Here is a 111,233-nt window from a genome sequence, read left to right as displayed (position 1 = left end):
TCGTAGGAACGCACATGGGCGGCCAGCAGGGCGCCGTGCTCCGCCACCACCTCGGCCAGCCGGACCAGTTCGGCGCGGTCGGCCCAGGCGCTGGGCGGGTAGACGAGGCCGAGCGACAGGCCGTGCGCGCCCTGGCGGAGCTGGTCGGCGAGCAATGCCGCCATCGCCTCGCGCTCCTCGGCCGTGGCCGGGCGGTTCTGCCAGCCCATGACGGCCAGCCGCAACGCCGCGTGGCCGACCAGCGAGACGAGGTTGATGGCGGTGCCGCGCCCGTCCAGCGCCGCGCGGTAGGCGGCGAAGTCGGCGAAGGTCTCCTCGGCGCCGACGGCCCCCAGCAGGCTGCCGAAATGCTCGCGCAGGGGCAGCGCGCTTTCGGGCCGCTGCGGGTAGAGCCCGAAGGAGCAGTTGCCGACCACCACGGTGGTGACGCCCTGCGCCACCTTCTCCGGCCGGCCGGGCCGGCGGAGCTGGATCAGGTCGTCGTGGCAGTGGGCGTCGATGAAGCCGGGGGCGAGGTAGCGGTCCTCCGCCTCCAGCACCTCGGCGTCGCCGGGAGCCAGCCCGCTGCCGATCTGGGCGATGCGGCCGTCCGCGATGCGGACGTCGCCACGGAACCAGGGGGCGCCGGTGCCGTCGAGGATGCGGGCGCCACGGACCAGGATGCGGGGATTCACAGCGTTCGCGTCGCTCATCACGTCACCTTCTGGAGCCGGGGGTCGAGCGCGTCGCGCAGCCCGTCGCCGACGATCTGCAGGGCCAGCACCGTCGCCACGATGGCGAGGCCGGGGAACAGCACCAGCCAGTCGGCCTGCTGGAAATACTGCTGGGCGCCGGCGATCATGTTGCCCCAGGTCGGCGTGGTCGGCGGCACGCCGACGCCCAGGAAGGACAGCGCCGCCTCGGTCAGGATGGCGTAGGCGAAGATGAAGGTGGCCTGGACGACCAGCGGCGACATCAGGTTGGGCAGGATGTGCAGGAAGACGATGCGCGGGGTCGCGGCGCCGAGCGCCGTCGCCGCCTCGACGTAGGGCATCTCGCGCACCACCAGGGCGGCGGCGCGGACCACGCGGGCGACGCGCGGGGTGTAGACGATGCCGAGCGCCAGCACGACGTTGAACAGCGACGGTCCCAGCGCCGCCATGAAGGCGATGGCGAGCAGGATGTCGGGGAAGGCCATCAGCGCGTCGGTGAGGCGCATCAGCACGCCGTCCAGCGGGCGGACGTAGCCGGCGAGCAGCCCGATCAGCGTGCCGAACACCGCCGCCACCACCACCACCAGCAGCCCGACCAGCAGCGAGAGCTGGGCGCCCTGCATGATGCGGGACATCACGTCGCGGCCGAACTCGTCGGTGCCGAACCAGTGGGCGGAGGACGGCGGCTTCATCCGGCTGAGGATGTCCATCTTCATCGGGTCGTAGGGCATGATCCAGGCGGCCGAGGCCGCGACCGCCAGGATGGCGGCCAGCAGGACCAGGGCGACGACGACCAGCGGGCGGCGCAGGAGCTGGCGCAGGATCAACGCCGCCGGCGAGCGGCCGCGCGCCTTGGACGCGGACGGAGCCGGGGTGGCGGAGGCGGCGGGAAGGCTTGCCATGGCTGCCCCTTTCTCAGAAACGGACGTCTTAGTAACGGACCCTGGGATCGACCACCGCGTAGAGCAGGTCGACCGACAGGTTGATGAGAACGTAGATGGCCGAGACCACCAGCAGGGCGCCCTGGATCACCGGGTAGTCGCGGCGCAGCACGGCCGAGACGATCAGGTTGCCGACGCCGGGCAAGCCGAAGACGGTCTCCGTCACGATGGCGCCGGCGATCATCACGGCGGCGGTCAGGCCGATGACGGTCAGGATCGGGATCATCGCGTTGCGCAGGGCGTGCTTCAGCACGACGACCAGCGGCGACAGCCCCTTGGCCCGCGCGGTGCGGACGTAGTCGTCGCCCAGCACGTCCAGCATGCTGGTCCGGGTGAAGCGCAGGATCAGCGCCGAATTCGGGATGCCGAGGGCGATGGCGGGCAGCACCAGATGGCGCAGCCGTTCCAGCAGACCGGCGTCGGGCGGGCCGTAGCCGGCGACCGGGAACCAGGGAAGGTCGACCGCCAGATACTTGATGAGCGTCAGCCCGATCCAGAAGCTCGGCACGCTGGCCGCCAGCATGGCGACGCCGATGGCGGCCTGATCGACCCAGCGCCCGCGCATCGCCGCCGACAGGATGCCGACCGGCACGCCGATGATCACGGCGATGCCGACCGACATCAGGGTCAGCATGGCGGTCAGCTCCGACCGTTCGGCCAGCGCCTGGGCGACCGGCCGGTTGAGGAAGATCGATTCCCCCAGGTCGAAACGGGCGATCTGCTGCAGGTAGATCAGGAACTGGCCGAGCAGCGGCTGGTCGAGCCCGAGCCGGCCGCGCAGCGCGGCGATGTCCTCCGGCGTGGCGGAGGAGCCCAGCATGACCGCGGCCGGATCGCCCGGCACGACGCGGGCGATCACGAAGACCACCGCCGCGACGATCAGCATGACCACCATCATGCCGGCAAGCCGGCGCACGATGTAGACGAACATGGGTGTGATCCCGGCCCGGTTGTTGGTCCCTCTCCCAGGGGCGGGAGAGGGCCTTCGTCAAAGCGTCAGTTCGACAGCTCGGCGTTCCAGAAGAACGGCCAGGGCGACGGCGTGTAGTTCTTCAGCTTGTCGCTGGCGGCGGCCAGATTGTAGAAGTCGCCGACCTTGATGCTGGGCACCTCGGTGTAGAAGCGCTTCTGCAGTTCGACCCACTTGTCCTTGCGGGCGGCGGCGTCGGGCTCGCGGTTGAAGGCGGCGAGCGCCTCGCGCTTCTCGGGCGTGTCCCACCAGCCGGGGTAGCTGGGGTTCAGCACGGTGATCAGCGACGGCTCCGGCACGAAGGTGTGGTAGGTGAAGAAGGCGTCCCACGCCTTTTCGTCGCCGCGCTTCTGCAGCAGCGTCGCCCAGTCCAGCACCTGCAGATCCACCGTGAAGCCGGCCGCCTGGAGCTGCGCCTGGGCGACCAAGCTCATCTTGTACAAGAAGTCGTACTGGGTGGAGGTCATGATGCGGATCGGCTCGCCCTTGTAGCCGGCGGTCTTGCGCAGCTCGGCCGCCTTCTTGCCGCTGTTCTCGCTGTAGGGCTTGGCGCTGGCGGCGTCGTAGAACGGCGTGCCGGGGCTGTAGATCGAGCCCTCGGTGGCGAAGAAGGCCGGGTCGCCGAAGCCGGCCAGCATCATGTCGCCCGGCGTCAGCGCTGCCAACACCGACTGGCGCAGCGTCTGGTTGGCCAGCACGCCGGTCTTGCTGTTCATGATCATCAGCGGGAAGCCGAAGGGCTTGACGATGACCGGCTTGACGCTCGGCGCGTTCTTGAAGCGGCCGAGCATCTCGGCCGGCAGGCTGTCGGCGAACTGGTACTGCCCGGCCAGCATACCGGCGACGCGGGTCGCGGCGTTGGGGACGGGCACGAAGCGGACCTCGCCGATCTTGGCGGCGCGCGCCCCGCCATAGCCGCTCGCCGGACCCTGCGGGGAGGCGTAGCCGTCGAAGCGGACCAGGCGGATGTGCTGGTCGGGCTTGTGCTCCAGCAGCTTGTAGGGGCCGGTGCCGATGAACTGCTTCAGCGGGGCGGCGCCGTCGATCTGCCCCTTCGGAACGATGGCGGCGGCGCCGTTGCTCATCGCCAGCAGCGCCAGCAGCGGGGTGAAGGATTCCTTCAGCGTGACGGTGACGGTGGCGGCGTCGGTCGCGGCGATGCTCTCGATCATCGGGGCGGTGGTCTTGCCGCGCGGGGACAGCTTGGTCCAGCGCTCCAGCGAGGCGACCACGTCTTCGGCGGTCATCGGACTGCCGTCGTGGAAGGTGACGCCACTCCGCAGCGGGAAGGCGTAGACCTTGCCGTCGGCCGAGACCTTCGGCTGGCCCGAGGCCAGCAGCGGCACGATCTTCCATTCGGCGTCGAAGGTGTAGAGCGTCTCGAAGACGTGCTGCGTGATGATGCTGACGAGGTCGGAGGTGACGCCGACCGGATCCAGCGTCGGCGGCTCCCCGATGGTTGCCACGGTGACGACGGACGACGGCTGCTGCTGCGCCAGGGCCGACCCGACGGTGGTGGTCAGCGCGCTGCCGATCAGGGCGGTGCCCAGCAGGGCGGTGTAAAGGCTGCGGGTGAACGGTTTCATGACGACTCCCCTCCGCGAATGGACCGGTGGTGGTCCCGGTGCTGCGTGTCGTCCGGATTGCTCCCTGCGTTCCGTCGCGAGCGTTCCGCTTCGGTTGTTCACTTTGTCCGATATTTCGGGCATCGATCTTGTATTCCGGACAAGAGGACGGTATATCGGACAAAGAGCGCTGGCAAGGCGAAAGTTGGCGTGTTAAGCGATGTGTGCAGACGCACACGGTATTGGGGCGGAGATGGACGGCATGGCGGATGTGAAGACGGGCGGGCGGGCGCGGGGGATCGACCGCGTCATCGCGCTGATGGAGCATCTGCACGGGCTGCGCGCCCCGGCGCGGATCGCCGACATCGCGCGCGACACCGGCACGCCACGCTCCACCGTCTACGAGCTGGTGAACACGCTGGTCGAGGCGCGCTGGCTGGAGTTGCGCGACGGCGACGGCATGGTCTATTTCGGACCGGCCATGCATTATTACGGCAGCGACTACCTCGACAGCGTCGACCTGATCCGCAAGGCGCGCGGCGAGGTCACGCACCTGTCGGAATCGGTGGGCGAAACGGCGCAGTTCTGCATGCTGGACGGCGACAAGTACCTCGTCGTGCTGAACGAACCCGGCCGCCGGATGTTTCGCCTGAGTTCCGAGATCGGCATCAAGGTGCCGATCCCGTGGACCGCGTCCGGCCGGCTTCTGGTCGATCACATGGCGCCGCAGGAGATCCGCGCCTTCATCCCGGCGGAGGATTTCACCCTGCCGGACGGCCGCCAAATCGTCGAGGAGGAGTTTCTGCGCGACATCGCCCAGGCGCGCGAGGCCGGCTTCGTCCGCACCACGGCGCTGGTCGACCGCTTCACCACCTGCATGGCCGCGCCGGTGCGCGACCCGGCCGGGCGCTGCATCGCGACGATCTGCTTCGTGGTGCCGGCCGACACCGAGGCCGACCAGCAGGCGATGATGATCGACGAGTTGAAGGCGAGCGCCGCCCGGCTGTCCGGTGCCCGTTAGGGGCTCGGTCCCTCAGGCGGAGGAACTCTCACGATGACGGTTTGGACAAGGCCAAGCATGGCCTTGCGACCGTGGTCCCTGACGCATCCGGCTTGGTGACTGCGCGCCGATATCTTTGAAGGGAACTTCGAGCGCAGGGACAGGGAGCGGAAATTCCCGCTTCCCAGCTTCTCACGGGACAAAGTGGCGACCGCTTGACTTGGGATGAGGAGGCGCAGGCCGCGCGTCCCCGGCTGTGGTAATGGACGCGCGGGCTGTGGCTGGCGGTTGCCGTCGCAGCCTGCATCATCCTCGCCGGGACAACCGGCAATGCGCTTCGCTCGCCGGGAGATAACTGTATTTCTCGACGGGAAAGCATAACCCCACCTGAAACGGTTGCTTCCAGATTGGCGGACCAGGCCGGTCTGTCGTTGGAAAGCAACCGTTTCAGGTGGGGTCGGTCGGCAATTGAACGCTGGCGTGTGTCCATCAAGGGAGAAGGGCTACATGCCTTCCAATTCTCCTTGATGGCGGTTTCACATCTTCTTCTGGACGTTGTCGGCGGAGCGTTCGATGGCGCGGCCGCCGGCCTGCACGTCCTGACCGGCGCCTTCGAAGGTGTTGCAGGCGGTCAGGCTGGTGCCGAGCAGGGTGCCGAGGATGGCGAGCAGGGCGAACTTCTTGGTGGTCGTCATGGGGTGTCTCCGTTTATCAGTGCGGTGCGATCGCTGAAAGAACGCAAGCGGGGCCGTGAAAGTTTCTTGGACCGAACGGATCTGGCGCTGCGCAAAAGGGGTGCCCTGCGCAACGTCTTGGTCTTCCTTCTTTTATAGAGCGGGGGTCGGATCGTCCGTCCGGCCGGCGCATTCCAGCCGGGACGAAGTGTCCCGTTGCCAGTCGGCTTGAGCGCGGGCATAACTCGCCGCGCGGCCCTCCCCGCTGGACGGGACGGCTTTTGGCAACGAGCAAGACTGGCGGAAGGAAAGCCTCTCATGGCTGAAAGCACTTTTGATGTCGTCGTCGTCGGCGGCGGTCCCGGCGGGTATGTCTGCGCGATCCGTGCGGCGCAGCTGGGATTCAAGGTCGCCTGCGTGGAAAAGCGCTCGGCGCTCGGCGGCACCTGCCTGAACGTCGGCTGCATCCCCTCCAAGGCCCTGCTGGCCGCCTCGGAGAAGTATGAGGAGGCCGCGCACGGCCTCGCCAAGTTCGGCATCAAGGTCGGCGGCGTCGAACTCGATCTGCCCGGCATGCACGCGCACAAGAGCAAGGTCGTCAAGGACAACACCGGCGGCGTCGAGTTCCTGTTCAAGAAGAACAAGATCGCCTGGCTCAAGGGCGCCGGCACGATCACCTCGGCCAACACCGTCGAGGTCGAGGGCGTCGGCGCCATCACCGCGTCGAAGGCCATCGTCATCGCCACCGGCTCGGAGGTCACTCCGCTGCCCGGCATCACGATCGACGAGAAGAAGATCGTCTCCTCGACCGGCGCGCTGGATTTGGCCGAGGTGCCCAAGCGCCTCGTCGTGATCGGCGGCGGCGTCATCGGGCTGGAGCTGGGTTCCGTCTGGGGCCGTCTGGGCGCCCAGGTGACCGTGGTCGAGTATCTCGACCGCATCCTGCCGACGATGGACGGCGAGATCTCCAAGCAGTCCCAGCGCATCTTCGCCAAGCAGGGCATGACCTTCAAGCTCGGCTCGAAAGTGATCGGTGCCAACGTCTCCGAGACCGGCGTGTCGCTGACGGTCGAGCCGGCCGCCGGTGGCGCCGCCGAGACGCTGGAGGCCGATGTGGTGCTGGTGGCCATCGGTCGCCGCCCCTACACCCAGGGCCTGGGCCTCGAGGCGGTGGGCGTCGAGATGGAGCGTGGCCGCGTCAAGATCGGCAAGCACTTCGAGACCAACGTGCCGGGCATCTACGCCATCGGCGACGTGGTCGAAGGCCCGATGCTGGCCCACAAGGCCGAGGAGGAGGGCGTCGCCCTGGCCGAGCAGCTGGCCGGCCAGAAGAGCCACGTCAACCACGACCTCGTCCCCGGCGTCGTCTACACGTGGCCGGAAGTGGCCGCCGTCGGCAAGACGGAAGAGGAGCTGAAGGCCGCTGGCGTCGCCTACAAGGCCGGCAAGTTCCCCTTCACCGCCAACGCCCGCGCGCGCGCCATCGGCGCGACCGACGGTTTCGTGAAGATCCTGGCCGACGCCGCGACCGACAAGGTGCTGGGCGTCCATCTGCTCGGCCCGAACGTGTCGGAGATGATTGGTGAGCTGGTGCTGGCCATGGAGTTCAGCGCGTCCGCCGAGGACATCGCCCGCACCTGCCACGCGCACCCGACCCTGACCGAGGCGGTCAAGGAAGCGGCGCTGGCGGTGGACGGTCGTCCGCTGCACATCTGATCGGGTGAATTACGGCGCCCTTCCCCTCCCGCACGCAGGCAGGAGGGGAAGGGCGCTTTTTTATTGTCCACAGATCGACACGGATGGACACAGATAAGAAAGATGACCGGTTGATCGCTATGAGCGACAGCTTTCAGTACGCGTCCGGCACCCAGTTTTGCTTCGACTTCTTCGGCCTTTTATAGCCGTCGTCGCTCTGCCGGGGCGGCAGCTCCAGCTCCACCGGGGCGATGTCCTGATAGGGGATCTGCTGGAGCAGGTGGTGGATGCAGTTCAGCCGCGCCTTCTTCTTGTCGTCGGCGTCGACGATGTACCACGGCGTCAGCTTCTTGTCGGTGTGTTCCAGCATGACGTCCTTGGCCTTGGAATACTCGACCCAGTGCTTGCGGGATTCGAGGTCCATCGGGCTGAGTTTCCAGCGCTTGATCGGGTTGTGCATGCGCTCGGTGAAGCGCTTCTCCTGCTCCTCGTCGCTGACCGAGAACCAGTATTTGATCAGGATGACGCCGGAGCGGACCAGCATCTCCTCGAAGGCCGGGCAGGCGCGCAGGAACTCCTGGTATTCATCGTCGGTGCAGAAGCCCATGACCCGTTCGACGCCGGCGCGGTTGTACCAGCTGCGGTCGAACAGCACGATCTCACCCTTGGCGGGAAGCTGCGCGACGTAGCGCTGGAAGTACCACTGCCCGCGCTCCCTCTCGGTCGGCGTTCCGAGAGCCACGATCCGGCAGACGCGGGGGTTGAGGCTTTCGGTGATGCGCTTGATGACGCCGCCCTTTCCGGCGGCGTCGCGCCCTTCGAACAGCACGCAGACCTTCAGGCCGTTGACCCGCACCCATTCCTGCAGCTTGATCAGTTCGAACTGCAGCCGGGCCAATTCGTCGACGTATTTGACCTTCTTGCCGTCCTTCGGCGGCTTGCCGCCGCTCAGGTCGCGCCAGTGGGCCTCGATGGCGGCTGCCTCCTTGGCGTCGCGCAGCACCTCGCCGCCGGTGGCCGGGACGCCGAGCCCGAGATCCTTCAGCTTCGGCGCCTTCTTCTTTTTCGGCTTGTCGCCGGCCTCGGCCTCGATGCCCGTCTTGACCTCGTCCATTCCAGCGCCCCTTGCGTATCGTTTTCCCACCCAACCAACGCTAGGAGAAGCGGACGCGTCAGGCAACCGCCCGCGCAGCCTCCGCGACGAAGTGACCGGGGCGGCCCGGCCGCTGATGGTCAAGCCGGTTCTAACTCTTGCGCGCCCGCGGATGGGCCGACCGGTACACGTTCATCAACTGCTCGCTCTCCACATCCGTGTAGCGCTGCGTGGTGGAGAGCGAGGCGTGCCCCAGCAAATCCTGGATCGCCCGCAGATCCCCGCCATCGGCCAGCAGATGCGTCGCGAAGCTGTGGCGCAGCGCGTGCGGCGTGGCGCTGTCCGGCAATCCCATCAACCCGCGCAGTTTCTGCATCTGGTGCTGCGCGATGCCCGCGTTCAGCCTCCCACCGCGCACGCCGACGAACAATGGCCCGTCCGGGGCCAGGGTGAAGGGGCAGGTATCGAGGTAGGCCTGAACCGCCTCGGTCACCGCCGGCAGCACCGGGATCATGCGCTCCTTGCGGCCCTTGCCGGTGACGCGCAGGCTTTCGCCCAGCGGCGCGTCCTTGCGCGCCAGCCCCAACGCCTCGGAGATTCGCAGGCCGCAGCCGTAGAGCAGCGTGAACAGCGCGCGGTCGCGCTTGCCGATCCACGGCTCCTCGCGGTCCTGCTCGGCCTCGTCGAGGAAGCGGTCGGTGTCGATCTCGGTCAGCGGGCGCGGCACCGGGCGCAGCACCTTCGGGGTGTTCAGCGTCGCGATGGCCGGGTTGTGCAGGCGGCCGTCGCGGTCCATCCAGCGGAACAGGTTGCGCACCGCCGCCAGCTTGCGCGCCCGGCTGGCCCCGACCAGACCGTCCATGGCGAGCCGCGACAGCCACGCCCGGAACTCCCCGGCCTTCATCCCGGCCAGATCGTTCATCGAGGGCGGGGAGCCGCCCCGGTATTCGGTGAGGAAGCGCAGGAACTCGGCCACGTCGTTGACGTAGGCGGACAGGGTGTGCGGCGAGACGTTGCGCTCGCTCCGCATCCAGCGCTGCCAGTGGACCAGCGTGTCCTGCACGTCGGGCTTGGCGGAGAACCCCAGCGCCGGCCCCAGCGTCGGTCCGGTGGTCACGCCGGCAGCTCCAGCCAGCCCCGGATGACCCGTTCGACCACGCGGGCGAGGAAGCCCACCAATTCGGTGCCTTGGCCGGTGTGGAAGGTGTCCGGCTCGCGGCTGCCGAAGGCCAGCATGCCCTCGGGCGTCTCGCTCGACACGTGGATGCGGATCAGCGCCTCCGAGCGCACCAAGCCGGCGCCGGGGCCGTAGATCTCCGGATCGCCCTGGATGTCCCGGTTCAGCACCACGTCGGCGCGGCCCAGCCGTTCGGCGATGGCGCCGGGCTCGACCACGCGCACGCCGGACGTGTGGACGTGCGGGATGTCGCCCCCGTTCGATTCGACGACCAGACAGGCGACGTCGAGGTCCAGCAGCACGGCCAGATCGGTGGTGATGGTCTGGATCAGATGCTCGAAGCTCTGGGCGTCGAGCAGGAACAGCACGGCGGCGTGGATGCGGTTCTGGCTGTTCAGGTTGGCGCGGCTGGTGCCGATCAGCTCGCGCTGCTCGGCCTTCAGGCGCCGCACCTCGCCGCGCAGACGCTCCAGCATGAAGCTCTGGAGATCCACCACCCCACGCCCGCGGTCCTGGGAAGGCGGGGTCAGGTGGTGGACCAGATCGGCGTTCTGGGCCAGGAAATCCGGGTGGTTCCGCAGATACGCGCAGACGTCCTCCGGGGAGAGCGTCGGCGTCGGTCGTTGGGGGTGTCCGGTCTCGCGGCCCATCGCGTCATCCTCCCCTGGACGGGCGCGTCAGAGGATGGACTGGCCGGTCTTCTTCCAATCCTGGACGAACTGGGCGAGGCCCTTGTCGGTCAGCGGATGGTTGAAGAGCTGCTTGAGCACCGAGGTCGGCGCGGTGACGACATGGGCGCCGATGCGGGCGGCGTTGACGATGTGCATCGGGCTGCGGACCGAGGCGACCAGCACCTCGGTCTTGAAATAGTCGTAGTTCGCGTAGATCTCGCAGATGTCGGAGATGATGCCCATCCCCTCCTGCCCGATGTCGTCCAGCCGGCCGACGAAGGGCGACACGAAGGTCGCGCCGGCCTTGGCGGCGAGGATGGCCTGGGCGGGGGAGAAGCACAGCGTGACGTTGACCATCGTCCCTTCGGACGACAGGGCCTTGCAGACCTTGAGCCCGGCGGGGGTCAGTGGCACCTTCACCGCGACGCGCGGAGAGATCTTGGCGATCTTCAGCCCTTCGGCGAGCATGGTGTCGAAGTCGGTGGAAGCCACCTCGGCGCTGACCGGGCCGTCGACCACGTCGCAGATCTCGGCCACGAGGTCGAGGAAGTTGCGGCCGCTCTTGGCGATCAGGGAGGGGTTGGTGGTAACACCGTCCAGCAAACCGGAATCGGCCAGATCGCGGATCTCGGTGATGTCGGCGGTGTCGACGAAGAACTTCATGACAAAGGGTCCATGCGTGGCTGAAAGAGGCGTGGCTGAAAGAACCGGGACCGGCCGCACCGGCACCACACCGGCGGGCCGTCCCGCCCGGCGACCGGGGCATGGGACCACTCTAGCCGATGCGTGAGCCTTCCGCCAGTTCCGGCCCGGCCCTCCAGGGTGATCTTCTGGGGGCCGAGGCGCGCGTCGCGGTGCTGTTGCCGCTGCCGCTGCGCGAAGCCTACGATTACCGCGTGCCCGACGGCATGGCGCTCGTCCCCGGCGACGTCGTCGAGGTGCCGCTGGGGCCGCGCCGTGTCATCGGCGTGGTCTGGGGGCCGGGGGCCGGGACGGTCGAGAGCGGCCGGCTGAAGGCCGTGGTCCGCCGCTTCGATGTGCCGCCGATGACCGAGGTCGGCCGCCGCTTCATCGAGTGGGTGGCCGCCTACACGATGACGCTGCCCGGATCCGTCCTGCGCATGGCGATGAGCGTGCCCTCGGCGCTGGAGCCGCCCAAGCCGACGCTGGCTTACCTGCGCAAAGCCGACGCCGAGCCGCCGCCCGGCTTCAAGATGACCGACCCGCGCAAGCGCGTGCTGGCCCTGCTCGACGACACGCTGGCGGGCGGGCCGCCGCGCACGCCGGGCGAACTGGCCGAGGAGGCCGGCTGCGGCGTCACCGTGGTGCGCGGTCTGGCCGAGGCCGGGCTGCTGGAACCGGTGTTGCTGGAGCCGACGACGCTGGGCCGCCCGCCCGACTGGGCGCGCCCCGGCCCCTCCCTGTCGGCCAACCAGGAGGCGGCGGCCGAGGACCTGCGCGCCCGCGTCGGCACCGGCGGCTATTCGACCGTGCTGCTCGACGGGGTGACCGGGTCGGGCAAGACCGAGGTTTATTACGAGGCGATCGCCACCGCGCTGAAGCAGGGCAAGCAGGCGCTGGTGCTGCTGCCGGAGATCGCGCTGTCGGCGCAGTGGCTCGACCGCTTTGCCAAGCGCTTCGGCGCGCCACCCGCCGAATGGCATTCGGAGCTGACCGGGGCGCAGCGCCGCGACACGTGGCGCGCCATCGCCAAGGGCGAGGTGCCGGTGGTGGTCGGCGCCCGCTCCGCGCTGTTCCTGCCCTATCCCGACCTCGGGGTGATCGTCGTCGACGAGGAGCACGACTCCGCCTACAAGCAGGAGGAGGGGGCCATCTACCACGCCCGCGACATGGCCGTCGCGCGGGCGCATCTGGGGGGCTTGCCCATCGTGCTGGTCTCGGCGACGCCTTCGCTGGAGACCAAGGTCAACGCCGACAGCCACCGCTACGCCCGCATCGAGCTGCCGTCGCGCCACGGCGGCGCCGTGCTGCCCGACATCGATCTGATCGATTTGCGGCGCGACCGCCCGCCCGCCCGACACTGGCTGGCGCCCAGCGTGCGCAAGGCGCTGACCGAGACGCTGGCCGGCGGCGAGCAGGCGATGCTGTTCCTGAACCGGCGTGGCTACGCCCCGCTGACGCTGTGCCGGGCCTGCGGCCACCGCATGCAATGCCCGAACTGCACCGCGTGGCTGGTCGAGCACCGGCTGGCCCGCAAGCTCCAATGTCACCATTGCGGTCTGCAACAGCCCTTGCCGCCGAGCTGCCCGAGTTGCGGGGAGGAGGGCACCATGGCGGCCTGCGGCCCCGGCGTGGAGCGCATCGCCGAGGAGGTGGCGGAGCTTTACCCCGACGCCCGCGCCGCCATCATGGCGTCCGACACGCTGTTCGGTCCGCGCGCGATCCAGGAGATGGTCCGCAAGATCGGCGACCACGAGCTGGACATCGTCATCGGCACCCAGGTGATGGCGAAGGGCCACCATTTTCCGATGCTGACGCTGGTCGGGGTGGTCGATGCCGACCTCGGCCTGAACGGCGGCGACCTGCGCGCGGCCGAGCGGACCTACCAGCTGCTTCACCAAGTGGCGGGGCGGGCCGGGCGCGGCGAGCGGCCGGGACGGGTGATGCTGCAAACCTTCATGCCCGAGCATCCGGTGATGCAGGCGCTGGCGGCGGGCGACCGCGACGGCTTCTACCAACTGGAGGCGGAGATGCGGCAGGAGGCCGGCATGCCGCCCTTCGGCCGGCTGGCGGCGCTCATCGTGTCCGGCGAGGATCCGACGCTGGTGGATCGGGTGGCGATGGCGCTCGGCCGCGCGGCGCCGCGCGGCGAGACGGTGCATGTGCTGGGACCGGCCCCGGCGCCGCTGGCACTGCTGCGCGGCCGGCACCGCCGCCGGTTGCTGCTGAAAGCCCCGCGCGCCACGCAAGTGCAACCCTTGATCGCGGATTGGTTGAGTCGGGTCGAGATTCCGCCGTCGATCCGCGTGCAGATCGACGTCGATCCCTACAGCTTCCTGTAAAGGCCAAGGAGAGGCGGGGACGGCGTTATGGCAAATCGCGGGTGTTGCTTTGGCATGGCACCTGTGACGATTGGTCCATTGCGCCGTGCCGTCTGCGGTACTACCACGATGCCCATGCTTACGGCGCCGCTTGTCCATCCGGAATGTCTCATGCACAGACTGAACGGCCGTCTTCACCGCCACACGCTGCTGACGGTCATCCCGGTCCTGCTGCTTCTGCTGGTGATCGCGCTGACCGCCGGCGCGCCGGCGCGCACGCGCGGCACCGACGCGGAGGCCGGGGCGATGCTGGACCGGGCGGAGCGCTACCTGAACCGGAACGGCGTGGGCGCCGCCCCTGGGGTCTTCGCCGACCATGAGGGCGGCTTCATCGACCGCGACCTCTACCCGATGCTTCTGGACCGCGACGGGGTGATGGTGGCGCATGGCTGGACGCCCTCGCTGAACGGGAGCAACCTGACCGATCTGCGCGATGCGGACGGCAAGCCCTTCATGCGCGAGGCGCTGGACGGAGTCGAGCGGCAGGGCCGCGCCGACGTGACCTATCGGTGGCTCGACCCGCTGTCGGGGCAGATCGCCCGGAAGACGATGCACGCGCGCCGCCTGGTCCTGAACGGAAAACCCTACACGCTGGCGGTCGGCGTCTACCGCTGAGCCGCGCGATTCGTATTGTTAAGGATCTACAGCACCGGAAACGGCGCGGCCGTGCGCGGCCGTGCGCGCCAGATCGACAGGCATTCCGCGGCGCTGCCGCCGGCCCCGATGCCGTACCAGCCGGACCGGTCGTGGAAGGACAGGGTGTAGCGCCCGCGCCCGTCGCGCTCGAAGCGGAAGACCGGGCGGTCGACCTCGGGCAGCAGCACCAGCAGGCGGTCGTGCTCGCGCCCCGACTCGCGGACGACTCCGGCCCAATGGCCGTCCCGCAGCTTGGGTTCGGCGATGGTCTCGAAGGTGGCGAGGTCGTCCGGCGTGAAGCGGGCGCTGGAGAAGGCAAGCACGGTGGCGGTCGCGGCGGCGGTGGCGGTCATGGGGGCGGGGGCCTTTCGTCTCGGTGACCCGAAGGGAGGCGAACCGAAGAAGCGGCTCTTGATAACGCGGTCTGAAGCGACCCTGCGCCGGAATGGTTAATCGCCAATTAAGCGCGTCCCGTGTGCCCGTGGAAGTCACAGCCGGGTCCATCGGCCCGCGCGGATTGAACATTGCGCGGACCGATGATTCCGCAGTTGCTCAAAACGCCGCACGCAAATTGTCCAGACCCGGTTGCGTGGGGGCAATTCCTGTGATATTGGACCGCTCGCTTTCGCGGCCGGGGTGTTTGTGCCTCGGGTTGACACCCTCTAGGGCCGCTGAATTCACCGTCTACCGAACTCAATTCGAGGGATCAGGTGGCATCCGAAGGAACAGGCGTTTCCGAACTCGCCGCGCGCTACTCCACCGCGCTGTTCGAGCTTGCGGACGAAAACCAGGCGTTGGACACGGTCGCGAGCGATCTGTCCACGCTGAAGCAGATCCTGGCCGAGAGCGCTGACCTGCGTCGCCTCGTCCGCAGCCCCGTGATCAGCCGTGCCGATCAGGCCCGCGCGATGGCCGCTGTCCTGGACAGCGCCGGCCTGTCCGATCTGACCAAGCGCTTCATCGGGCTGGTGGCGGCGAATCGCCGCCTCTTCTCGATCGACGGCATGATCGACGGCTTCCTGGCCGAGCTGGCCCGGCGCCGCGGCGAGGTCACCGCCCAGGTCACCTCGGCCCAGCCGCTGAGCGACGCCCAGCGCAACGCCGTGATCGACACGCTCAAGGCGTCCATCGGTTCCAAGGTGCTGGTGAACACCTCCGTCGATCCCGAGTTGATCGGCGGCATGATCGTCAAGTTCGGCTCGCGCATGGTCGATACCTCCGTGCGCACGAAGCTGAACAAGTTGCAACTCGCCATGAAGGCCTCAGGGGGGTCAGTCTGATGGATATCCGCGCCGCAGAAATCTCTGCGATCCTCAAGCAGCAGATCGCGAATTTCGGTACCGAGGCGGATGTCGCCGAAGTCGGTCAGGTTCTGTCGGTGGGCGACGGCGTCGCCCGCGTGCACGGCCTGGACAACGTTCGCGCCGGCGAGATGGTCGAGTTCCCCGGTGGCCTGCAGGGCATGGCGCTGAACCTCGAGACCGACAACGTCGGCATCGTGATCTTCGGCGACGACCGCGGCATCAAGGAAGGCGACACCGTCAAGCGCACCGGCACCATCGTGGACGTCCCCGTCGGCCGCGGCCTGCTGGGCCGCGTGGTCGACGGTCTGGGCAACCCGATCGACGGCAAGGGCCCGCTGGTCGACGTGACCCGCACCCGCGTGGAAGTGAAGGCCCCCGGCATCATTCCGCGCAAGTCGGTGCACGAGCCGATGCAGACCGGCCTGAAGGCCGTCGACAGCTTGGTTCCGATCGGGCGCGGCCAGCGAGAGCTGATCATCGGCGATCGCCAGACCGGCAAGACCGCCGTCGTCATCGACACCTTCCTGAACCAGAAGCCGATCAACCAGGGCGACGACGAGAGCAAGAAGCTCTACTGTATCTACGTCGCCATCGGCCAGAAGCGTTCGACCGTCGCCCAGATCGTCAAGACCCTGGAAGACGCCGGCGCCATGGAATACTCCATCGTCGTCGCCGCCACGGCCTCGGAACCGGCTCCGCTGCAGTTCCTCGCGCCCTACACCGGCTGCACGATGGGCGAGTACTTCCGCGACAACGGCATGCACGCCCTGATCGTGTACGACGATCTGTCCAAGCAGGCCGTCGCCTACCGCCAGATGTCGCTGCTGCTCCGTCGTCCGCCCGGCCGCGAAGCCTACCCCGGCGACGTGTTCTACCTCCACTCGCGCCTGCTCGAGCGCGCCGCCAAGATGGGCGACGCCCACGGCAACGGCTCGCTGACCGCGCTGCCGGTCATCGAGACGCAGGCCGGCGACGTGTCGGCGTACATCCCGACCAACGTGATTTCGATCACCGACGGCCAGATCTTCCTGGAAACCGGCCTGTTCTATCGTGGCATCCGCCCCGCCATCAACGTCGGTCTGTCGGTGAGCCGCGTCGGCTCCGCCGCCCAGATCAAGGCGATGAAGCAGGTCGCCGGCACCATCAAGATGGAACTCGCGCAGTACCGCGAGATGGCCGCCTTCGCGCAGTTCGCCTCCGACCTCGACGCCTCGACCCAGCGCCTGCTGGCCCGTGGCGCCCGTCTGACCGAGCTGCTGAAGCAGGGCCAGTTCCAGCCGCTGCCCGTCGAGGAGCAGGTCGTCTCGATCTTCTCCGGCGTGAAGGGCTACCTGGACGCGATCAAGGTCGAGGACGTCAACCGCTTCGAGGCGAAGTTCCTGTCGGAAATCCGCGCCAAGGGCGCGGACATCCTGGCGGCGATCCGCACCGACAAGCAGATCACGTCGGCGACCGAGGAAAAGCTGAAGGCCTTCCTCGACAGCTTCTCCAAGGTCTTCGCCTGACCGACCGTGCGCGGGGGCGGGCGACCGCCCCCCGCCGTCACGGAAGACGGGCACGGAACGACCTCGAGCGGAATTGAAGGGCCGGCATGCCTAACCTCAAGGACCTAAAAAACCGGATCGCGAGCGTCCAGTCGACGCGCAAGATCACCTCGGCCATGAAGATGGTCGCGGCCTCCAAGCTGCGCCGCGCGCAGGAGCAGGCGGAAGCCGGCGGTCCCTACGCGGAGCGTATGGGCCGCATGCTGTCGTCGCTGGCCTCCAACGTGCAGGACAGTGGCAACGGGCCGAAGCTGATGACCGGGACGGGCGCCGACCAGGTGCACCTGCTGGTCGTCGTCAGCTCCGATCGCGGTCTGTGCGGCGCCTTCAACGGCTCCATCGTCCGCGAGGCCAAGCGCCAGATCGCCCGCCTCCAGGGCGAGGGCAAGACCGTGAAGGTGCTGACCGTGGGCCGCAAGGGCCGCGACCAGCTGCGCCGCGACTACGCCTCGCTGATCGTCGAGAGCTACGAGGACGTCGGTCGCCGCCGTCTCTCCTTCGCCGACGCCGACATGGTGGCGAAGAAGGTGCTGGCGATGTTCGACGCCGGCGAGTTCGACGTCTGCTCGGTCGTCTTCAACAAGTTCAAGTCGGCGATCTCGCAGATCGTGACCGTCCAGCAGCTGATCCCCTTCGCGGTTCCGGTCGCGGCCGACGCCGCCCCCGCCGCGACGGACGAAGCCAAGGCGATCTACGAGTTCGAGCCCGACGAGGAGCAGATCCTCGCCGAACTGCTGCCGCGCAACCTGTCGATCCAGATCTACCGCGCGCTCTTGGAGAGCGCGGCGTCCGAGCAGGGCGCCCGGATGACCGCGATGGACAACGCGACGCGCAACGCCGGCGACATGATCAACAAGCTGACGATCACCTACAACCGGACGCGCCAGGCCTACATCACCAAGGAGCTGATCGAGATCATCTCCGGTGCCGAGGCCCTGTAAAGGCGGCGACGACACGCAATCGGCCGGCGACGGCACACCGACACTTACCGAGTTCCTAGGGAGCTTTACTCCATGGCCAGCACCAATTCCGTCGGCAAGATCACGCAGGTTACCGGCGCCGTCGTCGACGTGCAGTTCGACGGCGTCCTGCCGTCGATCCTGAACGCGCTGCACACCCAGAACGACGGCAAGACCCTCGTCCTGGAAGTGGCGCAGCACCTGGGCGAGAGCACGGTCCGCACCATCGCCATGGACAGCACCGACGGTCTGGTGCGTGGCTCGGAAGTCCTGGACACCGGCAACCCGATCACCGTGCCGGTCGGCCCGGAGACGCTAGGCCGCATCATCAACGTCATCGGCGATCCGATCGACGAGCGCGGTGCCGTCAACGCCGCCCGCTCGCTGCCGATCCACCGTTCGGCCCCGGACTTCGTCGACCAGTCGACGGACGCCGAAGTGCTGATCACCGGCATCAAGGTCATCGACCTTCTGGCTCCCTACGCCAAGGGCGGCAAGATCGGCCTGTTCGGCGGCGCCGGCGTCGGCAAGACCGTGACCATCATGGAACTGATCAACAACGTCGCGAAGGCGCACGGCGGCGTGTCGGTGTTCGCCGGCGTCGGCGAGCGCACCCGTGAGGGCAACGATCTCTACCACGAGATGATCGAGTCGGGCGTCATCAAGCTCGACGGTCCGGGTTCCAAGGTGGCGCTGGTGTACGGCCAGATGAACGAGCCGCCGGGCGCCCGCGCCCGCGTCGCGCTGAGCGGCCTGACGCTCGCGGAATACTTCCGAGACGAGGAAGGCCAGGACGTGCTGTTCTTCGTGGACAACATCTTCCGCTTCACCCAGGCCGGCTCGGAAGTGTCGGCTCTGCTGGGCCGCATCCCGTCGGCGGTGGGTTACCAGCCGACGCTGGGCACCGACATGGGCGCCCTGCAGGAGCGCATCACCTCGACGAAGAAGGGTTCGATCACCTCGGTGCAGGCCATTTACGTGCCCGCCGACGATCTGACCGATCCGGCCCCGGCCGCCTCCTTCGCCCACCTGGACGCCACCACGGTGCTGTCGCGCTCGATCGCGGAAATGGCCATCTTCCCGGCCGTGGATCCGCTCGACTCGACCAGCCGCATCCTCGACCCGCGCGTCGTCGGTGAAGACCACTACCAAGTCGCCCGTTCGGTCCAGAAGGTTCTGCAGACCTACAAGTCGCTGCAGGACATCATCGCCATTCTGGGCATGGACGAGCTGTCGGAAGAGGACAAGCTGGTCGTGGCCCGCGCCCGCAAGATCCAGCGCTTCCTGTCGCAGCCCTTCCACGTCGCCGAGGTGTTCACCGGCACGCCGGGTGTGCTGGTCAGCCTGGAAGAGACCATCAAGGGCTTCAAGGGCATCGTGAACGGCGACTACGATCACCTGCCGGAAGCCGCCTTCTACATGGTCGGCACCATCGACGAGGCGATCGCCAAGGCCAAGAAGCTGGCGGCCTGACCGGCCTCCGATCTTCGCTGACGCATGGTTCACCCTCTCCCCTCGCAAGAGGGGAGAGGGTTCTTACGAAGAGGCACCAGGAAACCCATGGCCGATAAAGTCGAATTCGAGCTGGTCTCGCCGGAAAAGCTGCTGAAGTCGCTGCCGGTGGACATGGTCGTGGTGCCGGGTACGGAAGGCGATTTCGGCGTGCTCGCCGGCCATTCGCCGCTGATCTCGACGTTGCGTCCGGGCGTCATCGACGTCTACGAGGGCGAGCGCATCGTCGACCGCGTCTTCGTCGCCGGCGGTTTCGCCGAGGTGACCGAGACCCGTTGCACCGTCCTGGCCGAGGAAGCGGTGGCGCTGACCGATCTCGACCGCGCGTCGGTCGAGAAGTCGATCAAGGATCTCTCCGAGGATTCGGACGACTCCAAGTCCGACGCGGAAAAGGCCGCCATCGAGGCGAAGCTCGCCGTCGCGCGGGCCAAGCTGGACGCCATCGGGACGTCCTCCGCCGCTCACTGAGCGCATGGCGGCAGGCTTGTCAGGTTGACGGGCGGTTCGGTTCATCCGAGCCGCCCGTTTCCGTTGCAACACGATGAACATCGCCTACATTCAAACGCTGGACGCGGGGGCGGCAACGCTTCCGCTTCGGTGAGCACCTTCGCCGGCAGCACGCGGCACAACAGAGGCGGACCATGACCCGGATGCATTGGCGGATCGACGAGCTTCCCTGGGATCACTTCGACCGCAGCAAGATCGATCCGGACATCATCCCGCTGATCAAGGCGGCGGCCCTGGTTGAGTTCAACGCCCACGACTACACGGCCTATCTCTGCAACGTCTTCCACGACGACGAGGCGTTCAAGGCCGTCGCCCATGCCTGGGCGATCGAGGAGGTGCAGCATGGCGAGGCGCTCGGGCGCTGGGCCGAGCTGGTCGATCCCACCTTCGATTTCCAGGGTGCCGTCGCCCGCTTCCGGGCCGGCTACAAGGTCCCCATCGACATCGACGCCTCGGTGCGCGGGTCGCGCAGCGGCGAGATGGTGGCGCGCTGCATCGTCGAGACCGGCACCAGCTCCTACTACGCCGCCATCGGCGACTCCACCGACGAGCCGGTGCTGAAGGAGATCTGCCGCCACATCTCGGCCGACGAGCTGCGCCACTACAAGATCTTCTACACCTTCAACAAGAAGTACCTGGAGCTGGAAGGGCTGACCCGGTTCCAGCGCCTGAAGGTCGCGCTGTCGCGCATCGGCGAGTCCGAGGACGACGAGTTGGCCTACGCCTATTATGCGGCCAACGCCCCAGCCGATGCGGTCTACGACCACAAGCATTACAACGCCGCCTACACGCGGCGGGCCTACGGCCGGTTCCGGCCCAAGCACATCGACCGCGCCATCTCCATGGTGTTCAAGGCCTGCGGGCTGAAGCCGCACTCGCGTCTGCGCATGCTCGCCTCGCGCGGCGCGTGGTGGCTGATGAACCGCCGGACCAAGCGTCTGGTCGCGCAAGGGGTCTGAGCGAATCGGGGCGTCAGCCCCGCCGGCCCCGGCGCGTCAGCGATTCCGGCGTGAACTCTTCCGGCTTCAAAGGCTTGTCGAAGATTGGCGGCCCCAGCGCGTTGTCGATGCCGCGCACGACGTAGCGGTCGGCCGTCAGGTCGTAGACGAATTCGGCCGCCGGCAGGAAGGCCGGGACCTGCCAGTGGGCGACGTTGTGCGCCTCGGCGTAGCGCAGCAGGTCGCCCTTGCCGTTGTAATGCTCGGCCATGACGATCTGCCAGGAATCCTCGTCCAGGTAGTAGGTGCGGTCGGGCAGGCTGTGCTGGAAGTTCGGCTTCAGCCGGGCGTCGACGATCCACACCCGGTGCATCTCGTAGCGCAGGAATTGGGGGCTCGGGTGGCCCCGCCACAGGAAGTCGGCCGGCGCGAGGTTGGGCGTGTTCAGGCGGTAGGCGTTGTAGGGCGCGTACATCTCGCGCCGCGACACCAGCGTGAAGTCGAAGCGGTCGAGCGGGCCGCTGAACATGTCGAGCATGTCGGCGGTGCAGATGCCGCCGCTGGCCGGGTCCGGCGTCTCGTAGAGGAAATCGGGCGCGGGCACGACGCGGCCCCGCTCGCCCATGCGCGCCCAGGCGCGGAAGCCCGACTGGATCGGGTTCAGCGTCGCGCGGGTTAGCAGAACGGTGCCGGCCTCCTCCTTGGGCGTCAGGGTGGTCCGGCGGTAGAGCAGGGGCGGGCCGCCGTCCACGCCGGCCGCGTAGGGAAGGGAGACGTCCTCGCGGTACAGCCGGCCGGCCATGCCGCCCTCGCCGCCGGGCAGGATGGTCTGGCCGGTGCGGGTGAAATTCGTGCCGCGCCAGCGCAGCACGTGGTTCCACATCGCCTGGACGCCGTTGGCCGGGATGGGGAAAGGCACGCCGATCCTGGCGCCGCCCAGCACCAGCCCGTTGCCGCCCAGCGTGGCGCGTCCCGCGTTCTCGATGCTGGCGTCGTAGACGGCCTGGGGGGCGGCGGCGCTGCGGCGGCAGGGGAAGACCGGGACCTCGAAGCTGTCCGGAAACTTCGCCAGCAACGCCTGGAGGCCGGCGGACAGACGGACCTTGTAGCGCTCCACGTCGCCTGGCCCCACGGTGAACCAGCGCCCGTCCTCCAGATACGGGTCGGGGCTGTGGCGGCCGGGAACATAGCCCTTGGGCGCGGTCGTCAGCCCGCCGGTCCAGGGCGGAATGGCGCGGGTGCCGTTGCCGGCGCGGACCGCGCCGAAGGGGGTCAGCTCCTCGCCAAGCTTGGGCACGGCGGGAGGCGGGGCCGGGGGGCCCTCCTGCGCATCGGCCGGCCTTGCAACGGCGGCGGCGGCGCTCCCCAGCATCAGGGTCAGGGCGTCGCGGCGGGTGAGGGAAGGGGCGTTGCCGGTCATGGTCTGTCCACGCGGGGGGCGGCCACGAAGCGTTCGACCGCGCCGAAGGCGTCGCGCACCCCCGCCGCCAGTTCGGCCAGCCGGGGCCAGGGCGTACCGTCCGCCGTCGCGTGTTCGAGCGCCCGCGCGGCCTCGGCCAGCGGCGTGGCCCCGGCGTTGAGCGCGGCGCCTTTCATGTTGTGGGCGCCCGCCCGCAGGCGGTCGAGGTCGCCCGCCGCCGTCGCGGCGGCGAGGCCGGCGAGAATTTCCCGGCTGCTGCCGATGAAATCGTTCAGCAATTCGGCGATCAGCGCCGCGTCGCCGCCGCACAGCGCGTGCAGCGTGGCCCGTTCGATGGGGGGCATCTGGGCCGGATCGGCGACCGGGCGGGGAAGGCAGGGGCTGGGAGCGCGCGGCGGCGTGGACGGCAGCCAGCGCGACAGGGCCGCCGCCAGTTGCGGCAGGTCGAGCGGCTTGCTCAGAACGTCGTCCATGTCGGCGGCGCGGTAGCTTTCGATGTCGGCCGGGCTGGCGTTGGCGGTGACGGCGACGATGGGAAGACGCCGGGAACCGGTGGGGCCGGCGCCCTCCGATTCGGCGGCGCGGATGCGGCGGGTCAGCTCGAAGCCATCCATCTCCGGCATCCGCACGTCGGTCAGCAGCAGGGCGTAGCGGCGCGGTCCCCGCCACGCAGCCAGCGCCTCGGCGCCGCCGTCGGTCATCTCCGCCGCGTAGCCCAGGGAGTGCAACTGCATCAGCAGGACCTTGCGGTTCACCGGGTTGTCCTCGGCGACCAGGATCAGGCGGCCTTGCGCCAGCGCCTCGTCGACGCTCGGCGTCAGCGGTGTGCAGGGGACGGGGGCGGCGGCGCAGCGTCCGGTGGCGGGAAACGTCGAGACGGGTTCCGCGTCGGGAAGGCATGGCGCGGTGACGGGAGGCAGGGTCCGCCCGGCGGCGGCCGCGACGACGGCGCGCAGCAGCGAGAGACGTCGCACCGGCCGTGCCAGCGTCACCGCGCGGTCGCCGCGCCGCTCGCTGTCGGTTCCGTGCAGCAGGAGAACGGGGGGCTGCCGGGTTTCGCCGGGGCGTCCGTCCAGTTCCACGACGCCGGGACCGTGGAAACCCTCGTCCACGACCGCCACGCCGCCGGCCTCCCGCACGGCGCGGGCCTGGATCGCCAACTCCTCAGCCGTGGCGATGGGAAGGACGCGGGCGCCGGCGGCCTCCAGATAGCAGCCGAGAAAGCTGCGCTCGGTGTCGTCGGGAATGGCCAGCAGCACGGTCAACCCGCCGAGGTCGATGCCGCCGGGCGCCTCCTCCACGATGGCGGGGTCCACAGGAGCGGATCGGCCGAGCGGCAACGCCAGCCAGAAGGTGGAGCCGACACCGGGCTTGCTCTCCATCCCGATCTCCCCGTCCATCAGCGCGGCCAGCCGCCGGCTGATCGACAGCCCCAGCCCGGTCCCGCCGTAACGCCGGCTGGTGGAGCTTTCCGCCTGGGTGAAGGGCTGGAACAGCCGGCGCCGCGCCTGGTCCGGGATGCCGATGCCGGTGTCGGCGACCTCGATCCGCAGGGCGGCCGTCCCGTCCCGCATGTCGCCCAGCGCGGCGCGCAGCACGACGCGCCCGGTCTCGGTGAACTTGACGGCGTTGCCGGCGAGGTTGAACAGGATCTGCCGCAGCCGCACCGGGTCGCCGAACAGGACCGGCGGGATGGCGGGATCGACGTAGGTCAGCAGCGCGAGGCCCTTGGCGCGGGCGGCGGGGGCGAGGGTGTCCGCCACCCCTTCCACCAGCGCGGCGACGGACAGGGCCACCCGCTCGATGTCCATCTTGCCGGCCTCGATCTTCGAGACGTCGAGGATGTCGTCGATGATCCGCAGCAGGGATGCTGCCGATTCCCGCATGGTCGCCGTGGTGGCGCGCTGCTGGGCGGTCAGCTCGCTGCGCTCCAGCAGGCCCAGCATGCCGATCACGCCGTTCATCGGCGTGCGGATCTCGTGGCTCATGGTGGCGAGGAAGGCGGATTTGGCTTGGTTCGCCAACTCCGCCTGTTCCCTGGCGGCGTCGATCCGCTGTTCGACCAGTTTGCGCCGGGTGATGTCGTAGAACCAGCACAGCCGGACCTCCCGCCCGTCGAGCGTGGCGGGATCGACCGACATCGAGGCCCAGATCGTCGATCCGTCGGCGTGGCGCAGCGTCACCTCGGCGTCGCGGACCGGGGAGCGGTCGAACAGCCCACCGGGGGCGGGGGGCTCCGTGGCGGCGAACAGCGTGGCGACGGCGGCGCCGGCCAGTCGCTCCTTCGGAACGCCCAGCAACTCGGCCAAGCGCTGGTTGGTCCGCACGATGGCGCCGTCCGCGTCGTAGGCGCAGACGCCGACCGGGCTGGCCTCCAGCATGGCGTTGATCTGCGCGCGGCTCTCGCTCAGCTCGCGGGTCCGCTCGGCGACGCGGGTTTCGATGGACTGGATCTGGGCGAAGGCGCGTAGCGCGGCGATGACGGCGGTGAACAGCCCCTCCGCCGACAAATCGGCCTTGGGCTTGTAGTCGTTGATGTCGTAATCGACGATCACGTCGCGCTGCGGCGCCTGCCCCGGCTCGCCGGTGCGCAGGATGATGCGGAGGTCGCGGTTGCCCAGCTCGTCGCGGATCCAGCGCACCAGCTTGAGGCCGGAATCCTCCTCCTCCATCATCACGTCGAGCAGCAGCACGGCGACATCGCGGCGGGTTTCCAGGATCGCCCGCGCGTCCGACGCCGAGACGCCGCCGATCAGGGCCAGCCTCCGCCCCTGGAAGGTCACGTCGGCCAGCAGCAGGGCGGTCATCGCGTGGACGTCGGGCTCGTCATCCACCACCAGCACGGTCCAGGGCGGCGGCTCCGCGCCGTCCGGGGCGGTCGTGGCGTCGTCCTCCGCCGCGAACAGAATGTCGTCGTCGAAGAGGGGTTCGGCGAGCGCACCCGTGCTCATGCTGGTTCGGTCTCCACGCCGCACGCTTCGATCTTCGGCCCCTCGGACGCCGCGTCGGACGCCGTCTTGGGAATGCGGAGCGTGAACGTAGTTCCATCGCCGGGCGTGCTGTCAACCGAGATCCGCCCGCCCAGCGTCCGGGTCGCGAGGTTGAAGACGATGTGCAGCCCCAGCCCGCTGCCGCCCGTCCCGCGCCTTGTGGTGAAGAAGGGCTCGAAGACGCGGGAGCGGTGCTCCTCCGGGATGCCGACGCCGTCGTCGGAGAAGCGGACGATCACCTCGCCGTCTCCCGGATCGTCCACGTCGATCACCATGTGGCCCTCCACCATGCGGCCCGTCCCATCGGGAAAGGCGTGGGTCAGCGCGTTCATCACGAGGTTGGTCACCACCTGGCTGAGAGCGCCGGGGAAGCTGTCCAGCACGATGCCGGGGGAGCAGGCGATGGCGACGCGGTGCGGCGTCTTGCGCAGGGTCGGACCCAGGGAGGTGACGATCTCCTCCAGATAGGCCAGCAGGTCGAAGCGCCGCCGCTCCTCGCTGGTCTGGTCGACGGCGACGCGCTTGAAGCTTTGGATCAACTCGGCGGCGCGGGTCAGGTTCTGCTGGATCAGGCGGGAGGATTCGCCGGCCGCCGCGACGTAGGCGGTCAGGTCGGATCTCTTCATCGTCCCGGCTTCGAAGGCGTCGCCCAGCGCCTTCGTGCGGCCGGACAGGTGGCTGGCGCAGCCGAAGGCGATGCCGACGGGGGTGTTGATCTCGTGCGCGACGCCGGCCACCAGAAGCGCCAGCGAGGCCATCTTCTCCGCCTGCACCAGATGGTCCTGGGTTTCCTTCAGCTCGGCGTAGGCGGTCTCCAGCGCCTGCATGGCGTGGAAGATCTCCTCGGCGGAGCGGGCCTCGACCGTCACGTCGGTGAAGGTTCGGACGAAACCACCCTCGGGCAGCGGGTTGGTGCGCAGCTCGACGATGCGGCCGTCGGGGCGGCGGCGCTTGAAGGTGAAGGGCCGCTCGAACCCGCCCTCCGTCCGGTCGAGATGGAGGTCAGGGTCGTCGCCCATGTCGTCGAACTCGCCCCGGCCACGCTGCCGGTCGACGATGGCGGGGAAGGACGGGTTGGTGGAAAGGAACTCCGGGGGCAGGTCGAGGAATTCGGCGGCGCGGCGGTTGGACATGACGACCCGCAGGGCGCGGTCCACCTTGATGATTCCCTGGTCGGTGTTGTCGAGCGTGATCTGGAGGATGTTGCGCTCATGCGCCAGCTCCTGCTGGGCGATGACCCCTTGGCAGAGCGCCGCCTGTTCTTCTTCCAGCCTTGCCAGCGTGGCGTTGTGGGCCAGAATCACCCGGCCCATCTCGTCGGCGGAGAACCAGTCCACCGGGTGGCCCTGTCCCCGTTCCGCATCCCGGATCGCGGCGGCCAGCCGGTGCAGGGGGCGGCCGACGGCCAGCCGCAACGCCGCCAGCGCCGCCGCAACGGCGCCGGCCAGCGTCAGCAACAGCAGGACGGCGGCGTTCGCCATCTCCAGACTCCATTCCCGGCGCACGGAGTCCTGGCTGTAGCGCAGGGTGAGGGTGCCGCCCCTGGCGTCCGCCGTCCCGATCGGCCGCAGCACAGTGCTGGTGCCGGGATCGGCATCGGGCGGGCAGTCCGGGCCGGGCCACGCGATCCGGCGGCCGGTCCGGGCGTCGGACAGCGCGACGCAGACGAGGTCGCGGTTGGCGGCGATGGCTTGGACGAGGCTGCGGATGGCGGTGTCGTCGAGAGGCCATGGGCCGGCCGACAGTGCCGCCGCGTTGCTGTCGGCAATGGCGGCGATCCGGTCTTTCAAGGCGGCTTGCAAGTCGCGATGACGGTCGAGGAAGACCACAGCGGACAGCAGGGAGACGGTCAGGACAAGGCTGGGAACAAGGATCAGCAGGAACTTGGCCGAGACCGTCGGCACCCGCCGCCATGCTCGCGCGATCCTGTTCATGCCGGTCCGTATCATGCCATGGTGTTTTATAAAGGTGTCCGGATGCGGCGTCAGGGCCGTTTTTTCCGTTCTACGCCCTTCCATGCGTTTCGGAAAGGCGGCGCGGGACCGGCGACGATGCTTGAGCGCCGCCGCTCGCTTGCACTACTGTGCATAGGCAAAGCGTAGGGGATACGCGCGCATCCGTATCGGGCGCGGCGGTTCCGGATATGTGAGGGCAGGATGAAGTTTCAACAGCGCAGCACGCCGGACGCGGTCGAGGTGCGGCTGATGGGCCGGCTGGAATTCACCGACCACGACCGGCTGCACGACATCGTCGGCCTGCTGGAGATCACGCGGGCGCGCGGCTTCGTCGTCGATCTGTCGGGGCTGGAGTTCATCGATTCCGCCGGTCTCGGCATGCTGCTGATCCTTCAGGAGGAGGCGGAGAGCCGGAACGTCAAGCTGACGGTGCGCGGCGCCCAGGGCGACGTGAGGCGGTCCATCGACCTCGCCCGGATCGGCGAGATCATCACGATCGATTCCTGAGTCGGCCGCTGTGCAGCCGGTCCCGCCGCCCCCGCGCCCCTTCTGCGTGATGCGCGCCAGCGTTCCCGCCGACATGACGTCGCGGGTCGCGGAGCGCTTCGCCCTGCCGGGATTCGCGCTTCCCGGTTTCGGTCCGGCCTGGACCGACGCGCTTCTGCTGGAGCGCGCCGACCAGGACCGGCTGCGCGAGGCGTTCGACCGCAACCCGTTCCTGACGGTGGAACTGGGGGAGGGCGGCGACGAGCCGGCCGCCTTGCGGGACGACTGGTCGGGCGCGCCGGCGGTGGAGCCGGGGTTCTACCTGTCGCTGACCACCGGCACGGCTTACGGCCTGCAATGCGCGGTGCTGGTCTGCGACGAGCTGGCGCGGCGCGGCGGGCTTCCGGACGGGCGCCGCTCCAACGTCGAGCTGTGCCTGCACGAGGCCATCGCCAACGCCATCGTTCACGGCAACCTCGGCATCCCCAGCGCGGCCAAGAGCCAGCCGGACGGCTACCGCCTGTTCGGACGGTTGCTGCGCGAGCGGCTGGGTGACCCGGCGGCCATCCGGCGGCGCATCGACATCTTCTGCCGCTGGAGCGCGGCGGTCCTCGCCGTCGCGGTGGTGGACCAGGGCGGCGGCTTCGACAGCGCTGCGCCGGTCGCGGTGGCCGACGGCAAGGCGCAGTCGGGGCGCGGCTTCCTGTTCATGCGCGCGCTGGCCAGCGGCGTCACGGTGACCGATGGCGGACGCTGCACCGTCCTGCGCTTCGACCTCTGACGGGCGCCGTTCCATGACCATGTCGCTGGCCGATTGCCGGGTGTTGATCGTCGACGACAACGCCTTCAACCGCAAGTCGCTGGCCTTGGTGATCCGCCGCGCCGGCATCACCGAGGTGGCCTTTGCCGGGGACGGCGCGGAAGGGCTGCGGACGGTGGACGATTTCCGCCCCGATCTGGTGCTGCTCGACGTCGACATGCCGGTGATGGATGGGCTGGAGATGTGCCGGACTCTGCGCCGCAACGCGACGCACGAGGAGTTGCCGGTGCTGTTCCAGACCGCGTTGGACAGCGACGAGGAGCAGGTCCGCTGCTTCGACGCCGGGGGCAGCGACTTCATCTCCAAGCCGATCAAGCCTGGCGAATGCGTGGCACGGGTCCGTCACCAGCTGGAAAAGCGCAAGCTGTTCACCGATCTCGCCAGCTTCCGGGCGCGGGTGGAGCGCGAACTGTCGCACGCCCGCGCCATGCAGCACTCGCTGCTGCCGGAAGGCCGGCGGCTGACGGCGGTGGCCGAGCGCTACGGCCTGGTGCTGGACGCGCATTTCGAGACGTCGTCGGAGCTGGGTGGGGATTTTTGGGGCGTCTACCCGCTGGACGACCGGCGTGTCGGTTTCCTGATCGTCGATTTCGCCGGGCACGGCATCACGGCGGCGATCAACACTTTCCGCCTCCACACGCTGATCGACCGTTTCCCGATGCAGCACATGGCGCCCTCGCAATGGCTGACGCAGCTGAACGGCGCCTTGAAGGACGTGCTGCCCACCGGCCAGTTCGCCACCGCCTTCTTCGGAATCTTGGATCTGGCGACCGACACGCTGACCTTCGCGGCGGCGGGCGCGCCGAACCCGGTGCTGGGGGTGGGGGCGGAGCTTCGGCTGCTCGATTCGGCCGGGCTGGTGCTGGGCGCCTCGCGGCGGGCGCGGTACACCGACCAGAGCCATCGGCTGCCGCACGGCGGCTTCCTGTTCCTCTACAGCGACGCGCTGATCGAATGCGGGGGGGAGGAGCATCCACCCATCGGACGGGACGCGGTTCCCGGATTCGTGCGCGACGCGCTGGCGGAGAATCGGCTGCATCCCTTGCGGCCGATGATGGAACGCTTCTACGCGCGCGTCCGGCAACCGCTGAGCGACGATCTGACGGCGGTGTGGATCGCCCGCCGGGCGTGAAGCCCGGCGGGTTCTGGTTCAGTGTGGCAGGTCAGGCCTGGGAGGCGGCCCGGCGCCGGGCGACCCAGCGGATGCTCTTGAAGGTGATCCACAGCGCGCCGATGACCAGCGCGATCAGCAGCAGAACCTTGGGCCCGTTCTCACCGATCGCGGCGGCGGCTTCGCCGAACATGTAGCCCGCCCCGGCGAAGCTCCACGCCCAGATGCCGGCGGCGATGAAGTTCCAAAAGAGGAAGCGGCTCCACGGCATGCGGGAGGTGCCGACGGCAACGGAGGCGATGTTGCGGACGCCGTAGAGGAAGCGGAAGACCAGGATGAAGCCGACCCCGTAGGTTTCCAGCCAGCGCAGGACGCGGGCGCTGTGCACCTCGGCGGCGGGGAAGCGGGCCAGCGCCTTGTTGCCCCAACGGCGCCCCAACCAGAACCACAGCTGGTCGCCGAGGAAGCTGCCGCTCCACACGGCCGCAACAAGCCAGTATAGATTAAAAATTCCTTGATGGGCGCCCATCCCACCGAAGATTACAAATGTTTCACCTTCAAAGAAGGCCCAGAAGAACGCCAAGGGGTAGAAGGCATCGCCCCATCCCTGCAACCAGGTGATCCAGTCCAAAGCCCCCTCCCGGAGACAGCGCTTGCGGGTCGGTTCCTGCCAGCCGCGCCTCCGGGGTGCTTTATTGTGCAACGCGGGACAAAACCGGCAGTCGAGGACCGATCATGACATGGATCAGTACTGCTTGTCCCGGAAACTTTCTCGGGAATCCGGCGGAACTCCGTGATCTTCCGGCGACGGCGAACGGGTTAGGAAACGGGCGTCAGGAATCCTCGCCCGACAACTCCCCCACCACCTGTCGCGCGGCGCGCAGCAGCAGCGGGTTCGGTTCCACCACAGCTTCTCCGGAGTCGTCGTCCTCGGCGCGGTCGGGCAGGGCGCGGCGCTTCAATTCGCGCGCGGCCTCGATCAGCAGGTAGGCCAGCCGCTGGTCGGGGATGGCCTGCACCAGGGCGCGCAGTTCCGGGTTCGACAGCGCCGCCGGATCGAAGGGCGGCGGCGGGGCGGGGGGAGCGGGCGGGGCGAGCGGCAGGCTGGCCAGGACGGGGGAAGGCCGGGCGGGGCGGGCGGAATCGGGCGCGGCCTCCCGCACCACGTCGACGGCCATGGGGGCGGCGATGGTGGTCGCGCGGGACCGGCGCGCGGGCTTGCGCGCGCGCTCCGTCTCGGGCAGATCATCGAAGAGAAGGTGCTGAACGCTCATCCGTTCACCCGCGGTTTGCGAAGTGTTCCCTTTTTATTCCATGATGAGCCCCCCGTTTGTCGAGAGGAATCTGTGGGATCGGATTTCGCCCGGCCAGTTCCGCCCGGTCAGGCCACCGCCTCCAGGAAGCGTTCGGGACGCAGGACGGGGGTACGGCCGATCCGGCGTACCGACAGCAACTGCCGGTCCACCGTGACCAACCAGTCCGCGTCGGCGGCCAGCGCGGCGGCCAGGAACATGTCGTCCTCCGGGTCGCGACACAGCCGTCCGATCGGGGCGGGCGGGACCAGGGTCATTTCCGCCGCGATGGCATCGAGGAAACGTTCCCGCGCCGGAGCTGGGCTGTAGTGGTCGAAATCCGGGCGCAGCAGCACGGCGCGCAGCTCCGCCAGGGTGGCCTCGCTCCCCAGAAGGCCGCCATCGGCGCGGACGCGCTCCACGCAACGGCGGATGGCGTCCTGGCGGCGGGCGGCCGGAGAACCGTTCAACAGGGCGAAGGCCACCAGGATGTTGGTATCCAGCACCGCGCGGACCGGTCTTTCCGAATTGAGCCTTCCCCTTGCGTCAGCTGCGGTGTGGCTGTCCTGGGCGTTCATCGGGGCTATGCCTTGGCGTTTCTTGTCGGGGACGGCGGGTTGGAGTATCAATACGCGATAACGTCAACGGATTCTTAAGGGCGGACTCCTCGGCATGACCACGATCCTCATCGTCGACGACAGCCGTCTGGCGCGCAACATGGTGGGCAGCGTCATCACGTCGCTGCGGCCGGACTGGACCATCGTCTCCGCCGCCAGCGGGGAGGAGGCGTTGCAGGTCATCGCCGACACGGTGCCCGTGGCCGCCATCGTCGATTACAACATGCCGGGCATGGACGGCATCGTGCTGGCCGAGCACCTGAAGGAACGTTTCGCCGGGCTGCCGGTCGGGCTGCTGACGGCCAACGTCCAGGACGTGCTGCGCAAGAGGGCCGAGGCCATCGACGTGCGCTTCATCGCCAAGCCGATCACCTCGGACAAGATCCGGGAATTCCTCGCCGCAGCCGGGCAGTGACGGTCATGACCGCGGGGGAACCCTTCGCCCTGGATGCCGACGAGGCCGACGCCATCGCCGAACTCTTCAACATCGGTATGGGGGAGCCGGCTGCGGCCTTGAGTTCCATGCTGGGGGAGGAGGTCCACCTCTCGGTGCCGTCCTTCGCGGTCTCGACCCACGCGCGCATCAGCCGCGATCTGGCGCCCGGCATGGTGCCGCCGGTCTGCGCGGTGCGCGGCGCCTTCGCCGGCCCCTTCACCGGCGAGGCGATGCTGATCTTCCCCGAACAGGGCACGCTGGCGCTGGTCGGCCGTCTGGTCCCGGTCGATCCTGCAGCCGACGGGCCGGGCGAGATGGAGCAGGACGCGTTGACCGAGATCGGCAACATCATCCTGAACGGCTGCCTCGCCAGCCTGTCCAACCTGATCGGCGGCGAGATCGCCGGAACGGTGCCGGGCTACGGCTCGGGCGATCCGGAGGCGGTGATCGGCTCGGCCGAGGATCCCGTGCTGTTCGTGCGCATCGACATGGCGCTGGCGGCGGGGGACGCGCGGGGGCACGCGTTGTTCCTGCTCGACATCGCCTCGCTCGACGCCTTCCGCGAGGCGATCCGCCGGACGATGGACAACCTGTAGGGTCGATCCGCCCGCGACGAAAAAAAGGCCGGACGCCCAGGGGTGGGAGCGTCCGGCCATGCAGGGGCGGGGAACCGGGGGCGTGGCCCCCCGCCGGGGCAAGCTGTCTTACGCGGCGACCGATTCCAGCGCCGGATAGTCCGTGTAGCCCTTGGCGTCGCCGCCGTAGTAGCTGGCGCGGTCCGGCTCGTTCAGCGCGGCGTCGCGCTGGAAGCGCAGGGGCAGGTCCGGGTTGGCGATGAAGCCCTCGCCGAAGCTGATCGCGTCCGCTTGGCCCTTGGCCAGCGCCGCGTCGGCGTCGGCCCGGCTGTAGCCGCCGTTCAGGATGAACGGACCCTTGTAGACCGCGCGCAACTCCGCCGCGACGTGCGGCGCGCCGTCGGGCGGGGCCATGTGGTGGCCGGGGCGGCCCTCGATGACGTGCAGGTAGGCGAGGCCGAACGGGTTCAGCGCCTTGGCGATGCTGAGGAAATGGTTCTGCGGGTCGCTGTCGCCCATGTCGTTGAAGACGCCGGTCGGCGACAGGCGGACGCCGATGCGGTCGGCGCCGACGGCGTGGGCCGTGGCCTCCAGGATCTCCAGCAGGAAGCGGGCGCGGTTCTCGACGCTGCCGCCGTAACGGTCGGTGCGCTTGTTGGTGCGGTCGCGCAGGAACTGGTCGACCAGATAGCCGTTGGCGGCGTGGATCTCGACCCCGTCCAACCCCGCATCGAACACCGCGCGCTTGGCGGCGTCGGCGAAGTTACGGACCAGCACCGGAATCTCGTCGGTCTCCAGCGCGCGGGGCGTGGGGAAAGGCGCCATGCCCTGGCCGGTGAACAGCTCGCCCTTGGGCGTCACCGCCGAAGGCGCCAGCGGGGCGGCGCCGTTGGGCTGGAACAGCGGGTGCGAGATGCGCCCGACATGCCAGAGCTGGGTGACGATCCGCCCGCCGGCCGCGTGAACCGCCTCGGCGACCTTGCGCCAGCCCAGCGTCTGCGCGTCGGTGTGGATGCCCGGCGTGTTGGGGTAGCCCTGGGCGGTGTCGCAGACCTGCGTCGCCTCGGTGATGATCAGGCCGGCCGAGGCGCGCTGCGCGTAATACTCGGCGGTCAAGGCGGTGGGGCAGTTGCCCTCGCCGGCGCGGCTGCGGGTCATCGGCGCCATGACGACGCGGTTGGGCAGTTCGATGGCGCCCAAACGCAGGGGCGTGAAAAGGTCGGGGGTGCTGGTCTGGCTCATGGCGGGCGGGCTCGCTCTTGTATGTATGTGAGTACATACTTGAACCATCCGGCTCCCCTTGTCAAGTATGCGTCCACATACTTATTATCAAGAGACCGGGGACGCTTCCGTCCCCTCAAGGTCCCCCTGGGAGGAACGCTGTTTTGGACGAGTGTGAATCGACCGCCAATCCCTGCTGCGGCGACACCGGCAACCGCAAGCGCGACCGCGAGGCCACGAAGGGCGCCTTGCTGGACGCGGCGAAGATGGTGTTCGCGGAGCGCGGCTTCGACGCGGCGACGACTCGCGAGATCGCCGGGCGGGCCGGCGTGAACGAACAGCTGATCCAGCGCTACTTCTCCGGCAAGAGCGGGCTGCTGCTGGCGGTGGTCGAACGCTATTGGCGCGAGGAGACCGGCGGCTGCGCGCTGCCGCCGCCGGCCGACGATCTGGAAACCGACCTCGCCCACTTCCTGCACGCGCAGCTCAAGCACAGCTGGCAGTGCCGAGACTTCACGCGGGTGGTGCTGGCGCGCGCGCTGGTCGACACGGCCATCGCCGACGAGATGGCGCGCACCCTGTCGGAAAGTCGGATTCCCTGTCTGCTCAAGCGGCTGGAGTCGTTCCGCGCGCGCGGCGCCATCGCCGCCGACGCCGACCTCGCCAACGTGGCGGCTGGCATCGCGACGCTCAGCTTCGGGCTGGGCTTCCTCGATCAGGTGGTGTTCGGGCGCGACGGGGAGCGGGTCTGCGCCGTGGTCGGTACGCTGGCCCACACCATCGCCCACGGCCTGACGCCGCGAAGCTGAGCCCGGACAGGGGCGGCGGTATCTACTCGGCGGCAGCGGCCGCGCGGGCGGCGCGGTGGGTGGTGAAGGCGTCGGCCGAGAACACCAGCAACGCCACCCAGATGCAGGCGAAGGCGATGCCGTGGGCAGCGGTGAACGCCTCGCCGTAGACCAGCACGCCCAGCAGCAACTGGCCGGTCGGCACGATGTATTGCAGCAGCCCCATGGTGGTCAGCTTCAACTTGGCGGCGCCGACCATGAACAGCACCAGCGGCACGGCGGTCATCGGCCCGGCCAACACCAGCAGCAGGCTGCCGCCCACATCATGGCCGAAGGAGCCTTGCGACCCCAGCCACAGCAGGTAAACCAGCACCGCCGGGATCAGCAGCAGCGTTTCCACCAGCAGCCCGATCACCGGATCGATGGCGGCCTTCTTGCGGACCAGCGCGTAGACGCCGAAGGACGAGGCGAGCACCAGCGCCACCCACGGCACCGAGCCGTGCGACACCACCAGCGAGGCCACGCCCAGCGCCGCGATGGCCACGGCGGCGCCCTGCCGGCGGTTCAGCCGCTCGCCCAGGAACACCACGCCCAGCAGCACGCTGACCAGCGGGTTGATGTAGTAGCCCAGGCTCGACTCGACCAGCCGGTTGTTGACGATCGCCCAGATGAAGGTGGTCCAGTTGGCCGTGACCAGCAGAGTGGTGACGACAAAGATGCCGAGCCGCTTCCACCCGCCCACGGCGGCGACGACGGCCGCCGGTCCCTTCAGGACCAGCACGGCGGCGCCGACCAGCACGACGGTCCACAGGATGCGGTGAGCGACGATCTCCACCGCGCCGATGCCGTTCAGCAGCTTGAAGTAGATCGGGTTGACCAGTCCCCACAGCAGGAAGGAGGCGACCGCCGCCGTGAAGGCGCCCGTCGTTGTGGTTTCGGCCGCCGTTGCGGAGGGGGAGTGTGCCATGTGGTCCGTGTAGCACACAATTCAGGCAGCCCGGCAGCCGGGCGCACCTCATGGCCGGGCTGCGTGACCGTCATGCGCTCTCGTGGGCGGACAGCAAAAAGCCCCGCCGGAGCGGGGCTTTCGCCAAAGTCTTGTCGCTGTCCCGGAACGGGAGGCACGATCAGGCGGCGACGCCGGTCGCGATGCCCTTCTCGGTCAGCAGGCCCTGCAACTCGCCGCTCTCGTACATCTCGCGGACGATGTCGCAGCCGCCGACCAACTCGCCCTTGACGTAGAGCTGCGGGAAGGTCGGCCAGTTCGAGTATTCCTTCAGACCCTGGCGCAGGCTCGGCTCCTCCAGGATGTTGATGCCCTTGAACTTCACGCCCACATGGCTCAACACCTGGACGACGGCGGCGGAGAAGCCGCATTGCGGGAACACCGGGGTGCCCTTCATGTACAGGACGACATCGCTGCTGCCGAGGTCCTGCTTGATGCGCTCGACGACGTTCTGATCGACCATGACTTCAAACCCTCTCTGGATGATGCCGACGACGGCGCGACGGGCCTTGTGCAAGGCTTCGGGCGCTTGTCTCGTGGTGTTTTAGGCGTTTTCCGGAACGGCGGTGGTCAGGGCCAGGGCGTGCAGTTCGCCGCCCATCCTTCCCTGAAGCGCCGCGTAGACCATCTGGTGCTGCTGCACCCGGCTTTTGCCCTTGAAGGCGGCCGAGGTGACGAGCGCCGCGTAATGGTCGCCGTCGCCGCGCAGATCGGCGATCTCGACCGCCGCATCCGGGATGCCTTCCTTGATGAGTTGTTCGATCGTGGCGGCTTCCATCGCCATGGGGTGTCCTCGCTCTGTTCGGGGTCTGCCCCGCCCGGGCCATTCATGGGCAATAGAGTAGGGTCGCGCTCGGTGTTTGTCACCTGCCCGTGCAGGTTTTCCACGGCTTGGCAGTTCTGCGCGCCGTAAAAAGGCCGTCACGCCCGTGCATGGCACGGGCGTGACGGCCTGCGAGGGCTTCGATCGCCGGTGGGCTTACAACTCCGCCGACATGTAGTTGGGCAGCCAGCTCTCGTTGACGTCCTTCAGGCGCTTCAGAGAAACGATGTCGCCGTTGCGGTCCGACAGGGAGACGCCGCGCGTCTCGCCCAGCACCGTCACCGGCACGCCGGCCGCCTTCGCCTTCTCCTGCACCGAGGCCGCCGCGTCCGGACGGACCGCCAGCACGTAGCGGGCTTGGTCCTCGCCGAACAGCGCGCGCAGGTGCGCGCCGTCCAGCCCGGTCAGATGGGCGCCGATGCCGCCGGCCAACGCCATCTCGGCGATGGTGACGATCAGGCCGCCGTCGGCCACGTCGTGGCTCGACACCACCAGACCCTCGCGGATCAGGCCGCGCACGAAATCGCCGTTGCGACGCTCCACCGCCAGATCGACCGGCGGGGGCGGGCCTTCCTCGCGGCCGAGGATCTCGCGCAGGAACAGCGACTGGCCGATGTGGCCGCCCTTGGAATTGGCCGTGTCGCCGATGCCGAGGATCACGTCGCCCTCGGCCTTGAAGGCGATGTCCACCGCGATCATCGCGTCCGGCAAGGTGCCGACGCCGCCGATGGCCGGGGTGGGGAGGATCGCCTCGCCGTTGGTCTCGTTGTAGAGCGAGACGTTGCCCGACACGACCGGGAAGTCCAGCGCCTTGCAGGCGTCGGCGATGCCTTGGACGGCGCCGACGAACTGACCCATGATGCGCGGCTTCTCAGGATTGCCGAAGTTCATGTTGTCGGTGATGGCGAGCGGCAGCGCGCCCACCGCCGACAGATTGCGCCACGCCTCGGCCACCGCCTGGCGGCCGCCCTGGACCGGGTCGGCGAGGCAGTAGCGCGGCGTGCAGTCGGTGGTGATCGCCACCGCCTTGGTCTGGCCCGGCACGCGGACGACCGCCGCGTCGGCCTGACCCGACATGAAGCGGGTGTCACCGCCGACGAGGCTGTCGTACTGCTCCCAGATCCAGCGCTTGGAGGCGAGGTCGGGGCAGGCGAACAGCTTGGTCAGCGTGTCGCCAAGCGAGGCCGAGTAGCCGTCGAACACGCTGTCGGGCACTGGGGCGGCGGCCGGGGTCGGCTCCCACGGGCGGTCGTATTCCGGCGCGGCGTTGGACACCGGGGCGATCGGCATGTCGCACCAGGTCTCGCCGTACATCTTGATGACGAGGTTGCCGGTGTCGGTCAGGTGGCCGATGACGGCGAAGTCCAGCTCCCACTTGTCGAAGATGGCCTTCGCCACCTCCTCGCGGCCGGGCTTCAGGATGATCAGCATGCGCTCCTGGCTTTCGGAGAGCATGATCTCGTAGGGCGTCATCGCCTCTTCGCGCATCGGCAGGGTGTCGAGCGTCAGCTCGATGCCCAGACCGCCCTTGCCGGCCATCTCGACCGAGGAGGAGGTCAGCCCGGCGGCGCCCATGTCCTGGATGGCGACGATGGCGTCGGTCTCCATCAATTCCAGGCAGGCTTCGATCAGCAGCTTCTCGGTGAAGGGGTCGCCGACCTGCACGGTCGGGCGCTTCTCCTCCGAATCCTCGGTGAACTCGGCCGAGGCCATGGTGGCCCCGTGGATGCCGTCGCGGCCGGTCTTGGAGCCGACGTAGACGACCGGGTTACCGATGCCGGCGGCGGCCGAATAGAAGATCTTGTCGGCCTTGGCGACGCCCACGGTCATCGCGTTGACCAGGATGTTGCCGTTGTAGGCGGCGTGAAAGTTGGTCTCGCCGCCCACGGTGGGGACGCCGACGCAGTTGCCGTAGCCGCCGATGCCCGACACGACGCCGGACACCAGATGCCGGGTCTTCGGGTGGTCGGGCGAGCCGAAGCGCAGCGCGTTCAGGTTGGCGATGGGCCGGGCGCCCATCGTGAACACGTCGCGCAGGATGCCGCCGACACCGGTCGCCGCGCCCTGGTAGGGCTCGATGTAGGACGGGTGGTTGTGGCTCTCCATCTTGAAGATGACGGTGTCGCCATCCCCGATGTCGACGACGCCGGCGTTCTCGCCAGGGCCGCAGATGACCTGCGGGCCGGTGGTCGGCAGCGTCTTCAGCCACAGCTTGGACGACTTGTAGGAGCAATGCTCCGACCACATGACCGAGATGATGCCCATCTCGGTGAAGGTCGGCAGACGGCCCATGATGTCGAGGGCGTTCTTGTATTCCGCCTCGGACAGGCCGAACTCGCGGGCCAGTTCCAGGGTGACGGGGCGCTCTTGGGCGCGGGTCGCTTCGGCGCTCACGACAGGGCCTCCACCAGACCATCGAACATGGGTTTGCCGTCGGTGTTGCCGTGCAGGCCCTCCACCGCGTCTTCCGGGTGCGGCATCAGGCCCAGCACGGTGCGCTTGGCGTTGAAGATGCCGGCAATGTCGGACACCGAATGGTTCGGGTTGCCGCGCGGGTCGGCGCGCGCGTCGTCGGCGACGTAGCGGAAGGCCACCCGACCCTCGCCGTCCAGCCGCTTGACCGTCTCGGCGTCGGTCCAGAAATTGCCGTCGCCATGGGCGACCGGGTAGCGCACGATCTGCCCCTTGGCGTATTTCGCCGTGAAGGGGCTGTCGGTGTTCTCGACCCGAAGATGCTGGACGCGGCAGACGAACTTCAGCCCGCCGTTGCGCATCAGCGCGCCCGGCAGCAGCCCGGCCTCGGTGATGATCTGGAAGCCGTTGCAGATGCCGAGCACCCGCACGCCCTGGTCGGCCCGCGCCTTGACCTCGCGCATGATCGGCGAATGCGCCGCCATGGCGCCGGAGCGCAGGTAATCGCCATAGGAGAAACCGCCCGGCACGACGATCAGATCGACCTTGGGCAGTTCGGTGTCGCGGTGCCAGACCAGATGCGGCTTGGTTCCGCTGGCGGCCTCCAGCGCGGCGACGGCGTCGCGTTCGCGGTTGGAGCCGGGGAAAACGACGATCGCGGCCTTCATGGGGCGGTCAAAATCCGGCGTCGTGGGGGGAGTTGTTCGGGCCGGACACTAAGGCCGCCGCCGGCCAGAAGCAAGGGCGGCGGGCCTGCGCAACGCTGGTTTACGCGCCCGGCGCGTCCTCTTCCGGGTAGGCGGTGATGCGGTGCAACGACAGGTCGGCGCCCTTGTACTCCTGCTCCGGGTCCAGGCGGATGCCGACCACCGCCTTCAGCAGCCCGTAGACCGCGAGACCGGAGGCCAGACCGAAGCCGGCGCCGCCCAGCGTGCCGAGAGTCTGACTCGCCAGCGACACGCCGCCCAGGCCGCCCAGCGCCTCCTGCCCGAAGACTCCGGCCAGCAGCCCGCCGGCCAGCCCGCACAGGCCGTGCAGCGGCCAGACGCCCAGCACGTCGTCGATCTTCCAGTCGATCTGGCACTTGTTGAAGGCCCAGACGAACAGCAGCCCGGCGATGCCACCGGTCGCCAGCGCGCCCAGCGGGTGCATGACGTCCGACCCGGCGCAGACCGCGACCAGACCGGCCAGCGCGCCGTTGTGGACGAAGCCGGGATCGGTGCGGCTGATCAGCAGCGAGGCGAGGATGCCGCCGACCATCGCCATCAGCGAGTTGATGGCGACCAGCCCGGAGGCGCCGTCAAGCGTCTGCGCGCTCATCACGTTGAAGCCGAACCAGCCGACGCAGAGCACCCAGGCGCCCAGCGCCAGGAAGGGAATGTTCGACGGCGGTATGGCGACCAGCGAGCCGTTGGCCCGGTAGCGGCCGCGCCGGTTGCCCAGATGCAGCACCGCGCCCAGCGCCACCCAGCCGCCGAAGGCGTGGACGACCACCGACCCGGCGAAATCGTGGAAGGGCTGGCCGAAGCTCTCCGCCATCCAGGCCTGCAACCCGAAGCGGGTGCCCCAGACACTGCCCTCCAGCAGCGGGTAGAACAGCCCGATCAGCGCGACGGTGGCGCCCATCTGCGGCCAGAACTTGGCGCGCTCGGCGATGCCGCCCGACACGATGGCCGGCACGGCGGCGGCGAAGGTCGCTAGGAAGAAGAACTTCACCAGATCGTAGCCGTGGGCGGCGAAGCCGCCAGCGGAATTGGGGGCGCCCTTGCCGGTCAGCGCGTGGGCGCTGGCGAAGAAGTCCACGCCATAGGCCACGGTGTATCCAATCAGGAAATAGGCCAGCGTGGACATGGCGAAGTCGGAGAGGATCTTCACCAGCGCGTTGACCTGGTTCTTGCGCCGGACCGTCCCGACCTCCAGCAGGGCGAAGCCGCCGTGCATCGCCAGCACCATCACCGCACCGATCAGGACGAAAAGAACGTCGCCACCCGTCTTGGCCGCATCCATCTGCGCAAACTTTCAGCAATTTGCCTAAATTAGAGGCAATCTGCTATCAGATTGGGCGGGTGGGCGCAAGCGGGGAATTGCCGCGGGGATGAGCAGGGGGCTTGGGAACAGCGCAAAAGGCGGGCGGAACCTTGGAAGGTTGCCCGTTCGATGCGCAAGAAGAGTGCCAGGATGATGAAAGCGTGGGCGGGGAGTGCGGCGCCTTGCCCCCTCCCTAACCCTCCCCCGCTTTGCGGGAGAGGGGACTGCCGCTGAAGGCCGGCAAAGCTCCTGTCTTTCTCTCCCGCAAAGCGGGGGAGGGCCGGGGAGGGTGCCAGACGCTGCTGCTCAGCCGCCGTTCAGCCGCCCGGACCAATCCTCGACGGCGCTCCGCTCCAGCCGCCGTTCGGCCAGAACCCGCCAGCTCTGCGCCAGGGCCGGCAACGCCGCCATCTCGGCCAGTGCCGCGCGGTCCATCGTGTCGACGTAGAGCACCCGAAGCAGCCGGATGAGCGGCCAGCCGGGGCAGGGGCGGTCCACCAGGGTCAGCCGGTCGCCGGAACCGATGGCGCCGTCCTCGATCACGCGGTAGTACCAGCCGGTGCGGGCGGTGTTCTGCACGCGCTTGGCCATGTCCGGCACGCCGAAGCGGTGGTTCAGCTTCCAGCAGGGCTGGCGGCCCGACGCCACCTCCAGCAGGGCGGTGCCGGCGCGCAGCCGGTCGCCCAGGCAGATGTCGGCCTCGGTGATCCCGGTGGTCGACAGGTTTTCCCCGAAGGCGCCCGGCGTGCCCAGGAACGGAACATCGTCACCCAGATCGGCCCGCCACGCGGCGCCGTGGTCCATCGGGTAGTGGTGGATCGCCTTGTCCGGCCCGCCATGGACCCGGCGGTCGGCCTGCTCGTCGTCGAGGAAGCCGTTCGGCCCGACGGCGCGCGGGCCGTCGACCGGGATCTTGTGGATCGCGCTGGTCCGGCCGGGCGGACCGAAGGGCGCAGCCTTGCCGAGCAGGACGGCGGAAATCTCGAGGTCGATCATTGGGCGCTCCGGGCTTGGTCCTGCAGGGCGACGTAATGATGCCAGACCAGCCGGGCGGCGGTCGTGCGGTGGGGTCGCCAGGGTTCGGCGACCGCCATCAACTGCGCGGGCGTCGGCTTGTCCGCCCAGCCCTTCAGCCGCTGCACGCCCAGTTGGATCGCCAGATCGCCGATGGGCCAGATGTCGGGCCGGTCGAGCGCCGCCATCAGGTAGACCTCGGCGGTCCAGCGGCCAATTCCTTTCAGGGCGACGAGCCGCGCGATGGCCTCCTCGTCGGGCAGGGCGTGGATGGCGTCGAAATCGAGCCGCCCGTCCGCCACCGTCTCCGCCAGACCGCGCGCGTAGCCGATCTTCTGGCGGGAGAAACCGCAGGCCCGCAGCGTCTCGTCATCCAGCGCCAGGATGGTCTCCGGCGTGACCGCGCCGTCGAGCCGCAGCCGCAGCTTCTCCCACAAGACCAGGGCGACCCGTGTGGAAAGCTGCTGCTCCATCACCATGCGCAGCAGGCCGGGAAAGCCGCCGGGCCGCGAGAAGTCGCGCACCGTGGCCCCGCCGACGCGCAGGCATTCGGCGAAGATGGGGTCGATGGCGGTCAGATGGTCGATCGACATGGGGCAAGGCACCAGAGAGACGGGCACCAAAAAGACGTAAGGCACGACGACCGTTCCGAAGCGCGCGTCCGGCCGGCGTGGTGCCGGTCGGCGGTCTTCGGAACGGTCGTCGTGCCTTACGGCGCTTCGCGGTGAAAACTCACCAACCGGGCGCCCGGATCAGGCGACCAGCTCGATGGCGTAGTCCTCGATCACGGTGTTGGCGAGCAGCTTGCCGCACATCGCCTCGACTTCCTTGCGGGCCGCCGCCTCGTCGGTGCTGGCGAGCGTCAGCTCGATCACCTTGCCGGCGCGGACGTCTTCGACGCCCTCGAAGCCGAGCGTGTGCAGCGCGTGCGCGATGGCCTTGCCCTGGGGGTCGAGAACGCCGCGCTTCAGGGTGACGTGAACCTTCGCCTTCATTTGGATGTCCGCTCGCTTGCTGGGTTTGGGTGTGGTGTTGCTGGATGGTCTTACTGGATCGTCTTGGGACCCTTGACGTCGCTCGGCCCGCCTTCCGGCAGGATGCCGAGGCGCCGCGCGACCTCCTGATAGGCCTCCTCGACGCGGCCGAGATCCTGGCGGAACCGGTCCTTGTCGAGCTTCTCGTTGGTCTTGACGTCCCACAGACGGCAGTTGTCCGGGCTGATCTCGTCGGCCAGGACGATGCGCATCTCCTCGTTCTCCCACAGCCGGCCGAACTCCAGCTTGAAGTCCACCAGCTTCAGCCCGATGCCGAGGAAGAGACCCGAGAGGTAATCGTTCACGCGGAGCGACAGCGCCACCATGTCGTCGAGGTCCTGGGGAGCCGCCCAGCCGAAGGCGGTGATGTGCTCCTCCGAGACCATCGGGTCGTGCAGCTCGTCCGACTTGTAGTAGTACTCGATGATCGAACGCGGCAGCGGCGTGCCCTCGGGAATCCCGAAGCGCTGCGACAGCGAGCCGGCGGCGACGTTGCGCACGACCAACTCGATCGGGATGATCTCGACCTCGCGGACCAGCTGCTCGCGCATGTTCAGGCGGCGCACGAAATGCGTCGGCACGCCGATTTCCGACAGACGGCTCATCAGATACTCGGAGATGCGGTTGTTCAGCACCCCCTTGCCGGTGATGACGCCCTTCTTCTGGTTGTTGAAGGCGCTCGCATCGTCCTTGAAGTACTGCACCAGAGTGCCGGGCTCCGGTCCCTCGAAGAGAACCTTCGCCTTGCCTTCGTAGATGCGCCGGCGTCGTGTCATCGCGTGTTCGTCCAAATACGAGCGGACCGGACAAGAGAGCTTGCCGGTCCAGGAATGTGCCCCTGTGATATAGCAAGCCGGGGGGACGAACACAACGCCGCCAGTCCTCAACCTCCCGTTACCGGGGCGAAGACCGTCTCGTGCGGCCGGCCGGGGGCGAAGTGCCAGATGGGTTTCAGATCGGGCCGCTCCACCGCCGGCAGGGCGATCAGCGCGCTCGACACGGTGCCGAAGCCGGTGGGCAGGCGGAAGTCCATGGCGCCGCGCTCCCCGCGCTCGCCCTCCCAGATGCGGCTTCCCAGCAGCTCCGGCCAGCCGCCCCAAGCGAAGGCGTCGGCGGTGTCGGCCCCGGTGCGTGGCGGATCCCCCAGCTCGAACAGGGGACGGTAGAGCGCGATGCGCGGATCGCTTGGATCGTCGAGGTCACGGGCGGTGATCATGTGGACGCCGTCGGGGATCGCCGTCACCTCCGGCCGGTTGCGCGGGCTGGGGCCGCGATGGCTGACCAGATAGGCGTCGCGGTTGTCGGCCAGCACCAAGTTGAAGGGCCGGTAGGCCCGCGTGTCGAGGTCGGACAGCGCGCGCGCCGCCTCGCTCGCGTCGGCGTGGTCGAGCGCGTCGAGCACCAGCTCGCCGCGCGACCGCTTGCCGGTTTCCGGCCCCAGGGTGCCTTCGCGGTTGAGGATGCCGGCGACCAGCCCTTCGTCGTTGACGCCGAGCCAGGACCCGCCGGCCAACTCGTCCAGCCCGGCGGTCACGTTGGGGCGGTCGGGCCAATGGCGGGCCGGCGGCCGCCAGGGGCGCCCGGCCATCTCGTCGCGGTTGGCGGCGACGACCAGCGGCCATGTGGCGCCGGGGCGCCGGAGGAGGATCACGCTGCACATGGTTCGGAATTCTGCCTTTCGTGCTTTCCGCGGATAATCGCTTTACCCAGCGGAATCTCCATGGGGCTACGATGACGGCGGACGGATCCCCGCTATATAATCTCTCAATAGGGAGCGAAAAACCAACCCAAGGAGGCGAAGCCCGATGACGACCTTCGACGATCGCGAAAAGGCTTTCGAGGACAAGTTCCGGCACGACGAGGACGTGCTGTTCCGCGTCCGCGTGCGGCGCGACACTCTGGCCGGGCTGTGGGCCGCCGGGCTGATGGGGATGAACGCCGCCGAGGCCCAGGCCTACGCCCGCCGGATCGTGGAGGTGGACATCGGCACGCCCGGTCCGCACGACATCCGCGACCGGCTGTCCGCCGACCTGCACGCCAAGGGAATCGACATTTCCGACCACCGGGTCGAGCGGGAGATGGGCCGCCTGCTCGACCTTGCGCGCCGGCAGGTCAACGCGGAGTGAGGTGATGCCAAAGGGGAGGGCGGGGCGCTCGGCTCAGTCCTCGCCGACGCGCTGGCTTTCCTGGTAGCGGAAGGGGTTGGCCGGGTAGACGCCGAGGATCTTCACCTCGCGGGCGAAGAAGTCCAACTCCTCCAGGGCCAGCCGCAGGGGCCGTTCGTCGGGGTGGCCCTCGACGTCGGCGTAGAACTGCGTCTGGGTGAAGCGGCCGCCGACCATGTAGCTTTCCAGCTTGGTCATGTTCACGCCGTTGGTGGCGAAGCCGCCCATCGCCTTGTACAGCGCCGCCGGCACGCTGCGCACGCTGAACACGAAGGTCGTGATCGTCTTGCACGAGTCCAGCGCCGGCTTCTTCGGCTCGCGGGCCAGGATCAGGAAGCGGGTGGTGTTGTGCTCCGCGTCCTCGATGCCGCTCTTCAGCGTGTCGAGGCCGTAGATCTCGGCCGCCAGCGACGAGGCGATGGCGGCGTGGCGCGGGTCGTTCATCTCGGCGATCTCGCGCGCGGCGCCCGCCGTGTCGGCGTGGTTGATCGCCTCCAGCCCCAGCGAGCGGGTCATCGCCTGGCACTGCGACAGCGCCTGGATGTGGCTGCGCACCGTCTTGATGGTGGCGAGCGTCGCCCCCTTGGGCGCCAGAAGCTGGTGGTTCACCCGCTGGAAATGCTCGCCGATGATGTGCAGCCCGCCCTCGGGCAGGAGCTGGTGGTTGTCGGCGACGCGGCCGGCGATGGAGTTCTCGACCGGGATCATCGCCAGCGACGCCCGGCCCTCGCGCACGGCGGCGAAGGCGGCGTCGAAGGTCGGGCAGGGCAGCGTCGTCATGGTCGGCCGCGCGTTGCGGCAGGCCAGATCGGAATAGGCCCCGGGGAAGCCCTGGAAGGCGATGACGTTCGATGTGGGCATGGACAAGGCGGCTCCGCTGGCGGGCTGGCGTTGATCGGGCGTGCGTCGCGCGGACGTTAAGGGGAGGATCGGCCCGACAGCAGCGCACGGGCGCGCTCCAGGTCGGCCGGAGTATCGACGCCGAGCGGCACCGCGTCAACGACCGCCGCGTCGATCCGCATCCCGTTGGCCAGCGCCCGCAGCTGCTCCAGCTTCTCGCGCTGCTCCAGCGCGGCGGGCGGCAACGCGACGAAGCGTTCCAGCGCCGCGCGCCGGTAGGCGTAGAGGCCGATGTGGTGGAACAGCGGGCCATCGCCCCAAGGCGCCGTGGCGCGGGTGAAGTAGAGGGCGCGGCCCCGCGCGGCGCCGGGCGCCAGTTCCAGCACCGCCTTGACCACGTTGGGGTCGGTCCGCTCCTCCTCCCGCGCGATCGGCACGACGAGCGTGGCGATGTCCACCGCCGGGTTCGCCAGCGGGGCGAAAGCGGCGCGCACCGTCTCGGGTTCCACAGTCGGCAGGTCGCCCTGCACGTTGACCACCGCGTCGTGCCGGCCCTGCGGGTCGATCAGGCGCAGCGCCTCGAAGATGCGGTCGGAGCCCGAGGGATGCTCGGGCCGGGTCAGCACCGCCGTGCCGCCGGCCGCCTCGACCGCGCGCGCGATCTCCGGCTCGGCGCAGGCGACGACGACCGGGCCGATGTTGGCCTCCAGCGCGCGGCGCATGACGTGGACGATCATCGGCGCGCCGAGGATGTCCGCCAGCGGCTTGCCCGGCAGCCGGGTCGACGCCATGCGCGCCGGGATCACCACGATGGGGTTGGACGGCGGGGGAAGGGTCGCTTCGGTCATGCGGAAAGCCCGGGCCTGGAGGGGGGTGTCGCGGGTGAAACACGGATCCTCCGCTTCCGTCAAGGGGCGCGGCGATTTCGGGTGCGCGACACGGTGACAAGGGTGCGTCCGCGGGTTATGGTGCGCGCCGGCAGCTCAGCCGAGGGCGGGAGCAAACCCCAGGGAATCGAGATAAGGACTGAGTGACTCACATGAGCATGGAGTTGAACAAGATTTTCGGGGCCGTTCTGTTGGCGGGTTTGATCGCCATGCTGACCGGCTTCGCGTCCCAGGTGCTGGTCCATTCCAAAACGCCGGAGAAGAACGCCTTCGTCGTGGCGACCCCGGCCGGCGGTGCCGCTCCGGCGGACAAGGGCGCGGCTCCCGCCGGCCCGGCCCCCATCGCTCCGCTGATGGCGGCGGCCGAGGCCGGTGCTGGTCAGGGCACGGCCAAGGCCTGCGCCGCCTGCCACAGCTTCGACAAGGGCGGCGCCAACAAGGTCGGCCCGAACCTGTACGGCATCCTTGGCGGGCCGAAGGGCCACATGGCCGGGTTCGGTTATTCCGACGCGCTGATCAAGACCGGCGGCCAGTGGACCTACGATGAGCTGAACAAGTTCCTCTACGATCCCAAGGCCTACGCGCCGGGCACCAAGATGACCTTCGCGGGCATCAAGAAGGACGCCGACCGGGCCAACGTCATCGCCTATCTGCGTTCGCTGTCCGACAGCCCCCAGCCGCTGCCGCAATAAGCGCTTCACCGGTTTCCGGTGTGACGAGGCCCCTTCCTCCCGGCGAGGACGGGGCCTTTTTCATGCTCGCGCGGCGGGGTTCCTCCAGGGCGGAGGCGAGCCGTCCGGTGCCCAGCAGGGCTTCGGCCGCGAGCCGGCCCGAGATGACGCAAGCTTCGATGCCGGGGCCGGGAAAGACGCCGCCGCCGGCCAGGCAGAGACCGCGAATCGGCGTCCGGCGACTCAGCGTTCCCTGGATCGGGTCAAGTCCGTAGATGGCGCCGCCGCTGGTGCGGGCGTAGCGGGCGAAGGTCGCGGCGCTGGCGTCCTGTCGGAGGACGATGCGGCGGGCGAGGTCGGGGATCAGCCGGGACGCGGCGGCGATCATCGCGTCGCCCTCGGCCGTCTTACGCGCCTCGTAGCCGGGATCGGCGCGGTTCCAGCCTTCGGGCGAGCCAGCGTCGGCGGGGGCGAGGCGCATCAACGTCATGACGGCGTGGCCTTCCGGCGCACGGGCAGTGTCATGGAGCGAGGGAACGGCGATGCTGAGTCCGGGAGCGTCGAGCAGGAAGGACAGGGCCGGCAGGTCGGGCACCCGGTCGAGCCCCAGCGAGACTAGGAAGGCGGAGGTGGCGGGGCGCAGCGCCGTGCAGCGCGCGGTGCAATCGGCGGGCAGATGCTGCGTCCCGACCAACTCCAGCAGGGTGCGGCGGACGTCGGCGTTGGAGATCACGGCGGCGGCGCGGATGCTCTCCCCACCCGCCGTTTCCACGCCCGCCGCGCGGCCGTCCTCGATCAGGATGCAGGTCGCGGCGGTGCGCAGGCGGATGGTGCCGCCGTTCTCGCGGATCGATCCGGCCAGCGCGTCGGCCAGGGCCTGGGGGCCTCCCGCCGGGCTTCGCCCGCCCTCGAACCAGTAGCCGAAGATCGGGGCCATCTGGGAGACCTCCAGCAATTCCGGCCGGTCGCTGAGATAGCCGGTCAGGACGCGCAGCAACCGTTGCGCCGCCGGGTCGGGGACGAAGCGGTCCAGCATCTCCTGGAACCGGCGGCCGCGCCAGTGGAAGGCGTGCGGGCAGTCCAGCGGGTAGGCGCGCATCGCCGCGACGCTGTCGGGGATGTGGGGAAGGCCGCGTTCGCCGCAACCCCGGTAGAGGTCGCGGTACACGCCCCGCATCTCGTCCATGAAGGCGGCGACCCCGGCGGCGCTGGCGGGGTGGTCGGCGGCGATCAGGGCGACCAGCCCATCGGCGTCGTCCGGCAGGACGCGGAACCGGCCGTCGAGCAAGGCGCCGCGCGTCACCGGCTTCCAGGCGATGCGGTCCTGGATGCCCAGGACCCGCAGCAGATGGCCCAACGGCCCGGCGGGATGCGCGCCGCTGATGTCGTGGACGCCGGCGTCGAAGACGTAGCGATGGGGCTCGCCCTCCGCCGTCCGGCCGGGTGCCCGGACCGGCCAGGAGGTGCAGAAACCGCCGGGCTTGTCGTGGGCTTCCAGAACGGTCACGCGCAACCCGGCCTTGGCGAGCAGGGCCGCCGCCGTCAGCCCGCCGATCCCGGCGCCGATGACGGCGACGTCGCAGCCCGAACTCTCCGGCTCGGCGCCGTTGGCGGAGGGAAACGCCGGGAGCGGCCAATCATGCGGATCGCGTTCGGCGAGCTGGCGCCGAATCGCGCGGGTCACGAGCCGGTCGGGAACGAAGCGGTTCGCCAGGATGCCGGCCGCCCCGCTTCCGATCGACAGCGCGGCGGCCCAGTCCGGCGCCAGCCCGAACCCAGCGGCCCCGAGGAGGAACAGCATGCCCCACAGCGCGGTCATCGCCCGGTTGACGGCGACGAACTGGGGATGGTTCCAGAGGTCTCGCGGCCAGCCGTCACGGGCGTATTGCAGGGTGAAGGGGCGGCCGGCGGCAAGGCTGCCGAAGGCCATGACGGCCAGCGCCAGATGGATGGCCAGCCCGAGGTTCCGGCCCGGCCACGCCCAGCCCAGCGCCTCGCAGGCCAGCAGGCCGCTGAAGAAGGCGGCGGCGACCAGTTCCGGCGCCTTGAACGAGCCGCGCCACCTGTCCAGCGCGCACAGCGCGAGGCTGGCGAGCAGGGCGGCGAGACCGGCGGGGAAGGAACCGGCCAGGGGAACGACGATGCCGAACAGGATCCAGGGCGAAAAGCCGAGGACGGTGCGCAGGGCAAGCGGAAGGGTCGCGAGCGGAACGGTCATGGGAAGGAGGCCTTCGCGGATGGGATCGGCGAGGCAGCTTCGGAAAAGCGTTCGGGGCGGACCAGCGCGCCTCCGCCAAACGGCGGCCGTTCTTCGCGAATGGCGGCGGCCGTCGTTTCACGAAACGCGAATGACCTGCAAGGCGACCGGTCAGAGGGGGCGGCGGGCCTTCAGCGCGGCGGTCAGGGTGCCGTCGTCGAGATAGTCCAACTCGCCGCCGACCGGCACGCCGTGCGCGAGGCGCGAGACCGAGACGTCGGCGTCCGCCAGCCGGTCGGTCACCACATGGGCGGTGGTCTGGCCGTCCACGGTGGCGTTCAGGGCCAGGATGACCTCGCGCACCTCGGGGTTCCGGGCGCGCTCCGCCAGGGTGTTCATGTTCAGGTCGTCGGGGCCGACCCCTTGCAGGGCCGACAGCAGACCGCCCAGCACGTGGTAGGTGCCACGGAAGGCCCGCGTGCGCTCCAGCGCCCACAGGTCGCCGGCGTCCTCGACCACGCAGATCACCGAACGGTCGCGGCTGCGGTCGGAGCAGACGGTGCAGGGATCGCGGCTGTCGAGGTTGCCGCAGACCGAGCAGGCGCGGATCGACTCGCCGGCCAGCGCCATCGCCTCGGACAGGGGAACCAGCAGGGTGTCCCGCCGCTTCATCAGATGCAGCGCCGCCCGCCGCGCCGAGCGCGGCCCCAGCCCCGGCAGCTTGGACAGCAGCTGGATCAGGCGTTCGATTTCAGGTCCGATCATGGGCGGGCGGCGGCTTGCTGGCTTTTGAATGGAGAGGGTTTTTAAAAACAGGCGGGATCCCGAACCGTCACGCCTGCGAAAGGCGGGGGATGACGGTCCGGAAACGGTCCGATCAGAACGGCAGCTTGATGCCCGGCGGCAGCTTCAGGCCGCCCATCAGCTTGGAGGTCTCGTCGGCGACGTGCGCCTCGACCTTCTTCTTGGCGTCGTTGAAGGCGGCCTGGATCAGATCCTCCAGGACCTCGACCTCCTCGGGATCGACGACGGACTTGTCGAGCTTGATCTTCTTCATCTCGCCCTTGCCGTTGACCGTCACGGAGACCATGCCGGCCGCGCTCTGCCCGGTCATCTCGACCAGATCCAGGCCGGCCTGCATCTCCTGCATCTTGGCCTGCATCTGCTGGGCCTGCTTCATCATGTTGCCGATATTTTTCATCGGTCAGTACTCTCCTTCGTCGTCGAGCGGGTAATAGACCCCGTCGTCCTGCTGCTGAACCATGAAATCGGGTGTCTCGCCGTCATCCGCAACCTCGGCGCTCTCCGCCGCGGCGATTGCGGCCAGATCGCGGATGTCGATGATCTTGGCGCCGCTGAAGGCGTCGAGCACCGCGCGCACCACCGGGTTGGCCTCGATCTCCGACTGGACGCGGCGCTGGTCGGCGCGGTCCTGCTCGGCAAGCGTCGGCTGGCCCGGGCTGTCGGACAGGGCGACGATCCAGCGCTGGCCGGTCCATTCCGTCAGGAACTGCCCGACCTTGGCCGGCAGGCTGGTCGGGGCCGACGGCGTCAGCCGCAGCTCCAGCCGGCCCGGCTCCAGCCGCACCAGATGCACGCTGCCCACCAGATAGCCGTAGAGCGCGCCCTCGCGCCGTTCGGAGAACAGCTGCGCCAGCGCCCGGAAATCGCGCGGCATCGGCGGCAGGGTCTCTCCGGCCGGGACGGGCGCCGCCTGCACGACCGCCTGGACGGCCTGGGTTTGGGGCGCCTGCGCGCGCGCCGGTTCGGGCGAGCGCGCCACCGCGTGGAGCGTGCCGGAGGACGCGACCGCCACGGGACCGCCGCCACCGCCGGGACCACGCGGCGCCGGGGCCGCGCCTCCGCCGGACTGCTGGGCCTGGAGCTGGCGGATCAGCTCGCCCGGAGTCGGCAGGTCGGCGGCGTAGGACAGCCGCACGATCACCATCTCCAGCGCCTGCTGCGGCACCGGCGCCGCCTGAACCTCGCCCAATCCCTTGAGCAGCAATTGCCACGCGCGGGTCAGCGCCGGCATGCCGAGCTTGCCCGACAGGACGGCGCCGCGCGTGCGCTCGGCCTCGGGCAGGGACGGGTCGTTGGCGGTGTCGGGCACCACCTTCAGCCGGGTCAGGTTGTGGACGAGGTCGAGCAGGTCCTGGAGGATCACCACCGGGTCGGCGCCGACCCGGTGCAGCTCGGCCAGGATGTCCATCGCCTCGGCGGGCCGCGCGGAGACGGCGGACTCGAACAGGTCAATCACGCGGGTGCGGTCGGCCAGCCCCAGCATGTCGCGGACCTGCTGCGCCGTGACCGTCCCGTTGGCAAGCGCGATGGCCTGGTCGAGCAGCGAAAGCCCGTCGCGCACCGACCCGTCGGCCGCGCGGGCGACCAGCGCCGCCGCGTCCGACTCGATGGTGGAGCCTTCCAGGGCGGTGATGCGGGTGAAATGCTCCTTCAGCACCTGGGCGTCGACGCGGCGCAGGTCGAACCGTTGGCAGCGCGACAGCACCGTGACCGGCACCTTGCGGATCTCGGTGGTGGCGAAGACGAACTTCACGTGGCTCGGCGGTTCCTCCAGCGTCTTCAGAAGCGCGTTGAACGCGTTCTTCGACAGCATGTGGACTTCGTCGACGATGTAGAGCTTGTAGCGCGCAGAGACCGGGGAATAGCGCACCCCGTCGATGATCTCGCGGATGTCGTCGACGCCGGTGTGGCTGGCGGCGTCCATCTCCATCACGTCGACGTGGCGGTCCTCGGCGATGGCGCGGCAGTTGTCGCAGACGCCGCAGGGGGTGACGGTCGGCCCGCCGGTCCCGTCCGGCCCGGTGCAGTTCAGCGCGCGGGCGATGATGCGGGCGGTCGTCGTCTTGCCGACGCCGCGCACCCCGGTCAGCATGAAGGCCTGGGCGATGCGCCCGGAATGGATGGCGTTGGTCAGCGTGCGGACCAGCGCGTCCTGGCCGATCAACTCGTCGAAGGTCTTCGGGCGGTATTTGCGCGCGAGCACCCGGTAGGCCAGCCCGGTCGCGGGCGCGGCGTGCGCCGCGTTGTGTTCCAGGGTTTCGACGGAGGTATCGGTCACGCGACAGGCCCGTTCAGACGACGAGGAAGAGATGGCGGGGCGCAGGATAACGTCCCGGCGCCGCGATGTCGCCGTCTGTCTTCGCGGCCGATCTTTTTGAACAGCCGGATTTTCAAAGGGGTAAGGTAGGAGACTGGACGAACGACCCGAGCCGTAACTCGTTGCGGCTGCTTCCTTCCGGACCTGACCGGGTTGGCGAGGGACTCGTCCGACGCCAGTCTCCCGCCGCTTTTATGGCAATGGACGCACCGGGATGCAAGCCCAATCCGACAGCATCGGCGCAATCGCTTGCCGGCGCCTTTTCTCCCCGCCCCGCTGATCCGTCCCGCAGGGCGCTGAGGCGCCCTGCGGGACGGATCAGCGGACGACCATCCGGTCGAGCAGGATGTCGCGCACGCGCACGCCGCGCATCTCGCGGTTCAGAACGCCGGCGATGGTGCTTTTCATCAGCTTGGCGCCCTCGGCGCCCGAGAGCTGCTGCGGGTCGATCTGGCGCATCTTGTCGGCCAACTGGTCCGAGATGCGCGGCACGTAGGGATCGGCCACCTTGCCGTCGACCGTCGGGTCGATTTCCAACAGCACCTTCACGTCGATCAGCCGGGCGTCGCCGCCGCCGAGCGTGAAGGTCATCTGCGGCAGGGCGGCGTAGTTCTTCTTCGGGCCGTATTTGTCGGACGCGTCGGCCGAGGAGCGGTTCTTGGAGGCGATCACCGCCCCCGTGGCCCCGAGCGCCGCCAGGGCGATCAGCAGCCCGAACAGGATGAACGGCATCAGCGACACCGTTTCACCGTTCCGGTTTCTCCGGACGAGTCGCAAGACTGCCTTTCCGATCCCCGTTTCGGGATTCTGGAATCGTTCAACCTTTAAACATTTTACGCAAACCCGAAGCGGACGGTCAAACCCGGCGTTCCAGGTTCAAGAAAAGATCATGATAAGGACCCGCGTCGGAAAGGGGCGTCCTGCCCCTTCCTCAGCCCGGCAGCACCGGGATGTTGTCGATCAGGCGGGCCTTGCCGAGCCAGGCAGCAGCCAGCAGGCGGGCAGGGCGCTCCACGCGGGACACCGGCGCCAGCGTCTCGGCGTCGCGCAGTTCGACGTAATCGATGGAGACGAAGCCGGCCTCGGCGATCCGCCCGCGCACCGCCGTCAGCACGCCGTCCACCTCGGCCCCGCCCGTCAGGGCGGCGGCGGCGGCGGTCAGCGCGCGGTTGAGTTCCGGCGCCCGCGCCCGCTCGTCGGCGCTGAGATAGGCGTTGCGCGAGGACAGCGCCAGCCCGTCGGCCTCGCGCACCGTCGGCAGCCCCTCCACCTTGACCGGGATGTCGAGGTCGCGGGTGAAGCGCCGGATCACCATCAGCTGTTGGTAATCCTTCTCTCCGAACACCGCCACGTCGGGCAGCGCCTGGAGGAACAGCTTGGTGACCACCACGGCGACCCCGCCGAACATCTGCGGGCGGAAGGTCCCGCACAGCCCCTCCGACGGGCCGCCGACCGAGATCGCGGTGGCGAAGCCGTCCGGGTACATCTCGCGGACCGTGGGGGCGTAGAGCGCGTGGCAACCGGCCGACACCAGCTTGGCGGAATCGCCGGCCTCGTCGCGCGGGTAGCGGTCGAAATCCTCGTGGGGAGCGAATTGGGTCGGGTTGACGAAGACGCTGGCGATGACCCGGTCGGCCAGTTCGCGGCCCCGCCGGACCAGCCCCAGATGCCCGTCGTGCAGGGCGCCCATGGTGGGGACCAAGGCCACGGTCAATCCTTCGGCGCGCCACGCGGCGACCAGCGCCCGCAAATCGGCGATCGTTCGCAGAACGGGCAGGCTGGCGGCCTGCTTGCCGCTGGGCGTGTCCGTCCGGGTGACCGTCGGCGTCGTCATGGCGTTGTCCCTCGCGCGTGTCGAAAACCGCGCGCTGGATAAACCGCCGGACTGTTCCTGTCCAGAGAAGCTTTCCAAACGACAGACTGTTGCCGGCCCGGTGAGGACGCTCGTTCGTCCTCGCCAGGCGGCGGCAACGCTTGGCCTGTGCCGGTCAGCGCATCACGGTGAGGAAAACCAGATAGGCCAGGTTCGCCCAGGCGAGCAGCGTGGCCAGCAGCGCCAGGAAGGCCGGGGCGAAGACGGCCGAACCGATGAGGATCGCCAGCACCACGAGGAGCACGCCGACGGACAGCAGGGCGACGCGGGTATTTTCGGTATTTTCCATGGAACGGCATCCGGAACGGGAAAGAAGGATGCCCCTGTTTAACTCAACCCTACAGCTTTTGGGGTGACCTGCGTCAATCCACCGCAAGAAAACGTGACGATTGGGAACCGCTTGGCGCGGGGCGCCGTTTGCCGTCCGAAGCAATGGCCAAGGATGAAAACGAAAAAGGCTCCGAGGCGAGCCTCGAAGCCTTTTTTGATGGTGGGCGTGACAGGGATTGAACCTGTGACCCTTCGCGTGTGAAGCGAATGCTCTCCCGCTGAGCTACACGCCCGATCCTTGAAAATCGGCCCGGTTTGTCCTCCGGTGGAAGCGGCGCCGGCCGGTTGTCGTCGGCCCCGCCGCTGCGGTGGGCGGGTTTTTAGGCCCTGGGCCTCCCGGTGTCAAGCATGAGTTTCATCCCAATATGAAAGAAATTCCAATCGCCGGAGTCCCCCGTGCCCTCTCCCTCCCACACCCGCCGGCCCGACATTCGCCAATTCCGTGCCTCGGCCTTGGCCGTCGCGCTCGCCGGCCTGCTGTCCGTCCAGCCCGGCACGGCGTCGGCCGGTCCGGTGAGCGCGACCTACCGGGTCCATGTCGGCGGTGTCGCCGTGCTCGACGTGGCCGCGACGCTGGAGATGACCGGCGTCGCCTACAAGATGGAGGTGAAGGCGCAGACCGACGGCTTCCTCGGCCGGATGTTCCCGTGGCAGACGGTGTCGCGCAGCGAGGGCGCGGTGCGGCCCGACCGGCTGGTTCCCGCCCGCCACAGCCAGAGCAGCGTGTTCCGGGGAAAGCCGCGCAGCGTGACCTTGGAGTATGACGGGCAGGGCAACGTCGCCGCCACCGTCCTGCCGCCGCCCGAGGAGGATGACCGGGATCCCGTGCCCGACGCGCAGAAACGCGGCGCCTACGACCCGCTCAGCGGCTTCCTGGCCGTGCTGACCGCCGCCGCGCGGGGAGAAGCCTGCACCCGCAGCCTGCCGGTCTACGACGGGCGGCGGCGCTACGACATGATCTTCGAGGACGTCGGGCCACGGCTGGTGGGGGCGTCGCGCTATTCGGTCTTCGCCGGAGCGGCGCGGCAATGCCGGGTGTCCTACCGGCCGGTCGCCGGCTATGGAAAGAACCCGCCGAGCGGCGCCTTCTGGCGGCGCGAGAGCGGCCCGTCCGAACGCCCGCCCGCCGATCTGTGGCTCGCCCCGGTGGTGCCGGGGGAGCCGCCGCTGCCCGTGCGGCTGGAGACCGAGAGCGATCTCGGCGCCGTCGTCATCCACCTGACCGGCGTCACGCTGCCCGGCGGTAGTCCGTCTGGTGGCACCCCAACTCCGGCGCCGCGTTGAGAGGCGTGTCCGTGCCGATGGTGCGCGTGTCGATGACGTGGGTGGAGACCTCCACCCCGATGCGGTGCGCGTCCATGATCAGCGCGGCGGCCGACGGCCACAGCATGCGGCCGTCCACTTCCAGCATCCGGCCGCCCAGCAGCGCAGAATAGCCACCCAGCTTTCCCATGCAGACGATCCGTGCGACCCGTGCGGCCATGATGCGTGTCCTTCCGGCGTGCTGTCGTCGCGCGGCCGCAGGGACGGCGCCGGGCTGCGGCGCCGCCGGGTCCGCACCCGACAGGCTTTTCGTTGATCCGTCATGCCGTCGAAGGCGGCCCAGGCCAGAAGCAGGGCCAGAACGGTCGCAAAGGAAAGCTCCGCTGCCGTCACACCGTTTCGCATCGCCGCTGACCTCCGCCTGTCCGGGCAACCCGGTGAAGGGCGCGCCGCAATCGACACCACAGATGGTAGGGCCTTTCCGGCCCGTCCGTCCCTCGTCCGGACGGATAAGGCACGCAGCCAAAAGGATAGGGCGGATAGTGATTTTCGGTCCGGGCGGTCAGCGGACCGTTGCGGCCAGCCGTTCCAACCCGGCGGGAAGATCGGCGAAACGGTCCAGCACCAGATCGGCCCCGAGATCGGCCACCGGCATGCGGGGGTAGCCGTAGCTCATCGCCACCACGGGAATGCCGGCGCCGCGCGCGGCCTTCACGTCGTTGCCGTTGTCGCCGACCATCGCCGCGCGCGGCGACGCGGGATCGGCGCCCAATTGCTCCAGCACCCAGGTCACGTGCCGTCCGTCCGGCTTCTTGACGGGCAGGGTGTCGCCGCCGGCCACCGCCCCGAACAGCGGAGCCAGACCCAGCGCGTTCAGCAGCTTGCGGGTGATCCGTTCCGGCTTGTTGGTGCAAAGCCCGAGCCGGACGCCGCTCGCCGTCAGCGCCGCCAGGGTCTCGGTCACGCCGGGGTAGAGGGTGGAGGGCTGCTCGTCGTCGAAATAGGCGTCCAGATAGTGGCGCAGCACCGGCTGCACCGCCGTCTCGTCCGCCAGCGGCGCGCCGGTCGCGGCGAAAGCTTGGCGCACCAGCATGGCCGAGCCGTCGCCGACCATCGTCCGCACCTGCGCCTCGGTCAAAGGCGGGCGATCGAAATGGGCCAGCGTGCGGTTCAGCACGCGGGTCATGTCGGGCGCGCTGTCGATCAGCGTGCCGTCGAGGTCGAAGACGAGCGTGGCGAAGGGAAGCGGCATCGGAACCCCCAGGTTTTCGGTCCGCTTTTCAGGCAGACTTTCAGGTTTGGTCAAGGTCAAGCCCGCTTCCGATAGCACGCAGCCCTGCACCCCGACCACGCCCGGCCCCGACTTTTCTCCCGTTTCCCCTGCATGGCAGCACCCCGCCGGCCGTTCTAGGCCGTGGCGACTATGACACGATGACACAAAAGTTGACTTGGGCTTGCGGCCCGGCCTGTGGCACATGATCGGGGAAAGACCTCATTGCCGCGATGGTTCGGCATCCGGCACGTTGCACCCCAGCCGAAACGCCACCACCTTTGCCACCTCAGGCCCGACCAGGAAGACTCCCATGGCCCACCGTCCGCTCGCCTGCGTGATCCTCGCCGCCGGCAAGGGCACCCGCATGAAGTCCGATCTGCCCAAGGTGCTGCACCGTGTCGCCGGCCGGCCGATGGTCGGCCATGTGCTGGCCGCCGTGAAGACGCTCGACCCCGACCACGTCGTCGTGGTCGTCGGCCCCGGCATGGAGAGCGTCGCCGCCGCCGTCGCTCCGTACCCCACCGCGATCCAGCACGAGCAGCGCGGCACCGCCGACGCCGTGCGCGCCGCCTTCGGCCTGCTGGGGGGGTTCACCGGTGACGTGGTGGTGCTGTACGGCGACACGCCGCTGGTCACCCCCGACACGCTGCGCGCCATGGTGGCGGCGCGGCGGCGGTCCGACGACCCGGCGGTGGTGGTGCTGGGGATGCGCCCGGACGACCCCGGCGCCTACGGCCGGCTGATCCTGAACGCGGACGGCGGGCTGGAGAAGATCGTCGAGTACCTCGACGCCAGCGGGGAGGAGCGCGCGGTCGGCCTGTGCAACGCCGGGCTGATGGCCTTCGACGGCGCCCGCATGTTCGACCTGATCGGCAGCGTCGGCAACGACAACGCCAAGAGCGAGTTCTACCTGACCGACGTGGTGCAGATCGCGCGACGCGGCGGCATGGCCTGCGCGGTGGTCGAGGCGGCCCCCGCCGAGGTGGTCGGCGTCAACTCCAGAGCCGAGCTGTCGGAGGTCGAGCGGCTGATCCAGCGGCGCCTGCGCAAGGCGGCCATGGACAACGGCGCCACCCTGACCGACCCGGACAGCACCATCTTCAGCGTGGACACCAAGCTGGGCCGCGACGTGATCGTCGGCGCCCATGTGGTCTTCGCCGGCGGCGTCACCGTGGGCGACAACGTCGAGATCAAGTCCTTCTGCCATCTGGAGCAGACCCGCATCGAGACGGGCGCCACCGTCGGTCCCTACGCCCGCCTGCGGCCGGGCGCGGAGATCGGCCCCGACGCCCACATCGGGAACTTCGTCGAGATCAAGAACGCGGTCATCGAGGCCGGCGCCAAGGTCAACCACCTGACCTACATCGGCGACGCGCGGGTGGGGGCGAAGGCCAACATCGGCGCCGGGACCATCACCTGCAACTACGACGGCTTCGGCAAGCACCGCACCGACATCGGGGCCGGGGCCTTCATCGGCTCCAACTCCGCGCTGGTCGCCCCGGTGACCATCGGCGACGGCGCCATCGTCGGGGCCGGCAGCGTGATCACCACGGCGGTCGAGGCCGACGCGCTGGTCGTGGCGCGCGGCGCGCAGAAGGCCTACGCCGGATGGGCCAAGCGGTTCCGCGAACGCAAGCAAAGCGAGAAAGCGAAAAAGGCGTAAGCTTCGGTCCGCCGTCCCCGATCGATCGGTATCTTTCAGGAGTTTCAGCCCCATGTGCGGCATCATCGGCATCATCGGCATTCACGACGCGTCCCCCCGGCTGGTCGAGGGCCTGCGCCGCCTGGAGTATCGCGGCTATGACAGCGCCGGCGTCGCCACCCTGGTGAACGGCGGGATCGAGCGCCGCCGCGCCGAGGGCAAGCTGGTCAACCTGGACATGAAGCTGCGCGATCACCCGTTGCCGGGCACCATCGGCATCGGCCACACGCGCTGGGCGACCCATGGCGGCCCGACCGAGAACAACGCCCACCCGCACGCCACCCCGCGCGTCGCCGTGGTCCACAACGGCATCATCGAGAATTACCAAGAGCTGAAGGACGAGCTGATCGGCCACGGCTACGTCTTCGAAAGCGCGACGGACACCGAGGTGATCGTCCATCTCGTCACCTACTACATCGAGAAGGAGGGGATGACCCCGGTCCAGGCGTCCTCGGCCTCCTTCAAGCGCTTCACCGGCGCCTTCTCGCTGGTGCTGATCTTCTCCGGCGAGGAGGAGATGATGATCGGCGCCCGCCACGGCACCCCGCTGGCGGTCGGCTACGGCGACGGCGAGATGTATCTGGCGTCGGACGCCTTCGCGCTGGCGCCGCTGACCAACCGCATCTGCTACCTGGAGGACGGCGACTGGGTCGAGGTCACCCGCTCCTCCGTCGTGGTGCACGACGCGAGCGACGCGGTGATCGAGCGCCCGGTGAAGACGACGGCGGTGTCCGGCGCCCTGATCGGCAAGGACGGCTACCGCCACTACATGCTCAAGGAAATCTACGAGCAGCCGCAGGTCATCGGCGACACGCTGAACGCCTATATCAACCCCGAGACCAACCGGATCACGCTGCCGGAATTCCCCTTCGACCTGTCGAAGGCCACCAAGGTGACCATCGTCGCCTGCGGCACCGCCTATTACGCCGGCTTCGTCGCGAAATACTGGTTCGAGACGCTGGCCCGCATTCCGGTCGAGGTCGACATCGCCTCGGAGTTCCGCTACCGCGAGGCCCCGCTGCCCGAGGGCGGCGTCGCCATCTTCATCTCGCAGTCGGGCGAGACCTTGGACACGCTGGAGGCGCTGCGCTACTGCAAGCGCCAGGGCCAGAAAATCCTGTCCATCGTGAACTCGCCGGAAAGCACCATCGCGCGCGAATCCGACGCGGTGCTCTACACCATGGCCGGGCCGGAGATCGGCGTCGCCTCGACCAAGGCGTTCACGACGCAGCTGACGACGCTGGCCTGTCTGGCGGTGACGGTCGGCCGCGCGCGCGGCGCCATTGACGACGAACGCATGCAGCAGATCGCCCACGCCCTGCGCGAGGTCCCTGCCCGCGCCGCCGACGTGCTGGCCCATGACGAGCGCCTGAAGGAACTGGCCCAGGAGGTCTCCGAAGCCCGCGACGTGCTGTATCTGGGCCGTGGCGCCATGTACCCGCTGGCCCTGGAAGGCGCGCTGAAGCTGAAGGAGATCAGCTACATCCACGCCGAGGGCTACGCGGCGGGCGAGCTGAAGCACGGCCCCATCGCGCTGATCGACGACAACGTGCCGGTGATCGTGCTGGTGCCGTCCGACGCCCTGTTCGAGAAGGTGGTGTCCAACGTGCAGGAGGTCTGCGCGCGGTCGGGCAAGGTCCTGCTGCTGGCCGACAGGAAGGGCATCGACAAGCTGGGCGACAAGGTCCGCTGGTCGGTGGAGCTGCCCGCCTGCGACCCGCTGGTGGCGCCGCTGCTCTACGCCATTCCGGTGCAATTGCTGGCCTACCACACGGCCGTGCTGAAGGGCACGGATGTGGACCAGCCGCGCAACTTGGCCAAGTCCGTCACGGTGGAATGAAGCGACGGGGGCGGCCGAGCGCCTGCCCCCCTCCCTAGCCCCCCGCCTTTGGCGGGGGAGGAAACTCCGCCGCACGCCGACAAGCCTCCGGCCCCCTCTCCCGCGAAGCGGGGGAGGGATGGGGAGGGGGCAGGCGCGGCAGGACAGCGCCGCCCTCAGAAATCCATGAAGCGGTTGAACAGCCGCCCGATCGGGCCGGTCAGGCGTAGGCCGCCGATGGTCGTGGCGAGGCACAGGCAGCCTTCCGGGTCGGACACCGGCCGGTGGTCGATCGACGGGTCGCCGATGGCGACGTCGCCGGGCTGGAAGCTGCCCAGCTCGTCGGAAAAGCCGCCGTCCAGCACGACGGTCAGCTCCATGTCGCCATGGGTGTGCTGGGGCACCGCGACACCGCCCTTCATGCGGACCAGCCGCGTGGTGACGTTCGGCCCGGCCTTCAAATCGATGCAGCGGATGCCGGGTTGCAGGAAGCGCCAGCGCCGGCTTTCCAGATCGCCGCCGCCGAGATAGCTCCGCAGCGGTTCCGGGATCAGCGGGCGGGGTGCGTCCGCCGCCGTGGGCCGCGCCGCCGGCTGGCAGGGCGGACGGGGAGGGCGCCCGGCCTCCTCGCGGTCGATGCGGGCGAACAGGGCTTCCAGTCCGTCGGGCGACAGCGTCTCATCCGGCTCGATCCCGTCGAGCAGGGCGCCGCCGACCGCCTCCATCTCGCCCACCATGCGGCGGCAGCCGGGGCAGTAGGCGGTGTGGGTGGCGACGACCAGCGCCGCGCCCTCGCACAGGCCGCCGCCGGCGTAGTCGATCAGCAGGGTGTCGCCCGGGTGGTGGCTGGGCAGGCTCATGCGTCATCCCTCAAGACCCGGCGCAGGCGCTCCATCGCCAGACGCAGGCGCGATTTCACCGTGCCGAGCGGGATGCCGTGCTCGGCGGAGATGACGCTGTGCGGCTTGTCCTCGAAATAGGCCATCCGCAGCAGCTCCGCCTGTTCGGGCGGCAGATCCTTCAGGGCGGCGCACAGCCGGTCGTTGCTCTGGCGGGCTTCCAGCCGCCGGTCCGCCGCCTCGTCCGGTTCGGGGACGAGGGCCGGGTCGTTCGGGTCGATCTCCGGCCGCTGCTCGCGGCGCAGGGTGTCGATCCGCTTGTTGCGGGCGATGGTGAACACCCAGGTGCTGGCCGAGGCCTGGACCGGATCGTAGGTTTCGGCGCGACGCCAGACCAACAGCATGACCTCCTGCACAAGCTCTTCGGCCGCGCCGGATTCGCATCCCAACCGGCGCAAATACGTCTTCAAACGCGGCGCGAAATGGGCGAACAGGGTGCCGAAGGCCAAGCGGTCCCGCCCGCGCCCGACGGCAACGAGCAGATCCTCCAGGTTCGGAGCCGTGTCGGCCATGGGGGTGTGCGTGTCCTGCATGCGCCCATTCAAAGGCAACGGAAGCCGGCGCACAAGCTAGGGATCGCCGCGACCCTTCACCCTGCCCCGAATTCCCCAACCCTTGATCGCCCCCGGTCGTTGCCGAGCCGTATGTCGCATTCGGATCCTTCATACGCAACCGGCCGTGCCACGGATCACAAAAATATTCAGGACCGCCGCCCAATCGCGCGCCGATGCGTTTTGGTGCGACCACCGCCCTTGGAAAGCCGCGTTGCTTTGCGGTAGTGTCCGCCCGACCCACGGAACACCAAAGAGCTGTCGCAAAACGATGCTGCCTTCCCGCGCCATCCGCCGCACCGCCGGGACCGCCCTGGTCCTTGCCGCCTCTCTTGCCGCCTCCGTCCTGGCGACCGCCGGCAGCGCCGCCGCCGCCGATCCGCGCCTGCTCGGGACCTTCAAGGACTGGAACGCCTTCGCGTTCGAGGAGAAGGGCACCAAGGTGTGCTACATCTCCAGCCAGCCGAAGAAGAAGGAGCCGGCCGCCGCCAAGCGCGGCGACGTCTATGTGCTGGTCACCCACCGGCCGGCGGAAAAGACGCTGGACGTGGTCAGCTTCATCGCCGGCTATCCCTTCAAGAAGGACAGCGAGACGGTGCTGGAGGTCGGCGGCAAGCCGTTCAAGCTGTTCACCGACGGCGAAACCGCTTGGGCGCGCGACTCCGACACCGACAAGGCGATCACCGCCGCGCTGCGCGACGCCAAGGGCAAGCCGATGGTGCTCAAGGGCGTGTCCGGCCGCGGCACCAAGACCACCGACACCTACAGCCTGGACGGTGTCGCCCAGGCCTACGACGCGATCAACCAGGCCTGCGGCGTGAAGCGCTGACCAGCCTTCCGTTTTTGGGAAGCCAAGGTCCGCACTTGGTCTTTTGACTTCGGACGCTCATGGCCTTATCTAGTGGGCCATGAGCGCCTCGAATCACGCCACCGCCTTCGCCCTGCCGGCCCTTGACGCCGACGGTCGTAAGAACCTCGTCGGTTTGTCCCGCGAAGAGCTGGAAGCCGAAATGCTATCCATCGGCCTGGAGAAATTCCGGGCCCGCCAGCTCTGGCACTGGATCTACCATCGCGGAGCCACCGATTTCTCGGTGATGACCACGTTGGCCAAGCCGGTGCGCGAAAAGCTGGCCGACAGCCACGCCATCGCGCGGCCGATGGTGGTCAAGGATCTGAAATCGGCGGACGGCACCCGCAAATGGCTGCTGCGCATGCCCGACGGGCAGGAGGTGGAGAGCGTCCATATCCCCGAGGAGGATCGCGGCACGCTCTGCGTCTCGTCCCAGGTCGGCTGCACGCTGACCTGCCGCTTCTGCCACACCGGCACGCAGCGCCTCGTGCGCAACCTCGATTCGTCGGAGATCCTGGCGCAGGTCATGCTGGCCCGCGACATGCTGGACGAATGGCCGGCGCCGCCGGACGGGCGCATGCTGTCCAACGTCGTCATGATGGGCATGGGCGAGCCGCTGTTCAATTACGAGAACGTCGCCAAGGCGTTGAAGATCGTGATGGACGGCGACGGCATCTCGATCTCCAAGCGGCGCATCACGCTGTCCACCTCCGGCGTCGTCCCGGCGATGCGGCGATGCGGCGAGGAACTGAACGTCAACCTCGCGGTCAGCCTGCACGCGGTGACCGACGAGCTGCGCGACATCATCATGCCGATCAACAAGAAGTACCCGTTGAGCGAGCTGATGGCCGCCTGCCGCGACTACCCCGGCCTGTCCAACGCCCGGCGCATCACCTTCGAATACGTGATGCTGAAGGGCATCAACGACACCCCGGCCGACGCCCGCGCGCTGGTGAAGCTGCTGGAAGGCGTGCCGGCCAAGATCAATCTGATCCCCTTCAACCCCTGGCCGGGCGCCCCCTACGAGCGCTCGACCGACCGCGCGATCCAGGTCTTCGGCGATCTGGTGAACAACGCCGGCTACGCCAGCCCGGTCCGCACCCCGCGCGGCGAGGACATCATGGCCGCCTGCGGCCAGTTGAAGAGCGCCAGCCTGCGCATGACCGCCGCCGAACGCGCGGCCATCGACAAGGTCATCGCCGAAAAGGACGCGGAACTGGTTTGAGGCTGTGAAGTCCCTCTCCCGCGAGGGGAGAGGGACTTTCAAGTCCTTACACGCCAGTCGGCCAGCTTGACGCGTGCAAACCTGCGCGGGATGCTTTCGGTTGCGCAAACATCGTTTGTCCAACGAAAACCCGCCAGGGAGACGACAGGGATGACCAGCCTCAAACGCGGCCTGCTCGGGGCCACCGCGCTCGCGCTCGCCACCGCTTCGACGTTCGCGCCGGCCGCCGCCGACACGCCCAAGGACTCGCTGGTGATGGCGTGGCAGTTCGACGACATCGTCGGGCTGGACCCCGCCGAGATCTTCGAGCTGTCGGGCGCCGAATACAGCGCCCAGGTCTACGACCGGCTGATCCATTTCGACGTCAAGGACGTCAGCAAGATCGAGGGCGAGGTCGCGGAGAGCTGGACCGTCTCCCCCGACGGCAAGACCTTCACCTTCAAGATCCGCGACGGCATCGCCTTCCACTCGGGCAACCCGCTGACCGCCGAGGACGTGGCCTATTCCTTCCGCCGCGCGGTCAAGATGAACAAGGGGCCGGCCTTCATCCTCGGCCAGTTCGGGCTGACACCCGCCAACGTCGACACGATGGTGACCGCGCCCGACCCGCGCACCCTGGTCTTCACCACCGACCAGACCTACGCCCCGACCTTCGTGCTGTATTGCCTGACCGCCGACGTGGCTTCGGTCGTCGATTCCAAGCTGGTGCAAAGCAAGGAGAAGGACGGCGATTTCGGGTCGGGCTGGCTGAAGACCAACTCCGCCGGCTCCGGTCCCTTCGCGCTGAAGCAGTGGAAGGCGAGCGAGCTGCTGATGCTCGACGCCAACCCGAAATACTGGCGCGGCGCCCCGGCGCTCAAGCGCGTGCTGATCCGTCAGATCGCCGAGCCGGCGACCCAGCGCCTGCTGCTGGAGAAGGGCGACGTGGACATCGCCCGCAACCTCAAGCCCGAACAGTTCGAGCCGCTGAAGGCCAACCCGTCGGTCCGCCTGACCCAGTCGCCCAAGGGCACGCTGTGGTACGTCAGCCTGAACCAGAAGAACCCGGCGCTCGCCAAGCCCGAAGTGCGCGAGGCGATGAAATACCTCGTGGACTACGAGGGGATGGGCAAGACCATCATGAACGGGCAGGGCACCATCCATCAGGCCTTCCTGCCCAAGGGCTTCCTCGGCGCGCTGGACGAGAACCCCTACCGCTACGACCCGGCCAAGGCGAAGGAACTGCTGGCGAAGGCCGGATACCCGAACGGGCTGACGGTGACGATGGACGTGCGCAACACCACCCCGACCCAGGATCTGGCCCAGGCCATCCAGGCGAGCGCGGCGGCCGGCGGGGTGACGATCAACATCATCCCCGGCGACGGCAAGCAGGTGCTCACCAAGTACCGGGCGCGCAACCACGACCTCTACATCGGCCAGTGGGGCGCCGACTACCAGGACCCGCACACCAACGCCGACACCTTCGCGGCCAACCCGGACAACGCCGACGACGCCAAGGCCAAGCCGCTGGCGTGGCGCAACGCCTGGGACATCCCGGAGCTGACCAAGCTGACCGCCTCGGCCGTGGTCGAGCGCGACGGGGCCAAGCGCGCGGCGATCTACCAGGATCTCCAGCGCAAGGTGCTGGCCGAATCCCCCTTCGTCATCATGTACCAGCAGACCGAGGTGATCGCCGAGCGGAGCAACGTCTCCGGCATGGTCTGGGGGCCGAGCTTCGACACCAACACCTACTGGAAGGCCGTGAAGAAGTAGCCGCGCATGCGGGGCGGCGGACGGAACGCGTCCATCGCCCCGTCGCCGTCATTGCAGCGAGTTCACCGCGATCTCGAAGGCGCGACGGTTGATCGCCCAGGCCTCGAAGGCGGTCGCCTCGTCGGGGGTGACCAGCATCAGGCAGACCGGCAGCGTTCCCCCCGGAGTCGCAAGGGTTACCAGGGCGGACAGAACGACCAGCGGCGTTCCCGCGCGGGTCGCGGCGCGGCGGTGGACGGTGACGCTGCGCCCCTCGCTCCGATCCTCGGACATCAGCTCGCGCTCCGGGGACAGGACGAAATCCTGGTTGGCCAGCTTGGCCAGCGTGGTCCGTTCGAGTTCCGCCACCGGGTCTCCCGCCACGCCCAGCACGGCGACCAGCGTCCCCAGCTTGGCGTCGCCGACCCCGTTGTCCAACAGCGCCGCCGCGCCGCCCGGCGGCGCGTCGCCGGCCGGGCGCGGCGTCCACAAGCCCGAGGAACGGAACCTCACCGTCGCCTCGCCTTTCAGCTCCGTCCACTCGAAGCCCTCGGCGAAGCTCTGCCCGGTCGGTTCGGCGAGGCGGAAGCGCATGGCGGCGAGCAGGAAGATCTCCTGCATGGCGCGGTGGTCGGTCTGCGGCCCTTGCGGGATGCGGCCGTCGATCAGGAACAGCAGGTCACCGTCCTTCACCGTGAACAGCCGGTGCAGGCGCACCCCGCCGTTGTGACGCCGCGCCGCCAGCGTGTCGCCCATGATGCCGGTCGGCGAGAGCGCCTGCCGGGACTCCAGCGCGCGGTAGCCCTGCGACGCGATCCAGGCGCGCAGCCAGTCGGCGCCGTGGATCTCGCGCGGCAGGAAGGCCGCCCAGACGATCAGCTCCACGTCCTCCCTGGCGCCCAGCGCGTCGGGCTCGCCGGGGTAGAAGCGGGCCAGCGACACGATGGGGGCGTCGGGGCCGGGCGCCACGGCGGGCCGGGTGCGCTCCAGCGCCCAGCCCTTGGGCAGCGCCAGCGAGAAGCCGGTGCCCGTCGGCAGCCCTTCGCGCACCAGCACGTCCATGTAGGACGCCTCGATCACCGGCCGGGGCGAGAAGGGGGCGGCGAGCAGGCCGGGCTGTCTGGGGTCCATCGTCACGTTTCCCTCTCGCTTGGCCGTCGCGCGTCCAGGCCACGCGCGCCTCGCGCGTCCAGGCCATGCGCGTTCATGGTCCGGCGTTTCGTTCGCGGCTGGTGTAGCGGGGGCCGACGCTCAGATCCAGATCGGCCTTCAGACCCAGCAGGGCCGCCGCCTCGCCCGCCACCCCCATGTGGTAGCGGCCGGTCTCCAGATCCTTGAAGGCGTGGGCCGAGGCCCCGGCCCCGACCGAGCCGGCCGACGCGCCCCCCTTGCCGCGCAAGGTGATGGTGTGGTTGGTGAAGGGAATGGGGATGTTGATCTCGCCCTTCAAGTCGCCGGACGCCGCCGCGGCGCCCGCCTTGGCGCCCAGCGCGATGCCGGCGCGGCGCCCGTCGGAGCCGATCAGGCCGTCGGCCTTGGCCTCCGCCTGCATCAGCGAATAGGCGCCGCCGGCCTCCGCCCAGGGCGAGTTCTTGTCCTTGCCGGCGAAGAGCGAGGCTTCCTGCTCCACCATGGTCGCCTTGGCCGACGCGGTGCCGCCGACGCCATGGACGATTCCGCCCGCCGCCTTCGCCTCGGCGGTCAGGATCTCCATCTTGTGGGAGCCGCCGACGTAGCGGTTCCCCAGATGGCCGGAGTGGTCCATCTTGGTCATGCCGACGCCGGCCTCGCCCTTGGCCTGACCCAGCAGCCCCTGGCGCTTGGCCTCGCCGTCGGCGGTCACGTAGAGGGCGCTGACGTTGTCGTCGCCACCCGCCCGTTTCGAGAAGAGCGGCTTCTTCGGGCAGGGGGCGACCGGTGCTCCCGGCGCCGCGGGCGCCGCCGTCCGGGCCGCCGCCTGTCCAGCCTGGGCCGCCGCAGGGGCGGCCGGCGGGGCCGGCGGGGCCGCGACGATCAGGCGCTGGCCGGCCGCGAGCGAATCGGGGTCGGCGATGCCGTTGAGGCGTTGCAGCGCCGCGACGCTGGTGTTGTTCTGCCGGGCGATGCCGGACAACGTTTCGCCGCGCTGGACGGTGTGCACGCTCATCGGCCCGTCTCCGGAGCGGTCCGCGTCAGGGCGGCGGTCACCTGATCGAGCCGCAAATCGGCCGGGCTCGGCCCGTCAAGCACCTCGCCCAGCCACGCGAACTCCTCCCGACGCCGGTGGTCCAGCGGAAAGGCCGCCAGGATGTAGGCGTAGCGGGTGATCTGCTGTTCGGTGACCATGCCGTGCCCGTCCGCTTGGCCGAGCGCCGCCGCGATCCGGGCGGTGACCTCCTCGGGCCGCGTGTCCGGCGCGGCACGGCCCATGAAGGCCAGGATGTCCGCACGCAGGCGGTCGTGGAACGCGTTGCGCCGCTCGGCGTGCAGGGCGTCCAACTGTCGGTGGGAAACGCGGATCATCTCAGCGCTCGCCCGACCACACGGCAACCGCCGCCACGACGCTGGCGACGGCGAACACCGCCATCAGCGCGAAGCCGGCGGTCTGGGCCTGTTCGGGCACGCGGTCGCGCAGCAGGAAATCGGCGACGGCGCCCTTGGCGTCGATGCGGCCGAACAGCGTGCGCGCCCGCGCGACTCCGCCGGTGACCAGCGCCGGAACGGCGAGGCTGACCATCGCGCCGCCCAAGCCGACGAACAGCGTCTTGTAGACCCGCCGGGCCATGTCGCGGTCCCCGCCGAACAACGGCAGGGTGCGTTCGCCGAGAAGGGCCAAGCCGACAAGAAACACGAGGATCCCGAAGGCCGCGACGAGCAGGCGCCCTTCGGAGGAGGAGGAAAGTGAATCCATGGCCCGTCTGTCGTCCGTCCGTCGCCCATATGAGATCAGCAGCAAGCGGCAGCTTCACAAAAGGGTCCGCGCCTGTCCACCCGCGTTGCTGGCCTATGCCCAAGGTGCAGGTCCGGGAAAACGAGCCGATCCCTGCAACAGCCGGCCGTTCCGTTGCGGCAAATCCTCCGTTCCCGCAAGTTTCTTGTCAAAACCGTTGAGCCGCCGTGCCGCTTCGTCCATTCTCCGCCCTTTCCAAACGGGCCGAAGGCCCCCGTTTTCATCAGGTCAGGCGGCTATGACGGGCGAACGCATCCACCTCTACGACACCACGCTGCGCGACGGGGCGCAGACCCAGGACGTGGATTTCTCGGTGGCGGACAAGATCGCGATCGCCCGGCAGCTCGACCGTCTCGGCATCGACTACATCGAGGGCGGCTGGCCCGGCGCCAACCCCACGGACGACCAGTTCTTCGCCGAGGCCCCGGCGCTGGAGCGCGCCACCTTCACCGCCTTCGGCATGACCCGCCGCCCCGGCCGCAGCGCCGCCAACGACCCGCAGCTGACCGCGCTGGTCCAGTCGCGGGCGAAGGCGGTCTGCATGGTCGGCAAGACCTGGGACTTCCACGTCGACGTGGCGCTCGGCATCCCGCGCGACGAGAATCTCGACCTGATCCGCGACAGCATCGCGGCGCTGCACGCCGCCAAGGGCGAGGCGCTGTTCGACGCCGAGCATTTCTTCGACGGCTACAAGCGCAACCCGGCCTACGCCGTCCAGTGCATCCGCGCCGCCTTCGAGGCCGGCGCCCGCTGGGTCGTGCTGTGCGACACCAACGGCGGCACCTTGCCGCACGAGATCGACGCCGTGGTCCGCGCGGTGATCGCCGAGCACGGCATCCCCGGCGACCGTCTGGGCATCCACTGCCACAACGACACCGAGAACGCGGTCGCCAACTCGCTGGCGGCGGTGCGGGCCGGAGCGCGGATGGTGCAGGGGACGATCAACGGGCTGGGCGAGCGCTGCGGCAACGCCAACCTCGTGTCGCTGATCCCGACGCTGATGCTGAAGATGGGCTTCGAGACCGGCATCCGCCACGCGGATCTGCCGCTGCTGACCCAGCTCAGCCGCTCCTTCGACGAACGGCTGAACCGCGCGCCCAACCGCCACGCCGCCTATGTCGGCGCCAGCGCCTTCGCCCACAAGGGCGGGCTGCACGTTTCGGCGGTCGAGAAGGACCCGTCCTCCTACGAGCACGTCGCCCCCGAGGCGGTCGGCAACCGCCGGCAGATCGTGATGTCGGACCAGGCCGGCCGTTCCAACATCATCGCGCGGCTGCGCGACATCGGGCTGGAGGTCGATTCCAGGGACGAACGCCTCGCCCGCCTGCTGGAACTGGTCAAGCAGCGCGACGGCGACGGCTACGCCTACGACACCGCCGAGGCGAGCTTCGAGCTGCTGGTCCGCCGCGAGCTGGGCGATGTGCCGCGCTTCTTCGAGCTGAAGCGCTTCCACGTCACCGACGAGCGCCGCCACAACGCGGTCGGCAAACTGGTCGTGGAATCGGAGGCCGTCGTCCGTGTGACGGTCGGCGGCGAGACCCGGCTGGAGGTGGCGGACGGCAACGGCCCGGTCCACGCGCTGGACGTCGCCATGCGCAAGGCGCTGGAGCCGGTTTATCCGGCCTTGAAGGGCGTCAGCCTGTCCGACTACCGCGTCCGCATCCTGGCGGCCAAGGACGGCACCGGCGCCATGCCGCGCGTGCTGATCCGCTCGGCGGGCTTGGAAGGGGAGGAGTGGTCGACGCTGGGCGTCTCGACCAACATCATCGAGGCGTCGATGGAGGCGCTGGTGGACAGCTACGTCTTCACCCTGATGAAGAGCGGCGCGGCGCCGGTGTGATCCGGCGTTACAGCAGCCCGTCGGAGAAATCGGTGATCGCCGCCGAGAGGAACAGGTCGAGCATGACCAGGGCTGCGGCGGGAAGGCCCGACAGGTCCAGCGCCGTCCGCAGCACGAACCACTGGTAAGTCAGCATCGCCATCATCACGCCGAAGACCAACCCTTCCGACAGGATCGACGGCAGCAGCCCGGTGGCGGATAGCACGATCACCGGCAGGTAGACCGCCATCTGGACGACCGACGACCAGTTGTAGGCGGCCACCGTTCCCGGATAGCGCTCGGTCTTGCCCATCAGCGTCGCGACGCGGTGCAAGGCCAGAGGGAAGGCGGTCCAGCTGACCACATAGGCGATGGATTCGACCGTCAGCACCTGGAGCAGCGGCGTGTCCCCCGCCGTGTCCCACAGCCGGATCGCCAGCAGCAGCGCGTAGGCCGGCAGGACCACCACCGCCGCGTAGAAGGAGTTCAACGCGCCCTCGGGCGTGCGGTCGAAGAACTCCAGCCCGCTGCGGTCGAAGCGGGCGAGCCGGTAGGCGCCGGTCAGCGCCGCGAGGATGTCGGGAGTGGTCAGCGGCATAGCCGGCTCAACCGGCTTGCCGGGAAGCGGCCAACCGGGCGAACACGCCCTTCAGGATCGTTTCGTAGATGGCGGACAGGCCGGTCAGGTCGGCGACGGCGGTGTGTTCGTCCACCTTGTGCATGGTCTGGCCGACCAGCCCGAACTCGACCACCGGGCAGTGGTTCTTGATGAAGCGGGCGTCCGACGTTCCGCCGGTGGTCGAGTAGTCCGGACGGCGACCGGTCGTCGCCTCGACCGCCTCGGCGACCAACTCGGTCAACGGGCCGGGGGCGGTGAGGAAGGATTCGCCCGAGCAGTGGATGTCCAGCTCGTAGGCGCCGCCCACCGCGTCGAAGCAACCGCGCAGCCACGCCTCGATGCTGGCGGGGGTGTGGGCGTCGTTGAAACGGATGTTGAAGGTCGCCTTGCCCTGCGCCGGGATGACGTTGTTGGCCGGGTTGCCGACGTCGATGGTGGTCAGCGCCAGGGTGGAGGGCTGGAAATGCTCGGTTCCCTTGTCCATCGGCGTCTCGGTGATGGCGCCGAGCATCCGCACGAGGCGGGGCAGGGGGTTGTCGGCCAGATGGGGATAGGCGACATGGCCCTGCGCGCCGAACACGGTGAGGTAACCGGTCAGGCTGCCGCGCCGGCCGATCTTGATCATGTCGCCCAGCGCCTTCGGGTTGGTCGGCTCGCCCACCACGCAGGCGTCGATGGTCTCCCCGCGCGCCGCCAGCCAGTCCAGCACCTTCTTCGTGCCGTTGATGGCGATCCCCTCCTCGTCGCCGGTGATCAGCAGGCTGATCGAGCCGGCGGGCGACCCCTCGGCCTCCAGATGACGGGAGACGGCGGCGATGAAGGCGGCGATGGCTCCCTTCATGTCCACCGCGCCCCGGCCGTAGAGCTTGCCGTCGTGGAGTTCGCCGGCGAAGGGATCGATGGACCAGCCCTTCAACTCGCCCGGCGGCACCACGTCGGTATGGCCGGCGAAGCAGAAGTTCGGCCCCTCGGTGCCCAGGCGCGCGTAGAGGTTCTCCACCGGCGCCGTGCCCTCCTGCTCGAAGCGCAGGCGGTGGCAGGCGAAGCCCAGCGGCGTCAGCGCCGCCTCCAGCACGCCCAGCGCGCCGTCGTCGCGCGGCGTGACGCTGGGGCAGCGGATCAGGTCTTGGGCGAGGGCGACGGCGTCGATGGTCATGGGAGGGTCCGCTGGTGTGAGGCTTCGCCCCGGATCCCCCTCTCCCGCCCCGGGGCGAGAGAGGGAAGGGCACTCAGGCATCAATCGCGCAGCAGGTCGTTGATCGCGGTCTTGGCGCGGGTCTTCTCGTCCACGCGCTTGATGATGACGCAGCAGTACAGGCTGGGGCCGGGGGTGCCGTCGGGCAGCGGCTTGCCGGGCAGGTTGCCGGGCACCACCACCGAATAGGCCGGGACGCGGCCGACGAAGATCTCGCCGGTGTGGCGGTCGATGATCTTGGTCGAGGCGCCGATGTAGCAGCCCATCGACACGACGGCGCCGGTCTCGACGATCACGCCCTCGACGATCTCCGAACGGGCGCCGATGAAGCAGTTGTCCTCGATGATGACCGGGTCGGCCTGCAGCGGCTCCAGCACGCCGCCGATGCCGACGCCGCCCGACAGGTGGACGTTCTTGCCGATCTGGGCGCAGGAGCCGACGGTCACCCAGGTGTCCACCATGGTGCCGCTGTCGACGTAGGCGCCGACGTTGACGAAGCTCGGCATCAGGATGACGCCCGGCGCGATGTAGGAGGAGCGGCGGGCGATGGCGCCCGGCAGCGCGCGGAAACCGGCGGCCTGGAACTGGCCCTCGCTCCACCCGTCGAACTTCGGCGGCACCTTGTCGTACCAGGAGGAGCCGCCGGGGCCGCCGGGGATCGTCTCGTTGGCGTTCAGGCGGAAGGACAGCAGCACCGCCTTCTTGAGCCACTGGTTGACCGTCCAGCCGCCGTCCGTCTTCTCGGCGACGCGCAGATCGCCCGAATCCAGGGAGGACAGCGCCTCCTCCACCGCCTCGCGGACGGCGCCGGTGGTGGCGGTGTTCAGGCCGTCCCGGTTGTCCCAGGCGGCGTCGATGGTGGCTTGCAGGCTGGCGTGGCTCATGGCGCGGTCGTTCGGCTGTCGAAAATGGCAGGGGAGCGCACCATGGAGCCGCCCCGCCTGCCTGTCAACCGGACGGCGTCGCGCGTCACAACCGCCCTTACGGCACCGCGTCCGCCGTGGCGTCGGCGACGGCGGCGAGCCAGCCCGGCAGGTCGTCCACGGTGTGGTCGATGTGGACCCCGGCGCCGACCCCGGCGCGCTCGTACTCCAACTCGCCGCGCACCCAGACCGTGGTCATGCCCAGCGCGTGGGCGGGGGCGAGGTTGCGGGCGATGTCCTCCACCATGCAGGCGCGCGTCGGGTCGATGCCGTAGCGCTCGACCAGCGTGGCATAGGGTCGCGGGTCTGGCTTGGGCACGTAGCCGCCGGCGGCGATGTCGAACACCGCGTCGAAGCGGTCGAGGATGCCGAGCCGCCCGGCGACGTTCTCCGCGTGGCGGACCGAGCCGTTGGTGTAGATGATCTTGCGGCCGGGCAGCCGTTCGAGCGCGCCGGCCAGCACCGCCGAGGGCTGGACCCCGGCCACGTCGATGTCGTGGACGTAGTCCATGTAGGCGACGGGATCGACGTCGTGCTCGGTCATCAGGCCGCGCAAGGTGGTGCCGTAGTCGCGGAAGAAGCGTTTCTGGCGTTCCCGCGCCTCGGGCTGCGGGATGCCGAAGTGTTCGGCGATGAATTCGGTGATCCGCCGGTCCACCTGGGCGAACAGGTTGCACGAGGCGGGGTACAGCGTGTTGTCGAGGTCGAAGATCCAGACCCCGGTGTCACGCAGCGCGGCAAGATTGGCGGAAGCGGTCATGCGCCCTACAATGGGGCGCCGTCCAGCCGGCGGCAAGTCGCTTCGGTTGGGATTTTCCCTTGTCCGATGGTTGATTGAAGATTAACCCGCGAGGCGGTAGCATAGGCTGGACGTATCAGGGCTTGCAGCCTTAAGTTTTTCCCATGGGCAACCCTTCGCCAGACTGGACCGCAGAGAGAATCGTGGATCTTCCCTTGGCCACAGCGTCGTTGTCCCCCATCGCTCCCGCCGGCGAACCCGCCGGTTCCGGCGCGCTGGTCGCCACCTATCCCGGTCCGGCGCTGCGCCTCGGCCCGGACCGTGCGGTCGCCGACGCCAACGCCGAGGCGGAGGAGATGCTGGACAACGACCCGCGCTGGCTCTCCGATCTCCAGTCCTGGCTGGCGGCGTCGAGCGTGGCGCCGGGGCTGCGCTCGGTTCCGGTCGAATCGGCGCGCGGGATCATGATCGTGGAATGGGCCGGCGTGCCGCTGGCCGACGGCGGCTTCCTGCTGTTGGGCCGCGACGACACGCTGGAACGCCAGCTGCGCCACACGCTCACCGAGTCGCGGCGGCGCTACAAGGACCTGGTGGAGGTCTCCTCCGATTTCGCCTGGGAAACCGGTCCGGACGGCACCTTCGTCTTCGTCACCCACAAGGGTGCGCTGGGCTACGACACCGACAGCCTGATCGGGTTGGACCCGCGCCGGCTGGCGCTCGACGAGTGGGGCGATTTGCCGCTGCCCTTCGACACCCACCGTCCGGTCGACCAGAGCGAACTGTGGCTGAAGAGCGCGGACGGCACCCCCGCCTGCGTCGTCGCCTCCGCCCTGCCGCTGTTCGGGTCGCAGGGGGAATGGCTGGGCGCCCGCGGAGTCTGCCGCGACGTGACCGATCAGGTCCTGCGCTCGGCCGAGCTGGCGCGGGTGAGGAACCGGGAGCGGCTGCTTGCCCACATCGTCCACACGTTGCGCGACCAGTTGGACGCCGCCGCCGCGCTGATCGTCGCCTCGACCGAGACGGCGCGGGCGCTGAGCGCCGACGGCTGCCGCATCTACCGGGCCGGCGACGGCGTCGGCCCGGACGGCGGTCCGATGGGCGGCGGTCTGGTGCTGGTGGCCGAATTCGGCACGCCGCTGTCCGATGTGGAGAGCGACTCCCTGCAACCGCTGCTCGACCGCGTCGCGGCGACGGACGGCACGGTGGTGGGCCAGCTCGGCGATTTCCAGCTGATCGGCGAACGGACGGAGCACCGGCAGGCGCTCAACGGCGCGGTGCTGGTCTGGCGCGGCGACGACGCGGAACCGTGGGACGAGGAGGACCGCCACCTCCTGTCCGGCGTCGCCGACCACATCGGCATCGCCCACGCCCATCTCGCCTATCAGGAACGCCTGCGCCGCCTGTCGGAGCGCGACGGGCTGACCGGCCTGTTCAACCGCCGCACCTTCTTCGAGCGGCTGGAGGAAACCCTGTCCCGGACGGACAGCGGGCCGTCGGCGCTGCTCTACGTCGATCTCGACAACTTCAAGGCGGTCAACGACCTGCACGGCCACCAGCAGGGCGACGCGGTGCTGCGGGCCGTCGGCACGCTGCTGTCCACCGGGGTTCGGCCGGGCGATTTGCCGGGGCGGCTGGGCGGCGACGAGTTCGTACTGTGGCTCGGCCGCGCCGACGAGGCGCAGGCCCGCCGGGTCGCCGATCGGCTGCTGACCGGCATGGCGGGGCTGGGGCATCTGTCGGCCAGCCCGGAGAAGCCGCTGGGCCTGTCCATCGGCATCGCCGTTCATGTGCCGGGGCGCGGCGAGACGGTGCGCGAGCTGACCGACCGGGCCGACGCGGCCATGTACGCCGCCAAGAAGACCGGCAAGGGGCATTACGCGCTGGCCCCCTCCCATCGCCCCGACCCGCCGGTCACCGCCCTGCCGGCCACCGCCGTGGAGACCGCGCCGTGAGTACGCGCTCGGACCTGCTCGATCCCGCCGACTACGAATCGGCCAAGAAGATGGTGCAGAGCGAGGATCCGGCGATCCGCCGGAAGGTCGCCGAGCATCCCAAGACCCGGCCGGAGCTGCTGTACTTCCTGGCCGCCGACGCGGCGGCCGAGGTGCGCCGGGCCATCGCCACCAACGCCGGGACCCCGCGCCAGGCCGACCTGATGCTCGCCAAGGACCGCGAGGTCATGGTGCGCCGCGCGGTCGCGCAGAAGATCGCTCGGCTGCTTCCCGAACTCACCGCCAACCAAGCGGCGCAGATCGAGAAGCTGACGGTAGAGTGCCTGGAGACACTGGCCCGCGACCAGGCGTCGGAGGTGCGCGGCATCCTGGCCGAGGCGCTGAAGAGCCTGCCCAACGCCCCGCAGGGCCTCGTCAACACGCTGGCGCGCGACGTCGAGCTGTCGGTGTGCAGTCCGATCCTCCAGCATTCGCCGATCCTGACCGACGAGGATCTGGCCGACATCATCCTCAAGGGGCCGGTCAGCGGGGCGATGACCGCCATCGCCAGCCGCCACAACGTCTCGGCCCAGGTCGCCGACGCCATCGCCCGGTCCAACGACGAGGCGGCGGTGACGGCGCTGCTCGGCAATTCCTCGGCGCAGGTGCGCGAGGACACGCTCGACCGCATCCTCGACCGGGCGCCGCAGCACGAGCCGTGGCATTCCCCCCTGGTGCGGCGCCCGCGCCTGCCGCTCCGCGCGGTGGCCCGGCTGGCCAGCTTCGTCGCCGACAATCTGCTGAAGGTCCTCCAGGACCGCGACGACCTCGACCCGGCGGCGGTGCGCACGCTGGCCGAGGCGGTGCGCCAGCGCGTCGAGCAGGCGGCGGGCGGGACCGCAGCGCGCGGCCCGGTCGATTTCGGCGACGAGTTGCTGGCCGGGGCCGCCGGGCCGGAAAAGACGGTTGAGAAGCCGGTGGACCGCGCCAAACGGCTCGCCAAGGAGGGCAAGCTGACGGAAAAGCTGCTGGAAGGCTCGATGGTCGAGGGCGACCGCGCCTTCGTGATGGCCGGGCTGGCGGAGCTGTCGCAGATCCCGCTGCCCATCGTCGACCGCATCGTCGGGACCCACGCGCCGCGCGCGGTGACGGCGCTGGTGTGGCGCGCCGGGCTGACCATGCGCTTCGCCCGTCAGGCGCAGTTGCGGCTCGCCCAGATTCCGCCAAAAACAGCGCTTAATTCTCGGGACGGCACGTCCTATCCGATGTCCGACGACGAGATGCGCTGGCAGCTCGAATTCTTCGGGGTCGAAGAGAAGGCGTGAGTCCCCCTCCGCCCCCAGGTTCAGACAATGCGTTCGCTGTTTCTCGCCTTCTTCATCGTGATCCTGACCGCGTCGGCCTTCGCCGCGCCGCTGCCGCGCGCGACGCCGGACGAGCGCGAGGTCGCCGCCGCCTTCGACGCGGCACGGGCGGCCCTGTCCGAACAGCGGGGCGGGGCCGTGGTGCCGCTGCTGTCGCGCGCCTCGGTGAAGTCGCTGGAGGCGGTGCGGGTGGCCGCGCGCGCGCCCGGCAACGCGGCGGTGGAAAAGCTGGAGCCGGCGGAACGCTTCGCCGCCATGGGGCTGCGCCGTTATCTGGGGCCGTCGGAGCTGCGCCGGATGTCGGTCGGTGACATCGCCGACCACGCGCTCAAGCAGGGCTGGCTCGGCCCCAACGTCATCGCGCGCAGTTCGCTGGGGGCGGTGCGGGTGAACGGCGACCACGCGTCCGGTCTGCTGATGGTGGACAACCGTCCGGCCATGGTGCCCGCCGATTTCGTGCGCGAGGGCGGGGCGTGGCGCATCGATCTCGCCAGCGTCTTCTCCTTCGGCAGCCAGATGCTGAAGGGCTTCGCCGCCATGTCCGGCAAGGACGAGACCGCGTATATCGCCGACCTTCTGGAAAAGCTGCCGGCCAAGCCCGGGATGATGAAGCGGTAGGAGCCCGTTTCCCCCTCCCTAGTAGCGCCCTACCCCGCTTTCGCGGGAGAGGGAACTCTGCCGGACGCCGACAAGAATTCGGCCCCCTCTCCCGCTGACAAGCGGGGGAGGGATGGGGAGGGGGCAATGGGCGGAGACCACCCCACATACTCCCGCACTCATCCCACCGCGTTACGCCGGAGTCATCCTACGGCGCGGTTGCGGGCGGTCCGCCCCGCGCGCTAGACTCGCCGCCTCGCACGCAATCCGCTGGTGCCAACGATGACCGCTCCGGATGGCCTTTCGCACGACGCGCCGGACGGCCTGTCCGTGGCGCCCGGATCGGTCCTCGCGCCATCTCCGCTCCGCCTGATCCCCTGCGGCGTCCGCCTCGCGGAGGCGGTGCGGGCCTTGTCCGCACTGCGCGGAAGCACCCCGTCGGATCTGGCCTCTGCGGCGCTGTTGCTGGTGCCGGACGCCGCCGGCGATCCGGGGGAGAGTGACGAGGACGGACGCGCGGGGCTGGCCTTGCGGTCCTGCGTCCGGGGAAGCGACTCGGCGATCCGGCGGGCGCTCGCCGCCGCCGTCGCGCTCGCCGATCCCGGTTTCCGCGTGGTTCCCGCCGCCGATGTCGGGCGGCTTGAGGCGGCGGTGGAGACGCTCGGCTACCGCAACAAGACGCTGGCCCACGCGCTGAAACGCCTGTCTTTCCAGCCGCTCGACGGCCGGGTCACCGAACTGCGCGACGCCGTCCAGATGTTCGGCTTCGTCAACGAGTGGTGCTTCGACGAGGATCAGGTCCGCCGCCGCTTCCGCGAACTGGCGCCGGTCTATCATCCCGACACCGGGGTCGTCGCCTGCCGGGAGCGGATGGGGCAGTTGATCGACGCCCGGAACCTGCTGGTGCGCCATGTCCGCACCGTCTACGCGTCGGGCGACTGGGTGGCGCGGCGCAGCGCGTCCGCCAGCCCCCCGGTCTAGCAACGGTTCGCCGTCAGACGGCGACCCCGATGGCGTCGCCGGTGTTCGCCATGTCCAGCGTGGCGCCGTCCAGCGTGGCCCCGGTCAGGTCCGCGCCGGTCAGATCGGCCTCGCTCAGGTTGGCGCCGCGCAGATCGGCCCCGGCCAGATTGGCCCCCGACAGATTGGCCTTGCGCAGGTCGGCGTTGCGCAGGATCGCCATGCCAAGCCGCGCGCGCTGGAGGTTGGCGCGCCAGACATGCCCGCTCATCGTCTGGATGTGCACCGGGCCGAGCTGCGCGCCGGTCAGGTTGGCGCCCGTCAGGGTGGCCCGCTCCAGATTGACCCCGCGCAGGTCGGCGTTGGTGAAGTCCACCTTGCGCAGGTCGGAGAGCGACAGGTCGGCGATCGCCATCGACACGCCGGTCAGGGTCGCGCCGCGCAGCGCGATGCATTGCAGGATGGCGGCGGACAGGTTGATCCCGTCCAGCTTGCGTCCGGACAAATCCAGCGCCGACAGGTCGGCGCGCTTGCCGGCCTTGCCGCCGCTGTCGATCCAGCTCAGATGCTCGACCAGGATGTCGCGCAGGTCGTCGTCGGGGTTCTCCAGCGCCTTGGCCAGCACCGCCGCCTGGAGGTTGGGCGAGCGCAACTGCGCCGCGTCGAGGATCGCCCCGATCAGGGTCGCGCCGGTGAAGTTGGTGCGGTTGATGGCGCAGCCGCTCAACACCGCGCCCGACAGCTTGGCGCCCGACAGGTTGGCCTCGGTCAGGTCGGCGTCGGTCAGGTCGCAGCCGGTCATGTTGGAGCCGGTCAGGTTGGCCCGCATGAACTTGGTGCCGCGCAGGACCGCGTCGGTCAGGTCGGTCTGCATGACGAAGGCGTTGGCGATCTTGGCGCGCGACAGGTCGGCGCCCCGGATGGTCGCCGCCGTCAGTTCCGAGGTCAGGACCGAGTCCTCGTGCTGGTGGGCGACCATCTCGCCGCCGGAATAATGCATGAGCGTACCGTCGCGCAGGTCGACCTCGACCATCGTCGCCTCGCTCAGCACCGCGCCGCGCAGGCAGGCCCCGCGCAGGTCGGCGCGGCGCAGATCGGCCTTCTCCAGATTGGCGAGGCGCAGATCGGCGGCGTAGAGGTTGGCGTTCGACAGGTTGGCCCCGGTCAGCCGCGCGCTGAACAGCTTGGCGCCCGACAGGTCGGCGTCGGACAGGTCGATGTTCGACAGGTCGAGGTGCGACAGGTCGCGCATCTTCAGATTGGCGCGGACGCCGCCGGGCTGGCTCTTGCGGAAGGCCTGGTGCCGCAACAGGATCGCGTTCAGCTGGCTCTGCGTCAGCTTGGTGCGCGGCGTGTTGGACCCGAAGCCCTGGGCGGACGGCATCGCCGGTGACCTTCTTAATGTGGGGGTCCAGTGTGGAGGCAAGAGCCGAAGGAATCGTTAAGGGTCGAAAAGGTGTGACAAAATTTTCCACCGATAACCGGGTACGATCAAGACCCATCTTTGGGAGTGTTGACAGGCCTATGCCACTTCTCTATGGTCCGCCGACCTGTCTTCCGCCAAGCCGATAGACCGGGTACCCCGGCCCCACGCCGGGTATCTCCGCCAGTCCGCGAGTTGTCGCGCACTGGCGCTTTTGCGCTTGTGCGGGTGATGGAACCGAAGCTTTTGGGAACCGTGACCTCATGTTCGAAGGCCTGACCGGACGTCTGGGCGACATCTTCGACAAGCTGCGCCGCCGTGGCGCGCTGACCGAGGAGGATGTCTCCGCCGCCATGCGCGAAGTGCGCGTGGCGCTGCTGGAGGCCGACGTCGCCCTGCCGGTGGTCAAGCAGTTCGTCGCCCAGGTCAAGGAGCGCGCCGTCGGGCAGGAGGTCCTGCGTTCGATCTCCCCCGGCCAGCAGGTCATCAAGATCGTCCACGACAACCTCGTGGAGATGCTGGGCGAAGGCGTCGAGATCAACCTGAACGCCGCCGCCCCGGTGCCGATCCTGATGGTCGGCCTCCAGGGCTCGGGCAAGACCACCAGCACCGCCAAGATCGCGCTCCGCCTGAAGACCAAGGAGCGCAAGAAGGTCCTGATGGCCTCGCTGGACGTCCGTCGTCCGGCCGCGCAGGAGCAGTTGAAGGTGCTGGGCGAGCAGGTCGGCGTCGCGACGCTGCCCATCGTCCCCGGCCAGGACCCCATCGCCATCGCCAAGCGCGCCTTGGAGACGGGCCGGCTGGAAGGCTACGACGTCGTCATGCTCGACACCGCCGGCCGGCTGTCGATCGACGAGGAGCTGATGGCCGAGGTCGCGGCGGTCCGCGACGCGACCAAGCCGGCGGAGACGCTGCTGGTCGCCGACGCGATGACCGGCCAGGACGCGGTGACGGTCGCCACCAACTTCAACGACAAGGTCGGCATCACCGGCATCATGCTGACCCGCATCGACGGCGACGCGCGCGGCGGTGCGGCTTTGTCGATGCGCCAGATCACCGGCAAGCCGATCAAGCTGCTGGGCACCGGCGAGAAGATCGACGAACTGGAGCCGTTCCACCCCGACCGCATCGCCGGCCGCATCCTCGGCATGGGCGACGTCGTGTCGCTGGTCGAGAAGGCCGTCGAGACGATCGACAAGGAGGACGCCGAGAAGCTCGCCCGCAAGATGGAGAAGGGCGGCTTCGATCTGGACGACATGGCGATGCAGATGAAGCAGCTCCGCAAGATGGGCGGCATGTCCGGCCTGATGGGGATGCTGCCCGGCATCGGCAAGATCAAGGACCAGATGAAGGACGCCAACATCGACGACGGGATGATCAAGCGCCAGGAGGCGATCATCTCCTCGATGACCAAGGCGGAGCGCAAGACCCCCGACATCATCAAGGCCTCGCGCCGCAAGCGCATCGCCGCCGGCTCCGGCACCTCGGTGCAGGAGGTCAACAAGCTGCTCAAGCAGTTCGAGACCATGCGCGGGATGATGAAGCAGGTGCAGAAGCTGGGCAAGAAGGGCCTGATGCGCCAAGGGCTGCAAGGCCTTCTGCCGAAGAATTTCCGGTCGCCGTTCTAGGCGTACCGGATGTAGTGACCGCGCGTTTCGCGCGCTTGGTGTTCAACGTTTCTAACAGAAAGTGTTTCGACCCATGGCTCTCAAGATTCGTCTGGCTCGCGGTGGCGCGAAGAAGCGTCCGTTCTACGCGATCGTCGTCGCCGACGCCCGCAGCCCGCGCGACGGCCGCTTCATCGAGAAGATCGGCACCTACAACCCGATGCTCCCGCGTGACCACGAGCAGCGCATCGTGCTCGACGCCGAGCGCGCCAAGCATTGGCTGTCGGTCGGCGGCCAGCCCACCGATCGCGTCGCCCTGTTCTTCGCCAACGCCGGCCTGATCGAGAAGCGCGCCTTCAGCGAGACGCCCAAGCAGTCGGCCCCGAAGGCGAAGGCCCAGGAGCGTCTGAAGGCCGAGGCCGCCGCCCGCGCCGCCGCCGAAGCCTAAAGACTGACCGCCGGACGCACCGACCATGTCTGCCAAGGTTCCTGTCGGCAAGGTTTGCGTCGGCCAGTTCGCGGGATCGCACGGCGTGCGGGGGCTGGTGAAGCTGAAGAGCTTCACCGGCGATCCCGCCGCCGTGGCGTCCTACGGCCCGCTCGTCGATGAGACGGGCGGCCGGTCGTTCCGGGTGACGCTCCAGGGCAAGGCCAAGGAACTCTTCCTGGCCAAGGTCGAGGGCGTGACCAGCCGCGAACAGGCCCAGGCCCTGGCCGGGGTCCTGCTCCACGTCGACCGCTCGGCTCTGCCGGACACGGGGGACGAGGACGAGTTCTACCACGCCGACCTCGTCGGTCTGCGCGCGGAACTCGCCGACGGAAGCCTCTACGGGACGGTCAAGGCGATCCACGATTTCGGGGGCGGCGACGTCCTGGAGATCCGGATCGCTTCGGGCGCCCTGGAGATGCTGCCCTTCTCCAAGGCCTGCGTGCCGGTGGTGGACGTCCGCAACGGGCGACTCGTCGTCGATCTGCCCGCCGTCATCGAGGCCCGCGAGGGTCAGGATGAGGGTGACTCGGACGAGGACGGGAAAGAGGCCGGGGAGGGCGGGCCGTGAATCACGGCGCCGCCGGACCTTGCGCCTGGACCGTGAAGGTTCTGACGCTGTTCCCGGAGATGTTTCCGGGTCCGCTCGGCCAGAGTCTGGCCGGGAAAGCGTTGGAAAATGGGGTGTGGGCGCTGGAATCGGTGGACATTCGCTCGTTCGCGCGCGATAAACACCGCTCCGTCGACGACACCCCTTTCGGCGGAGGGGCCGGCATGGTCATGCGGCCCGACGTGCTGGACGCGGCCTTGGCCGCGACGGCCGGGCCTGTGGGGGCGCCGGGACGCGGGCGTGCGATCTACTTGTCGCCGCGCGGACGGGTGCTGAACCAGGAACTGGTCAAGGAGTTGGCGGCCACCCCGGTGGTCACGCTGCTCTGCGGCCGGTACGAAGGGGTGGACGAGCGGGTTCTCGACGCGCATGGCCTCGAAGAGGTCAGCCTCGGGGACTTCGTGCTGTCTGGCGGGGAACCCGCCGCTCTGTGCCTGATCGATGCCGTGGTGCGTTTGCTCCCCGGCGTCATGGGCAACACGGAGACGGCGGGGGAAGAGAGTTTCGAGCGGGGGTTGCTGGAATACCCCCACTACACCCGGCCGGCGGTCTGGACCGACGGGCAGGGTGTGGAGCGTGGCGTGCCGGAGGTTCTGCTGTCCGGGCATCACGAAAAGGTACGGGCTTGGCGGCTCGCCGAGGCGGAGAGGATCACGGAGGCCCGACGGCCGGACCTGTGGTCGCTCTACGAGGCGGCTCGCCGGGCCAGGAACGCGAGCGATACGAACAAGGGTCGACGGCAGGTTCGCCGGCGTGATCCAAAACCGGAGTGACGGTCCGCCGCGAGGCGCACCGAATGAAAAGGGATAGTGCTATGAACCTGTTGCAGCAGATCGAGCAGGAGCAGATCGAGAAGGCTCTCGGCAGCAAGACCATTCCCGCTTTCTCGTCGGGCGACACCGTCCGCGTGAACGTGAAGGTCGTCGAGGGCACGCGCGAGCGCGTCCAGGCCTACGAGGGCGTCGTGATCGCCCGCAAGAACGCCGGTGTGAACTCCTCCTTCACCGTGCGCAAGATCAGCTACGGCGAAGGCGTGGAGCGTGTGTTCCCGCTCTACTCGCCGCGCATCGACTCGATCGAACTGGTCCGCAAGGGCGCCGTTCGCCGCGCCAAGCTGTACTACCTGCGCGACCTGCGCGGCAAGGCGGCGCGCATCACCGAGCGCACCACCGGCCACGGCATCACGCCGCGCGTCAGCAAGAAGTCCGCTGCGGCCGAGTAAGGCCCGAGCGTTTCTCGCAGGTTCATAGACGTGGGTGTCCGGCCTCGGCCGGGCGCCTTCGTTGCACCGACATCATCCATCTCGTTTTGAGGAGTAGGCGCCATGAAGCGCACGTTCCAGCCCAGCAACATCGTGCGTAAGCATCGCCATGGTTTCCGCGCCCGCATGGCGACCGTTGGCGGCCGCAAGGTCATCGCCCGCCGCCGCGCCCGCGGCCGCAAGGTCCTGAGCGCCTAAGACCGCGATGACGGCGCCGGACCGCGCGGTCGGGCGCCTGATGCGCCGGCCGGAGTTTCTGGCCGTGGCCGGGACACGGCGAAAGCATGTGGCGCCCGGCCTGATTCTCCAGGTGCGTCGGCACGACGACCGGCAACGCCCTGCCGATGGCAAGGTGGTGATCCGTCTTGGCCTGACGGCGAGCCGCAAGGTCGGCAATGCGGTGGTGCGCAATCGCGCCCGCCGCCGCTTGCGCGAGGCGGCCCGCCAGATTCTTCCGCATTTCGCTTTGCCGGGGCATGATTTCGTGCTCGTGGCGCGCGGCGGCACGGCCGAACGGCCGTGGCTCGACCTGCTCGGCGACCTGACCGCCGGCTTGAAGCGGTTCGGCCTGTGGCGGGAGCCGCCGTCTTCGCTTCCCGATGCGCCCCCCGTCCAGGCGGGGGAGGGCTGAGCCGAGAGGAGGCCTGACCGTGCCCCGCCTCAGCCCGCTCGCCCACTCGCTCCGCGCGCTGGTCTATCTCTACCGCTGGACGCTCTCGCCCTTCATCGGCATGCATTGCCGGTTCCAGCCGACCTGCTCCCGCTACGCCATCGAAGCGCTCGAAACGCACGGCGCGCTCCGTGGCGGCTGGTTGGCCCTGCGCCGTCTGGCGCGCTGCCATCCCTGGGGCGGGGAGGGCTGGGATCCGGTTCCGGGTGCAGCACGCCCCGGTCCGGCGGACACCGCTCATCATCATGACGGGGGCTGTTGCGGGCAGGCGACTGTTGCCGCGCGTCGCGAAAACCCGTAACTAGTCCGCGCAAACGCCGCCTATCGTTTTTCAAAGGCCCCACGGCAACCGGGACGCCATGACCGACCAACGCAACCTCATCATCGCGATTGCCCTGTCGATCGCCATCCTTCTCGGCTTCCAGTATTTCTACGAGAAGCCTCGGGTGGAGCAGCAGAAGCAACTCGCCGCCCAGCAGGCCGCGCAGACGGAGCAGACCGTCGCGCCGCTTCCCGGCGTGCCCGGCACTCCGGGTGCCCAGGTGCCCGGCGCCGCCGCCGAGGTCGCCAAGGACCGCGCCACGCTGGTGGCCGAGCAGGTTGCTGCCGGGTCGCGGGTGAAGATCGACACGCCGTCGCTGCACGGTTCGGTCAACCTCGTGGGCGGGCGCATCGACGACCTGACGCTGGCGACCTACCGCGAGACCCCGGACCCCAAGAGCCCGGAGATCGTGCTGCTGGCCCCGGCCGGCACGCCGCAGGCCTACTACGCCGAGTTCGGCTGGGTGCCGGAAGACCGCGCGGTCGCCACGCCCAACGACAAGACCGCCTGGACCGCCGACGCCACCACCCTGACCCCCGCCAAGCCGCTGACCCTGACCTGGGACAACGGTCAGGGGCTGGTGTTCGAGCGGCAGGTCGCGGTCGATTCCGACTTCATGTTCACGGTGACGCAGACGGTGCGCAACACGGGGGCGGCGCCGGTGCGCCTGCTGCCCTACAGCCTCGTCTCGCGCAGCGGCACGCCGCACACGTCCGGCTATTACATCCTGCACGAAGGCCCGCTCGGTGTCTTCGACGGCAAGCTGTCGGAGGAATCCTACGACAGCCTGCGCAAGGCCGGCACCATCGCCAAGGAGACCACCGGCGGCTGGATCGGCATCACCGACAAGTACTGGCTGGTCTCGCTGGTCCCCGACCAGAAGGAGAAGGTCACCGCCCGCTACGTTCACACCAGCACGGGCAACACCGAACGCTACCAGACCGACGTCATGGGCGCCGCCGTGGAGGTCGCGCCGGGCGCGTCCATCCAGCAGACCGGCCGCCTGTTCGCCGGCGCCAAGCAGGTCAAGCTGCTCGACGGCTACGCCGACTCGCTGGGCATCAAGAACTTCGACCTCGCGATCGACTTCGGCTGGTTCTACTTCCTGACCAAGCCGTTCTTCTACGCGTTGGACTTCTTCGCGCGCGTGATCGGCAACTTCGGCATCGCCATCCTGATGCTGACCATCTGCGTCAAGGCCGTCTTCTTCCCGCTCGCCAACAAGTCCTACAAGGCGATGAGCAAGATGAAGGCGCTCCAGCCCAAGATGCAGGAGCTGCGCGAGAAGTTCGGTGACGATCAGGCACGGATGAACCAGGAACTGATGGCCATGTACAAGCGCGAGAAGGTCTCGCCTGTGTCGGGCTGTCTGCCGATCATCATCCAGATCCCGGTGTTCTTCTCGCTCTACAAGGTGCTGTTCGTGACCATCGAGATGCGGCACGCGCCGTTCTTCGGCTGGATCCACGATCTGTCCTCGCCCGATCCGACGACCATCTTCAACCTGTTCGGCCTGATCCCCTGGGATCCGCCCGCCATGCTGCACCTCGGCCTGTGGCCGCTGATCATGGGCGTGACCATGTGGCTGCAGCAGAAGATGAACCCGGCCCCGCCGGACCCGGTGCAGCAGAAGGTCTTCCAGTTCCTGCCCATCGTCTTCACCTTCATGCTCGCCGGCTTCCCGGCCGGTCTGGTGATCTACTGGGCCTGGAACAACCTGCTGTCGGTGTTGCAGCAGTGGACGATCATGAAGCGCATGGGCGTGAAGGTCTGATCCAGCGCGTTTTCGGATGACAGGACCGCCGGCCGACGTTCCCCTTGTGCGGACGTTCGCCGGCGGTATCTTTTTTTACAGCGTTCGCACGAGAAGGGCCGCCCGATGACCACCCCGAACAAACCCAGCCTCGTCTCCGGCTTCGACGAGGCCGCGCTGGAAACCGGGCGGCTGCTGTTCGCCAAGGAATGCGATTTCGTCTGGGGCGCCGACAAGCTGGAGCAGCTTCCCGAGGCCGACCTGCCGGAGGTCGCCTTCGCCGGCCGCTCCAACGTCGGCAAGTCGAGCCTCGTCAACGCGCTGACCGGGCGGAAGACCCTGGCCCGCACCTCCAACACGCCGGGGCGCACGCAGCAGCTCAACTTCTTCAACCTGGGCAACCGGCTGAAGCTGGTCGATATGCCGGGCTACGGCTACGCCAAGGAGTCGAAGGAGAAGGTCGCGGCCTGGAACGACATGGTGAAGCGCTTCCTGCGCGGCCGTGTCACGCTGCGCCGCGCGCTGGTCCTGATCGACTCGCGCCACGGGCTGAAACCCAACGACGAGGAGATCATGGAGATGCTCGACCGCACCGCCGTGCCCTACGTCGTCGTGCTGACCAAGATGGACAAGGTCAAATCGAACGAGCTGGACTCGATCCGCCGCGCCACCGAGGCGGCCTTGAAGAAGCACCCGGCCGCCTTCCCCGACATCCATGTCACCAGCTCCGAGAAGAACGTCGGCATCGCCGAACTCCGGGCCAGCTTGGCTCAACTCGCGGCGGAGTAGGCCGGCATGACCGTCGCGCTGACGCCCGCCCTGCTGTTCCTGCTGCAAGCCCTGGTGCTGATCGCCGGGCCGTTCCTGCTGTGGCGGCTGGCCGGGGCGCGGCACATCGCGCCGATGGTGGTGATCCAGATCCTGTTCGGCATCGCGCTCGGCCCCTCGCTGCTGGGGCGGGCGGCGCCGGAGCTGTGGAGCACGCTGTTCGCGCCTTCCGCCCTGGCGCCGCTGTCCGGGCTGTCGCTGCTGGCGGTGCTGTTCTTCGCCTTCCTGACCGGGCTGCACCTCGACCCCGCCGAGTTCCGGGGACGCGGCAAGGCCTTCGCCACCGTCTCCATCTCCAGCATGGCGGTGCCGACCATCCTCGGCACGGCGCTCGGCTGGTGGCTGGCGGGGACCTTCCCCGGCATGGCCGGGCCGCGCGCCACGCCCGGCGTCTTCGCCGCCGGCTTCGGCATCTGCGTCGGCGTCACCGCGCTGCCGGTGCTGGGCGCCATCCTGCGCGAGATGGGGTTGCTGGGCGACCGGATCGGCCGGATGGCGCTGGGCTACGCCGCCGTCAACGACGCGCTGCTCTGGCTGTTCATCACCGGGGTGCTGGCTTGGGCCACCGCCGATGGCGGCTGGGCGATGCTGTGGGTGGCGCTGTTGGGCCTCGCCTACGTCGCGGTGACGGTGCTGATGGTGCGGCCGCTGCTGGAGCGGCTGTTCGACCGCGTGGCGCCGACCGGCGAAATTGGCGACACGGCGGTGGTCGTCACCTGCGCCGCGTTGCTCACTTCGGCGACGGTCACGGAGCTGATCGGGCTGCACTACATCCTGGGCGCCTTCGTCGCCGGCACCGCCATGCCGCGCCGCTTCGCCGCCGCCATCCTGGAGCGGCTGGAGCATTTCGCCACGCTGATCCTGCTGCCCTTCTTCTTCACCCTGACCGGGCTGAAGGTGACGCTCGACCTGTCCGACCCGGCGCAATGGGCGGTGTTCGGCTTGGCGAGCGCCGTCACTTTGGTGGGCAAGATGGCGGGAACCGCGATCCCGGCGCGGCTGACCGGGGAAAGCTGGTCCGACGCGCTGCGGCTCGGCGCGCTGATGCCCTGCAAGGGGCTGATGGAGGTTATCGTCCTGACCATTTTGCTGGAGGCCGGGGTGCTGTCGCCCGCCTGCTTCTCCGCAATGGTGCTGATGGCGGTGGCGGTCACGGCGCTGACCCAGCCTTCCGTCCGTCTTATGGAACGGCTGGCCCCGCGCCGCGAAGGCGCCGGTCAGATGGGCTTGCGCATGTTCTGAACGGTCAGCGGGTCCTGCTGGCCGCGCGGTTTGTCGGAGGGGGCGGCCCGCTGGTTCGCCTCCGTCACCTCCTTGCGGTCGGGGGAGTCGAGCAGCCGTTCCGCGTCGCGCGCGTTGTCGTGCGGGTTGCTCTTCAGCGCTTCGATGAAGGGGCTTTTGGGCAAGGGCATCTTGCGGTCGTCCATGGGGTGCTCCCGGTGGGTGTGGCGCGGGTCGCCCCCTCCAACCGTCCGTCCGTCCGCTTGGTTCCTTGACGCGGCTCCGTCATAAAAACCCCACTAGGCAACGGCGTCCGCTTTCCGTTAAAGAAGCGCCACAGTCCATCCCGACGAAGGGCATCCCCCGTGCAGAATCCGACCCGTGACGAGTGGCTCGCCAAGGCCCGCACCCTGTCCGAAGCGCTGCCCTACATGCGCCGCTACGCCGGAAGCACCTTCGTCATCAAGTACGGCGGCCACGCGATGGGCGACGCCAGCTTGGCCAAGCTGTTCGCCCAGGACATCGTGCTGATGAAGCAAGTCGGCATCAACCCGGTGGTCGTCCATGGCGGCGGCCCGCAGATCGGCCAGATGCTCGACCGCCTGAAGATCAAGTCGAGCTTCATCGACGGCCTGCGCGTCACCGACAAGGAGACGGTCGAGGTGGTCGAGATGGTGCTGGCCGGCTCGATCAACAAGCAGATCGTCGCCGCCATCAACAGCGCCGGCGGCCGCGCGGTCGGCCTGTCGGGCAAGGACAGCAACCTGATCACCGCCCGCCGGCTGGAGCGCGTGCAGCGCGACCCCGACAGCAACATCGAAAGCGTGCTGGATCTGGGCTTCGTCGGCGAGCCGCACAAGGTGAACCCGGAGATCCTCCACGCGCTGGGCAAGTCGGACATCATCCCGGTGATCGCGCCGGTCGGCTTCGACGAGAAGGGCGACACCTACAACATCAACGCCGACACGGCGGCGGGCGCCGTCGCGGCGGCGGTGAAGGCGACACGCTTCTTCCTGCTGACCGACGTCGCGGGCGTGCTGGACAAGAACAAGGTCCTCATCGAGAAGATGTCGTTGGAGACCGCGCAGGCGGCCATCGCCGACGGCACCGCGTCGGGCGGCATGATCCCGAAGATCGAGACCTGCATCGGGGCCGTCGAGCAGGGCGTCGACGCGGCGGTGATTCTCGACGGCCGGGTGCCGCACGCGCTGCTGCTGGAGATCTTCACCGAGGGCGGTGCAGGGACCCTGATCGGGCGCGCCTGACGCCCCATATGGTGGGGACGTTTTTCCACCGGGAAGAGGGGGACGTCCCGCCATGTCCGATCCGCGCAAGGAACTGCTCCGCCAGATCCGGGCCATCCGCGAGAAGATGGATCCCAAGCTGGTGGAGCGCGCCAAGCTGGCCGTGTTCGGCAAGGTTCCCTACGACAGCGACAGCGCCAAGGAGGCGGTGAGCCACTTCCTCGACGCCCGGCAGGACGGCGGCGCCTTCCGCCGCAAGCTGGAGCAGGCGCTGAAGGAGGAGGGCGCGGCGCTCGACCTGGAGGCGCCGAAGGCGGAGCCTGAAGCACCGGTTCCGGCGAAGCCCAAACGAGGCGGGCGGTTGACGTAATTCGGTGGGAAGCCGCTTTCCTCCTCCCTGACTCTCCTCCGCCTCTGGCGGGAGAGGGGACTGCCGCCGAACGCCGACAAGAATTCCACCCCCTTTCCCGCGAAGCGGGGGAGGGATGGGGAGGGGGCCAACGACCCGATCACTCCAGGAGCCGCCCATGCTGCACGTCTTCATCAACGACGGCGGTTTCCTGCGCTGGGCGAAGGAGGCCGACACCGCCTCCGACCCGGTGCCGCCCCGAACGGTCTGGCTCGACCTGCTGAACCCGACCACGGACGAACTCGCCCGCGCCGAGGCGATGATCGGCGCGCCTCTCCCCACCCGCGAGCAGATGGCGGAGATCGAGGAGTCGAGCCGTCTGCGCGTGGTGAACGGCGTCCTGTCGATGACCGTGACGGCGCTGGTCTGGGCGGACACCGACGAGCCGCGCATCGCGACGGTCAGCTTCGTCCTGGCCGGGCGGCGGCTGGTCACCATCCACCACATCGACCCGCAGGCCTTCCTGGCGCTGCGCCGCCGCGCCACCCACGGCGATCTGCCCTATCCCAAGGGCGAGGCGGTGCTGGCGGCCCTGGTCGAGGGCATGGTGGACCGTACCGCCGCCGTGCTGCGCCGCACCGGGATCGAGTTGGACGCCATCAACCGCCGCAACTTCCGGGGCCGCACGCTGCGCTCGCGCGGCGAGACGCTGGACGACAGCCAGACGCTCAAACGCATCGGCCACGCCGGTCATCTGATCGGCAAGGCCCGCGTCAGCTTGGCGAGCCTCAACCGCATGCTGGATTTCTTCGCCCGCAACGAAGGCTGGAGCGCCGGCAAATCGACCCGGCGCTGGGCGCGCACGGCGTTGCAGGACGTGACCGGGCTGGACGAGTACGCCGGTTTCCAGGCCGGCAAGGTGGCGCTGCTGCTCGACAGCGCGCTGGGGCGGATCAACGTCGAGCAGAACGAGATCGTCAAGATCGTCTCGATCATCACCGTGCTGCTGTTCCCGCCGACCCTGGTGGCGAGCATCTGCGGCATGAACTTCACCGCCATGCCGGGGTCGGACGAGCCGCACGGCTACCCGTCAAGTCTGCTGCTGATGCTGCTGTCGGCGCTGCTGCCGATGATCTTCGTACGGTTGCGGCGCTGGCTGTAATCTCCAGGCTATAGGGCGTCAGCGCGCCCGCGCGGTCAGCACGATCCCGCCGCCAATCAGCGCGACGCTCAGCAGCACGCCAAGGTTCAGCGGCTCGTGGTAGAAGACCGCGCTCAGCAGCAGGGCCGTGACCGGCACGAGGCAGACGATCTGCCCGGCTTGGCTGGCCGGCATCACCGACAGCGCCTTGCCCCACCACCAATAGCCGAGCCCGGTGGCGATCAGGCAGTTGTAGGCGATGATGGTCGTCAGCGACCAGGACCAGTGGATGGGGTGGCCCGATTCGGTGAGTAGAGCCAGGGGCACCAGGGCGACCGCGCTGGCCGTGATCTGCCACAGGGTCTGCGTCCAGAAGGGCGTCCGCCACACCCGGCGGCGGTACAGCGTGGCGCCCAAGGCCCAACTCGCCGCGCAGCCCAGCAGGAAGCCGTTCCCGATCAGCGCGTTGGTGTCGTTCCAGTTCACCAGCGTCGGATTGAAGAAGACGACCACCCCGGCAAAGGCCAGCAGCGCCGCCGTCGCCTTCCGCCGTGTGATGCGCTCGCCCAGCAGCAGGAAGCCCAGCGGCAGGGCCCACATCTGCATGGTGTAGGCCAGCACCGAGGCCCGGCCCGGCGTGACGAACTGGAGGCCGATGTTGCTCAGCCCCATCATCGCGGCGACCTGGAGCAACCCGACCACCGCCAGCATCAGGCGCTCGCCACGATGCGGCAGGAGGGGAAAGCGCAGGATCGGCGACAGGGCCGCCACGCTGACCACGGTGCCGACCAGACGCACGGCGCAGAAGGCCAGCGGCCCGATGTCGACCAGCGCCAGCTTCATCAGCGGCCAGTTGGCGCCCCAGACCAGGACGATGCCGGCCAACTGCGCGTACACCGTGGGGTTCGGCCCCGTCCGGGAGGCGTTGCGCCGTTTGCCGTCCACCGTTTCGTCCGCCATGACCGCCCGCTCTGTCGTGATTGCGCCGCATGCTAATTCCGCCTGCTGACAATCCGTTGCGCTTTCCTTTGACGGCAGCCGTGCGTTCGCGCATCATCCCGCGCATTCCAGGGGGGTCCCGACAGGGGGCTGAGATACCAACAGCCGGCAGCATGATTGTGCATCCGGCAGCGTGGTGACCCTTCGAACCTGATCCGGGTCATACCGGCGAAGGGAGGGAACACGCGACCGGACCGCCCGAGGTCACCCCCGCCGGCCATTCGCCGGCCGGACTTCTTGGGCCGACTCCGTCCTCCGCGATCCATCGCCTCCGTCTTGTCCCGGGTTTGTCCGCCGCCCAACGCCAAGACGGAGAAACCCCGTGCCCAAAGACTTCGACACCCAAGACTTCGACCAGACCGCCGTCCGCCTTTCCACCGGTCCCTTGCCCGCCTCGCGCAAGCGGCATGCGGCGGGAGCCCGCTTCCCCGACCTCCGCGTCGCCATGCGCGAGATTTGCCTGGGCGGGGGCGAGCCGCCGCTGACCGTCTACGACGCCTCCGGCCCCTACACGGACGAGGCGGTCCGCATCGACGTGCGCGACGGGTTGGCCAAGCTGCGCCGCGACTGGATTCTCGCCCGCAAGGACGTGGACACGGCCGAGGGAGGCGCTCTGCGCGGCAAGCCCGGCGTCGCGGTGACCCAGATGGCCTACGCGCGGGCCGGCCTCGTCACGCCGGAGATGGAGTACATCGCCATCCGCGAAAACCTCGGCCGCACCGCCGCGTTGGAGACCCCGCGCGACGGCGAGGATTTCGGCGCCTCGATCCCCGATCTGGTGACGCCGGAGTTCGTGCGCGACGAGGTGGCGCGCGGCCGGGCGATCATCCCGTCCAACATCAACCACCCCGAATCCGAGCCGATGATCATCGGCCGTAATTTCTTGACCAAGATCAACGCCAACATCGGCAACTCGGCCGTGACCTCCTCCATCGAGGAGGAGGTGGAAAAGATGGTCTGGGCGATCCGCTGGGGCGCCGACACGGTGATGGATCTGTCCACCGGCGCCGACATCCACCGGACCCGCGAATGGATCCTGCGCAACGCCCCGGTCCCCATCGGCACCGTGCCGATCTATCAGGCCTTGGAGAAGGTCAATGGCAAGGCCGAGGCCCTGACCTGGGAGCTGTTCCGCGACACGCTGATCGAGCAGGCGGAGCAGGGGGTGGACTACTTCACCATCCACGCCGGTCTGCGCCTCGCCCACATCCCGCTGACGGCCAAGCGGGTGACGGGAATCGTCTCGCGCGGCGGGTCGATCATCGCCAAATGGTGCCTGTCGCACCACCGCGAGAACTTCCTCTACGATCGCTTCGCCGACATCGTCGAGATCTGCCGGACCTACGACGTGGCGCTGTCGATGGGCGATGGCTTGCGGCCGGGCAGCCAGGCCGACGCCAACGACGCCGCCCAGTTCGCCGAGTTGGAGACTTTGGGCGAACTGACCAAGATCGCCTGGGCGCGCGACGTGCAGGTGATGATCGAGGGGCCGGGCCATGTCCCGCTGCACAAGATCAAGCACAACGTGGAAAAGCAGCTCACCCTGTGCGGCGAGGCGCCCTTCTACACGCTGGGGCCGTTGGTGACCGACATCGCGCCGGGCTACGACCACATCACCAGCGCCATCGGCGCCGCGATGATCGGCTGGTTCGGCACGGCGATGCTCTGCTACGTCACGCCGAAGGAGCATCTGGGCCTGCCCGACCGCGACGACGTGAAGGCGGGGGTGATCGCCTACAAGATCGCCGCCCACGCCGCCGATCTGGCGAAGGGCCACCCGGCGGCGCGGCTGCGCGACGACGCCATGTCGCGGGCGCGCTTCTCGTTCCGCTGGCGCGACCAGTTCGCGCTGGCGCTCGACCCCGACACGGCGGAGTCCTTCCACGACGAGACCCTGCCGGCGGAAGGGGCGAAGACCGCGCATTTCTGTTCGATGTGCGGACCGAAATTCTGCTCGATGAAGATCACGCAGGAGATCCGCGACGCCGCCGCGTCGGGCATGGCCGAGATGTCGGAGAGGTTCCGGTCGTCGGGTGGGGAGATCTACCAGCCCATGGCGTGAGGAACCGGTCTTTCGTGCGGTATGGGACGAAAATGGAAGGATTTTGACACGGATGAACACGGATGCCGGCGGTGCCGGCCCACGGATGAACACGGAAACAAGCAGATCTTCGATCCGTGTTCATCCGTGGATATCCGTGTTCATCCGTGTCTCAAGGCGATCCTCCTCTGAGTTCGTTGCCCTGTTCCCGCATTCCCCCCTTTCCAGCCGGACCGGCGCGCGCCATCCTTACCTCCACGACTGTCGAATTCGCGGAAAGGACCGCCTGTCTTGCTCGCCACCCTGCTCGCCGTCGAGGCACCGGACACCGTCGCCCTCACCCCCGTCACCAAGGCCGGGCTGCCGGACTGGCTAGCCGCCCAGCCGGCCGCCGTCGCCGCCTGGGTCAAGGCCGTGGGCTTCGCCGGAGACGCCGGCTCCACCGCCTTCCTGCCGGGGGCTGACGGCGTGGTATCCCGCGTGCTGGTGGGGGTCTCGGCGCCCGACGACCTGTGGGCTTTCGCCGGTCTGCCCTCGGCGCTGCCGGCCGGTTCCTACCGCATCGAGGCCGACCTCGACCGGCGGGCGGCGACCCGCGTCGCGTTGGGCTGGGCGCTCGGCAGCTACCGATTCGGGCGCTACAAGAAGGTCGATCCGGCCAAGCCGGAGAAGGGCTTCGCCGGTCTGGTCTGGCCTGCCGAGGCCGACCGGGGCGAGGTGGAGCGCGCCGCCACCGCGACCTTCCTGGTCCGTGACCTCGTCAACACCCCCGCCTGCGACCTGGGGCCGGCCGAGTTGGCCGATGCGGCCAAGGCTCTCGCCGACGAGTTCCAGGCCGGCTTCGACGTGATCGTCGGCGACGACCTGCTCGACCGCGACTATCCGGCGGTCCATGCGGTCGGCCGCGCCAGCCCGCGCGCGCCGCGCCTGATCGACCTGCGCTGGGGCAACCCGGTCCACCCAAAGGTCACCATCGTCGGCAAGGGCGTCTGCTTCGACAGCGGCGGGCTGGACCTGAAGCCGTCCTCGGGCATGCTGATGATGAAGAAGGACATGGGCGGCGCCGCGCACGCGCTGGCGCTCGGCCGCATGGTGATGATGGCGGGGCTGCCGGTGCGGCTGCGCGTGCTGGTCCCGGCGGTGGAGAACGTCGTCTCGGGCGATTCCTTCAAGCCGATGGACGTGCTGAAGACCCGCAAGGGCCTGACCGTCGAGGTCGGCAACACCGACGCCGAGGGCCGGCTGATCCTGTGCGACGCGTTGGCCGAGGCCGATTCGGAGAAGCCCGACCTGCTGATCGACTTCGCCACCCTGACCGGCGCCGCCCGCGTCGCGCTGGGGCCGGAACTGCCGGCGCTGCTGTGCAACGACGATGCGCTGGCCGCCGATCTCCAGGCGGCGGGGACCGAGGTCGACGACCCGATGTGGCGGCTGCCGCTCTGGGCCTCCTACCGCAAGGGACTGGACAGCAAGGTCGCCGACATCAACAACGTCACCACCCACGGTTTCGCCGGCGCCATCACCGCCGGGCTGTTCCTCCAGGAGTTCGTCGGCAAGACCACGCCTTGGGCGCATCTCGACACCTACGCCTGGAACGGCGCCGCCCGGCCCGGCCGGCCGGAGGGCGGCGAGGCGCTGGGCCTGCGCGCGGCCTACGCAGTGATCGCCAAGCGCTTCGGCTAAAACGATTTGGTCATCCCTTCGGCAGTTCGGGCGGTTTTGGTTAAAATTGTCTCTTCTTTGGCCCGCCGAAGGGATGGCACGTCGATTCGGAACGTATTACAACATAAGGGTAGATGGCGGGGCGGCCGGCCGGAACGGCGCGGCGGATTGGTGGAGGCGGAGAGATGGCGCTCAAGGTTCGTGAGGACTACCGGACCCTGACCGGCCCGGAGAAGGCCGCCATCCTGATGCTGGCGCTGGGCGAGGAGCACTCCACCAAGCTGTTCTCGATGATGGACGACGAGGAGATCAAGGAGCTGTCCCAGGTGATGGCCAACCTGGGCACCGTGTCGGCCAACATCATCGAGCGCCTGTTCGTCGAGTTCGCGGAGCAGATGTCGGCGACCGGGTCGCTGGTCGGATCCTTCGATTCGACCGAGCGGCTGCTGATGAAGACCTTGCCCAAGGACAAGGTCGACCAGATCATGGAGGAAATCCGTGGTCCCGCCGGCCGGACGATGTGGGACAAGCTGGCCAACGTCAACGAGTCGGTCCTGTCCAACTACCTGAAGAACGAATACCCGCAGACCGTCGCGGTGGTGCTGTCGAAGATCCGTCCGGAACACGCCGGCCGCGTGCTGACCCAGCTTCCGGAAAGCTTCGCAATGGAGGTCATCATGCGCATGCTGCGCATGGAGGCCGTGCAGAAGGAGGTCCTGGACGATGTGGAGCGCACGCTGCGCACCGAGTTCATGACCAACCTCGCCCGCACCAGCCGCCGCGACAGCCACGAGATGCTGGCGGAAATCTTCAACGGCCTGGACCGCACCACCGAGCACCGCTTCATGGCGGCCCTGGAGGAGCGCAACCGCGACAGCGCCGAGCGCATCAAGTCGTTGATGTTCACCTTCGAGGATCTGTCGAAGATGGACCCGAGCGGTGTGCAGACCATGCTGCGTACCGTCGACAAGCAGAAGCTCGGCACCGCCCTGAAGGGCGCGTCGGAGACGCTGAAGGACCTGTTCTTCTCCAACATGTCGGAACGCGCGGCGAAGATCCTGCGCGAGGACATGGCGGCGATGGGGCCGGTGCGTGTCCGCGAGGTGGACGAGTCGCAGATGTACATGGTGCAACTCGCCAAGGATCTGGCGGCGCGCGGCGAAATCGTCCTGGCGGAAGGCAGCGGCGAGAACGAACTGATCTATTGATCGGGGCGGTGGCTTTGGGGCCAGCACCGTGAGCGCGGACAACCTCTTGAGCAAGGTCGACGACCATCTCGACGCCATCGCGCTGTGTCTCGACAACGATCTCAGAACGCCGGCTTTGGTGCTGATCTACACGGGCATCGACATCATGGCCGCCCTTTCCCGGCCGGCGTTGGTGAAGAAGACCGGCAAGCGTCAGTTCATCAAATGGGCGGAGCACCATATGGGTTGCCAGGAACGCATCGGCGTTTCCGGTCTCGACCTCTACGCCGCGCGCTGCGGGATCGTGCACACCGCAACCGCGGAGTCGTCGCTGAGCGACGATGGCAATGCCCGGCGGATCTTCTACAGCTGGGGGCATCGGGATAAGCCCGAGCCGACGGCAGGCGCCGAAATTTCGGGCCGGACCGACGTGGTCGTGAGGATCGAGGACTTGGCCGACGCGCTCTGCGCCAGCGTCGCTCTCTTCCGGAGAGAGGTTCGGGACGATCCGGTCCTGGCCTCGCTTGTGAGGCGCCGGTCCGGAAAGCTCTTCATGGTGCGCGCCGCCGCTCCCTGAGTCGCCCCGTCGCCTCGCCGCTGTTCACGCCTCGTCCGACACAGCACGCCCCCCTGATCGTCCAGCCCGCCGCGAAAGGCTTGCCTGCGTAGGATGGCTACGCCACACTCGGCGCGCGTGTCCCGGTTGCGGGTCCGGGCACGGGCTTGGTGGGGGAAGCATGGCACGGAACCTCAAGGCGCTCGGGTTGTGGCGGACCGCGCTGGTCGCCAGCGTGCGGCAGGACGGGCCGGACCTCTCGGCCCGCCAGTTGGCGATCCTGCTCCAGGTCTACCTGACCGACCCGCCCCACACCGTGCGCGGTCTCGCCGCGACCCTGAACATCTCCAAACCCGCCGTGACCCGCGCGCTCGACCGACTGTCGGTGCTGAGCTTCGTCAAGCGCAAGCGCGACCTCGATGACAAGCGCAACGTGCTGGTCCAGCGCACCGTCAGGGGCAGCGTTTTCCTCTCCGATTTCGCCGAGCTGGTGATCGCCGCCGGGGCCGTCACCGAGGAGGACATGACCCGTGTCCGCGCCGAGGAGGCGCTGGCCGACGCCGCCAAAACCCGGTTGGAGGCCGATCTCCTCTCCGGCAAGACCGCGTCGGCGGAACCCGCCGACGAGGCGCTGGCCGGTCTGTCCGTTTAACGGCCGCCCGTTCAATAGCCGCGCTTGCGGTCCACCAGATTGGGCAGCGGACGCCCGGCCCGGAAGGCGCGCACGGCTTCGGCGACCTGTTCGGCCGACAGCGACGGGTGGGTGATCGCCGCGACGTGCGGGGTGATGACGATCTTCGGGTGGCGCCAGAAGGGATGGTCCGGTGGCAGCGGCTCGGTGACGAAGACGTCCAGGCTGGCCCCGCGCAGGCGACCGGAGTCGAGCGCCGCCAGCAGATCCTCCTCCACCAGATGCCGGCCGCGTGCCGCGTTGACCACGACGGCGCCCGCCGGCAGGGCGGCAAACAACTCCGCGTTCAGGATGCCGTGGGTCTCCCCCGTCAGCGGCAGCAGGCAGACGAGGATTTCGGTCCGCCCGAGCATCGCCGCCAAGCCGTCGGCACCGGAAAAGCTCTCCACCCCGTCCAGGTTCTTCGGGCTTCGGCTCCAGCCCAGCACCCGGTAATCCATCGTCCGCAGCGTGCGGGCCGAGGCGGCGCCCAGCTCGCCGAGGCCGAGGATGCCGACCGTCACCGCCGAGGCCGGCTTGTGGTCCATCGGCTCCCAGCGCGTTGCCGCCTGGAGGTCGGCGTATTCCTGCACCAGCCGGTGCCAGCGCAGGACCTGGAGCGCGACGTAGCCGGCCATGTCCACCGTCAGCCCGTCCGACACCATGCGGACCAGCGGCACGTCGGGTAGGGTGGGGTCCTCCAGCAGCGGCTCCACCCCGGCGCCGAGCGAGACGATCAGCGACACGTTGGGCAGCCCGGCCAGCATCCCGGCCGGCGGCTTCCACACCAGCGCCATGCGGATGTCGGCGGGATCGCCAATGTCGGGCCAGACGCGGATTTCCAGATCGGGCAGGCGCTTGGCGATCTCGGACCGCCAGACCTCGGCGTTGTCGCTGGCGGAGCAGAACAGAAGCGTCACGACCGGTCCCCCTGCTATAGGTGAGTGAAAGGCGGTGACCATAGCGCCTTTCCGATTCCCGCGTGAAGCTTCCCCGAGAGGATGTCCGTGCCGCGCCTGATCCTGCTGAACAAGCCCTATGGCGTGCTGCCCCAGTTCACCGACGACCAGGGGCGGCCGACCCTGGCGGCCCATGTCCCGGTGCCGGGCGTCTACGCCGCCGGCCGGCTGGACCGCGACAGCGAGGGGCTGCTGGCGCTGAGCGACGACGGCGCGCTGATCGCCCGCATCGCGGCGCCGAAGAACAAGATGCCCAAGACCTATTGGGTGCAGGTGGAGGGCGTGCCGACCGACGCGGCGTTGGCGGCCCTGCGCAACGGGGTGACGCTGAAGGACGGCCCGACCCTGCCCGCCGAGGTTCGCCGCATGGAGGAGCCCGCCGGGCTGTGGCCGCGCGATCCGCCGGTGCGCTTCCGCGCCGCCATCCCGACCAGTTGGATCGCGCTGACCCTGCGCGAGGGGCGCAACCGGCAGGTTCGCCGGATGACGGCGGCGGTCGGCTTCCCGACCCTGCGGCTGATCCGCTGGTCGATCGGGGATTGGACGCTGGACGGGCTGGCGCCCGGCCAATGGCGCGAGGTCGCTGTTGCGCCGAAGGGCCGGCGTTAGGTCCGTACCTCCGGCGAGGTCATCGCCTCCAGATTCAGTGCGGCGGCCAGCAGGGCGCGGGTGTAGGCCTCGCGCGGCTCCTCGAAGATGCGCTGGGTCGGCCCCTGCTCGACCACCTTGCCGTCCTTCATCACCATGACGTGGCTGGACAGCGCCCGCACCACGCGCAGGTCGTGGCTGATGAACAGGTAGGCGAGGTTGTGCCGTGCCTGGATGTCGCGCAGAAGATCGACGATCTGCGCCTGCACCGACATGTCGAGCGCCGAGGTCGGCTCGTCCAGCACCACGAATTTCGGCTTCAGCACCAGGGCGCGGGCGATGGCGATGCGCTGGCGCTGGCCGCCGGAGAACTCGTGCGGGTAGCGGTGGCGGCTGGACGGGTCGAGCCCGACCTCCTCCAGCGCCTTGGCCACCTGGGCGTCGCGGTCGGCGCGGTCGCCGAGGTCGTGGATGCCCAGCCCCTCGCCGATGATCTGGCCGACCGACAGGCGGGGTGACAGGCTGCCGTAGGGATCCTGGAAGACCACCTGCATCTGGCGGCGCAGCGGGCGCAACCGTTTCGCCTGCCAACCCTGGATGTCGGTGCCGTCGAAGCGGATGGCGCCTTCGCTGGCGTGCAGGCGCAGCAGGGCCAGCCCCAGTGTCGTCTTGCCCGATCCCGATTCGCCGACGACGCCCACCGTGTGGCCCTGGCGGACGGTGACCGACACGCCGTCCACCGCGCGGACATGGTCCACGGTGCGGCGCATCAGCCCCTTCTTGATCGGGAAATGCACCTTCAAACGGTCGGCGGCCATCACCTCGGCGGCGTTGTCGGGCGGGGTCAGCGGGTTGCCGCGCGGCTCGGCCGAGAGGAGCTTGCGGGTGTAGGGGTGCTGCGGGCGGACGAACAGGTCGGCGACCTTGGCCTGCTCGACGATCTCGCCCTGGTTCATCACGCAGACGCGGTCGGCCATCTTGCGCACAACCCCCAGATCGTGGGTGATCAGCAGCAGGGCCATGCCGAAGCGCTGTTGCAGGTCCTTGAGCAATTGCAGGATCTGCGCCTGGATGGTGACGTCGAGCGCGGTGGTCGGCTCGTCGGCGATCAGCAGGTCGGGCTCGTTGGCGAGCGCCATGGCGATCATCACGCGCTGGCGCTGGCCGCCCGAGAGTTCGTGCGGGTAGGCGGTCAGCCGCTTTTCCGGGTCGGGCAATCCCACCAGCCGCAGCAGCTCCAGCGTCCGCGCGCGGGCGGCGGCGCGCGACAGGCCCTTGTGCAGGAACAGGGTCTCGTTGATCTGCCGCTCGATGGAATGGAGCGGGTTCAGCGAGGTCATCGGCTCCTGGAAGATCATGGCGATGCGGTTGCCGCGCACGCCGCGCAGGGTGCGTTCCTCGGCGCGGATCAGCTCGGTGTCGCCGAAGCGGATCGAGCCGGCCGGGTGGTGCGCCATCGGGTAGGGCAGCAGTTGCAGGATCGACAGCGCCGTGACCGACTTGCCGGACCCGGATTCGCCGACCAGGGCGACCGTCTCTCCCTTGGAGATGTCGAAGGACACGCCCTTGACGGCTTTCATCGCGCCGTGGGCGGAGCGGAACTCCACCTGGAGGCCGCGCACGGAGAGGAGGTCGGGGTTCTGGCTCATGGGCGTTGCAGCCTTCTTTGTTCCGTCATTCCGCCGCTTCCTTGCGCGCGACCGCCGCCGCCGGCTCGCCCGGAGTCGCGGTGGAGAGCTGCGCGATGGTCTTGCGCGGGTCGAAGGCGTCGCGCACCGCCTCGCCGATGAAGATCAGCAGGCTCAGCATGATCGCCAGCACGAAGAAGGCCGTCAGACCCAGCCACGGCGCCTGGAGGTTGGCCTTGCCCTGCGCCAGCAGTTCGCCCAGCGAGGGCGAGCCCGGCGGCAGGCCGAAGCCGAGGAAATCCAGCGCCGTCAGCGTGGTGATCGAGCCGTTGAGGATGAAGGGCATGAAGGTCAGCGTCGCCACCATGGCGTTGGGCAGGACGTGCCGCACCATGATCGTCACGTCGCTCGCCCCCAGCGCCTTGGCCGCCCGGACGTAGTCGAGGTTGCGCGCCCGCAGGAACTCCGCCCGCACCACATGAACCAGCGCCGTCCACGAGAACAGCAGCAGCAGCCCCAGCAGCCACCAGAAGGTCGGCGTCACCACGCTGGCCAGGATGATCAGCAGGAACAGGGTCGGCAGCCCCTGCCAGATCTCGATGAAACGCTGGAACAGCAGGTCGGTCAGCCCACCGAAATAGCCCTGTACCGCCCCCGCCATCACCCCGATGACCGAGGAGAACGCCGTCAGCACCAGCCCGAACAGCACCGAGATGCGGAAGCCGTAGATCAGCCGGGCCACCACGTCGCGCCCCTGGTCGTCGGTGCCGAGCCAGTTCTCGGCGGACGGCGGGGCCGGGGCGGGGACCGGCAAATTGTAGTTGATGGTCCGGTAGCTGTAGCGGACCGGAGCCCAGACGATCCACCCCTTGCCCTCGATCAGCTCACGCACGAAGGGGTCGCGGTAATCGGTCTCCGTCTCGAACTCGCCGCCGAAGGTGGTTTCGGGGTAGGCGTTGAAGACCGGCCAGTAGAGCGCGTTGTCGTAGCGGATCAGCAGCGGCTTGTCGTTGGCGATGAACTCCGCCCCCAGCGAGCCGATGAACAGCACCAGGAAGATCCAGAAGGACCAGAAGCCGCGCCGGTTGGCCCGGAAATTCGCGAGCCGCCGCCGGGTGACCGGGGAAAGCCGTGACGCCGCCATCACACCCTCCGCGAGTCGAAGTCGATGCGGGGGTCGACCATCACGTAGGTGACGTCGCCGACCAGGTTCATGATCAGCCCCAGCAGCGTGAAGAAGTACAGCGTCCCGAACATCACCGGGTAGTCGCGGTTGATCGCCGCCTCGAAGCCCAGCAGCCCCAGCCCGTCGAGCGAGAAGATCACCTCGATCAGCAGCGCCCCGGTGAACAGGATGCCGATGAAGGCGCCGGGGAAACCGGCGATGACGATCAGCATAGCGTTGCGGAAGACGTGGCCGTACAGCACGCGGCGCTCGGCCAGCCCCTTGGCACGGGCGGTGATGACGTATTGCTTGCCGATCTCCTCCAGGAAGGAGTTCTTGGTCAGCATGGTCAGCCCGGCGAAGCCGCCGATCACCATCGACAGCACCGGCAGCGCCATGTGCCAGGCGTAGTCGAGAACCTGTTTGTACCAGGGCAGGTCGCCCCAATTGTCGGAGACCAGCCCACGCAAGGGGAACCAGTCGAGGTAGCGCCCGCCGGCGAACACCACGATCAGCAGCACCGCGAACAGGAAGCTGGGGATGGCGTAGCCGACGATGACGACGCCGGACGTCCACACGTCGAAGGGCTGCCCGTCGCGCACCGCCTTGGCGATGCCGAGTGGGATCGACACCAGATAGACGATCAGCGTCGTCCAGATGCCGAGCGAGATCGACACGGGCATCTTCTGCAACACCAGATCGACCACCTTCTGGTCGCGGAAGTAGCTGGTGCCGAAGTCGAACACGGCGTAGTTCGACATCATGTGGACGAAGCGTTCCGGCAGCGGCTTGTCGAAGCCGAACTCCTTCTCCAGCTGCTTGATGAAGGCGGGGTCGAGGCCCTGGGCGCCGCGGTAGCGGCTGCCGGTGTCGCCGCCGGCCTGAGCCTGGGCCTGCGGGGCGGATCCGGCGTCGCCGCCGGCCGCGCCGCCGATGCGCGAGGTGGCCTCCACCGCCGTGCCCTGGACGCGGGCGATCATCTGCTCGATCGGGCCGCCGGGGGCGATCTGCACGATCAGGAAGTTGATCACCATGATCCCGAACAGCGTCGGGATGATCAGCAGAAGGCGGCGGATGATGTAGGCCAGCATCGCGTGTGTCCCGATCCCCCTTGGTTCAAGCCTTTGTTCTTATATCGCTTTTACGGCCCCGTGCGGCGGGGGCTGGAGGCGAGCTTGGCGTTCTTCTCCGGATCGACCCACCAGAGATCGGTGAAGCCCAGACCGTACCTCGGGGCAACCGCCGGATGGGAGAAACGGTTCCAATAGGCGACGCGATAGACACTGTCGTGCCAGTGCGGAATGACGTACCAGTTCCACAGCAGCACGCGGTCGAGCGCGCGGGTCGCGGCGATCAGGCTGTCGCGGTCGGGGGCGGCGATCACCTTTTCCACCAGCGCGTCCACCGCCGGATCCTTGATGCCGATGCTGTTCTTGCTGCCCGGCAAATCGGCGCGCGAGGATTCCCAATAGTCGCGCTGCTCGTTGCCAGGCGACAGCGACTGGGGGAAGCGCTCGATGATCACGTCGTAGTCGAAGTTGTCGGTGCGGTTCTGGTACTGCGCGGTGTCGACCACGCGGATGCCGGCCTCGATGCCCGCCCGTTCCAAGTTGCGCAGGAAGGGCTGGACGATGCGCTCCATGTCGGCCTGGACCAGCAGGAACTCGAAGCGGAACGGCTCGCCGGTCTTCACATTGGTCAGCTTGTTGTTCTTCAACTCCCAGCCGGCCTCCTTGAACAGCCCCAGCGCCGTGCGCAGGTTCGCCCGGATGTTGCCGCTGCCGTCGGTCTTGGGCGGCTCGAAGGGCGTGGTGAAGACCTCGTCCGGGATCTTGCCGCGGAACGGCTCCAGCAGCGCCAGCTCGGCGGGGGAGGGCGGGCCGCTGGAGGCCAGCTCGGAGTTCGCGAAGTAGCTCTTGGTCCGCTGGAACAGGCCGTAGGACAGGTTGGTCCGGGTCCATTCGTAGTCGAACAGGTAGTTCAGCCCCTCGCGCACCCGCCGGTCCTGGAAGACCGGGCGGCGCAGGTTGAGGACGAAGGCCTGCATCCCCTGCGGATCCTGGTGCTTCAGCTCCTCGCGGACGATCTGGCCGTCCTTGACGGCGGGCACGTTGTAGCCGGTCGTCCAGTTCTTCGAGGAATTCTCCAGCCGGAAGTCGAAGGCGCCGGCCTTGAACGCCTCGAACCCGACGTCGAGGTCGCGGTAGTAGTCGTAGCGCAGCCGGTCGAAGTTGTAGCGGCCCCGGTTGAGCGGCAGATCCTTGCCCCACCAGTCGGCGACGCGCTGGTAGGTGATGGAGCGGCCGGGCTGCACCTCGGCCACCACATAGGGGCCGCTGCCGACCAGCGGCTCCAGCGTCGTCGATTCGAAGGGGCGGGTGTCGAAGACGTGCTTGGGCAGCACCGGAAGCTGGCCCATGATGACCGGCAGCTCGGCGTTGTCAGTGCCCTTGAAGCTGAACTTGACGGTCCGCTCCCCGGTCTTCTCCGCCTTGACCACGTCGGCGTAGTAGGTGCGGTAGATCGGGTGGCCCTTCTCCTTCAGCGTCTGGAAGCTCCAGATCACGTCGTCGGCGGTGACCGGCTTGCCGTCATTGAAGCGGGCCTGGGGACGCAGGGTGAAGGACACCCAACTGCGGTCCTCGGCCACGGCGATGCTCTCGGCCAGCAGGCCGTATTCGGTGACCGCCTCGTCGCTGCTGCCCACGGTGAGCGTCTCGAACACCAGCGTGGCGCCGGCGGCGGTCTGGCCGCGCAGGATGAAGGGGTTGAGGTTGTCGAAGCCGCCCATGGCCATCAGCTTGACCTCGCCCCCCTTGGGGGCGTTGGGATCGGCGTAGTCGAAATGCTGGAAGTCCGGCCCGTATTTCGGCGTGCCGTGGAGCGCGATGGCGTGGGAGCCGCCTTCCTGCGCGGCGAGCGGACCCGCCAGCAGCAGCGCGCCGGCCAGCGCCGCCAGCATCCTTCGCTTCCGACCCCTCATGCCCGATCCTTTCTTGCTTAAAAACCCGGTCTGACCGAAGTAGCCCGCCAATGAGTCCACATCAAGGCTGCGCCACCCACCACGTCGCCGGGAAATTCGTGTTGCGGTAGTCCTGGTCGTATTTCGGCGGGGTGGCGGGGAAGGCCAGCCGCGTCTTGTAGGCGATCCAGTTCTCCGGGTTGTACCAATGCGGCACCATGTAGAAGTTCCACAGCAGCACGCGGTCCAGCGCGCGGGTGGCGGCCTGGACGGTCTCCAGATCCTTGGCGGCCAGCGCCGTCTCGATCAGCGCGTCGGCCGCCGGCTCGCGGATGCCGGCGTAGTTGGCGGAGCCCTGGACCGTCGCGGCGGCCGAGCCGAAATAGCCGCGCAACTCGCTGCCCGGCGGGGTGAAGAAGTTCATGTTGGTGACGATGGTGTCGAAGTCGAACTCGTCGGTTCGCGCCTGATACTGGGCGGTGTCGACGATGCGCAGGCTGGCGTCGATGCCGATCCGGCGCAGCGCCTCGACATAGGGCTGGATGACGCGGCTGAGCGATCCGGTGCCGTCGAGGAACTCGATGGTCATCACCTCGCCGGTCTTCACGTTGGTCAGCTTGCCGTTGCGGGTCTCCCAGCCGGCCTCTTTGAACAGGCGCGTCGCCTCGCGCGTCTGGGCGCGGTTGTTGCCGCTGCCGTCGGTCTTGGCCGGCTCGTAGGCCTGGGTGAAGACGCGCTCGGGGATCTTGCCCCGGAACGGCCCCAGTAGGGCCAGCTCGGCGGGCGACGGTGTCCCCTTGGCCCCGAAATCGGAGTTGGGGAAGTTCGACACCGTCCGCTCGTACTGGCCGTAGAGGATGTTCTTGCGGATCCAGTCGAAGTCGAAGAGCAGGCCGATCGCCTCGCGCACCCGTGGATCGGCGAACTTGGCGCGGCGCGTGTTCAGGCGGAAGGCCTGCGCGCCCAGCGGCAGCTCGCTCGGTACCGCGATCTTGGCGACGCGGCCATCCTTGAAGGCGGGAAAGTCGTAGCCGGTGGTCCAGCGCTGCGCCCGGTACTCGCCCCGGAAGTCGTAGCCGCCGGCCTTGAACGCCTCGAACATCACGTCGTCGTCGCGGTAGAAGTCGATCTTGACGCTGTCGAAGTTGTAGAAGCCGCGCCGGACCGGCAGATCCTTGCCCCAGTAGTCGGCGACCCGCTCGTAGGTGATCGAGCGGCCGGCGTCGACCGTCTTGATCCGGTAGGGGCCGCTGCCGAGCGGCGGCTCCAGCGTCGTCTTGGAGATGTCCCGCCCGTTGGAGGTCCACCAATGCTTGGGCTGCGGCGACATGGTGACGGCGAAGTCGATGATCGGCTTGATCTCGCCGGTGCCGGTCAGGGTGATCTTGACGCGGTGGTCATCCAGCGCCTCGACCTTGGCGATGTGGTCGAGGAAGGACTTGATGAAGGGCGCGCCATGGGCCTGGATCATGTCCCAGGTGAAGACCACGTCCTGCGCCGTCACCGCCACGCCGTCGTGCCAGCGCGCGTCCGCCCGCAGGGTGAAGACGGCGGAGCCCCGGTCGTCGGCCACCGCCACGCTCTCGGCCAGCGCGCCATAGGCGGCGTCCAGCTCCCAGCCCGAGCCGACCATCAGCGAGTCGGAAATCAGCCCCAGCGTGCGCGGCTTGACCCCGCGCAGGACCAGCCCGTTCAGGCTGTCGAAGCTGCCCGGTTCGGCCAGCGTCACCGCCCCGCCCTTGGGCGCGTCGGGGTTGACGTGGGGGAAATGGGTGAAGCCCGGCTTGAACTGCGGCTCGCCGAACTGTTTCAGGGCCGGAACGGCGACGCCGTCGGCCCAAGCCGGCCCCGGAATCGGAGCCGCGAGGGCGAAAAGCGTGGCGGCGACAGCGAAAACACGACGCATCGGCGTGGCCCGTGGCTGGTCGAACTGCCTTCGATAGATTGCCACGCCCACGCCAGGGTCAAGGTTTAATCTTGGCTCCGCAACATGTTAGGCGGCGGCGCCCGGCGTGCGGGTCTTCCGCCAGTGATCGGCCATGCGGTCCATCAACTGGCGATAGCGGCGGTCGGTCCGCATCAGCTTGCGCACCGCCTTGCCGTTGCGCGGGTCGGCCAGCATCCAGCGTTCCGCCGCCTGCTGGTGCTCCGGGTGGATCGACAGCAGATAGATGGCGGCCTGTTCGGGGACGGTCAGCGCCGACTCGTCCAGCCCTTCGAGGATCGCGCCGACGTAGAGCGGCAGGACCTTGCGGAAATCGGCGGGGCCGCCGTCGCCGTCCTCCTCGGGGGTGGCGCCCTCGGCCATCAGGGCACGGCGCTCGGCCGCCGGAAGGGCGAAGAAGGCGTCGAGGCCGAGCAGCAGGTCGCAGACGGTTTTCTTGCGCACCAGCCAGTTGGAACCGCCCGACACCCGCGCCGCCAGTCCTTCCAGGAAGGGGCGCAGCTTTTCGGGCGAGGTTTCGAAGACGGAACGGGCGGGTTTGTCGATGGTGGTCATGTCGGTGTCCAAAACGATCAGCCGGCGAGCGCGGCCAGCGCCTCGCGGTGGGTACGCGGGTCGCCGGCGGCGACGACCTGACCCGTGGAATTGGCGTCGAGCGGGTTGCCCTGCCAGTCGGTCATCAGCCCGCCGGCCCCGGTCACCACCGGCACCAGCGCCGCGAAGTCGTACAGCTTCAGCCCCGATTCGACGACGAGGTCGTAATAGCCCGACGCCAGCAGCCCGTAGGTGTAGCAGTCGCCGCCATAGGCGGAGGTCTTCACCTGGGTCACGACGCGGCGGTAGGCGTCGTAATCCGCGCCGGGGAACAGGTCGGGCGAGGTGGTGCCGAACATCGACGCCGCCAGCCCGCCGGGGCAGGGGCGGACGCGGGCCGGCTGGCCGTTGTGGGTGGTCGGGCGGCCGGCGACGCCGATCCAGCGGTCGCCGACGATGGGCTGGTCGATCACGCCCAGCACCGGACGGCCCTGGTGCAGCAGGGCGATCAGCGTGCCGAAGATCGGGCGCCCGGTGATGAAGGACTTGGTGCCGTCGATGGGGTCGATCACCCACACCCATTCGGCGTCCAGGTTCTTGGTGCCGAACTCCTCGCCGTAAATGCCGTCGTCGGGGCGCTGGGCCTCGATGATGGTGCGGATGATGCGTTCCGCCTCGCGGTCGGCGATGGTGACGGGGGAGTGGTCGGCCTTGTCGTCCACGGAGAAGGGCGTGCGGAAATAACGGCGGATCACGCTGGCGCTGGAGTCGGCCAACCGCTGGGCAAGCGCCACCAGATGGGCGGGGCAGGTCTCGGTCATTGGTCGCTCCTCAGGTTCGTTGCACTCAGGCGTCGTCACAAAAAAGATGGGCGCATCCTAACGACGCATGCTCCCGGCGCAAACCCGAAAGGACGGGTGCGGGGATCGGCGGGGGCTTTCCGGCGCGCCGGGCTTGTGGCAGCCTGTCTGTCATGTCCGACCGACCGAATGTATACGCGGGCGTCCCGCTCGACCGCGCCGCGCTCCGCCGCAAGAACGAGGATTGGCTGACCCAGGCGTGGCTGTCGCCCGACGCCCGCGTCCTGCCGGTCTGGCAAACCCGCAGCTTCGTCACCGGCCCGGCCGACGCCGCCCGCGCGGTGCTGGTCCCGCCGGGCGCCGGGCTGGAGGGGGTGCCGATCTTCCTCGGCCTGCTGGGCGAGGATCCCATCTTCGCCGTCGATCTGTCGATCGCCGAGTCGCCGGAAAGCCTGCCGGGGTTGGAAGGGCTGGGCCGTTTCGAGGATCTGCGCGCCGTCGGCCCGCTGATGCCGGAGGGGGAGGGCGCGCTCTGCGCCTACGCCCGCGGCATGGCGTGGTGGAACGCCCGGCACCGCTTCTGCGGCGTCTGCGGAGCCCCGGCGGCGAGCGCCGAAGCCGGGCACGTCCGCATCTGCACCGATCCGGCCTGCGCCACCCATCATTTCCCGCGCACCGACCCGGCGGTCATCATGCTGGTGCACGACGGCGACCGCGTGGTGCTGGGCCGCCAGTCGCGCTTCCCCCCCGGCATGCATTCGGTGCTGGCCGGTTTCGTCGAGCCGGGCGAAAGCCTGGAGGAGACCGTCGCCCGCGAGGTGATGGAGGAGGTCGGGTTGAGCGTGACCGACGTGCGCTACCAGTCCTCGCAGCCCTGGCCCTTCCCGTCCTCGCTGATGCTGGGCTTCACCGCGCGGGCCACCAGCTTCGACATCGAAACGGGGCAGGACGAACTGGAAAGCGCCCAGTGGTACGACCGCGCCTTCCTGCGCGACCACAGCCCCAGCGAGGCGTTCCGCCTGCCCCGGCGCGATTCCATCGCCCACCGCCTGCTCGCGGAGTGGATCGCGGCCGGGTAGGATCGGATAAGCGCAAACTTGCCCTTCTCCCCTTGTGGGAGAAGGGTTGGGATGAGGGGTATTCCGCCGAAAGGCGGAAAGGAAAATGAATGTTTCCGGCC

At 68.9% G+C, this 111,233-nt stretch carries 110 protein-coding genes, 1 tRNA gene, 1 other RNA gene and 1 riboswitch (1 of these 113 cut by a window edge); of the genes, 50 read left to right on the top strand and 62 right to left on the bottom strand.

Annotation, left to right across the window (positions count from 1 at the left end; all coding sequences use genetic code 11):
* The 4 genes from EJ913_RS04860 to EJ913_RS04845 form a co-directional block, all read right to left on the bottom strand.
* On the bottom strand, positions 1-692 hold the beginning of the coding sequence (locus tag EJ913_RS04860) for an N-acyl-D-amino-acid deacylase family protein (protein WP_244939245.1). Its footprint begins 931 nt before the window's first position; 692 of the gene's 1,623 nt are visible here — the first part of the coding sequence; the start codon lies at positions 690-692; the stop codon falls past the left edge of the window.
* Positions 692-1,594, bottom strand: coding sequence for an ABC transporter permease (locus tag EJ913_RS04855; protein WP_126995313.1), 903 nt, complete (start codon positions 1,592-1,594; stop codon positions 692-694). The genes EJ913_RS04860 and EJ913_RS04855 overlap by 1 nt, the downstream gene beginning before the upstream one ends.
* Before the next feature lie 28 nt (positions 1,595-1,622).
* A complete protein-coding gene (locus EJ913_RS04850) occupies positions 1,623-2,564 on the bottom strand; it encodes an ABC transporter permease (RefSeq protein WP_126995311.1) in 942 nt (313 codons plus the stop codon).
* A 65-nt stretch (positions 2,565-2,629) separates the two neighbouring features.
* Complete coding sequence (locus EJ913_RS04845) at positions 2,630-4,189, bottom strand: ABC transporter substrate-binding protein (protein WP_126995309.1); 1,560 nt, start codon at positions 4,187-4,189, stop codon at positions 2,630-2,632.
* 241 nt (positions 4,190-4,430) lie between these two features.
* Between EJ913_RS04845 and EJ913_RS04840 the strand changes: the two genes are divergently transcribed.
* On the top strand, positions 4,431-5,189 hold the full coding sequence (locus EJ913_RS04840; RefSeq protein WP_126995307.1) for an IclR family transcriptional regulator: 759 nt from the start codon (positions 4,431-4,433) through the stop codon (positions 5,187-5,189).
* A gap of 515 nt (positions 5,190-5,704) precedes the next feature.
* Here EJ913_RS04840 and EJ913_RS04835 read toward each other — a convergent pair.
* On the bottom strand, positions 5,705-5,863 hold the full coding sequence (locus tag EJ913_RS04835; RefSeq protein WP_126995305.1) for an entericidin A/B family lipoprotein: 159 nt from the start codon (positions 5,861-5,863) through the stop codon (positions 5,705-5,707).
* A 297-nt stretch (positions 5,864-6,160) separates the two neighbouring features.
* Between EJ913_RS04835 and lpdA the strand changes: the two genes are divergently transcribed.
* Positions 6,161-7,558, top strand: a complete 1,398-nt coding sequence (lpdA, locus tag EJ913_RS04830; RefSeq protein WP_126995304.1) for a dihydrolipoyl dehydrogenase — start codon at positions 6,161-6,163, stop codon at positions 7,556-7,558.
* A 133-nt stretch (positions 7,559-7,691) separates the two neighbouring features.
* Here the strand turns inward: lpdA and ppk2 are convergent, their stop codons facing one another.
* The 4 genes from ppk2 to fsa all read right to left on the bottom strand — a co-directional run bounded on the left by ppk2 (position 7,692) and on the right by fsa (position 11,141).
* Positions 7,692-8,651: a polyphosphate kinase 2 gene (ppk2, locus tag EJ913_RS04825; protein WP_211098871.1), complete on the bottom strand. Its 960-nt coding sequence runs from the start codon at positions 8,649-8,651 to the stop codon at positions 7,692-7,694.
* A gap of 130 nt (positions 8,652-8,781) precedes the next feature.
* Positions 8,782-9,747, bottom strand: coding sequence for a tyrosine recombinase XerC (locus EJ913_RS04820; protein ID WP_244939244.1), 966 nt, complete (start codon positions 9,745-9,747; stop codon positions 8,782-8,784).
* Entirely contained in the window at positions 9,744-10,457 is a 714-nt protein-coding gene (locus tag EJ913_RS04815) for a DUF484 family protein (protein ID WP_126995302.1), read from the bottom strand. Before EJ913_RS04815 ends, EJ913_RS04820 begins: the two co-directional genes overlap by 4 nt.
* A gap of 27 nt (positions 10,458-10,484) precedes the next feature.
* Positions 10,485-11,141 (bottom strand): fructose-6-phosphate aldolase, encoded by a 657-nt coding sequence (fsa, locus tag EJ913_RS04810; protein ID WP_126995300.1) that lies wholly within the window; start codon positions 11,139-11,141, stop codon positions 10,485-10,487.
* A gap of 119 nt (positions 11,142-11,260) precedes the next feature.
* Here fsa and EJ913_RS04805 point away from each other — a divergent pair, with 119 nt between their 5' ends.
* Both EJ913_RS04805 and EJ913_RS04800 read left to right on the top strand, forming a co-directional pair.
* Positions 11,261-13,501 (top strand): primosomal protein N', encoded by a 2,241-nt coding sequence (locus EJ913_RS04805; protein ID WP_126995298.1) that lies wholly within the window; start codon positions 11,261-11,263, stop codon positions 13,499-13,501.
* A 150-nt stretch (positions 13,502-13,651) separates the two neighbouring features.
* On the top strand, positions 13,652-14,155 hold the full coding sequence (locus EJ913_RS04800; RefSeq protein ID WP_238519508.1) for a cache domain-containing protein: 504 nt from the start codon (positions 13,652-13,654) through the stop codon (positions 14,153-14,155).
* A 26-nt stretch (positions 14,156-14,181) separates the two neighbouring features.
* Here the strand turns inward: EJ913_RS04800 and EJ913_RS04795 are convergent, their stop codons facing one another.
* Positions 14,182-14,529, bottom strand: coding sequence for a hypothetical protein (locus EJ913_RS04795; protein WP_126995296.1), 348 nt, complete (start codon positions 14,527-14,529; stop codon positions 14,182-14,184).
* Positions 14,530-14,886: 357 nt separating this feature from the next.
* Between EJ913_RS04795 and EJ913_RS04790 the strand changes: the two genes are divergently transcribed.
* The 6 genes from EJ913_RS04790 (at position 14,887) to EJ913_RS04765 (ending at position 20,961) form a co-directional block, all read left to right on the top strand.
* Entirely contained in the window at positions 14,887-15,456 is a 570-nt protein-coding gene (locus EJ913_RS04790; protein ID WP_126995294.1) for a F0F1 ATP synthase subunit delta, read from the top strand.
* Positions 15,456-16,985, top strand: a complete 1,530-nt coding sequence (atpA, locus tag EJ913_RS04785) for a F0F1 ATP synthase subunit alpha (protein WP_126995292.1) — start codon at positions 15,456-15,458, stop codon at positions 16,983-16,985. Before EJ913_RS04790 ends, atpA begins: the two co-directional genes overlap by 1 nt.
* Before the next feature lie 86 nt (positions 16,986-17,071).
* Positions 17,072-17,965: a F0F1 ATP synthase subunit gamma gene (locus EJ913_RS04780; protein WP_126995290.1), complete on the top strand. Its 894-nt coding sequence runs from the start codon at positions 17,072-17,074 to the stop codon at positions 17,963-17,965.
* A gap of 72 nt (positions 17,966-18,037) precedes the next feature.
* Positions 18,038-19,456 (top strand): F0F1 ATP synthase subunit beta, encoded by a 1,419-nt coding sequence (gene atpD, locus EJ913_RS04775; protein WP_126995288.1) that lies wholly within the window; start codon positions 18,038-18,040, stop codon positions 19,454-19,456.
* An 87-nt stretch (positions 19,457-19,543) separates the two neighbouring features.
* A complete protein-coding gene (locus tag EJ913_RS04770; RefSeq protein WP_126995286.1) occupies positions 19,544-19,963 on the top strand; it encodes a F0F1 ATP synthase subunit epsilon in 420 nt (139 codons plus the stop codon).
* A gap of 173 nt (positions 19,964-20,136) precedes the next feature.
* Positions 20,137-20,961 carry a ferritin-like domain-containing protein gene (locus EJ913_RS04765; RefSeq protein ID WP_126995284.1) on the top strand — a complete coding sequence of 275 codons (825 nt, stop codon included), beginning with the start codon at positions 20,137-20,139 and terminating at the stop codon, positions 20,959-20,961.
* Positions 20,962-20,974: 13 nt separating this feature from the next.
* On the opposite strand, the gene EJ913_RS04760 is transcribed toward EJ913_RS04765, so the two are convergent.
* Genes EJ913_RS04760 through EJ913_RS04750 form a run of 3 tightly spaced genes read right to left on the bottom strand, consistent with a single transcriptional unit; the run spans position 20,975 to position 27,284 of the window.
* Entirely contained in the window at positions 20,975-22,360 is a 1,386-nt protein-coding gene (locus EJ913_RS04760) for a DUF1329 domain-containing protein (RefSeq protein ID WP_126995282.1), read from the bottom strand.
* Positions 22,357-25,311: an ATP-binding protein gene (locus EJ913_RS04755; protein WP_126995280.1), complete on the bottom strand. Its 2,955-nt coding sequence runs from the start codon at positions 25,309-25,311 to the stop codon at positions 22,357-22,359. Before EJ913_RS04755 ends, EJ913_RS04760 begins: the two co-directional genes overlap by 4 nt.
* Entirely contained in the window at positions 25,308-27,284 is a 1,977-nt protein-coding gene (locus tag EJ913_RS04750) for a sensor histidine kinase (RefSeq protein WP_126995278.1), read from the bottom strand. Before EJ913_RS04750 ends, EJ913_RS04755 begins: the two co-directional genes overlap by 4 nt.
* Positions 27,285-27,506: 222 nt before the next feature.
* Here EJ913_RS04750 and EJ913_RS04745 point away from each other — a divergent pair, with 222 nt between their 5' ends.
* From EJ913_RS04745 to EJ913_RS04735, 3 genes are read left to right on the top strand one after another with little or no spacing between them, the layout of a single operon-like run.
* Positions 27,507-27,812 (top strand): STAS domain-containing protein, encoded by a 306-nt coding sequence (locus EJ913_RS04745; RefSeq protein WP_126995276.1) that lies wholly within the window; start codon positions 27,507-27,509, stop codon positions 27,810-27,812.
* A gap of 10 nt (positions 27,813-27,822) precedes the next feature.
* A complete protein-coding gene (locus EJ913_RS04740; protein ID WP_244939243.1) occupies positions 27,823-28,572 on the top strand; it encodes an ATP-binding protein in 750 nt (249 codons plus the stop codon).
* 13 nt (positions 28,573-28,585) lie between these two features.
* Positions 28,586-29,743: a PP2C family protein-serine/threonine phosphatase gene (locus EJ913_RS04735; RefSeq protein ID WP_244939242.1), complete on the top strand. Its 1,158-nt coding sequence runs from the start codon at positions 28,586-28,588 to the stop codon at positions 29,741-29,743.
* Between the two features lie 31 nt (positions 29,744-29,774).
* Here EJ913_RS04735 and EJ913_RS04730 read toward each other — a convergent pair whose 3' ends face one another.
* From EJ913_RS04730 to EJ913_RS04720, 3 genes are all read right to left on the bottom strand, one after another.
* Positions 29,775-30,305: a DedA family protein gene (locus EJ913_RS04730; protein WP_274389765.1), complete on the bottom strand. Its 531-nt coding sequence runs from the start codon at positions 30,303-30,305 to the stop codon at positions 29,775-29,777.
* A gap of 250 nt (positions 30,306-30,555) precedes the next feature.
* A complete protein-coding gene (locus EJ913_RS04725) occupies positions 30,556-30,996 on the bottom strand; it encodes a hypothetical protein (RefSeq protein ID WP_126995270.1) in 441 nt (146 codons plus the stop codon).
* Positions 30,997-31,103: 107 nt separating this feature from the next.
* A complete protein-coding gene (locus EJ913_RS04720) occupies positions 31,104-31,520 on the bottom strand; it encodes a putative toxin-antitoxin system toxin component, PIN family (protein ID WP_238519500.1) in 417 nt (138 codons plus the stop codon).
* 166 nt (positions 31,521-31,686) lie between these two features.
* On the opposite strand from EJ913_RS04720, the gene EJ913_RS04715 reads away from it, so the two are divergent.
* The gene (locus tag EJ913_RS04715) at positions 31,687-32,046 is read left to right on the top strand and encodes a response regulator (protein ID WP_126995266.1); all 360 of its coding nucleotides are present in this window, start codon (positions 31,687-31,689) and stop codon (positions 32,044-32,046) included.
* A 5-nt stretch (positions 32,047-32,051) separates the two neighbouring features.
* Complete coding sequence (locus tag EJ913_RS04710) at positions 32,052-32,663, top strand: chemotaxis protein (RefSeq protein WP_126995264.1); 612 nt, start codon at positions 32,052-32,054, stop codon at positions 32,661-32,663.
* A 108-nt stretch (positions 32,664-32,771) separates the two neighbouring features.
* On the opposite strand, the gene EJ913_RS04705 is transcribed toward EJ913_RS04710, so the two are convergent.
* Positions 32,772-33,884, bottom strand: a complete 1,113-nt coding sequence (locus EJ913_RS04705) for an alkene reductase (protein ID WP_126995262.1) — start codon at positions 33,882-33,884, stop codon at positions 32,772-32,774.
* A gap of 143 nt (positions 33,885-34,027) precedes the next feature.
* Here EJ913_RS04705 and EJ913_RS04700 point away from each other — a divergent pair, with 143 nt between their 5' ends.
* Positions 34,028-34,672, top strand: coding sequence for a TetR/AcrR family transcriptional regulator (locus EJ913_RS04700; protein ID WP_244939241.1), 645 nt, complete (start codon positions 34,028-34,030; stop codon positions 34,670-34,672).
* Between the two features lie 22 nt (positions 34,673-34,694).
* Here EJ913_RS04700 and rarD read toward each other — a convergent pair whose 3' ends face one another.
* The 11 genes from rarD to EJ913_RS04645 all read right to left on the bottom strand — a co-directional run bounded on the left by rarD (position 34,695) and on the right by EJ913_RS04645 (position 44,628).
* Positions 34,695-35,618 carry an EamA family transporter RarD gene (gene rarD, locus EJ913_RS04695; RefSeq protein ID WP_126995258.1) on the bottom strand — a complete coding sequence of 308 codons (924 nt, stop codon included), beginning with the start codon at positions 35,616-35,618 and terminating at the stop codon, positions 34,695-34,697.
* A 160-nt stretch (positions 35,619-35,778) separates the two neighbouring features.
* Entirely contained in the window at positions 35,779-36,120 is a 342-nt protein-coding gene (gene grxD / locus EJ913_RS04690) for a Grx4 family monothiol glutaredoxin (protein WP_126995256.1), read from the bottom strand.
* 81 nt (positions 36,121-36,201) lie between these two features.
* Positions 36,202-36,441, bottom strand: a complete 240-nt coding sequence (locus EJ913_RS04685; RefSeq protein ID WP_126995254.1) for a BolA family protein — start codon at positions 36,439-36,441, stop codon at positions 36,202-36,204.
* Between the two features lie 195 nt (positions 36,442-36,636).
* Positions 36,637-38,874, bottom strand: a complete 2,238-nt coding sequence (gene purL, locus EJ913_RS04680) for a phosphoribosylformylglycinamidine synthase subunit PurL (protein WP_126995252.1) — start codon at positions 38,872-38,874, stop codon at positions 36,637-36,639.
* Entirely contained in the window at positions 38,871-39,560 is a 690-nt protein-coding gene (purQ, locus tag EJ913_RS04675) for a phosphoribosylformylglycinamidine synthase subunit PurQ (protein ID WP_126995249.1), read from the bottom strand. Before purQ ends, purL begins: the two co-directional genes overlap by 4 nt.
* A 100-nt stretch (positions 39,561-39,660) precedes the next feature.
* Positions 39,661-40,899, bottom strand: a complete 1,239-nt coding sequence (locus tag EJ913_RS04670) for an ammonium transporter (RefSeq protein WP_126995248.1) — start codon at positions 40,897-40,899, stop codon at positions 39,661-39,663.
* A 327-nt stretch (positions 40,900-41,226) separates the two neighbouring features.
* Entirely contained in the window at positions 41,227-41,916 is a 690-nt protein-coding gene (locus EJ913_RS04665; protein ID WP_185909682.1) for an MOSC domain-containing protein, read from the bottom strand.
* Entirely contained in the window at positions 41,913-42,527 is a 615-nt protein-coding gene (locus EJ913_RS04660) for a DNA-3-methyladenine glycosylase family protein (protein WP_126995246.1), read from the bottom strand. Before EJ913_RS04660 ends, EJ913_RS04665 begins: the two co-directional genes overlap by 4 nt.
* A 159-nt stretch (positions 42,528-42,686) precedes the next feature.
* Positions 42,687-42,929 (bottom strand): phosphoribosylformylglycinamidine synthase subunit PurS, encoded by a 243-nt coding sequence (purS, locus tag EJ913_RS04655; protein WP_126995244.1) that lies wholly within the window; start codon positions 42,927-42,929, stop codon positions 42,687-42,689.
* A 50-nt stretch (positions 42,930-42,979) separates the two neighbouring features.
* Positions 42,980-43,744, bottom strand: a complete 765-nt coding sequence (gene purC / locus EJ913_RS04650; RefSeq protein ID WP_126995242.1) for a phosphoribosylaminoimidazolesuccinocarboxamide synthase — start codon at positions 43,742-43,744, stop codon at positions 42,980-42,982.
* Between the two features lie 107 nt (positions 43,745-43,851).
* Positions 43,852-44,628: an NRDE family protein gene (locus EJ913_RS04645; RefSeq protein ID WP_126995240.1), complete on the bottom strand. Its 777-nt coding sequence runs from the start codon at positions 44,626-44,628 to the stop codon at positions 43,852-43,854.
* Between the two features lie 145 nt (positions 44,629-44,773).
* Between EJ913_RS04645 and EJ913_RS04640 the strand changes: the two genes are divergently transcribed.
* Entirely contained in the window at positions 44,774-45,094 is a 321-nt protein-coding gene (locus EJ913_RS04640; protein WP_126995238.1) for a DUF1476 domain-containing protein, read from the top strand.
* Positions 45,095-45,127: 33 nt separating this feature from the next.
* On the opposite strand, the gene EJ913_RS04635 is transcribed toward EJ913_RS04640, so the two are convergent.
* Together EJ913_RS04635 and EJ913_RS04630 are read right to left on the bottom strand one after the other, a co-directional pair.
* The gene (locus EJ913_RS04635) at positions 45,128-45,994 is read right to left on the bottom strand and encodes a prephenate dehydratase (RefSeq protein ID WP_126995236.1); all 867 of its coding nucleotides are present in this window, start codon (positions 45,992-45,994) and stop codon (positions 45,128-45,130) included.
* Positions 45,995-46,050: 56 nt separating this feature from the next.
* Complete coding sequence (locus EJ913_RS04630) at positions 46,051-46,821, bottom strand: 3-deoxy-manno-octulosonate cytidylyltransferase (protein ID WP_126995234.1); 771 nt, start codon at positions 46,819-46,821, stop codon at positions 46,051-46,053.
* Positions 46,822-47,012: 191 nt separating this feature from the next.
* Here EJ913_RS04630 and EJ913_RS04625 point away from each other — a divergent pair, with 191 nt between their 5' ends.
* Positions 47,013-47,552, top strand: coding sequence for a c-type cytochrome (locus tag EJ913_RS04625; protein WP_126995231.1), 540 nt, complete (start codon positions 47,013-47,015; stop codon positions 47,550-47,552).
* Here the strand turns inward: EJ913_RS04625 and EJ913_RS04620 are convergent.
* The 9 genes from EJ913_RS04620 to EJ913_RS04580 all read right to left on the bottom strand — a co-directional run bounded on the left by EJ913_RS04620 (position 47,500) and on the right by EJ913_RS04580 (position 55,285).
* The gene (locus EJ913_RS04620) at positions 47,500-49,749 is read right to left on the bottom strand and encodes a phytoene desaturase family protein (protein WP_126995229.1); all 2,250 of its coding nucleotides are present in this window, start codon (positions 49,747-49,749) and stop codon (positions 47,500-47,502) included. The genes EJ913_RS04625 and EJ913_RS04620 overlap by 53 nt on opposite strands.
* 150 nt (positions 49,750-49,899) lie before the next feature.
* Positions 49,900-50,493 (bottom strand): recombination mediator RecR, encoded by a 594-nt coding sequence (recR, locus tag EJ913_RS04615; protein WP_126995227.1) that lies wholly within the window; start codon positions 50,491-50,493, stop codon positions 49,900-49,902.
* 112 nt (positions 50,494-50,605) lie between these two features.
* Positions 50,606-50,929 (bottom strand): YbaB/EbfC family nucleoid-associated protein, encoded by a 324-nt coding sequence (locus EJ913_RS04610; protein WP_126995225.1) that lies wholly within the window; start codon positions 50,927-50,929, stop codon positions 50,606-50,608.
* Between the two features lie 3 nt (positions 50,930-50,932).
* Complete coding sequence (locus tag EJ913_RS04605) at positions 50,933-52,810, bottom strand: DNA polymerase III subunit gamma/tau (protein ID WP_126995223.1); 1,878 nt, start codon at positions 52,808-52,810, stop codon at positions 50,933-50,935.
* 125 nt (positions 52,811-52,935) lie between these two features.
* An RNA gene (gene ffs / locus EJ913_RS04600) (signal recognition particle sRNA small type) lies at positions 52,936-53,033 on the bottom strand.
* A 134-nt stretch (positions 53,034-53,167) separates the two neighbouring features.
* On the bottom strand, positions 53,168-53,581 hold the full coding sequence (locus EJ913_RS04595; protein WP_126995221.1) for a flagellar basal body-associated FliL family protein: 414 nt from the start codon (positions 53,579-53,581) through the stop codon (positions 53,168-53,170).
* Between the two features lie 199 nt (positions 53,582-53,780).
* A complete protein-coding gene (gene panC / locus EJ913_RS04590; protein ID WP_126995219.1) occupies positions 53,781-54,683 on the bottom strand; it encodes a pantoate--beta-alanine ligase in 903 nt (300 codons plus the stop codon).
* 154 nt (positions 54,684-54,837) lie between these two features.
* Positions 54,838-55,011, bottom strand: coding sequence for a sugar tyrosine-protein kinase (locus EJ913_RS04585; RefSeq protein ID WP_126995217.1), 174 nt, complete (start codon positions 55,009-55,011; stop codon positions 54,838-54,840).
* 199 nt (positions 55,012-55,210) lie between these two features.
* Positions 55,211-55,285: transfer RNA gene (locus tag EJ913_RS04580), tRNA-Val, on the bottom strand.
* A 163-nt stretch (positions 55,286-55,448) separates the two neighbouring features.
* Between EJ913_RS04580 and EJ913_RS04575 the strand changes: the two genes are divergently transcribed.
* Positions 55,449-56,336: a DUF3108 domain-containing protein gene (locus EJ913_RS04575; RefSeq protein ID WP_126995215.1), complete on the top strand. Its 888-nt coding sequence runs from the start codon at positions 55,449-55,451 to the stop codon at positions 56,334-56,336.
* Here EJ913_RS04575 and EJ913_RS04570 read toward each other — a convergent pair.
* Positions 56,281-56,535, bottom strand: a complete 255-nt coding sequence (locus EJ913_RS04570) for a hypothetical protein (protein ID WP_126995213.1) — start codon at positions 56,533-56,535, stop codon at positions 56,281-56,283. The two genes, EJ913_RS04575 and EJ913_RS04570, sit on opposite strands and share 56 nt — an antisense overlap.
* A 342-nt stretch (positions 56,536-56,877) precedes the next feature.
* Positions 56,878-57,567: a phosphoglycolate phosphatase gene (gph, locus tag EJ913_RS04565; RefSeq protein ID WP_126995211.1), complete on the bottom strand. Its 690-nt coding sequence runs from the start codon at positions 57,565-57,567 to the stop codon at positions 56,878-56,880.
* A gap of 331 nt (positions 57,568-57,898) precedes the next feature.
* Between gph and glmU the strand changes: the two genes are divergently transcribed.
* Positions 57,899-59,251, top strand: coding sequence for a bifunctional UDP-N-acetylglucosamine diphosphorylase/glucosamine-1-phosphate N-acetyltransferase GlmU (gene glmU / locus EJ913_RS04560; protein WP_126995209.1), 1,353 nt, complete (start codon positions 57,899-57,901; stop codon positions 59,249-59,251).
* A 52-nt stretch (positions 59,252-59,303) separates the two neighbouring features.
* A complete protein-coding gene (gene glmS, locus EJ913_RS04555; RefSeq protein ID WP_126995207.1) occupies positions 59,304-61,130 on the top strand; it encodes a glutamine--fructose-6-phosphate transaminase (isomerizing) in 1,827 nt (608 codons plus the stop codon).
* A gap of 155 nt (positions 61,131-61,285) precedes the next feature.
* Here the strand turns inward: glmS and EJ913_RS04550 are convergent, their stop codons facing one another.
* Entirely contained in the window at positions 61,286-61,969 is a 684-nt protein-coding gene (locus EJ913_RS04550; RefSeq protein WP_126995205.1) for a ChrR family anti-sigma-E factor, read from the bottom strand.
* A complete protein-coding gene (locus EJ913_RS04545) occupies positions 61,966-62,541 on the bottom strand; it encodes a sigma-70 family RNA polymerase sigma factor (RefSeq protein ID WP_126995203.1) in 576 nt (191 codons plus the stop codon). The genes EJ913_RS04550 and EJ913_RS04545 overlap by 4 nt, the downstream gene beginning before the upstream one ends.
* A gap of 289 nt (positions 62,542-62,830) precedes the next feature.
* Here EJ913_RS04545 and EJ913_RS04540 point away from each other — a divergent pair, with 289 nt between their 5' ends.
* The 3 genes from EJ913_RS04540 (at position 62,831) to EJ913_RS04530 (ending at position 66,386) form a co-directional block, all read left to right on the top strand.
* Positions 62,831-63,388, top strand: coding sequence for an invasion associated locus B family protein (locus EJ913_RS04540; RefSeq protein WP_126995201.1), 558 nt, complete (start codon positions 62,831-62,833; stop codon positions 63,386-63,388).
* Positions 63,389-63,467: 79 nt separating this feature from the next.
* Entirely contained in the window at positions 63,468-64,634 is a 1,167-nt protein-coding gene (rlmN, locus tag EJ913_RS04535) for a dual-specificity RNA methyltransferase RlmN (protein WP_126995199.1), read from the top strand.
* 150 nt (positions 64,635-64,784) lie between these two features.
* Positions 64,785-66,386: an ABC transporter substrate-binding protein gene (locus tag EJ913_RS04530; RefSeq protein ID WP_126995197.1), complete on the top strand. Its 1,602-nt coding sequence runs from the start codon at positions 64,785-64,787 to the stop codon at positions 66,384-66,386.
* Between the two features lie 48 nt (positions 66,387-66,434).
* Here the strand turns inward: EJ913_RS04530 and EJ913_RS04525 are convergent, their stop codons facing one another.
* The 4 genes from EJ913_RS04525 to EJ913_RS04510 form a co-directional block, all read right to left on the bottom strand.
* Complete coding sequence (locus EJ913_RS04525) at positions 66,435-67,496, bottom strand: hypothetical protein (protein WP_126995195.1); 1,062 nt, start codon at positions 67,494-67,496, stop codon at positions 66,435-66,437.
* A 73-nt stretch (positions 67,497-67,569) separates the two neighbouring features.
* On the bottom strand, positions 67,570-68,511 hold the full coding sequence (locus EJ913_RS04520) for a LysM peptidoglycan-binding domain-containing protein (protein ID WP_126995193.1): 942 nt from the start codon (positions 68,509-68,511) through the stop codon (positions 67,570-67,572).
* Positions 68,508-68,867 carry a hypothetical protein gene (locus EJ913_RS04515; RefSeq protein ID WP_126995191.1) on the bottom strand — a complete coding sequence of 120 codons (360 nt, stop codon included), beginning with the start codon at positions 68,865-68,867 and terminating at the stop codon, positions 68,508-68,510. Before EJ913_RS04515 ends, EJ913_RS04520 begins: the two co-directional genes overlap by 4 nt.
* A gap of 1 nt (position 68,868) precedes the next feature.
* Positions 68,869-69,255 carry a hypothetical protein gene (locus EJ913_RS04510; protein WP_126995189.1) on the bottom strand — a complete coding sequence of 129 codons (387 nt, stop codon included), beginning with the start codon at positions 69,253-69,255 and terminating at the stop codon, positions 68,869-68,871.
* A 277-nt stretch (positions 69,256-69,532) separates the two neighbouring features.
* Here EJ913_RS04510 and cimA point away from each other — a divergent pair, with 277 nt between their 5' ends.
* Positions 69,533-71,134: a citramalate synthase gene (cimA, locus tag EJ913_RS04505; protein ID WP_126995187.1), complete on the top strand. Its 1,602-nt coding sequence runs from the start codon at positions 69,533-69,535 to the stop codon at positions 71,132-71,134.
* A 7-nt stretch (positions 71,135-71,141) separates the two neighbouring features.
* Here cimA and EJ913_RS04500 read toward each other — a convergent pair whose 3' ends face one another.
* The 4 genes from EJ913_RS04500 to EJ913_RS04485 all read right to left on the bottom strand — a co-directional run bounded on the left by EJ913_RS04500 (position 71,142) and on the right by EJ913_RS04485 (position 74,610).
* The gene (locus EJ913_RS04500) at positions 71,142-71,711 is read right to left on the bottom strand and encodes a hypothetical protein (RefSeq protein ID WP_126995185.1); all 570 of its coding nucleotides are present in this window, start codon (positions 71,709-71,711) and stop codon (positions 71,142-71,144) included.
* Between the two features lie 7 nt (positions 71,712-71,718).
* Positions 71,719-72,888 carry a succinyl-diaminopimelate desuccinylase gene (gene dapE, locus EJ913_RS04495; RefSeq protein ID WP_126995183.1) on the bottom strand — a complete coding sequence of 390 codons (1,170 nt, stop codon included), beginning with the start codon at positions 72,886-72,888 and terminating at the stop codon, positions 71,719-71,721.
* Positions 72,889-72,968: 80 nt separating this feature from the next.
* Positions 72,969-73,811: a 2,3,4,5-tetrahydropyridine-2,6-dicarboxylate N-succinyltransferase gene (dapD, locus tag EJ913_RS04490; protein WP_126995181.1), complete on the bottom strand. Its 843-nt coding sequence runs from the start codon at positions 73,809-73,811 to the stop codon at positions 72,969-72,971.
* A gap of 97 nt (positions 73,812-73,908) precedes the next feature.
* Positions 73,909-74,610 carry a pyrimidine 5'-nucleotidase gene (locus tag EJ913_RS04485; RefSeq protein WP_126995179.1) on the bottom strand — a complete coding sequence of 234 codons (702 nt, stop codon included), beginning with the start codon at positions 74,608-74,610 and terminating at the stop codon, positions 73,909-73,911.
* 194 nt (positions 74,611-74,804) lie between these two features.
* On the opposite strand from EJ913_RS04485, the gene EJ913_RS04480 reads away from it, so the two are divergent.
* The 4 genes from EJ913_RS04480 (at position 74,805) to EJ913_RS04465 (ending at position 79,462) form a co-directional block, all read left to right on the top strand.
* Entirely contained in the window at positions 74,805-76,541 is a 1,737-nt protein-coding gene (locus tag EJ913_RS04480; protein WP_244939239.1) for a sensor domain-containing diguanylate cyclase, read from the top strand.
* Entirely contained in the window at positions 76,538-77,845 is a 1,308-nt protein-coding gene (locus tag EJ913_RS04475) for a DUF2336 domain-containing protein (protein WP_238519478.1), read from the top strand. Before EJ913_RS04480 ends, EJ913_RS04475 begins: the two co-directional genes overlap by 4 nt.
* A gap of 27 nt (positions 77,846-77,872) precedes the next feature.
* Positions 77,873-78,502, top strand: coding sequence for a hypothetical protein (locus EJ913_RS04470; protein WP_126995175.1), 630 nt, complete (start codon positions 77,873-77,875; stop codon positions 78,500-78,502).
* A gap of 261 nt (positions 78,503-78,763) precedes the next feature.
* Complete coding sequence (locus EJ913_RS04465; RefSeq protein WP_244939238.1) at positions 78,764-79,462, top strand: hypothetical protein; 699 nt, start codon at positions 78,764-78,766, stop codon at positions 79,460-79,462.
* A 13-nt stretch (positions 79,463-79,475) separates the two neighbouring features.
* On the opposite strand, the gene EJ913_RS04460 is transcribed toward EJ913_RS04465, so the two are convergent.
* Complete coding sequence (locus EJ913_RS04460) at positions 79,476-80,825, bottom strand: pentapeptide repeat-containing protein (protein ID WP_126995173.1); 1,350 nt, start codon at positions 80,823-80,825, stop codon at positions 79,476-79,478.
* Positions 80,826-81,127: 302 nt separating this feature from the next.
* Between EJ913_RS04460 and ffh the strand changes: the two genes are divergently transcribed.
* The 11 genes from ffh (at position 81,128) to EJ913_RS04405 (ending at position 89,644) form a co-directional block, all read left to right on the top strand.
* A complete protein-coding gene (gene ffh, locus EJ913_RS04455; protein ID WP_126995171.1) occupies positions 81,128-82,492 on the top strand; it encodes a signal recognition particle protein in 1,365 nt (454 codons plus the stop codon).
* A 73-nt stretch (positions 82,493-82,565) separates the two neighbouring features.
* Positions 82,566-82,919 carry a 30S ribosomal protein S16 gene (gene rpsP, locus EJ913_RS04450; RefSeq protein WP_126995169.1) on the top strand — a complete coding sequence of 118 codons (354 nt, stop codon included), beginning with the start codon at positions 82,566-82,568 and terminating at the stop codon, positions 82,917-82,919.
* Between the two features lie 25 nt (positions 82,920-82,944).
* Positions 82,945-83,529 (top strand): ribosome maturation factor RimM, encoded by a 585-nt coding sequence (rimM, locus tag EJ913_RS04445; protein WP_126995167.1) that lies wholly within the window; start codon positions 82,945-82,947, stop codon positions 83,527-83,529.
* Positions 83,526-84,341 carry a tRNA (guanosine(37)-N1)-methyltransferase TrmD gene (trmD, locus tag EJ913_RS04440; protein WP_126995165.1) on the top strand — a complete coding sequence of 272 codons (816 nt, stop codon included), beginning with the start codon at positions 83,526-83,528 and terminating at the stop codon, positions 84,339-84,341. Before rimM ends, trmD begins: the two co-directional genes overlap by 4 nt.
* Before the next feature lie 41 nt (positions 84,342-84,382).
* Positions 84,383-84,790, top strand: coding sequence for a 50S ribosomal protein L19 (gene rplS, locus EJ913_RS04435; protein WP_126995163.1), 408 nt, complete (start codon positions 84,383-84,385; stop codon positions 84,788-84,790).
* Between the two features lie 102 nt (positions 84,791-84,892).
* On the top strand, positions 84,893-85,027 hold the full coding sequence (rpmH, locus tag EJ913_RS04430; RefSeq protein ID WP_085555993.1) for a 50S ribosomal protein L34: 135 nt from the start codon (positions 84,893-84,895) through the stop codon (positions 85,025-85,027).
* 7 nt (positions 85,028-85,034) lie between these two features.
* Positions 85,035-85,460: a ribonuclease P protein component gene (rnpA, locus tag EJ913_RS04425; RefSeq protein WP_126995161.1), complete on the top strand. Its 426-nt coding sequence runs from the start codon at positions 85,035-85,037 to the stop codon at positions 85,458-85,460.
* 19 nt (positions 85,461-85,479) lie between these two features.
* Positions 85,480-85,800, top strand: coding sequence for a membrane protein insertion efficiency factor YidD (gene yidD, locus EJ913_RS04420; RefSeq protein WP_244939237.1), 321 nt, complete (start codon positions 85,480-85,482; stop codon positions 85,798-85,800).
* Positions 85,801-85,858: 58 nt separating this feature from the next.
* A complete protein-coding gene (gene yidC, locus EJ913_RS04415; protein ID WP_126995157.1) occupies positions 85,859-87,595 on the top strand; it encodes a membrane protein insertase YidC in 1,737 nt (578 codons plus the stop codon).
* Between the two features lie 105 nt (positions 87,596-87,700).
* Complete coding sequence (gene yihA, locus EJ913_RS04410) at positions 87,701-88,363, top strand: ribosome biogenesis GTP-binding protein YihA/YsxC (RefSeq protein WP_126995155.1); 663 nt, start codon at positions 87,701-87,703, stop codon at positions 88,361-88,363.
* A gap of 6 nt (positions 88,364-88,369) precedes the next feature.
* Positions 88,370-89,644 (top strand): cation:proton antiporter domain-containing protein, encoded by a 1,275-nt coding sequence (locus tag EJ913_RS04405; protein ID WP_126995153.1) that lies wholly within the window; start codon positions 88,370-88,372, stop codon positions 89,642-89,644.
* Here the strand turns inward: EJ913_RS04405 and EJ913_RS04400 are convergent.
* Positions 89,620-89,829: a hypothetical protein gene (locus EJ913_RS04400; RefSeq protein WP_126995151.1), complete on the bottom strand. Its 210-nt coding sequence runs from the start codon at positions 89,827-89,829 to the stop codon at positions 89,620-89,622. The genes EJ913_RS04405 and EJ913_RS04400 overlap by 25 nt on opposite strands.
* Positions 89,830-89,988: 159 nt before the next feature.
* Here EJ913_RS04400 and argB point away from each other — a divergent pair, with 159 nt between their 5' ends.
* The 3 genes from argB (at position 89,989) to EJ913_RS04385 (ending at position 92,378) form a co-directional block, all read left to right on the top strand.
* Positions 89,989-90,888 carry an acetylglutamate kinase gene (gene argB / locus EJ913_RS04395; protein WP_126995149.1) on the top strand — a complete coding sequence of 300 codons (900 nt, stop codon included), beginning with the start codon at positions 89,989-89,991 and terminating at the stop codon, positions 90,886-90,888.
* Between the two features lie 52 nt (positions 90,889-90,940).
* On the top strand, positions 90,941-91,237 hold the full coding sequence (locus EJ913_RS04390) for a hypothetical protein (protein ID WP_126995147.1): 297 nt from the start codon (positions 90,941-90,943) through the stop codon (positions 91,235-91,237).
* Between the two features lie 157 nt (positions 91,238-91,394).
* Positions 91,395-92,378, top strand: coding sequence for a magnesium transporter CorA family protein (locus tag EJ913_RS04385; RefSeq protein WP_126995145.1), 984 nt, complete (start codon positions 91,395-91,397; stop codon positions 92,376-92,378).
* 18 nt (positions 92,379-92,396) lie between these two features.
* Here EJ913_RS04385 and EJ913_RS04380 read toward each other — a convergent pair whose 3' ends face one another.
* Complete coding sequence (locus tag EJ913_RS04380; RefSeq protein ID WP_126995143.1) at positions 92,397-93,317, bottom strand: DMT family transporter; 921 nt, start codon at positions 93,315-93,317, stop codon at positions 92,397-92,399.
* Positions 93,318-93,416: 99 nt separating this feature from the next.
* Positions 93,417-93,550, top strand: a riboswitch (TPP riboswitch).
* 128 nt (positions 93,551-93,678) lie between these two features.
* On the opposite strand from EJ913_RS04380, the gene thiC reads away from it, so the two are divergent.
* From thiC to EJ913_RS04355, 5 genes are all read left to right on the top strand, one after another.
* The gene (gene thiC, locus EJ913_RS04375; RefSeq protein WP_280531372.1) at positions 93,679-95,418 is read left to right on the top strand and encodes a phosphomethylpyrimidine synthase ThiC; all 1,740 of its coding nucleotides are present in this window, start codon (positions 93,679-93,681) and stop codon (positions 95,416-95,418) included.
* A gap of 270 nt (positions 95,419-95,688) precedes the next feature.
* Positions 95,689-97,080: a leucyl aminopeptidase family protein gene (locus EJ913_RS04370; protein ID WP_126995141.1), complete on the top strand. Its 1,392-nt coding sequence runs from the start codon at positions 95,689-95,691 to the stop codon at positions 97,078-97,080.
* Positions 97,081-97,244: 164 nt separating this feature from the next.
* Positions 97,245-98,267 (top strand): flagellar motor switch protein FliG, encoded by a 1,023-nt coding sequence (gene fliG, locus EJ913_RS04365; RefSeq protein WP_126995139.1) that lies wholly within the window; start codon positions 97,245-97,247, stop codon positions 98,265-98,267.
* Between the two features lie 46 nt (positions 98,268-98,313).
* On the top strand, positions 98,314-98,823 hold the full coding sequence (locus tag EJ913_RS04360) for a hypothetical protein (RefSeq protein WP_126995137.1): 510 nt from the start codon (positions 98,314-98,316) through the stop codon (positions 98,821-98,823).
* Positions 98,824-98,983: 160 nt separating this feature from the next.
* Positions 98,984-99,454, top strand: coding sequence for a MarR family transcriptional regulator (locus EJ913_RS04355; RefSeq protein WP_126995135.1), 471 nt, complete (start codon positions 98,984-98,986; stop codon positions 99,452-99,454).
* Between the two features lie 11 nt (positions 99,455-99,465).
* Here the strand turns inward: EJ913_RS04355 and EJ913_RS04350 are convergent, their stop codons facing one another.
* A complete protein-coding gene (locus EJ913_RS04350) occupies positions 99,466-100,392 on the bottom strand; it encodes a 2-hydroxyacid dehydrogenase (RefSeq protein ID WP_126995133.1) in 927 nt (308 codons plus the stop codon).
* An 87-nt stretch (positions 100,393-100,479) separates the two neighbouring features.
* On the opposite strand from EJ913_RS04350, the gene EJ913_RS04345 reads away from it, so the two are divergent.
* Positions 100,480-101,040: a pseudouridine synthase gene (locus EJ913_RS04345; RefSeq protein WP_126995131.1), complete on the top strand. Its 561-nt coding sequence runs from the start codon at positions 100,480-100,482 to the stop codon at positions 101,038-101,040.
* On the opposite strand, the gene EJ913_RS04340 is transcribed toward EJ913_RS04345, so the two are convergent.
* The 7 genes from EJ913_RS04340 to hisN all read right to left on the bottom strand — a co-directional run bounded on the left by EJ913_RS04340 (position 101,037) and on the right by hisN (position 110,074).
* Positions 101,037-102,668 carry an ABC transporter ATP-binding protein gene (locus tag EJ913_RS04340; protein WP_126995129.1) on the bottom strand — a complete coding sequence of 544 codons (1,632 nt, stop codon included), beginning with the start codon at positions 102,666-102,668 and terminating at the stop codon, positions 101,037-101,039. The two genes, EJ913_RS04345 and EJ913_RS04340, sit on opposite strands and share 4 nt — an antisense overlap.
* Before the next feature lie 25 nt (positions 102,669-102,693).
* Positions 102,694-103,791 (bottom strand): ABC transporter permease, encoded by a 1,098-nt coding sequence (locus EJ913_RS04335; protein ID WP_126995127.1) that lies wholly within the window; start codon positions 103,789-103,791, stop codon positions 102,694-102,696.
* Positions 103,791-104,903, bottom strand: coding sequence for a microcin C ABC transporter permease YejB (locus EJ913_RS04330; RefSeq protein WP_126995125.1), 1,113 nt, complete (start codon positions 104,901-104,903; stop codon positions 103,791-103,793). Before EJ913_RS04330 ends, EJ913_RS04335 begins: the two co-directional genes overlap by 1 nt.
* Before the next feature lie 50 nt (positions 104,904-104,953).
* Positions 104,954-106,795 carry an extracellular solute-binding protein gene (locus EJ913_RS04325; protein ID WP_238519465.1) on the bottom strand — a complete coding sequence of 614 codons (1,842 nt, stop codon included), beginning with the start codon at positions 106,793-106,795 and terminating at the stop codon, positions 104,954-104,956.
* A 61-nt stretch (positions 106,796-106,856) separates the two neighbouring features.
* Positions 106,857-108,680, bottom strand: a complete 1,824-nt coding sequence (locus tag EJ913_RS04320) for an extracellular solute-binding protein (RefSeq protein WP_126995123.1) — start codon at positions 108,678-108,680, stop codon at positions 106,857-106,859.
* Positions 108,681-108,767: 87 nt separating this feature from the next.
* Entirely contained in the window at positions 108,768-109,274 is a 507-nt protein-coding gene (locus EJ913_RS04315; protein ID WP_126995121.1) for a hypothetical protein, read from the bottom strand.
* A 17-nt stretch (positions 109,275-109,291) separates the two neighbouring features.
* A complete protein-coding gene (hisN, locus tag EJ913_RS04310) occupies positions 109,292-110,074 on the bottom strand; it encodes a histidinol-phosphatase (RefSeq protein ID WP_126995119.1) in 783 nt (260 codons plus the stop codon).
* A gap of 152 nt (positions 110,075-110,226) precedes the next feature.
* Between hisN and nudC the strand changes: the two genes are divergently transcribed.
* On the top strand, positions 110,227-111,132 hold the full coding sequence (gene nudC / locus EJ913_RS04305; RefSeq protein ID WP_126995117.1) for an NAD(+) diphosphatase: 906 nt from the start codon (positions 110,227-110,229) through the stop codon (positions 111,130-111,132).
* Positions 111,133-111,233 lie beyond the last annotated feature (101 nt).

This window comes from Azospirillum doebereinerae (assembly GCF_003989665.1).
In the GTDB taxonomy this organism is placed as follows: domain Bacteria; phylum Pseudomonadota; class Alphaproteobacteria; order Azospirillales; family Azospirillaceae; genus Azospirillum; species Azospirillum doebereinerae.
This window is presented reverse-complemented; position numbering and strand designations above follow the sequence as displayed.

Coding starts and splice junctions, on each gene's coding strand:
- EJ913_RS04855 (WP_126995313.1), bottom strand. CDS start 1,594: ATGGCAAGCCTTCCCGCCGCCTCCGCCACCCCGGCTCCGTCCGCGTCC.
- EJ913_RS04850 (WP_126995311.1), bottom strand. CDS start 2,564: ATGTTCGTCTACATCGTGCGCCGGCTTGCCGGCATGATGGTGGTCATG.
- EJ913_RS04845 (WP_126995309.1), bottom strand. CDS start 4,189: ATGAAACCGTTCACCCGCAGCCTTTACACCGCCCTGCTGGGCACCGCC.
- EJ913_RS04840 (WP_126995307.1), top strand. CDS start 4,431: ATGGCGGATGTGAAGACGGGCGGGCGGGCGCGGGGGATCGACCGCGTC.
- EJ913_RS04835 (WP_126995305.1), bottom strand. CDS start 5,863: ATGACGACCACCAAGAAGTTCGCCCTGCTCGCCATCCTCGGCACCCTG.
- lpdA (WP_126995304.1), top strand. CDS start 6,161: ATGGCTGAAAGCACTTTTGATGTCGTCGTCGTCGGCGGCGGTCCCGGC.
- ppk2 (WP_211098871.1), bottom strand. CDS start 8,651: ATGGACGAGGTCAAGACGGGCATCGAGGCCGAGGCCGGCGACAAGCCG.
- EJ913_RS04815 (WP_126995302.1), bottom strand. CDS start 10,457: ATGGGCCGCGAGACCGGACACCCCCAACGACCGACGCCGACGCTCTCC.
- fsa (WP_126995300.1), bottom strand. CDS start 11,141: ATGAAGTTCTTCGTCGACACCGCCGACATCACCGAGATCCGCGATCTG.
- EJ913_RS04805 (WP_126995298.1), top strand. CDS start 11,261: ATGCGTGAGCCTTCCGCCAGTTCCGGCCCGGCCCTCCAGGGTGATCTT.
- EJ913_RS04800 (WP_238519508.1), top strand. CDS start 13,652: ATGCACAGACTGAACGGCCGTCTTCACCGCCACACGCTGCTGACGGTC.
- EJ913_RS04795 (WP_126995296.1), bottom strand. CDS start 14,529: ATGACCGCCACCGCCGCCGCGACCGCCACCGTGCTTGCCTTCTCCAGC.
- atpA (WP_126995292.1), top strand. CDS start 15,456: ATGGATATCCGCGCCGCAGAAATCTCTGCGATCCTCAAGCAGCAGATC.
- EJ913_RS04780 (WP_126995290.1), top strand. CDS start 17,072: ATGCCTAACCTCAAGGACCTAAAAAACCGGATCGCGAGCGTCCAGTCG.
- atpD (WP_126995288.1), top strand. CDS start 18,038: ATGGCCAGCACCAATTCCGTCGGCAAGATCACGCAGGTTACCGGCGCC.
- EJ913_RS04770 (WP_126995286.1), top strand. CDS start 19,544: ATGGCCGATAAAGTCGAATTCGAGCTGGTCTCGCCGGAAAAGCTGCTG.
- EJ913_RS04765 (WP_126995284.1), top strand. CDS start 20,137: ATGACCCGGATGCATTGGCGGATCGACGAGCTTCCCTGGGATCACTTC.
- EJ913_RS04760 (WP_126995282.1), bottom strand. CDS start 22,360: ATGACCGGCAACGCCCCTTCCCTCACCCGCCGCGACGCCCTGACCCTG.
- EJ913_RS04755 (WP_126995280.1), bottom strand. CDS start 25,311: ATGAGCACGGGTGCGCTCGCCGAACCCCTCTTCGACGACGACATTCTG.
- EJ913_RS04750 (WP_126995278.1), bottom strand. CDS start 27,284: ATGAACAGGATCGCGCGAGCATGGCGGCGGGTGCCGACGGTCTCGGCC.
- EJ913_RS04745 (WP_126995276.1), top strand. CDS start 27,507: ATGAAGTTTCAACAGCGCAGCACGCCGGACGCGGTCGAGGTGCGGCTG.
- EJ913_RS04735 (WP_244939242.1), top strand. CDS start 28,586: ATGACCATGTCGCTGGCCGATTGCCGGGTGTTGATCGTCGACGACAAC.
- EJ913_RS04725 (WP_126995270.1), bottom strand. CDS start 30,996: ATGAGCGTTCAGCACCTTCTCTTCGATGATCTGCCCGAGACGGAGCGC.
- EJ913_RS04715 (WP_126995266.1), top strand. CDS start 31,687: ATGACCACGATCCTCATCGTCGACGACAGCCGTCTGGCGCGCAACATG.
- EJ913_RS04710 (WP_126995264.1), top strand. CDS start 32,052: ATGACCGCGGGGGAACCCTTCGCCCTGGATGCCGACGAGGCCGACGCC.
- EJ913_RS04705 (WP_126995262.1), bottom strand. CDS start 33,884: ATGAGCCAGACCAGCACCCCCGACCTTTTCACGCCCCTGCGTTTGGGC.
- rarD (WP_126995258.1), bottom strand. CDS start 35,618: ATGGCACACTCCCCCTCCGCAACGGCGGCCGAAACCACAACGACGGGC.
- grxD (WP_126995256.1), bottom strand. CDS start 36,120: ATGGTCGATCAGAACGTCGTCGAGCGCATCAAGCAGGACCTCGGCAGC.
- EJ913_RS04685 (WP_126995254.1), bottom strand. CDS start 36,441: ATGGCGATGGAAGCCGCCACGATCGAACAACTCATCAAGGAAGGCATC.
- purQ (WP_126995249.1), bottom strand. CDS start 39,560: ATGAAGGCCGCGATCGTCGTTTTCCCCGGCTCCAACCGCGAACGCGAC.
- EJ913_RS04670 (WP_126995248.1), bottom strand. CDS start 40,899: ATGGATGCGGCCAAGACGGGTGGCGACGTTCTTTTCGTCCTGATCGGT.
- EJ913_RS04665 (WP_185909682.1), bottom strand. CDS start 41,916: ATGATCGACCTCGAGATTTCCGCCGTCCTGCTCGGCAAGGCTGCGCCC.
- EJ913_RS04660 (WP_126995246.1), bottom strand. CDS start 42,527: ATGTCGATCGACCATCTGACCGCCATCGACCCCATCTTCGCCGAATGC.
- purS (WP_126995244.1), bottom strand. CDS start 42,929: ATGAAGGCGAAGGTTCACGTCACCCTGAAGCGCGGCGTTCTCGACCCC.
- purC (WP_126995242.1), bottom strand. CDS start 43,744: ATGACACGACGCCGGCGCATCTACGAAGGCAAGGCGAAGGTTCTCTTC.
- EJ913_RS04645 (WP_126995240.1), bottom strand. CDS start 44,628: ATGTGCAGCGTGATCCTCCTCCGGCGCCCCGGCGCCACATGGCCGCTG.
- EJ913_RS04640 (WP_126995238.1), top strand. CDS start 44,774: ATGACGACCTTCGACGATCGCGAAAAGGCTTTCGAGGACAAGTTCCGG.
- EJ913_RS04635 (WP_126995236.1), bottom strand. CDS start 45,994: ATGCCCACATCGAACGTCATCGCCTTCCAGGGCTTCCCCGGGGCCTAT.
- EJ913_RS04630 (WP_126995234.1), bottom strand. CDS start 46,821: ATGACCGAAGCGACCCTTCCCCCGCCGTCCAACCCCATCGTGGTGATC.
- EJ913_RS04625 (WP_126995231.1), top strand. CDS start 47,013: ATGAGCATGGAGTTGAACAAGATTTTCGGGGCCGTTCTGTTGGCGGGT.
- EJ913_RS04620 (WP_126995229.1), bottom strand. CDS start 49,749: ATGACCGTTCCGCTCGCGACCCTTCCGCTTGCCCTGCGCACCGTCCTC.
- recR (WP_126995227.1), bottom strand. CDS start 50,493: ATGATCGGACCTGAAATCGAACGCCTGATCCAGCTGCTGTCCAAGCTG.
- EJ913_RS04610 (WP_126995225.1), bottom strand. CDS start 50,929: ATGAAAAATATCGGCAACATGATGAAGCAGGCCCAGCAGATGCAGGCC.
- EJ913_RS04595 (WP_126995221.1), bottom strand. CDS start 53,581: ATGCCGTTCATCCTGTTCGGGCTGCTGATCGCCCTGGCGGCGCTCGGG.
- panC (WP_126995219.1), bottom strand. CDS start 54,683: ATGACGACGCCGACGGTCACCCGGACGGACACGCCCAGCGGCAAGCAG.
- EJ913_RS04585 (WP_126995217.1), bottom strand. CDS start 55,011: ATGGAAAATACCGAAAATACCCGCGTCGCCCTGCTGTCCGTCGGCGTG.
- EJ913_RS04570 (WP_126995213.1), bottom strand. CDS start 56,535: ATGGCCGCACGGGTCGCACGGATCGTCTGCATGGGAAAGCTGGGTGGC.
- gph (WP_126995211.1), bottom strand. CDS start 57,567: ATGCCGCTTCCCTTCGCCACGCTCGTCTTCGACCTCGACGGCACGCTG.
- glmU (WP_126995209.1), top strand. CDS start 57,899: ATGGCCCACCGTCCGCTCGCCTGCGTGATCCTCGCCGCCGGCAAGGGC.
- glmS (WP_126995207.1), top strand. CDS start 59,304: ATGTGCGGCATCATCGGCATCATCGGCATTCACGACGCGTCCCCCCGG.
- EJ913_RS04550 (WP_126995205.1), bottom strand. CDS start 61,969: ATGAGCCTGCCCAGCCACCACCCGGGCGACACCCTGCTGATCGACTAC.
- EJ913_RS04545 (WP_126995203.1), bottom strand. CDS start 62,541: ATGCAGGACACGCACACCCCCATGGCCGACACGGCTCCGAACCTGGAG.
- EJ913_RS04540 (WP_126995201.1), top strand. CDS start 62,831: ATGCTGCCTTCCCGCGCCATCCGCCGCACCGCCGGGACCGCCCTGGTC.
- rlmN (WP_126995199.1), top strand. CDS start 63,468: ATGAGCGCCTCGAATCACGCCACCGCCTTCGCCCTGCCGGCCCTTGAC.
- EJ913_RS04530 (WP_126995197.1), top strand. CDS start 64,785: ATGACCAGCCTCAAACGCGGCCTGCTCGGGGCCACCGCGCTCGCGCTC.
- EJ913_RS04525 (WP_126995195.1), bottom strand. CDS start 67,496: ATGGACCCCAGACAGCCCGGCCTGCTCGCCGCCCCCTTCTCGCCCCGG.
- EJ913_RS04520 (WP_126995193.1), bottom strand. CDS start 68,511: ATGAGCGTGCACACCGTCCAGCGCGGCGAAACGTTGTCCGGCATCGCC.
- EJ913_RS04515 (WP_126995191.1), bottom strand. CDS start 68,867: ATGATCCGCGTTTCCCACCGACAGTTGGACGCCCTGCACGCCGAGCGG.
- EJ913_RS04510 (WP_126995189.1), bottom strand. CDS start 69,255: ATGGATTCACTTTCCTCCTCCTCCGAAGGGCGCCTGCTCGTCGCGGCC.
- cimA (WP_126995187.1), top strand. CDS start 69,533: ATGACGGGCGAACGCATCCACCTCTACGACACCACGCTGCGCGACGGG.
- EJ913_RS04500 (WP_126995185.1), bottom strand. CDS start 71,711: ATGCCGCTGACCACTCCCGACATCCTCGCGGCGCTGACCGGCGCCTAC.
- dapE (WP_126995183.1), bottom strand. CDS start 72,888: ATGACCATCGACGCCGTCGCCCTCGCCCAAGACCTGATCCGCTGCCCC.
- dapD (WP_126995181.1), bottom strand. CDS start 73,811: ATGAGCCACGCCAGCCTGCAAGCCACCATCGACGCCGCCTGGGACAAC.
- EJ913_RS04485 (WP_126995179.1), bottom strand. CDS start 74,610: ATGACCGCTTCCGCCAATCTTGCCGCGCTGCGTGACACCGGGGTCTGG.
- EJ913_RS04470 (WP_126995175.1), top strand. CDS start 77,873: ATGCGTTCGCTGTTTCTCGCCTTCTTCATCGTGATCCTGACCGCGTCG.
- EJ913_RS04465 (WP_244939238.1), top strand. CDS start 78,764: ATGACCGCTCCGGATGGCCTTTCGCACGACGCGCCGGACGGCCTGTCC.
- EJ913_RS04460 (WP_126995173.1), bottom strand. CDS start 80,825: ATGCCGTCCGCCCAGGGCTTCGGGTCCAACACGCCGCGCACCAAGCTG.
- ffh (WP_126995171.1), top strand. CDS start 81,128: ATGTTCGAAGGCCTGACCGGACGTCTGGGCGACATCTTCGACAAGCTG.
- rpsP (WP_126995169.1), top strand. CDS start 82,566: ATGGCTCTCAAGATTCGTCTGGCTCGCGGTGGCGCGAAGAAGCGTCCG.
- rimM (WP_126995167.1), top strand. CDS start 82,945: ATGTCTGCCAAGGTTCCTGTCGGCAAGGTTTGCGTCGGCCAGTTCGCG.
- rplS (WP_126995163.1), top strand. CDS start 84,383: ATGAACCTGTTGCAGCAGATCGAGCAGGAGCAGATCGAGAAGGCTCTC.
- rpmH (WP_085555993.1), top strand. CDS start 84,893: ATGAAGCGCACGTTCCAGCCCAGCAACATCGTGCGTAAGCATCGCCAT.
- rnpA (WP_126995161.1), top strand. CDS start 85,035: ATGACGGCGCCGGACCGCGCGGTCGGGCGCCTGATGCGCCGGCCGGAG.
- yidC (WP_126995157.1), top strand. CDS start 85,859: ATGACCGACCAACGCAACCTCATCATCGCGATTGCCCTGTCGATCGCC.
- yihA (WP_126995155.1), top strand. CDS start 87,701: ATGACCACCCCGAACAAACCCAGCCTCGTCTCCGGCTTCGACGAGGCC.
- EJ913_RS04405 (WP_126995153.1), top strand. CDS start 88,370: ATGACCGTCGCGCTGACGCCCGCCCTGCTGTTCCTGCTGCAAGCCCTG.
- EJ913_RS04400 (WP_126995151.1), bottom strand. CDS start 89,829: ATGGACGACCGCAAGATGCCCTTGCCCAAAAGCCCCTTCATCGAAGCG.
- EJ913_RS04390 (WP_126995147.1), top strand. CDS start 90,941: ATGTCCGATCCGCGCAAGGAACTGCTCCGCCAGATCCGGGCCATCCGC.
- EJ913_RS04385 (WP_126995145.1), top strand. CDS start 91,395: ATGCTGCACGTCTTCATCAACGACGGCGGTTTCCTGCGCTGGGCGAAG.
- EJ913_RS04380 (WP_126995143.1), bottom strand. CDS start 93,317: ATGGCGGACGAAACGGTGGACGGCAAACGGCGCAACGCCTCCCGGACG.
- fliG (WP_126995139.1), top strand. CDS start 97,245: ATGGCGCTCAAGGTTCGTGAGGACTACCGGACCCTGACCGGCCCGGAG.
- EJ913_RS04355 (WP_126995135.1), top strand. CDS start 98,984: ATGGCACGGAACCTCAAGGCGCTCGGGTTGTGGCGGACCGCGCTGGTC.
- EJ913_RS04340 (WP_126995129.1), bottom strand. CDS start 102,668: ATGAGCCAGAACCCCGACCTCCTCTCCGTGCGCGGCCTCCAGGTGGAG.
- EJ913_RS04335 (WP_126995127.1), bottom strand. CDS start 103,791: ATGGCGGCGTCACGGCTTTCCCCGGTCACCCGGCGGCGGCTCGCGAAT.
- EJ913_RS04330 (WP_126995125.1), bottom strand. CDS start 104,903: ATGCTGGCCTACATCATCCGCCGCCTTCTGCTGATCATCCCGACGCTG.
- EJ913_RS04325 (WP_238519465.1), bottom strand. CDS start 106,795: ATGAGGGGTCGGAAGCGAAGGATGCTGGCGGCGCTGGCCGGCGCGCTG.
- EJ913_RS04320 (WP_126995123.1), bottom strand. CDS start 108,680: ATGCGTCGTGTTTTCGCTGTCGCCGCCACGCTTTTCGCCCTCGCGGCT.
- EJ913_RS04315 (WP_126995121.1), bottom strand. CDS start 109,274: ATGACCACCATCGACAAACCCGCCCGTTCCGTCTTCGAAACCTCGCCC.
- hisN (WP_126995119.1), bottom strand. CDS start 110,074: ATGACCGAGACCTGCCCCGCCCATCTGGTGGCGCTTGCCCAGCGGTTG.
- nudC (WP_126995117.1), top strand. CDS start 110,227: ATGTCCGACCGACCGAATGTATACGCGGGCGTCCCGCTCGACCGCGCC.